The following is a 102242-nucleotide window of genomic DNA, read 5'->3' as shown; positions in this document are numbered from 1 at the left end:
GCGCCCGCGCACCCGCCCGGTTGCGGTGCTCGGCGACAAGGCCTACTCCTCCCGCGCGATCCGCACTGAACTGCGATCACGACGAGTCCGAGCGGTTATCCCGCAGCCCTCGGACCAGATCGCCCACCGCAAGCGTCGCGGATCGGCCGGCGGCCGACCGCCAGCATTCGACGCCGCGACCTACAAAGGGCGCAACGTGATCGAGCGATCCTTCAACGACCACAAGCAGTGGCGCGGTCTGGCTACCCGCTACGACAAACTCGCCGTGGTCTACCGCGGAGGCGTAGTCCTACGCGCCATCACCATCTGGCTTCGCGAATAGGGAGACACGCCCTAGCCCGGCCAGTCGACACTGAGGTACTGCGTCTCCTGGAACTCCCGCAACCCGTCTCGTGCGCCCTCGCGGCCGAGCCCGCTCTGCTTGACCCCGCCGAACGGTGCCGACGGGTCCGACACGAGGCCGCGGTTGATGCCGACCATGCCCGCCTCGATCCGCTCCCCGAGGGAGACCGCCCGGCGCAGGTCGCCGGCGAAGACGTACGCCGCGAGGCCGTACTCGGTGTCGTTGACCTGGGCGAGCAGCTCCGCCTCGTCGTCCCACACCACCACGGGGGCGACGGGTCCGAAGATCTCCTCGCGCAGGATCGCCGCACCAGGCGCCACGTCGGCCAGCACCGTCGGAGGGTAGAAGTAGCCGGGGCCGTCCGGCATCTGCGCCTGGTGCGAGATGCGGGCACCCTCGCGGACGGCGAGGTCCACCGCCGCCATGACTCGCCGCAGCGCCGCAGCGGTGATGAGCGGGCCGATCGCGCAGCCGTCGGTGGCCGGCCCGACGGTGAGCTTCTCGACCTCGGCGCCCAGCCGGGCGAGGAAGTCGAAGGCCACATCGGAGTGCACGTAGATCCGGTTGGCCGCCGTGCACGCCTGCCCGCCGTTGCGGAACTTGGCGACCATCGTCCCGGCGACCGCTGCCTCGAGGTCGGCGTCCTCGGTGACGACCACCGGCGCATTGCCCCCGAGCTCCATCGACGCGTTGAGCACCCGGTCCGCGGCCTGGTGCAGCAGGGCCCGCCCGACGCCGGTCGAGCCGGTGAAGGAGACCTTGCGCACGCGCGGGTCGCGCAGCCAGGAGCCCACCACGGTCGGCGCGTCCGTCGTGGTGACGACCTCGACCGCCCCGTCAGGAGCGCCGGCCTCGGTCAGCAGGCGGGCCACGGCCAGCGCGGTGAGCGGTGTCTCGGCGGCCGGCTTGAGCACGACCGTGCAGCCGGCGGCCAGCGCCGGGGCGATCTTGCGGGTCGCCATCGCGGCCGGGAAGTTCCAGGGCGTCACCAGCGCCGCTACACCCACCGGTCGGTGCGACACCAGCGTCCTGGCGCCGCCGGCCGGCGCCTCGCCGTACTCCCCTCCGGGCCGGACGGCCTCCTCGGAGAACCAGCGGAAGAACTCGGCCGCATAACCGACCTCGGCCGCCGCGTCGGCCAGCGACTTGCCGTTCTCCCGGGAGATCAGCGCGGTGAGCTCGTCCCGGTCGCGCAGCATCAGCTCCTGCGTGCGGCGCAGGACCTCAGAGCGCTGGCGCGGTGCCAGCCCCGACCAGGCGGGGAAGGCGGCGGCCGCGCGGTCCACGGCGGTGCGGGCCTCTGTCTCGCCCTGGTCGGGGACGTGGGCCACGACCTCGAGGGTGGCGGGGTCTTCGACGGAGAACGTGGGCGCGGCGGTCACGGCAGGCTCCCGAGCGCCGTCTCCAGCACGTCGAGCCCGTCGTGGAGCAGCTCGTCGGAGATGGCCAGCGGCGGTAGGAAGCGCAGGACGTTGCCGTAGGTGCCGCAGGTCAGGACGATCACCCCCTCCTGGTGCGCGGCGCTCGCCAGGGCCTTGGCCAGGGCCGCGTCGGGGGTCCGGCCACCGGCCTCCACCAGCTCGACCGCGACCATGGCGCCCCGGCCACGGACGTCACCGACCCGCGGGTCGCGTGCCTGAAGGGAGCGCAAGCGCTCCAGCATGAGGGCACCGATCTCGCGCGCTCGACCCACGAGGCCATCGGTCTCGATGGTCTCGATCGCAGCCAGTGCGGCCGCGCAGGCGAGCGGGTTGCCGCCGTAGGTGCCGCCGAGCCCGCCGACGTGCGGGGAGTCCATGATCTCGGCGCGCCCGGTGACGGCCGACAGCGGCAGCCCTCCGGCGATGCCCTTGGCGGTCACGATCAGGTCCGGTACGACGCCCTCCCGGTCGCAGGCGAACAGGTCGCCGGTGCGGGCGAACCCGGTCTGCACCTCGTCGGCCACGAACACCACGCTGTGCTCGCGGCACCAGGCGGCCAGCGCCGGCAGGAAGCCGGGAGCGGGTTCGATGAACCCGCCCTCTCCCTGGATCGGCTCGATCACCAGGGCGGCGAGGTTGTCCGCGCCCACCTGCTTGTCGACCAGGTCCAGGGCGCGGGCCGCGGCCGCGGCGCCGTCGAGGTCACCGTCGCGGTACGGGTAGGAGAGCGGGGCGCGATAGACCTCGGGGGCGAACGGCCCGAAGCCGTGCTTGTAGGGCATGTTCTTCGCCGTCATCGCCATCGTCAGGTTCGTTCGGCCGTGGTAGGCGTGGTCGAACACGACCACCGCGTCGCGTCCCGTGTGGACCCGGGCGATCTTCACCGCGTTCTCCACCGCCTCGGCCCCGGAGTTGAACAGAGCGGTGCGCTTCTCGTGGTCTCCCGGGGTCAGCCGGTTGAGCGCCTCGGCGACCTCGACGTAGCCGTCGTACGGCGTGACCATGAAGCAGGTGTGGGTGAAGGCGGCCACCTGCGCGCGGACCGCCTCCACGACCCGGGGTGCGCTCGCGCCGACGGTGGTGACCGCGATCCCGGAGCCCAGGTCGACGAGGTGGTTGCCGTCGACGTCGACCACGATGCCGCCGGCGGCCCGGGCGGCGAAGACGGGCATGGTGGTGCCCACGCCGGACGCCACCGCGGCCAGCTTGCGCTCCATCAGCGCGCGGGAGCGCGGGCCCGGGAGGTCGGTGACGAGCAGGCGCCGTTGGGTCACGTGCGAGACGTCGGTCAAGGTCATGGGCGCAGTCTCGACAGTGCCACCTATGCTGTCCAATACTTGTTCTGCCCAATCTCCATGCCTGGGAGGCATGATGCAGCTGAGGCACCTGCGCTATTTCGTCGCGACCGCGGAGGCGGGGACCGTCAGCGCCGCGGCCTCGCGTGTGCACGTCACCCAGCCCGCCCTGTCCCGGCAGCTGCGCCAGCTCGAGCAAGACCTCGGCGTCACGCTTTTCGAACGTGGCGCGGGGCGTCTCACCGTGAGCCGCACCGGAGCCGAGCTGCTGCCGCTGGCGCGCGACGTACTGGCGGCGGGAGACGTGCTGCGCTCGGCCGCAAGCTTCCATGCGGCCGGTGGCGTACGCCGGCTGACCATCGCGGCTCCCACGGTCACCCTCACTGATGTGGTGTCGCCGTTCGTGGCGACGACGTCCCCCGAGGACCCGGTGGTGGACGTGCGCGCCGGCGACGGGCAGACCACGGCAGCGATGCTCAGCACAGGAGCGGACCTGGCGATCGGCACCGACCGGCCGCAGCCGCCCTATCGCTCGCGGGACCTCGCGGTGCTCCCGGTGTGGGCCTACGTCCTGGAGGAGGACCCGTGGAGCGGGCGGGGGAGCGTCTCGCTCGGGGAGCTCGTGAGCCGCCAGGTCATCGGTCTGCCCACGACCTTCACGGCTCGCGAGGCCCTCGATGCGGCAGTGGGCGTCGACGGGGGTGGCTTCTCGTCCTTCGTCGAGGCGGCGAACGGGACCATCGCCCAGGCGCTTGCCGCCGCCGGGCGTGGGGTGGCGGTGGTGTCGGACGACCCGCGCTTCGGCTTGGTGCCGCTCCGCGTGACGACAGGTGACGGGCTGCTGCGCATCCGGCTGGTCGCCGCCTGGGACGGCCGCAGCGTGGCGGCGGCGACCATGGAGTCGCTCGCGGGCCGTCTCGGCGCATGGGTCGCCGCGCGCTACCCGGCCGTGCAGACGTGAGGTCCGGCACCTGCTGAGGCCGTCGACACCATACTGAGCGCGGGAGGCAGGGACTATGGCGCAGGGCAGGGCAGGGCAGGGTCGGGTGGATGCCCGACGCCCGCGCCCGGACCCGCGTCTGGCGGTCGTCGGCGTCGGGGCCGCCGCCGTCGCCGCGTCCGGGGCCTACGTCGTGGCGCTCACGCTCAACCCGTTGCCTCCCCGCTCGCTCTCGGTGGCGATGTTCGTCATGACCCCGGTCCTCGCGGCGATCGCCCTGGGGATCTTGTGGTCGCGCCAGCACGAGTCGGTGCGCCCCGACCTGCGCTGGTTCAACACGGGGCTGACCATCGCGCTGCTCGCCATGGTGCTGCAGATCGCGTCCTTTCCCTCGGTGGCGCCGGACGGCGGACTGCTGGGGACCACCCAGAACAGCAACGCCGCCCTCTACCTGCTCTTCCATGCGGCCACCTCGGCCGGCCTCCTGCTCGGCGCCACCCGGAGGTCCGTCCGCGGGCGCGGGCTGTTCCTGACCTTCGGCGTGGTGGCCGCGTTGGCCCTGGGCTTCGACCTCGTGCCGCTGCCGACGTTGCTGACCGCCGACCAGGGCTTCACCGATGTCCTAATCGGCACCGAAATCCTCTTGGCCGCTCTGACTGCGGCGTGCGCCTGGCTCTGGTTGGCGCGCGGCGGGGTCACTCCGCGGCCGCTCGTGGGGTGGGTGGGCATCTCCCAGACCTTCGCCGTCTACGACCTCGCGCTCAACGCGCTCTCCGAGGCACGGTTCTCGGCGATCTGGTGGTCGAGCCTCTCGATGAGGGTCGCCACGTACGCGGTGCTGGCCGGCGCCGCGGTGGCGGTCGTCCTGCGCATGGTGCGCGGCTTGGAGCACTATGCGGAGGCGGAGCTCGACCGGCGCGAGGCACAGCTGCGCGACAGCCTCGGCGCTGTGGAGCAGTTGCTCGAGGACGCGAGGGAGACCTCGGCGACCTTGAAGTCACACCTTCTCCCGCGGCAGATCCAGGACACGGAGTCGGTCGAGGTCTCCGCGCGCTACGCCGGCGCGGGCGAGGAGAAGGAGATCGGGGGCGACTGGTACGACACGATCGTGCTCCCGGACGGCGGTCTCGCCCTGGTCATCGGTGACGTGGAGGGCCACGACTTGGCCGCGGCGACAGTCATGGCGCAGGTGCGCGCCGCGGTGCACAGCCACGCCTTGGAGGGACACCCGCCGTCGATCCTGCTCGGACGGGTGCACCAGTTCCTGGTGCAGGCACACATCGAGCGGCTCGTGTCGCTGGCCTACGTGCAGCTCTACCCACAAGACCGCTTGATGACGGTGGCCATCGCGGGGAACCCTCCGCCCATGCTCATCCCAGCCCACGGCGACGCCCCGCGCCTCCTCGACCACGAGATCGGCCCCCCACTAGGGGTCGGCGGCCACTACCGGTGGACCGAGCGCACGCTGCTGCTTCCCCCGGACGCGACGATCGTGATGTTCACCGACGGGTTGCTGGAGCGGGAGGGCGGCTACGACGACCAGTTCGCCGCCCTGATGAACGTCGCACGTCACGCGGCGACCGCCGACCTCGACGAGCTCACCCGCGCACTCATCGGCGTCCACGCCGTGGAGGACGACGCCGCCGTCCTCGCCGCCCGGGTGACCTCGGACGCGCGCGCGGTTGCCGAACGCCTGCTTCCCGTGAGACCGATCAGCGCGCCCATCGCACGTGCCTGGCTCGTCGACGTGATCGAGGTGTGGGTCACGACCGGCCGGCTGCACGACACCGAGGACCTCAGGGACAACAGCGAGACGGCCACCTTGCTGCTGACCGAGCTGCTCAGCAACGCCCTGCGGCACGCAGAGGAGAGCATCCGCGTCTCCGTCGAGTTCCTCGGGACGGTCCTGCGCGTCGACGTCTTCGAGTCCAGCCACCGGATGCCCCGGGTCCGTGCACTGGGCAGCACCGAGACATCCGGACGCGGCCTGCGACTCGTTGAGAGCCTCTCCGACGACTGGGGCGTCACCCCGCGAGAGCAGGGCAAGTCGGTGTGGTTCCGGCTGGACCTCGCCGGTGGACCTCCGGACGAGGAGCGGCTGTCGTCAGCCTTCGACCTCCTGGGTGACGGACTGTCCTGACTCTGGCGGTCTCAAGACTCCGTCCAGTTCGACGTCATCGGCCTGCGGTGGAGGCGCGTGCGACGAGCTCGGGGGTGAACAGCACCTGGTCGTGGGTGTGGTCGAGGTTGGTCGACTCGTCGAGGAGCAGCGCGGCGGCGGTCAGTCCCAGCTCGTGGCGGGGCTGACGCACGGAGGTCAGGGGTACGGCGGCAGCGGCGGCGAACTCGATGTCGTCGTAGCCGACGATGGCCAAGTGCTCGGGGACGTGGACACCGTGGGTGATGGCGTGCTGGAGGAGGCCCAGGGCCGTCATGTCGTTGGCGCAGAAGGCGCCGGTAGGGCGCCGGCGGGCAGCCAGCCCGGTGAGGCGCTCGCCGGCGCCGCGACCCTCGGCGACCCCGAGCGAGGACGTGGTGAGTACGACGAGGTCGTCGGCCGGGAGACCCGCGTCGGCCCAGGCGAGGCGGGCACCCTCGAGGCGGTCGCGCACCTGGCCGAGGTCCATCGGCCCGCCGACAAAGGCGATCCGGCGGTGGCCGCGGTCGATCAGATGCTCTGCGGCCAGCCGGCCACCGAGGACGTCGTCGACGGCCACGGAGCAGAACGACGCGTCGTCGCGAGTGCGGTCCACGATCACCAGCGGCGTCCCGCGGTCGCGGATCGCGTCGAGCGCGGGGGAGGCCGCGTCGACCGGCGTCACGAGCACGCCCTGGACCCGCTGCTGCTGGAAGAGCGTCAGGTAGCCGGCCTCACGCGCGCCGTCCTGGTTGCTGTTGCACATGACCAGCGACAGCCCGGCCTCCTCGGCGGCCTCCTCCATGCCGCGGGCGACATCGGTGAAGAAGGGGTTGCCGCCGTCGAGCATCACGTAGGCGAGCGTGCGGCTGGTCCCCGCCCGCAGCTGCCGGGCCGACTCGTTGCGCACGAAGCCGAGCTCGGCCATCGCCGCCTCGACCCGCTCGCGGGTCGAGGTGCTCACCCGCTCGGGGCGGTTGAGCACGTTGGACACGGTGCCGAGGCTGACCCGGGCGAGGGCGGCGACGTCCTTCACTGACGCGTTGCGCACGCCGTCGACGCTCATCTGCCCTCCCTGTTCTGAAACGTACGCACAGACTAGGGACTGGTTGCCTGTTGCGGGTCAAAGGGCCGAGTCTCGTATCAATCTGGCCGAACCCCTTGCGTTTTGTGACCGCGGTCACCTACGTTCTTCCTCAGCTAATGAAACCTTTCAATCGTAGGGATGACAGATGGCCGAGGTCGTGAAGGCCCCGCAGAGCCCGGTCCTCGAGCTCGCCGAGGTCCGTAAGTCGTTCGGCCCCGTGGTGGCGCTGCGGTCCGGCAGCCTGAGCGTCGACGCCGGCTCCATCCACGCCCTGATCGGCGAGAACGGCGCAGGCAAGTCGACGATGGTGAAGATCGTCGCTGGCGTGCACCGTCGCGACAGCGGCACCTTCCGCTTCCAGGGCGGCGACGTCGACTTCGGCTCGACGGCGGAGTCCAAGGGGTCCGGGATCGCGGTCATCTACCAGGAGCCGACGCTCTTCCCCGACCTGTCGGTCACCGAGAACATCTTCATGGGCCGGATGCCCCGCGGCCGGGGTCGCCGCATCGACCGCAAGGCGATGTGGGCCGAGGCCCGCGAGCTCTTCCAGCGCCTCGGCGTCGACATCGACCCGCGCCGCCCGGCGCTGGGTCTGTCCATCGCGGACCAGCAGATCATCGAGATCGCCAAGGCGATCTCGCTCGACGCCAGCCTCCTGGTGATGGACGAGCCGACCGCGGCACTGTCGGGCGTGGAGGTGCAGCGGCTCTTCGCCGTCGCCCGCTCGCTGCGCGACGAGGGCCGCGCCCTGGTGTTCATCTCGCACCGCTTCGACGAGGTCTTCGACCTCTGCGACACCGTCACTGTGATGCGCGACGGGGCGTACGTCGGCACCCACCGCGTCGCCGACACCACGGTGCCGGAGCTGGTGAAGGAGATGGTCGGTCGCGAGGTGGGCGACCTCTACCCCAAGTCGCCGGCCACGATCGGCGAGCCGATCCTGCAGGTCGACGACCTCCAGTCGGCCGGCGTCTTCCACGACGTGACCTTCCAGGTGCGGGCCGGTGAGATCGTCGGCCTCGCCGGACTGGTCGGAGCCGGCCGCAGCGAGATCGCCCGCGCGGTCTTCGGCGTCGACGGCTACGACTCCGGCTCGGTGCGCATCGGCGACCGGGCCGTCCCGCCGCGGTCGCCGCGCGCGGCCATCAAGGCCGGGATCGCGTTCATCCCGGAGGACCGGCGCCAGCAGGGCCTGGTGGTCGACAGCTCGGTCGCCCGCAACGTGGCCAGCGTCATCCGTGGCGGCCTCACCCGCGGTGGCCTGCTCACCGGCCGCGCCGAGAACCGCGCTGCGGCGCCCTGGGCGGCCGCCCTGGAGGTCAAGACCAACGCCCTGGACATGGCCGCCACGACCATGAGCGGCGGCAACCAGCAGAAGGTGGTCATCGCCAAGTGGCTGGCCACCACCCCCAAGCTCCTCATCATCGACGAGCCCACCCGTGGCATCGACGTCGGCACCAAGGCCGAGGTGCACCGGCTGCTCTCCGAGCTGGCCGGCCAGGGCATCGCCATCTTGATGATCTCCAGCGAGCTCCCCGAGGTGCTCGGCATGGCGGACCGGGTTCTGGTCGTCTGCGAGGGGCGGATCACCGCCGAGCTCGACCGCGACACCGCCACCCCCGAGACGGTCATGGCCGCCGCCACCAACACCGCACCGTCCGAGCTCTCGCTCTCCAAGGACGCCGAGATGGTCCACGAGGTGACCGCATGAGCAGCCACACGCTGACCCGTCCCCCCGCGCCCGCGGAGTCCTCTGCGAGCGCCGCCCGCCGCGTGCTCGGCGGCCTGCTCCGCTCGCGTGAGCTCGCCGTACTCCTCGTGCTCGTCCTGCTCGTCGTGGTGACCACCGCCAAGAGCAGCAACTTCCTGTTCGGTGGGGACGGCTGGCGCGACCTGCTGGTCACGCCGTCGATCCTGCTGCTGCTGGCCGCCGGACAGACGCTGGTGATCATCACCCGCAACGTCGACCTGTCGGTCGGCTCGACGCTCGGCCTCACCGCCTACCTGACCGGCAAGCTGTTCATCGAGGTGCCCGACCTGCCGGTCCCGCTGGTGTTCCTGGCCGGGCTCGCCTTCGGCGCGCTCCTCGGCCTGGTCAACGGCCTCCTCGTCGCCTTCGGTCGCGTCCCGGCCCTGGTGATCACGCTGGGCACGCTGATGATCTACCGCGGGGTCTTCCTCGAGTGGGCCGGCAGTGACCGGATCAACCCCTCCGACCTGCCCGCCGGCTTCCTGAGCCTCGGCACCGACCAGCTGCTGACCATCCCGGTCCTGACCATCATCGCCCTGGTCGTGGTCGCCGCCGTCGGCTACTACCTCCACACGTCGCGAGGCGGCCGCGAGCTCTACGCGATCGGCTCCGACCCCGACGCGGCCCAGCTGTTCGGGCTGCCCGTCACGCGCCGGGTGCTCGCGGCCTTCGTGGTGTGTGGGGCCCTGGCCGGACTGGCCGGCGTCTTCTACGCCGCCCGCTACGGCTCGATCAGCTCCAACGCCGGCCGCAACATCGAGCTCGAGGCGGTCGCCGCCGCCGTCATCGGCGGCGTGGCCATCTTCGGCGGCAGCGGCACCGTCTGGGGAGCCGCCGCCGGCGCCTTCCTGCTCGTGACCATCGACCGTGCGCTGCCCGTCCTGGGCATCCCCGACTTCTGGCAGCGCGCCGTCGTCGGCGCCCTGATCATCGGCGCCGTCGTCCTCGACCGCGTGCTCAAGAAGCGACAGGAACGCAGGCTCATCGAGGCGAGGGACCAGTCATGACCACGACCATCGAGCGCGCCGTCGACGAGCGCACCTACGCCAGCTACTCGCGCCCGCTGCTGTGGCGCCTGGTGATGACGCGCGAGTTCGCGATCATCACCGTGCTGATCACCGTCTTCACCTACGCCACCGGCCAGATCCCGAACTTCGACGGCCCGCTGACGCTCTACTACCTGTTCCTCGACACCGCCCCGATCATGCTGATCGCGCTGCCGATGACGCTGGTCATCATCACCGGCGAGATCGACCTCTCGGTGGCAAGCATCATGGGCCTGACGAGCGTCATGCTGGGCATCGGCTTCTCCGACGTCGGGCTGCCGATGCCGGTCGCGATCCTGCTCGCGCTCGCCGTCGGTGCGGTCTGCGGCGGGGCCAACGGCTTCCTGGTCGCGTACGTCGGACTGCCCTCCCTCGCCGTCACCATCGGCACCCTCGCGCTCTACCGCGGCATCGCCGTCGGCCTGCTCGGCACCGAGGCGATCACCGACTTCCCCGAGTACTGGACCGACCTCGCCAAGCAGCGGCTCGTCGGCGACGAGCTCACCGGAGGGGCGATCGACAGCTACCCGGTCATCCTCATCCCGTTCGTGGTGCTCCTGGTCGCCTTCGTGTGGCTGCTGCACTTCTCGTCCTTCGGCCGTGGCGTCTACGAGATCGGGCTCAACGACGAGGCGGCGCGCTTCAGCGGCGTCGACGTCGAGCGCACCAAGATGTGGCTCTTCGTGCTCAGCGGGGTGGTCTCGGCCTTCGCCGGCATCTACTACACGCTCCGCTTCGGCAGCGCCCGCGGGGACAACGCGGAGTACTACGAGCTGCAGGTCATCGCGGCCGTTCTCCTGGGCGGGGTCTCGATCTTCGGCGGCCGTGGCGCGCTGCACGGCGTCGTCGCCGGCGTACTCCTCATCGGCGTCCTGCAGTCGGCGATGCGGCTCGACGGCACCAGCACCAACATCGCCAACATCGTCATCGGCCTGCTGCTCGTCGGCTCGGTGATGCTCACCAGCGTCCTGTCCTGGGTCTCGGCGTTGACCTCAGGACGGGCTCGGCGGGAACCACCACCGCCGCCGCACAACCCTCAGCAGTCGGCTGCGTCCGACGCCACCCGGTCGCACTGACCACCCACCAGAAAGGCACTACCCATGAAGAACCTCCAGAAGAGGACCGCCGCTCTGGCCGGCCTGGCCCTGCTGGCCAGCCTCGGTCTGACCGCGTGCGGCAGTGACGACGACGGCGGTGACGGCGGCGACGGCGGCTCCGGTGGCGACAGCAGCAGCATCACCATGATCCCGAAGAACCTCGGTAACCCGTACTTCGACGCCAGCACCGCCGGCGCCGAGGCCGCTGCCGAGGAGTTCGGCGGCTCGGTCGAGGAGGTCGGCCCCGACACCGCCACGCCCGACTCGCAGGTCTCGTTCATCAACACCGCGGCCCAGCAGGGCGCAGGCGCGGTCGTCGTCTCCGCCAACGACCCGTCGGCCATCTGCGACGCGCTCGAGGAGGCCAGCAGCGCCGGGGTGAAGGTCGTGACCTTCGACTCCGACACCGAGCCCGAGTGCCGCGACATCTTCGTCAACCAGGCCGACGCCGCCGGCATCGCCGCCAAGCAGGTCGAGCTGATCGCCGCACAGATCGGTGACGAGGGCGAGGTGGCGATCCTGTCCGCCGCGGCCAACGCGACCAACCAGAACGCGTGGATCGAGCTCATGGAGGCCGACCTCGAGGAGAACCACCCCAACATCGAGCTCGTCGACATCGTCTACGGCGACGACGACGACCAGAAGTCCTTCGACCAGACCGCGGCACTGCTGTCCGCACACCCCAACCTGAAGGGCATCATCTCGCCCACCACGGTCGGCATCGCCGCAGCGGCGCGCTACCTGTCGACCTCGGACGCCAAGGGCAAGGTCGCGCTGACCGGCCTCGGCGCCCCGAGCCAGATGAAGGCCTTCATCGAGGACGGCACCGTCACCGAGTTCGCCCTGTGGAACCCCGAGGACCTCGGCTACCTGGCCGCCTTCGCCGCCAACGCTCTGGCGTCCGGCGACATCGAGGGCGCGGAGGGCGACACCTTCGAGGCCGGCAAGCTCGGTGAGTACACCGTGGGCGCCGACGGCGTCGTCGTGCTCGGCGAGCCGTACGTCTTCGACGCCGAGAACATCGACCAGTTCAAGTTCTGATCCACCCAGCACCCGTCACCTGACCGCAGGAACAGGGAGTCAGCCATGCCCCGATACTGCTTCACCCTCCAGGTCCGCCCGGAGCGCAAGCAGGAGTATGTCGAGCGTCACGCGGCCGTCTGGCCCGAGATGCTCGCCGCGCTCGAGTCGACCGGCTGGCGCAGCTACTCCCTGTTCCTGCGGGACGACGGGCTCCTCGTGGGCTACGTCGAGTCCGACGACCTCGAGACCGCCCTCGACGCCATGGCCGACACCGACGTCAACCGCCGGTGGCAGGCCGAGATGGCTCCCTTCTTCGACAACGACGGCCGCGCCCCCGACGAGGGGTTCGTGCGGCTGACAGAGGTGTTCCACCTCGCCGACCAGCTCACCAGCGCACAGACCGAAGGCTGACATGACCGACCCCAGCGGCTTCGCCGCCATCACCTCGCAGCTCGAGCGACTCGCCATCGAGGTCCCGTCCTGGGCCTACGGCAACTCGGGCACCCGCTTCAAGGTCTTCGGCTCGGCCGGCACCCCGCGATCGGTCGAGGAAAAGATCGCCGACGCCGCCGTGGTCAACCGGCTCACCGGCCTGGCGCCGTCGGTGGCACTGCACATCCCGTGGGACCTGGTCGACGACTACACCGCGCTGCGCAGCTACGCCGAGGACCTCGGCGTCGCGCTGGGCACCATCAACTCCAACACCTTCCAGGACGACGACTACAAGCTCGGCGCCCTGACGCACACCGACAAGGTGGTCCGACAGAAGGCCATCGACCACCACTTCGAGTGCATCGACGTCATGCACGCCACCGGCTCGCGCGACCTGAAGGTCTGGCTCGCCGAGGGCAGCAACTACCCGGGCCAGGCCGACCTGCGCGGACGCCAGGACCGGCTGGCCGAGTCGCTGGCGACGATCTACGAGCGGATCGGCGAGGACCAGCGGCTGGTGCTCGAGTACAAGTTCTTCGAGCCGGCGTTCTACCACACGGACGTCCCCGACTGGGGTACGTCGTACGCCCAGGTCGTCGCCCTCGGCGAGCGCGCCATGGTGTGCCTCGACACCGGCCACCACGCGCCCGGCACCAACATCGAGTTCATCGTCATGCAGCTGCTGCGGCTGGGCCGGCTCGGCTCGTTCGACTTCAACTCCCGCTTCTACGCCGACGACGACCTGATCGTCGGCGCCGCCGACCCATTCCAGCTGTTCCGGATCATGGCCGAGGTCATCCGCGGCGGCGGGCTCGACGCCGACAGCGACGTCGCGTTCATGCTCGACCAGTGCCACAACATCGAGGACAAGATCCCCGGCCAGATCCGCTCGGTGCTCAACGTCCAGGAGATGACCGCACGCGCGCTGCTCATCGACCGGGACGCGCTGCTCGTGGCGCAACAGGACGGTGACGTCCTCGGTGCCCACGAGATCTACATCGACGCGTTCTCCACCGACGTCCGCCCGGCCCTGGCCGCGTGGCGCGAGGAGCGCGGCCTGCCGGCCTCACCGATGCGCGCCTACGCCGAGTCCGGCTACCAGCAGGAGATCGAGGAGTCCCGCCGCGGTGGGACCCAGCTCTCCTGGAACTAGGGGGGTTTCGAGGCTCGTCGCCAGGGCTCCTCGCACCTCAACCACCGATAGGAATCGAAAGGCATCATGACCAACCCTGCTGCGGCCGAGCTGATCGCCCGGTCCAACCGCCTCGGCGCCGACCCCAAGAACACCAACTATGCGGGCGGCAACACCTCGGCCAAGGGCACCGAGACCGACCCGGTCACCGGTGAGCCCGTCGAGTTGCTCTGGGTGAAGGGCTCGGGCGGCGACCTGGGCACCCTGACCGAGCCCGGCCTCGCCGTGCTCCGCCTCGACCGGATGCGCGCGCTGGTCGACGTCTATCCGGGCCTCGACCGCGAGGACGAGATGGTCGCGGCCTTCGACTACTGCCTGCACGGCAAGGGCGGTGCGGCCCCGTCGATCGACACCGCCATGCACGGCCTGGTCGACGCCCCCCACGTCGACCACCTGCACCCCGACTCCGGTATCGCGATCGCCACCGCCGCGGACGGCCAGGAGCTGACCACCACGATCTTCGGGGACAAGGTCGTGTGGGTGCCCTGGCGCCGCCCCGGCTTCCAGCTCGGCCTCGACATCGCCGAGATCAAGGAGAAGAACCCGCAGGCGGTCGGCTGCATCCTCGGCGGCCACGGCATCACCGCGTGGGGTGACACCAGCGCCGAGGCCGAGGCCAACTCGCTGTGGGTCATCGACACCGCCGCGGCCTACATCGCCGAGCACGGCCGGCCCGAGCCGTTCGGCCCGCCGCTCGCGGGGTACGCCGCCCTGCCGGCCGCCGAGCGCCGGGCCAAGGCCGCGGCCCTCGCGCCCACGATCCGCGGCCTCGCCAGCCACGACCGTCCGATGGTCGGCCACTTCGCCGACCACGACGTCGTCCTCGACTTCCTCGCCAGCAGCGAGCACCCGCGGCTGGCCGGGCTGGGCACCTCGTGTCCCGACCACTTCCTGCGCACCAAGGTCAAGCCGATGGTCCTCGACCTGCCGGCGAGCGCCTCGGTCGAGGAGAGCCTCGCGCGGCTCAAGGAGCTTGCGGTCTCCTACCGCGAGGACTACCAGGCCTACTACGACCGTCACGCCACCCCGGACTCGCCCGCCATCCGTGGGGCGGACCCGCTGGTCGTGCTGGTGCCCGGCGTCGGCATGTTCAGCTTCGGCAAGGACAAGCAGACCGCCCGTGTGGCCGGGGAGTTCTACACCAACGCGATCAACGTGATGCGCGGCGCCGAGGGGCTGTCGACCTACGCCCCCATCGACGAGGCGGAGAAGTTCCGCATCGAGTACTGGGCGCTGGAGGAGGCCAAGCTGCAGCGGATGGCCGAGCCCAAGCCCCTCGCCACCCGGATCGCGCTGGTCACCGGTGCCGCCGGTGGCATCGGCAAGGCCACCGCCAAGAAGCTCGCGGCCGAGGGCGCCTGCGTCGTCATCGCCGACCTCGACCTCGAGAGGGCGCAAGCAGCGGCGGCCGAGATCGGCGGGCCGGACGTCGCCATCGGCGTCGCCGCCGACGTGAGCAAGGAGGCCGCCGTCCAGGCGATGGTCGACGCCGCCGTGCTCGCCTTTGGCGGCCTCGACCTGGTCGTCAACAACGCCGGTCTGTCGCTCTCGAAGACCCTGCTGGAGACCACGGAAGCCGACTGGGACCTGCAGCACGACGTGATGGCCAAGGGCTCGTTCCTGGTGTCGAAGGCCGCGGCCAAGGTGCTGATCGAGCAGGAGATGGGCGGCGACATCGTCTACATCTCCTCGAAGAACTCCGTCTTCGCCGGACCCAACAACATCGCCTACTCCGCGACCAAGGCCGACCAGGCCCACCAGGTCCGGCTGCTCGCGGCCGAGCTCGGCCAGTACGGCGTCAAGGTCAACGGCGTCAACCCCGACGGGGTCGTCGCCGGCTCGGGCATCTTCGCCAGCGGCTGGGGAGCCAACCGGGCCGCCGTCTACGGCGTGGAGGAGAAGGACCTCGGCAAGTTCTACGCCCAGCGCACGATCCTCAAGCGCGAGGTGCTGCCGGAGAACATCGCCAACGCGGTCTTCGTGCTGTGCGGTCCCGAGATGACCCACACGACGGGGCTGCACGTGCCGGTCGACGCGGGCGTGGCGGCGGCGTTCCTGCGATGAGTCCCACCGCCACCGGGCCGGTCCGCGTCGCGGCCGTCGACCTCGGGGCGACCAGCGGGCGGGTCATGGCCGGCCGGGTCGGCCCCGGGTCGCTCCACCTCGACGAGCTGCACCGCTTCCCCAACGGTGGTGTCCGCGCCAACGGCTCGCTCTTCTGGGACGTCCTCGGCATCCACCGCGAGTCGCTGGCCGGCATCGCCAAGGTCGCTCGCACCGGTCCTCTGCACGGCATCGGCATCGACTCGTGGGCCATCGACTACGGCCTGCTCGACCGGGACGGTCACCTGCTCGGCAACCCCTATTCACACCGTGACTCGCGCACGGACGGCGTCGCCGAGACGGTGCTCTCCACGGTCGGGGCAGCGGAGATGTATGCCACAACCGGGCTGCAGAACCTGCCGTTCAGCACCGTCTACCAGCTGGTCGCCGCGCGCGGGACGCCGGCGCTGGAGTCCGCCGAGACCCTGCTCCTGCTGCCGGACCTGCTCGGCTACTGGCTCACGGGCAAGGTGGGTGCGGAGCGCACCAACGCCTCCACGACCGGGATGTACGACGTCCGGTCGCGCGAGTGGGCGCTCGACCTGGCCAAGCGGATCGGTATCCCCTGGGCCGTGCTGCCGCCGCTGCGTGACCCGGGCGACGTGGTCGGCGCGGTCCTGGACCAGGTCGCCGAGCAGCTCGGCGTCCCCACCGGTCTCCCGGTCGTCGCGGTCGGCTCCCACGACACCGCCTCGGCCGTGGTCGGCGTACCCGCGACCGAGGACGACTTCGCCTACATCTCCTCGGGCACCTGGTCGCTGGTCGGGCTCGAGCTGGAGACGCCGGTGCTCACCGAGGCCGCCCGGCTCGCCGACTTCACCAACGAGGGCGGCGTCGACGGCACCGTCCGGTTCCTCAAGAACGTCATGGGCCTGTGGGTCCTCTCGGAGTCCCTGCGGCACTGGGAGGACGAGCGCATCGTCGAGGCCGGCCTCGTCGCCGTGCTCGGCGGGGCGCGCGAGGCGCCGCCGCTGCGGACGGTGGTCGACATCGACGACCCCCGGCTCCTCGCTCCGGGGACCAGGGGCGACAACATGCCGTCGCGGATCCAGCGGCTCGCTGCCGAGGCCGGGGAGCCGATCCCGCGCACGCCGGTCGCGATCACGCGCTGCATCCTCGACAGCCTGGCACTGGCCTACCGCCGCCACCTCCGCACCGCCGCCGAGCTCGCCGGCCGCGAGGTGTCCGTCGTCCATGTGGTGGGGGGCGGCTCGCAGAACGCCCTCCTCTGCCAGCTCACCGCCGACGCCTGCGGCCTCCCGGTCCTGGCCGGGCCGGCCGAGGCAGCGGCGCTGGGCAACGTGCTCGTCCAGGCCCGCACCCTCGGCGCCGACCTGCCCGACCTGACCGCCATGCGCGACCTCGTACGGCGTACCCAGGGCGTGCTGCGCTACGAGCCCCGGCCCGGACCGGACTGGGACGCGGCCGAGGCGCGGCTGCCGGCGCGGGCCGTAGCGTGAGCTCCATGCGCGTCGCCCTGATGGTCACCTGCGTCAACGACGCGATGTTTCCGGAGACGGGGAAGGCGGTCGTCACGCTGCTGAGGCGGCTGGGGGTCGACGTGGAGTTCCCCGCGGCCCAGACCTGCTGCGCGCAGCCGATGGTCAACACCGGCTACCTCGACGAGGCGGTCCCGGTGGTGCGCACCTTCGTCGACGCGTTCGCGGGGTACGACGCGATCGTGACGCCGTCGGGCTCGTGCGCGGGGTCCGCACGTCACCAGCACGCGCTGGTCGCCCGTCGCTCGGGGGACCCGGACCTCGTGGCCGCCGTGGCCGAGACGTCGCCGAAGACCTACGAGCTCAGCGAGTTCCTGGTCGACGTGCTCGGCGTGACCGACGTCGGTGCCTACTTCCCGCACCGGGTGACCTACCACCCCACCTGTCACTCGCTGCGGATGCTGGGGGTCGGCGACCGGCCGCAGCGGCTTCTGGAGCAGGTGCGCGGGATCCGGCTGGTCGACCTGCCGTCCGCGGAGGAGTGTTGCGGGTTCGGCGGCACGTTCGCGGTCAAGAACGCCGACACCTCGGTCGCGATGGGCGCCGACAAGGCCCGCCACGTCCGCGAGACCGGTGCCGAGGTGCTGGTCGCGGGCGACAGCTCGTGCCTGATGCACGTCGGCGGGATGCTGTCGCGCCAACAGTCCGGCGTACGCGTGATGCACCTCGCCGAGATCCTGGCCGCCACCGAGACCGCCCAGGTGCGCGGATGAGCCGCACCTTCGTGGGGATGCCGGCCTTCCCGGCTGCGGCGCGCGCAGCCCTGGCCGACACGCAGCTGCGCCACAACCTCGCCCACGCGACCGGAGTGATCCGCGCGAAGCGGGCCGCGGTCGTGGCCGAGGTGGAGAACTGGGAGGAGCTCCGGCTCGCCGGCGCCGCGGTCAAGGACCGGGCCCTGCGCGACCTGGGGACCCATCTCGTCGACCTCGAGGCCGCACTGACCGCTGGCGGCGCGACCGTCCACTGGGCGCGCGACGCGGCCGAGGCGTGCGCGATCGTCGCGACCGTGGCCAAGGCGCACGGCGTCGACGAGGTCGTCAAGGTGAAGTCGATGGTCACCCAGGAGATCGGCCTCAACGAGGCGCTCGCCGAGGAGGGCATCGCCGCCTGGGAGACCGACCTCGCCGAGCTCATCGTGCAGCTGGGCGACGACCTGCCCTCCCACATCCTGGTCCCGGCGATCCACCGCAACCGGGCGGAGATCCGCGAGATCTTCCTCAGGGAGATGGGCGGCGCCGGCCGGCCCGCCCCGGCGGACCTCACCGACGACCCGGCCGTGCTGGCCGGCGCGGCACGCGAGCACCTGCGCGAGAAGTTCCTGCGCGCCAAGGTCGCCGTCTCCGGCGCCAACTTCGCGATCGCCGAGACCGGGACCCTGGTCGTCGTCGAGTCCGAGGGCAACGGCCGGATGTGCCTGACCCTCCCCGAGGTCCTGGTCTCCGTCGTCGGGATCGAGAAGGTGGTCCCGACCTGGGCCGAGCTCGACCCGCTGCTCCGGCTGCTGCCGCGCTCCTCGACCGGCGAGCGGATGAACCCCTACACGTCCACCTGGAGCGGGGTCACTCCCGGCGACGGTCCGCAGGAGGTGCACGTCGTACTGCTCGACAACGGACGCACCCGCGCGCTGGCCGACGACGTCGGCCGCCAGGCGCTGCGCTGCATCCGCTGCTCGGCCTGCCTCAACGTCTGCCCCGTCTACGAGCGCACTGGTGGGCATGCGTACGGCTCCGTCTACCCGGGACCGATCGGCGCCATCCTGAACCCGCTGCTCAAGGGGACCGGCGACCCGCAGACCGACTCCCTGCCCTACGCCTCCTCCCTGTGCGGCGCCTGCTTCGAGGCCTGCCCGGTGCGGATCGACATCCCCGAGGTGCTCGTCCACCTGCGCTCGAAGGTCGTGGACGGGCACCGCGACGACACCGTGCCCAAGGCCGAGGCGGTCGCCATGAAGGCGGCGGCGTACGCCTTCAGCGACGCTCGCCGCCTGGCCGCGGTCGAGAAGGTGTCAGGGCTGGCCGGCCGGGTACTCGGCCGCTTCGGCCGGGCCACGCTCCCCGGTGGTCGACGGGCCGCGGGCCGGATCCCCGGTCCCGGCGCGTCGGCCTGGACCTCCGCGCGCGACCTGCCCGCCCCGCCGGCCGAGTCGTTCCGCGCCTGGTGGAAGCGCACCGACGGAGGCCGACGGTGACCAGCGCCCGCGACGAGATCCTCGCGCGAGTCCGCGTTGCGCTGGCCGAGGTGGAGCCGGACCGCGAGCCGGTGGTTGCTCCCGTCGTCACTGCCCGGCCCGACGTGGTCGGTCTCTTCGCGGAGCGCGTGGCCGACTACCGCGCCGTCGTCGAGCGGTGCGCCGAGGCCGGTCTCGCTGAGGCCGTCGCGGCGGCGCTTCCGGCCGGGTCGCGGGTCGTCGTGCCCGCTGGGCTGTCCGTCGACGTGGAGGGTGCTGTCGTGGACGGCGCCGACGGTCGAGTCCTGTCCGCGCTCGAACTGGACGGCTTCGACGCCGTGGTCACCGAGGCACGGGTGGGGATCGCGGAGACGGGCACCATCGTGCTCGACCACGGCGCAGGTCAGGGCCGGCGAGCGATCAGCCTGGTCCCCGACAAGCACGTGTGCATCGTCCGCTCCGACCAGGTGGTGCCCGACGTCCCGGACGCCATCGTCCTGCTCGACCCGAGCCGGCCGTTGACCTGGATCAGCGGTCCCTCAGCCACCAGCGACATCGAGCTCGACCGGGTCGAGGGCGTCCACGGACCTCGGGTCCTGCACGTGATCGTCGTCGGCTGACGGGCCGACGTCAGGTCAGCTGCAGACGAGCTGGGGCTCGTACTCGGGCGGGTACTGCGGTCCCACGTGGTCGATGATCGCGTCGGGGCAGGGGTGGTAGAGCTCCTCGTCGCCGGTGTCGACCCACCTGACCTGGTACGGCGGACGGCCGTCCTCGTGCTCGACGTCGAGCACCTCGGCCTCGCGCTCGGGCTGGTCGAAGTGGTGGCCTCGGACGACGATCCGGTCGCCCTCATGTGCATACATCGCAGTGTCTCCTGGTTGCTGGTTTCACCTACAAAGATGCCTGTCTTAGACAGGTTCGGGCAGGGACGTTGGTCCCCTGCCACCTGGGAGTTTCGCCAGCCCCGCTTGGGATGTGACGCGGGTCTCTCAGGGTCGGACCAGGGCCACACCCGATGGAACCTGGCGTCGGTGCGAGCAAGACTGGAGTCGTCGGGGAGACACCCCGGCCACGACCGAAGGAGCACGACCCCCATGAACACCATCCAGCAGAGCTTCGCCCAGCAAGGCCTGGTCCGACCGCGCGGCGACCGCATCCTGGGTGGCGTGTGCGCCGGCATCGGCCGCCGCTTCGGGATGAGCGCCTGGATGGCACGGCTGCTGTTCGTGCTGGTCCTGATGGTCGTTCCCGGCAGCCAGATCCTGATCTACCCGATCCTGTGGATCCTGATGCCGTCGGAGGAGACCGTCGTGGCCGGGCCGGGCCAGCCGTACCCCGGTCAGGTCCCGCAGTAGGTCGTGTAGTCGCCGAAGTCGTCGGGCGCCGGGGCGGCGTAGCGCTCCAGGCCGGGGCGCTCGTCGTACGGCGCGGTGACGGCCTCGAGCAACCGCTCGAGCGGGCCGAGGTCGCCCTCGGTGCCGGCGTCGAGCGCCTCCTCGACGAGGTGGTTGCGCGCGATGTAGACGGGGTTGACCCGGTCCATCGCGTCGGCGTCTGGCCCGAGGGCTCGCCACCGTTCCGCCCAGGCGTCGAAGCCGGCGAGGTCGAGCACCAGGCTGCGGGCCGGCTCGGCGTCACCGCGGGCGGCGGCCCCGAGGGCACGGAAGAACGACGTGTGGTCGACCCGACTGGTCTTCATCAGGTCGAGCAGGTCACCGACGAGGGGCTGCGCGACATCGTCGGCCCCGTTGTCGACTGGGCCCTCGGGAAGGCCGAGCTTGGCGTGGATGCTGCGGGTCCAGGCGTCGGAGTACGCCGGCCTGAACGTGCCGAGCGACTCGACCGCCAACGCGACCGCCTGCTCCTGGTCGTCGTCGAGCAGGGGGAGCAGCGCCTCGGCGAGCCGGGCGAGGTTCCACTCGGCGATGAGGGGCTGGTTGCCGTAGGCGTAGCGACCGCCCTCGTCGATCGAGCTGTAGACGGTGGCCGGGTCGAAGGCCTCCATGAACGCGCACGGCCCGTAGTCGATGGTCTCGCCGGAGATCGTCATGTTGTCGGTGTTCATGACGCCGTGGACGAAGCCGACGTTCATCCACTGCGCGAGCAGTGACGCCTGCGCCGCGACGACCGACTCGAAGAACGCGCGGTAGGGCTGCTCCGCGTCGGCCGCGTGCGGGTGGTGGCGGGCGATCGCGTGGTCGGCGAGACGGCGGGTGAGGTCGACGTCGCCCTGCGCCGCGGCGTACTGGAAGCTGCCGACCCGCAGGTGGCTGCTGGCCACGCGGGTGAGTACGGCGCCCGGCAGCACTGTCTCGCGCTGGACCTTGCGGCCGGTCGCGACCACGGACAGCGCGCGGGTCGTGGGGATGCCGAGGGCGTGCATCGCCTCGCTGACGACGTACTCACGCAGCATCGGGCCGACCGCGGCCAGCCCGTCGCCGCCGCGCGCGAACGGCGTACGGCCGGAGCCCTTGAGGTGGAGGTCGCGCAGCCGGCCCTGTACGTCGGTCAGCTCGCCGAGCAGCAGGGCCCGGCCGTCGCCGAGGCGCGGGCTGAAGCCGCCGAACTGGTGACCGGCGTAGACCTGGGCCACGGGCTGGGCGCCCTCGGGCACCAGGTTCCCGACCAGCAGACGGGCGCCCTCGGGGGAGCGTAGGGCCGCGGGGTCGATGCCGAGCTCGGTGGCCAGCGGCTCGTTGAGCACGAGGACCCGCGGGTCGGGAGCGGCCTCCGCCTGCCACGCCAGAGCGAGCTCGGGAAGCTCGCGCGCGAAGCTGTCGCCGAGTACGACGGTCGGTGCGGGAAGGACGCTCACACCACGAGGCTACGTGGGCTCAGGTGGGCAGGCGGTCCGCGCGCTCGTCGACGACGGCGGACGGGGCGGTGAGGCGCCACGCCTCGAAGGTGAGCTCCGCCAGCTCGTCGCGCTCGACGCCGTCGAGGTAGACCACGACCCAGCCGAAGGCCCCGGCGGTGAACTGCACCTCGAAGACGTCGGGACGCTCGGCGACCAGGGCGAGCTGCTCGGAGCGCGTCTGCTTGAGACCCACCGTGCGGGTGGGCTCCCAGAGGTAGCCGAACGTCTGCGCGTGCACCTGGAGCTTGGTGTAGCGGCCGTGGTCGGTATGTCGTACTCCCGGGAGCTGGACGGCCAGGTCGAGGAAGTCGGCGATGGTGCTCATCGGAGGCTGCGTCAGGGGGCGAGCCCGACGGTGTGCACGACCGTCCGGGTGGGGCCTGGCGGAAGCCGTCGAGCCGTAGCGGTGGAGCCGGCGCGGCCGTAGGGGTTGGGCTCGAACGGGAAGCAGCCGCGCGAGACCGCCACGTTCGCCAGGCCGCGGAGGTCGCCGTTGGCGTAGCGGGCCTCGGCGCGGGTGATGGCGGGGTACATGATCTGGCGCCGGTCGGAGACGTGGTCGAGCCCCATCACGTGTCCGAGCTCGTGGATGAGGACTGAGCCGCGGGTGGCCTTGCCGCCCCCGAAGCCGGGCGCCAGCCCGGCCTGGGTGTCGAGCACGACCGCGGCCGCGAAGACCCGCCACCAGTCGGTGTAGGCGTACTGCGAGGCGACCGGGGAGACCCCGATGACCCCGCCGCGCAGCGCCGGGACCATCCGCGCGGTGGCGTAGGCGATCGTGACGTCGGCCTTGCGCGTGATCGCCTGGCTGCCGGGCTTGAGCGGGACGAGGGTGGTGGTGCCGGCGTAGCGGAACCCGAAGCCGGTGGCGGCCGTGACCTGGGCGAACGCCTTGCGGATCTCCGCGAGGTAGCCGCGCGGCGCTCGGGCCGGGTTGACCCGGTAGGTGAGCACGCCCGGGGCGGCGCCGCAGGGAGTCCAGCGCTGGCCCGGGAAGCCGCTGCTGTGGATCGGCTTCCAGGCCGTTCCCGGCCGGGGCTTGTAGGAACGGGTCACGGTGAGCGCGCTCGGCTTCGCTGCCACGTCGGCGTTGTGGGTCCGGGTCTCCGTGACCAGCGCCCGCAGCCGGTGGGTGGTCACCCACCGGGTGTCGACCTTCACCGCGTAGCTGCCGTTGGCCTGGGACTGCCCCGCCCCCAACGTGATCCAGGTGCCGGTGGCCTTGCGCTGCACGAGCACTTTCCGGGCCCCACCCGCGACCTGCCCGCGCACGACGTACGACGTGCGCTCGCGGATGCGTGACGCCGTCGGCCAGCCGGCCTTCAGGTCGGAGGGCCAGCCGATGATCTCTGCCGTGAAGGCCCGCTGGTCGAGGAAGTCGCCGTCGGCGTCGAAGAACGTCACGGAGTAGGCGAGGGGCGCCCGCCGCTGCGTGGGGAACGGGACGGTCGCCGACGGGACGAGGAGCGTGAGCGTCACCTCGTGCTCGACCGACGAGCCGTCCGGGTAGACGGCGCGGACCTCGGCGGTGCGCACGTTCTGGTCGGGATCGACGTCAGGCTCGAAGTCCGTGACCCCGACCGTCAGCGACTGGCTGCTGTCGACGTAGTAGCGCGCCGGCAGCGGGTAGCTGACGACGTACGACTCCGCCGCCGCGGCGGGGGGTGCGGTGACGACACTGAGGCAGGCTGCCGTCAGGAGGGCAGCGAGCAGCGCCGCGCAGCGCCGGCGGAGGGAGCCGACCATGAGGGTCTCGCGATTCATCGGGGGGATGGACCGTCAGGATCGCGTGCGCCGGGAGTGCGGTCAACCCCTTCGGGTGAGGCGCCGCAGGGCGGAATGTGCCGCGTTGTAGCCGCACATGCCGTGCGCGCCGCCGCCGGGAGGCGTGGCCGCCGAGCACAGGTAGAGGAGGCCGGTGCCGAGCCAGTAGGGGTCGAGCGCCGCCCGGGGCCGGGCCACCAGCTGGCGCGGCGTGTTGGCGCCGGTCACGATGTCGCCGCCCACGTAGTTCGCGTTGTACGACGACATCGCCGCGACGTCGCGCACGTGGCGGGCGAGCACGCGTTCGCCGAACCCCGGAGCGAACCGCTCGATCTGGGCCTCGACGAGCGCGGTCGCGTCGCCGGGCCAGCCGGAGGGCACGTGCGCGTAGGCGTAGACCGGGTGCACGCCGTGCGCCTGCGCCCGCGGGCCGCGCCACCGCCGCGCGAGCAGCGAGGCGGGGAGCGCCGACAGCGAGCCGAACAGCGCCAGGTCGAGTGGGTGGTGGGGCAGGCTCAGCATCGGCTCGAACAGGTCCTCGCTGATCCGGTCGAGCCGGTCGGCGAGCTCCCCGAAGACCGCCTGCCACGCGGGACCGTCGCGCCCCAGGTCGGCGGCGGTGTCGGTCGCGGAGCGCCAGGCCGAGGCGCCGTCACCGCTCTCGAGCGGGTGGGCGTACTGGATCTCCGGCCAGCACCACTCCAGCCCGTGGGCGTCCAGCCCGGCGGCCCGGGAGAAGGGGGTGTCGACGGCCAGCGGATGGAACGCCGAGCACTCGTCGTGCAGGAGGCCGGGCAGCGTGAGCTCGGCGCTGCGGGTGCCGCCACCGGGCGACCCGGCCGCCTCGATCACCCGGACGCTGACCCCGGCGGTGGCCAGCGTGAGCGCGGCGGCGAGCCCGTTGGGGCCGCTGCCGACCACGACTGCGCTGGTCATCGTCACCTCCAGGGGGTCCCGGTCGTTGTCTTGCCAGGTGACGGGAGTCACCGTACATTTGCGATATTCGCAACTGCGTTACCGATTATCGCAGTTCCACTTGCTCGCCGGTCAAGGAGGGGACGCGCGTGACCGCAGTCGCCCCTCCCTCTGCCCTGACGCGCCCACTGGTCCCCGTGGGCAACCTGTTCACCTTCGCACTCGAGGTCTTCGCGGCCATGTTCCGCCGCCCGTTCCAGTGGCGTGAGCTCAGCGACCAGGCCTGGTTCGTCACCCGTGTCTCCCTGCTCCCCGCCTGCGCGATCACCATCCCGTTCGGTGCCGTGCTCGCCCTCCAGATCGGCTCGCTGTTCGGCCAGCTCGGGGCCCGCTCCTTCACCGGAGCCGTCGCCGTGGTCGGGATCGTGCAGCAGGCGGCGCCTATCGCCACCGTCGTGATCGTGGCCGGGGCCGCCGGCACCGCGGTCGCCGCCGACCTCGGCTCCCGCAAGATCCGCGACGAGCTCGACGCGCTCGAGGTGCTCGGCATCTCCGTGGTGCAGCGCCTCGTCGTACCCCGGGTGATCGCGATGGGCGTCGTCGCCTGCCTGCTCAACGCGGTCACCACGGCGGTCGGCACGATCGGCGGCTACGCGTTCAACGTCGGCGTCCAGGGCGGGTCGCCGGGTGCCTACGTCCAGTCCTTCACCGCCCTCGCGCAGCTGCCCGACCTCTACGTCGGCGAGCTCAAGGCGCTGGTCTTCGGGCTGCTCGCCGGGATCGTCGCGACCTACCAGGGGGTCAACGCCAAGGGCGGCCCCCAGGGCGTCGGCAACGGTGTCAACCAGTCCGTGGTCGTCTCGTTCGTGCTGCTGTTCCTCGCCAACGCGATCCTCACCGCCGTCTACTACCAGCTCGTCCCGCCGAAGGGCCTGTGAGCGGAGCGATGGCGACGATGGAGTGGGTGCGGGCCGTCCCGGCGGGGGTCCACGGGGTCCTCACCGAGCTCGGCAGACAGACCCGCTTCTACGGCCGGAGCCTGGCCGGGGTGCCGCACGCGGCCATCTCCTACCGGCGCGAGATCTGGCGGGTGCTCTCGGAGGTGACGTTCGGCCGCGGCGCCATGGTGCTCGTCGCCGGCACCGTCGGCATCCTGATCTTCGAGGTGGTCGCCGTCGGCAGCGTGGTCGGCCTGGTCGGCTACCAGGGGCTCAAGCAGGTCGGCATCCAGCCCTACGTCGGGTTCCTGTCGGCCTACTTCAACACCCGCGAGGTCGCGCCGCTGGTGGCCGGCAACGCGCTGATCGCCACGGTCGGCGCCGGCTTCACCGCCCAGCTGGGCGCGATGCGGATCAGCGAGGAGATCGACGCCCTCGAGGTGATGGCGATCCGCTCGGTGCCCTACCTGGTCACCACCCGGATCATCGCGGCGTTCATCGCCGTGATCCCGCTCTACCTGATCGCCCTGATCGGCACCTACGCGTCGACCCAGGCCGTCTCCGTCTACTACTACGGCCTCACCACCGGCACCTACGACCACTACTTCCAGCTGTTCCTGCCACCGATCGACATCCTCTACTCGTTCGGCAAGGTCCTCGTCTTCTCGGTGATCCTCACCCTCATCTGCTGCTACTACGGCTACCACGCCAGCGGCGGGCCGGCCGGGGTCGGCGTCGCGGTGGGGCGGGCCGTCCGGCTGGCGACCGTGATGATCGTGGTCGCCGACTTCTTCCTCAGCCTCGCCCTCTGGGGCTCGACCACAACCGTGCGGATCGCCGGATGACGCCCAGGATGACGCCCAGTGACCGCGGGCTGCCGCTGCTGGGCCTGGTCTACCTGTTGGTGGCGGCCACCCTGATCGCCGGCTCGGTGCTGGCCTACCGCAAGGACCTGCCCTGGCAGCACTCCACCGACGTCACCCTCGTGACCGACCACCCGGGCCTCGAGCTCAACCCCGGCTCCGACGTGAAGATCCAGGGTCGCCTCGTGGGCCGCGTCGACCGCGTGGAGTCCGACGGCCGGGTGGCGACGGTGCACCTGGCGATCGACCCCGACGAGACGGTGCTGATCCCGCGCAACGTGGACGCCGCGATCGTGCCCAAGACCCTCTTCGGCGAGAAGTTCGTCGACCTGCTGATGCCGGTCGCCCCCGATGAGTCGCGCCTCGGCGCCGGCGACGTGATCACCCAGTCGCGTACGGCGGTCGAGCTCGGCGACGTCTACGCCCGGCTGGTCCCGCTGCTGCGCGCGGTCGACCCGGCCCAGCTCTCGACCGTGCTCAGCACGCTGGCGCGCACCCTCGACGGCAAGGGCGACCAGCTCGGCCGCGCGATCGTGCAGACCGACGCGTTCCTCGCGGAGCTCAACCCCCACCTCGGGGTGCTGCACGCCGACCTGCGCAAGCTGACCACCACCTTGGCGTCGTACGACGAGGCGGCGCCCGACCTGCTGCGCACGATGGCCAACGCGTCGGCCATCAGCGCCGAGCTGCTGGTGCCGGCGGAGGCCCGGCTTCAGGAGCTGCTCGACACCGTGGTCACCACCTCGGAGACCACCGAGGAGGTGCTCGGCGAGAACGCCGACGCGCTGATCACCCTGACCGGTCGGGCCCGGCCGCTGCTGGCGCTCCTGGAGCGCTACGCGTCGGTGCTCCCGTGCTCGATGAAGGGGCTGCACCTGCTCGACAAGCTGGGCAACCAGGTGACCGGCGGCCGCGGCCCGTTCACCCTGCTCAACGTCGACGTCCTGGTGCAGGGCGACCCCTACGTCTACCCGCGCGACCTGCCCGACGGCCCGCGCAGCGACGCCAACGTCGACGTGCTGCCGTCGACAATCCCCAGCTGGGACCCGCACTGCCCGCGCTTCGGCCTCCTCGCGCGCCAGGTCAAGGACGCCGACCCGTTCAGCCTCGCGCCGCTGCCGTTCCAGTCCGTCGCGGGCGTGACCGACCCCCGCCTCGCCCAGGCGCTCGGCGACGAGATGACCGGCACCACCGGCTCCCGGCTCTCGGGCCTGCTGCTCGGCCCGCTGCTGTACGACGGTCGGGTGGCGCTACCGTGACGCCCGCCGTGCGCACCCGGATCCCCTCGTCGGCCTACAAGATGGCGGTCTTCACGACCGTGACCATGCTGCTGCTCGGCATCCTCGCGGTGCTGATCGGCAACCTCTCGTTCGCGCCGAGCCGCGCCTTCCACGCCCAGTTCACCGACGCCACCGGCGTCACCAAGGGTGACCGGGTCCGGCTGTCCGGCGTCGAGGTCGGCCGGGTCACGGGGGTCGAGCTCGACGGTGTCGGCGACCAGCAGGTCGCCACCGTGACCTTTACGGTCGACGAGGCCGTGCCCGTCTACGAGTCCGCGACGTTCGCGCTGCGCTACGAGAACATCGTCGGCCAGCGCTACCTCGAGATCACCGAGGAGCCGGGCGCCGGCGACGCCCTGGAGGAGGGCGCGACCATCCCGGTCTCGCGGACCACGCCCGCGCTCAACCTGACCGTGCTCTTCAACGGGTTCCAGCCGCTCTTCCGAGCGCTCGAGCCCACGCAGGTCAACCGGCTCGCGTCCCTCGTGCTCCAGGCGGTGCAGGGCGAGGGGTCGACGTACCAGAGCCTGCTGGCCAGCACCGCGCGGTTCACCAACGAGCTGGCCGACAAGGACGCCGTGATCGGTCGCGTGGTCGCCAACCTCGGCACCGTGCTGCGGACCATCGACGAGCGCGACACCAAGCTCACCGAGCTGATCGTGACCTTCCGCAGCCTGATGACGGGGCTGGCGGGGGACCGCGCCACCATCGCGACCAGCCTGCCCGGGCTCGCCGACCTGCTGACCGTCTCCTCCGGGCTGGTGGGCGACGTCCGTGGGCCGCTGGCCGCCGACATCCGCGCCCTCGACGACCTGGCCGGCAAGCTCGACCGCAGCCGCGGCACCCTCGCCGAGGTGCTCCAGCGGATGCCGCGCCGGCTGCGCGCGCTCGCGCGCACCGGCTCCTACAGCTCGGCGTTCAACTTCTACCTCTGTGGGATCTCGATGAACCTGCGGCTCCTCGGCGACGACTACCTGCTCCAGTCGCCCAACCTCGCCGCCAACGAGCGCGACACCGTCTGCGCGAGAGGGGCCGAGTGATGGCAGCCTCGCTCGTCGACCTGGGGCGGCGCCGTCCGGCGCTGCTGGCCGTGCACGGACTGGTGCTGATCGCTGTCCTGCTGGCGGTCGCGCTCAACGCGTCGCGGCTGCCGTTCTTCACCGGCACCACCTACCAGGCCGAGTTCACCGACGCGAGCGGCCTCCAGGTCGGCGAGGAGGTGCGCGTCGCCGGGGTCAAGGTCGGCCTGGTGCGCGACATCGAGCTCTCCGGTGACACCGTCGTGGTCACCTTCGACGTCGACGGACCGCGCCTCGGCGAGGCCACCACCGCCGGCATCGAGGTGAAGACCCTGCTCGGGCAGCACTACCTGAGCGTCACCCCCGACGGGCCGGGGAGCCTGGAGGCGGGGGGCACGATCCCGCTGTCACGGACCAGTACGCCGCTCAACGTGGTGCCGGCGTTCCAGCAGCTCACCGAGACCATCGACGAGATCGACACCCAGCAGGTCGCCGAGGCGTTCGACGCGATCTCCGAGGTGCTCGAGGCCACTGCTCCGGAGGTCCGCGCCACGCTGACCGGGCTCGGCCGGCTGTCGCAGTCGGTCGCGTCGCGTGACCAGCAGATCCAGCAGCTCTTCAGCAGCGCCGACGGCGTCACCGAGACCCTCGAGGCCCGCAACGCCGACATCGTGCGGCTCCTCGGTGACAGCACCGACGTACTCGAGACGCTCAACGCGCGCCGCCAGGTGATCGCCCGGATCATCACCGAGACCGGCTCGCTGGCCCGCCAGCTGCGCGGGCTGGTCGCCGACAACCGGGCCACCGTGGGCCCGGCCCTGGCCAAGCTCGAGCGGGTCCTCGACACGCTGCGGGCCAACCGCGACGCCCTCGACGAGTCGATCACCCTCACCGGCGTCTACGGCCGCGAGTTCACCAACCTCGGCGGCACCGGCCGCTTCTTCGACGGCGCGATCACCTACCCGCGCGGTTTCGCGGTCTGCACGGTGGAGCCCAGCAACGCGCTGTCCGGCGTGCTCGACCCGATCCTCAGCGAGCTCAACGAGGCGGTCAACGGCAGCACCCAGCCGTGCCTGCCGCTCGGGCCGGCCGCCGACTCGTCCGGAGGTGGCCAGTGACCCGCCGCCTGCTCGTCCTCCTCGTCGTGGCGGCGCTCGCCGTCGCCGGGATCGTCCTGATGCGGGGTGACGACTCGAGCTCCCGACACCTGACCGCGACCTTCCCGAGCACCGTCAACCTCTACGAGGGCGCCCAGGTGAAGGTCCTCGGCGTCCAGGTCGGCGAGGTGACCTCGGTCGAGGTCGAGGGCACCGCCGTCACGGTCGAGATCACCTACGACGAGGTGCGGCTGCCCGCCGACGTGCACGCGCTGATCGTGCCGCCGTCGATCGTCGGCGACCGTTTCGTGCAGCTCGCACCGGCCTACACCGGCGGCGAGGCGCTCGCCGACGGGGCCACACTCGGCCTGGACCGGACCGGCGTACCCGTCGAGCTCGACGACACCTACCGCCAGCTCGACGCACTCTCCGAGGCCCTCGGGCCGCAGGGCGCCAACCAGGACGGCGCCCTGTCTCGGCTGGTGCGCGCGACCGCGGCCGGCCTCGACGGCAACGGCCGCCGCTTCAACCGGAGCATCCAGCAGCTCGCCCGCGCCCTCGACACCCTCGCCAGCAGCGACGGCGCCTACCAGGACACCGTCGACCAGACCGGCACCCTGACCCGCACCCTGCTGGCCAACGACAAGACGGTACGACGCCTGGTCCTGGCGCTCGCCCGGGTGAGCGGGCAGCTCAACGCCCAGCGTGACGACATCGGCCGCGCCAGCACCGACCTCTCCGGAGCGCTCGACGACGTCGCGCGCTTCGTGCGCACCAACCGCAGCCGGATCAAGGGCAGCGTCGCCGGGCTGCGCGACGTGACCCGGGTGCTCACGCGGCACACCCAGGACCTCCAGGACCTGCTCGCCCTCGCGCCGGTCGGGTTCGTCGACGCGATGAACATCAACCTGCCCACCAACTACGACGCCGACGACCCGCGGGCCAGCACCCCCCTCGGCCGCACGACGTCCTTCCTCCAGCGCGGCATCTACACCAGCAACCTCGGGGTCACGCTCTCCTCGACGCTGGTCCAGGTCTGCCGGACGGTCAGCGGACCGCAGGCGGCGCAGCTCGCCCCGCTCTGTGACGCGCTCGCGGCGGCGGGCAACGACCTCGGCGTCCTGCTCTCCGAGATCAGCATGATGAGCGCCTCCGGCGAGTCGGTCAGCCAGGCCGAGCTCTACCGCCGGCTGCGCTCGGCCGCGGGGGACCGGCGATGAGCGCCCGCGCGGGAGCGGCCGGCCTGGTGGCGGCGCTGGCCCTGTCGTCGTGTGGCTTCGACGGCGCCCAGAGCCTGCCGCTGCCCGGCGCCGCGGGCGACGGCGGCTACACGGTGACGATCACGTTCGAGGACGCCGCCAACCTGGTGCCCAAGGAGACCTGCCGGGCCAACGACACCGTGGTCGGCAGTGTGGTCTCGGTCGAGCTCGACGAGAGCTTCGACGCCGAGGTGGTGTGCCGGATCGAGCGGACCGCCGACCTGCCCGGCAACGTCCGGGCGACCCTGCGCGAGACCAGCCTGCTCGGCGAGCGCTACGTGGCGCTCGACGTGCCGGCGGGGGAGGAGCCGACGGGCACGCTCGCCGACGGCGCGGTCATCCCCGTCAGCGACACCGTGGTGCACCCCAACACCGAGATCGTGCTGGGCGCGCTGTCCCAGGTGCTCAACGGTGGCTCGCTCGGCAGCATCTCCACGATCTCGCGCGAGCTCAGCACCGCCCTGGACGGACGTGCCGGCCAGGCCCGCTCGGCGGCCCGGCGGCTGGACGAGCTGCTCACCAGCCTCGACGCCAACCGGGCCACCCTCGTGGCGACCCTGGCGGCGATGGGTGACCTGTCGACGACCCTGTCCCAGCAGCGTGACGTGCTCGCCGACACCCTCGACCGGCTGCCGGCCGGGCTCGCCGTCCTCGACCGCCAGCGGCCCCGCCTCACCCGGGCGCTGCAGCGGCTGGCCCGCCTCTCACGCACCGTGGTGCCGCTCGTGCAGCAGAGCCGGGACAACACCGTGGCCGACCTCGAGCACCTGCGGCCGGTGCTGGAGCAGCTCGCCGTGGCCGGCGAGGAGATCGCGCCGACCCTGGAGCGGATCACGTCGTTCCCGTTCAACCGCAACACGCTCTCGACGATCAAGAGCGACTACCAGGGCGCCTACGTGCAGGCCAACTTCGACCTCGACACCGTGCTGACGCTGCTCGCCGACCTCGAGGACCAGACGCCCGGCCAGCCGGACCTCCCCGACGACCCCGAGCTGCCCGGGCTCCCCGGCCTGCCGACCGTGCCCGGACTGCCCGGGCTCCCGGCCCTGCCCGGGCTGCAGGAGGCGTTCGACGTGCTGGGTCAGCAGCTGGCCCAGCGCGCCTCGGGGCAGCGGCCCGGCGTCGTCGACGACCGGCTCCCGGCCTCGCTGGCCGATCTGATGGCGGGGCCGGCGCGATGACCATCGGACCGGTGCGGACCAAGCTGTTCGCGTTTCTCGTGGTCTCCGTCGTGGCGTTCGCGTACGGCGCCACTGAGCTGCTGCACGTCGAGCGGATGGTGCAGCGGCCCGACGTCGTGCGGATCGTGTTCGCCGACCCCCAGGGCATCTACCCGCGCGCCGACGTCGACGTCCTCGGAGTGCGGGTCGGCACCGTGCGCGAGGTGGTCCCCGGGCCCGGCACCGCCGCCACGGTCGTGGTCGAGCTCGACCACGATGCCGCCGTGCCGACCGACGTACGGGCGGAGGCGTCGTCGAAGTCCGCGATCGGCGAGCAGTACGTCCAGCTGGTGCCGCTCTCGACGGGCGGCCCCACGCTCACCGACGGCGACACCGTGCGCCTCGAGCGCACCCTGTCCCCGCCCGACCTCGCCGAGCTCCTCGGCAACCTCGACGCGCTGGTGCGCTCGCTGCCGCGCGACGACCTGCGCACCGTGCTGCTGGAGGGCGCCGCCGCGCTCCAGGACCTCTCCCCCGAGCTGCGCCGGATCCTCGACCACGCCGACACCTTGTCCGCCAGCGCCCTGCGCAACGTCGACGACCTGACCGCACTGATCGACGACGCGCAGACGGTGCTCGACACCCAGGTCGAGCTCGCCGGCGGCACCCGCGCGGCGCTCTCCGACCTGGCCGGGCTGACCACCCGGCTGCGTGAGCTGGACCCGACCTTCGACGCGGTCTTCGTCCGCGGCGTGGCCGCCGGGCTCCAGGTCACCGGGCTGCTGCGTGACAATCAGGCGGCACTGCCGGTGCTCCTCAACGACCTGGTGTCGCTCACCGACCTCGGCGTCGACAACCTGGCCGGCATCCGCAAGAGCCTGGTCGTCTTCCCCTGGGTGCTGGAGTACAACTCCCAGGCGCTGCGCTACTGCGACAAGGTCGACCCGGTCACCGGCCGCCCCGACCGGGGCACCTGCCACTACGACAAGGACGGGCTGCCGATCTGGAGCGCCCACATCGCCGACGTGGTCAAGCTGCGCGGCAACGCGCCCTACAACCCGTGCACGCGCGGCTACGAGGGCACCGAGCGGCACCTCCCCAACGGCGAGCCGGCCGACCGGACCGGTCCCCGCCAGGGGCCGGACGCCCCGCCCAACTACGACGCACACTGCGCGGCGCCGCCGACCGACCCGAACACCCCCAACGTGCGCGGCTTCCAGAACATCCCACGACCGGGCGGGACCGCCGGCCGGGCCACCCCCGGGTGGGGCACCGCGATCATGAACCCCAACACCGGCACCATCGTGGCGCCGGACGGCACGGCGTACCAGCTCACCAGCAGCGTCACGTCGGTCCCGACCGACGGCAGTGCCGACCTCGGCTGGCTGCTGACCCAGAACCTCACCTACTGAGAGCCTGACCCCATGACCACACGGCTGTCCCGCGCGCTGCCCGCCGCCTTGGCGGTGGTGCTCGTGGCCCTGCTCGGGGCCTCCGCCTGGCTCTGGTACGACGGCCGCGAGAGCGACCGGTCCGCCGCCGCGTCGACGACCGCCCGCACGGCGGCGAGCACGTTCTTCACCCTGGACGCCGCCGACGTGGACGCCACCGTCGACGCCATGCTGGAGCTCAGCACGGGGGAGTTCAGGACCGACTACGAGGCGCAGCGTGACCGGCTGGTCGAGGAGGTCGAGTCGAAGGGCCTCGAGGTGACGGCTGCCGTGCCCGACAACGGCGCCGCGCTGGAGTTCCTCGACGGCGACCGTGCCCAGGTGCTGGTGGCGGTCGACGCGACCACGACGCTGCCCGACGGGGGCACGGAGACCAACAACTACCGGGTGCGGGTGCGGCTGTCGTGGGTCGACGACGAGGCCGCCTGGCGGGTCTCCGGGCTGGAGCAGGTCGGATGACCGGGCGGCGGAAGATCCTGGTCGCGGTGCTGGCGCTGCTCGTCGTCGGCGCGGCCGTGCTCACGTGGCGTCTCGCCGACCGTGAGCCGTCCGCTGCCGTCCAGCCGGCCGTCGCCGAGGACGGCACCTACACGGTCGGCACGGTCACCGGGGAGCCGCGCGCCGCGGTCCAGGCGGCGGTCGACGTCGTACCGATCGCGCTCTCCTACGACCATCGTGACCTCGAGCGCACGGTCACGGCGGCGGCGTCGCGGATGACCGTCGAGTTCGCCGAGGAGTTCCGCACCACCTTCGACGCCACGGTCCGGCCGCTGGCGACCACCAAGCAGGCGGTCTCGCAGGCGCGGGTGCGGGCGGCGGGCATCGTCAGCCACACCGACGACCACGTCGTGTGCCTGGTCTACGTCGACCAGGTGCTGGTGGCGAGCAAGGACCTCGGGCCCGACGACCCGGTGAAGGTCGGGCAGACCCGGGTCACGGTTCACCTGGTCCGGGTCGGCGACTCCTGGAAGGTCGACGACCTACAGCCCCTGTAGGGCCACCAGTGCCAGCAGCCGCTCGATCTCCTCGGGCGTCGGCACCGGCAGCGCGGCGTGGCCGTGGGCGAAGCCGAGGCCGGCGTAGACGAGCAGTCCGGCGCGCTGGCGCGCCTCCAGGGGCTCGTGGCCCAGCTCCAGCAGGGCACCCTGCACGGTCCCGAACACGAAGAGATCGGCGGCGGCCACCGCGTCGCCCACCCGCGCGTCGGTGCGGGCCCAGTCGCGCAGGGCGCGTTCCACGCTGGCCGAGCGCTCGTCGACGAGTCGCAGCGTCATCGCCCGCAGCCGCTCCAGCGGGGGCAGCAGCTCGAGGTGGACCAGCCCGTCGAGCACGGCCCGGGTCTCGGCGCACCAGTGCTCGGTGATCGCCTCGCGCAGCGCGTCGAGGTCGGCGAAGTGCCAGTAGAAGCTGCCCCGGGTCACGCCGAGGTGCTCGCACAGGCGGTTGATGGTCACCGCTTCCATGCCGTCGGTGCGCACCAGGTCGAGCGCGGCGGTCACCCAGTCCTTCGCGGCGAGCCGCGGCCGGGTGCTGCGAGGGGTGGTCACACCCCAACCGTACACAAATGTATGGAAGTGCGTTACGGTATCCCACATCACATTCCGGACAACTAGTAGCGATATCAGGGACACGTCCCGACGAAAGGCCCGACCGTGACCGTGACCACCGGCCCCGACCGCACCTGCCCCACCGCCTTCCGCTACTGGGAGACCAAGGACACGCCCACCTGGACGAAGCGGCGCCGGGTGTTCAAGAAGCTCACCGGGCACGACCTGTTCCCCACCGACGAGCAGGCCACCGCGCTGTGCGAGGACCTCTTCGCCGGGGACCCGGTGGCCGAGCGTTTCGTCGACGAGGTGTTCTTCGGCGAGATCGGGCACAAGCGCGGCCGGGAGATGGTGACTCAGGCGCTCGAGCACGGGATCGACTCGGTGCCCGACGCACCGGACTCGATGCGCGAGCTCTTCGCCGAGTTCGAGAACGTGCCCGACTGGGTCGACCGCGACCTCGTCGAGCTCGGGGCGTCGGTCTGGAAACGCTGGGGCACGATGCTGTTCAGCGTCGCCGGCGTGATCACCCTGGAGATCTACACCGAGGGTGCGGTGGCGATGCCGCTGTCGCTCGCCGGTGGCTATGCCGGCGACAACGCGCTGCGTCGCTTCCTCGAGACCTCGCGCTTCTGGATCGACACCTCCCAGCCGGGGGCGCTGTTCGAGCAGGGCGCTGCCGGGCGCGCGACCGCCATGCAGGTGCGGATCATGCACGTCGCGGTCCGCAAGCGGGTGGGCGACCACCCCGAGTGGGACACCGACGCCTGGGGCCTGCCGATCTGCCAGACCTACGAGCAGATGACGCAGATCGGCGGCAGCACGGTCCCGGCGTTGTCGCTGTGGCTGCTCGGCTACCAGACCACGCCCAAGGAGATCCGGGCGCTGATCCACTTCAACCGCTACCTCGGCCACCTGCTCGGCGTCCAGCCGCGCTGGGCGCCCACCACGATCGTCGAGACCCTCCAGACGGTCGCGATGACGACCGCCGCGCGCTCGTGGGACTCCGGTGAGGCCGGCAAGGAGCTGATCGAGTCGTTCCCCGCGGCCTTCGCGCCGCGGGAGGGCCAGAAGGGCCTCAAGAAGCTGCGTGCCCGCTACAACCACGGCATCTACTCCGCCTACACCGCGCTGTGGATGATGCCGCCGACTCGCAAGGCCTACGACCTGCCGCCGGCGTTCCCGTGGCTGATGATCCTGCTCGCGCGCTGGCCGTTGGTCACCGTCACCGAGCTGCTCCGGCGGGTGCCCGGCCTCAAGCAGGCCCACCTCGAGCTCATGGACCGCCACCGCGAGAGCTGGTGGAAGGCCCAGATGGAGGGCCGCCAGGCCGAGTTCGACGCCAGCAGCTCCCTGCGCCGTTGACTCTGCGCCGCCGACCTCCCACCACCTCACCCGAAACCCACCTCAGGAGAACCGCAGTGCCCACGAAGACAGACATCGTCGAGGCCTGGAACGGCCCCGGCCGCCAGGACGGCACCCTCACCGTCGTCACCGAGCAGGACAACGCGCTGCACCACAGTGACAGCAAATGGGCCTTCGAGCACTGGTACTTCGACGCCCGGCTCGACTCCGGGCACACCGTCGTCGCGTTCCTCCAGAAGCGCCGGCCCGAGGAGCCCCCGGGCAGCAAGCCGATCGTCGAGCTGCTCGTCTACTACCCCGACGGCACCCGCCGGCAGGTCACCCAGCACCACCCCAAGAGCGACTTCTCGGCCTCGTCCGAGCGGTGCGACGTACGCATCGGGGCGAGCCACGCCAGCTCCGACTACAGCGGAGACCTCCCGGTGCATCACGTGTACGCCGCCGAGGAGGACCTGGTCTTCGACCTGACCTTCACCAACGAGACGCCCTCGTGGATGCCCGGCGGCGGTCAGACCGACTTCAACGAGACCGACTACTTCGGCTGGGTCGTGCCCGGCCCGCGCTGCGCGGTGACCGGGACCGTGACCCTCGACGGCGAGACCCGCGAGGTCGCCGGCCGCGGCTACCACGACCACAACTGGGGCGTGGGCAACATGCCCCGGATCATCGACCGGTGGCACTGGGGCCGGCTCTACACCGACGAGCTCTCGCTCCTGTTCGCGACGGTGAAGACGCAGAAGCGCTTCGACTTCCACGAGTCCCGGCCGCTGATGCTGGCCCGCGGCCGGGACGTCGTGCTCAGCACCGGCGAGGTGACCCTGACCGAGGGGCCGATGCTCTACTCCGACGTCGCCCACCGGGAGTACCCGCAGTGGATCCGGCTGACCGTCGACGGTGTCGTGGACCTGCGCCTCGACGTGCAGCAGGTGATCCACGCCCACGACCTGCTCGACGACGTGCCGATCGCCCGCAGCCGCTTGATCAAGCCGATCCTCAACCGGATCGTGGGCCGGCCCGGCTACTTCCGCTTCGACTCGACCTTCGAGCTGACCGTCACCCTCGACGGCGTGACCCGCACCGAGACCGGACGGACCCTGCACGAGCTGGTGGCCCTGCACTGAGTTTCACATATAGGACACGGGATCGCATATAGTGAAACTGACTGTGTGCTGGACTACCCGAAGGATGCCTCCGTGCCGTACTACCGCAGCGTGGGCCAGGTCCCGCCCCAGCGCCACGTCGCCTTCTCCGTCGACGGCGACACCCCGACGTTCGAGGAGTTCATCGGCGAGGAGGGCTTCTCCGGGACCGGCTCCCTGCTCTACCACCTCGGCGTCCCGTCGAACCTGGTGGACAGTCGGCACTGGGACCTCGGCGACCAGTCGCTGACCCCCAACACCCCGCTGCGCCCGCGGCACCTGCGGTTGCCCGACCTCTGGCCCGACGACGAGCCGCACGGGCGCGACGCCGTACGCCACCGCCGGACCTTCCTCGGCAACGCCGACGTCAGGATGAGCTACGTCGTGGCCGGTGCCGACTCGCCGCTCTACAGCAACGGCGTCGGCGACGAGGTCGTCTTCGTCCAGAGCGGCGCGGCCGTGCTGGAGAGCGTGTTCGGCCGGATCGAGGTGCGCCAGGGCGACAACGTCGTCGTGCCCCGGGTGACCATCCACCGGTGGCTGCCGGTCGACGTGGACACGCACGGCCCCTTCCGGGCGCTGTGCGTCGAAGCCTCCGGCCACGTCCGGCCGCCCGACAAGCACCGGTCGCGCTTCGGCCAGTTCCTCGAGGGATCGCCGATGACCGAGCGCGACTTCCGGGTGCCCGAGGGGCCGCTGCTCGCCGTTCCCGACGCGGCCGGGAGCGACACCGACGTCTACGTGCGGCACCGCAGCGCGAGCGGGGTCGCGGGGTCGGTGGTGACCTACGACCACCACCCGTTCGACGTCGTCGGCTGGGACGGGCAGCTCTACCCCTACGCCTTCAACTACCGGGACTTCGCGCCCGTCGTCGGGCGCACGCTGATGCCGCCGCCCACCTACCAGGTGTTCCAGGCCGACGGCTTCGTCATCTGCAACTTCGTGCCCCGACCGCTGGAGTTCGGCGAGGGCGCGATCAAGGTGCCCTACTACCACTCCAACGTCGACTCGGACGAGGTGATGTTCTACTTCGCCGGCGAGACCGCGGCCCGCAAGGGCTCGGGCATCGCGACTGGCTCGGTGTCGCTGCACCCCGCTGCCTACACCCACGGCCCGCGCCGCGAGGCCTACCTCGACTCGCCCGGCATGACCGAGCCGATGGAGATGGCCTTCATGCTCGACACCTTCCGGCCGCTGGAGCTGGGGGAGGCCGCCCTCGCCTGCGACGAGCCGGACTACCCGTGGACCTGGTCGGGCCGGGGTCCTCAGGGCGCCCTCGCGTGATCCGGGCCGAGCAGCGGCCCGAGGCGTTCCGCCGGGTCGCGCTGGTGCTGCACACCGACGAGGTGGCCGCGGTGCGCGAGACGTACGGGTTCACCGGGAGCCAGGGCACGGTCCTGGAGGGCCAGCTGCTGCGGGGCGAGGCCGAGAGCGGCACGGTCTTCGTCTTCATGCACCCCACCAGCACCCTCAACCTGCTCCCGATGCCCGCCGCCCTCGCGGACCGCGGCCACCACGTCCTGTGCGCGGCGAGCCGCTACCCCAAGAACGACTCCTCGCTGATCCTGGAGAAGGTCGTGCTCGACCTCGGCGCCTGGGTGCGCTGGGCGCGCGAGAGCGCCGGCTACGAGCGGGTCGTGCTGGTCGGTTGGTCCGGCGGCGGCTCGCTGTCGCTGCTCTACCAGGCCGAGGCCGAGTCGCCCACGATCAGGAGCACGCCGGCCGGCGACCCGGTCGAGGTCGTCGGCGCCGGCCTGGTGCCGGCTGACGCCGTGGTCTTCATCGCCGCGCACCTGTCGCGCGCCGAGACGCTCACCGAGTGGATGGACCCGTCCGTGACCGACGAGACCGACCCGGCGCGGCGCGACCCCGAGCTGGACATCTACGCCGAGGACGCCGCGCACCTACCGCCGTACGACGCCGGGTTCGTGGCCGACTTCCGGCAGGCGCAGCGCGACCGCAACGCCCGGATCACGGCTTGGGCGCGGGCTGAGCTCGAACGGCTGCGCGCCGAGGCCGGCCCGGAGGTGGAACGGCCGTTCCTGGTGCACCGCACGATGTGCGACGTCCGGTGGCTCGACCCGGCGGTCGACCCCAACGACCGGCACCCCGGCTGGTGCTACCTCGGGGACCCGCGCACGGCCAACGTCGGGCCGGTCGGGCTGGCCCGCTACACGACACTGCGGTCGTGGCTCAGCCAGTGGAGCCTCGAGGCGTCCCGGGGCGGCGGCGCGGCCAACGCCGCCCGGATCCGCGCGACGCCGGTGCTCCAGATCGAGAACTCCGCCGACGACGCGGTCCCCGCCACCCACAACCCGACCGTGCGGGCCGCGCTGGCGACGCCGGACGCCAGCTACCACGTCGTCGAAGGCGCCACGCACTACTACGTCGGGCAGCCCGACCACCTCGCCGAGTGCCTCGACACCCTCGAAGGCTGGTGCCGCGACCGCGGTCTCCTAGGGTGAGCACCATGACGACGAAGCCCGGTGACACCTCCCAGACGCTGGGCCGGGGGCTGGACGTCCTCGAGCTGGTGGCTGCCTCGACCGAGGGGCTGACCCCCGCACAGATCTCCACCGAGCTCGGACTGAGCCGCACCATCGTCTACCGCCTGGTCGGCACGCTCGTCGAGCACCGGCTGGTACGCCGGAACGCGGAGGGTCTGCTGACGGCCGGCCTGGGCACGGTGAGTCTGAGCCAGAACATCGCGCCGACGCTGCGCAACGGCTCCCGCGAGGTGCTCGAGCAGCTCGCCGAGGAGCTGGGTGCCACCGCGCACCTGGCGATCGCCGACGGCGAGGAGGCGCTGGCCATCTCCGTGGTCGAGCCACGCACCACGACCTTCCACCTCGCCTACCGTCCCGGCAGCCGGACGCCACTGGGCGTGGGCGCCCTCGGCCGCGCGCTGCTGGCCGCCCGCGAGGGCCGGGCCGAGGTCTTCGAGAGCGAGGGCGAGCTGATCGCCGGCGCCAAAGGCGTCGTCGCCTCGATCCCCGGGTCGGTCGGTCTGGCCTGCTGCGTCGGCGTCGTGACGCTGGCCGCCGCGGACACCTCCACCTGGGCGCCGCGGATCGAGGCGGCCGCTCGGGAGCTGGGCGAGATCCTGCTGGGCTGAACCCGGTCGAAGTGTGTCCGATAATAGGGACGACATCTTCACAAATCGGGATTCGTGGTTAGAGTGACGCTCGACACCCAGTCGAGGAGGACCCATGCCCGCTCCCACCCAGCTCCCCCCGCGTGATCTGTGGATCGGCGGCGAGTGGCGACCCGCCACCGGTGGCGCGACCTACGTGAGCCGCAACCCGGTCGACGACACCCCGATCACCGAGATCGCCGACGCGCAGCCCGAGGACGTCGACGCCGCGGTGCGCGCCGCGCGCACGGCGTACGAGCAGAGCGGCTGGCGCGAGCTGGGCGGTGCCGAGCGCGGACGGGTGCTCTTCGCCGCCGCCGACGCGATCGCCCGCGACGCGGAGTACCTCTCGGCGCTGGAGACCCTCGAGGTCGGCAAGCTCTACAAGGACGGCCTCTTCGGCGACCTGCCCGCTGCCGTGGCGACGTTCCGCTACTACGCCGGCTTCGCCGACAAGCTCTACGGCACGACGGTGCAGCTGCCCGACTACGCGGGGCGGCACCGGCTCAACTACACGCTGCGCGAGCCGCTGGGCGTGGTCGGGGCGATCACCCCGTGGAACAACCCGATCGTGGTCGCCGGGTGGAAGATCGCGCCGGCGCTGGCCGCCGGCAACGCGATCGTGGTCAAGCCGCCCGAGGACGCCGCGCTGTCGCTGCTGCGCCTCGCCGAGATCCTCCACGAGGCCGGTGTCCCGGCCGGGATCTTCAACGTCGTACCCGGCCTCGGCGAGACTGCGGGCGCCGCACTGGCCGCGCACCCGGGCCTGGACAAGCTGAGCTTCACCGGGAGCCCCGAGGTCGGAGCGCTGATGCAGCACCACGCCGGCGGGCAGTTCCGCAAGGTCACCCTCGAGCTCGGCGGCAAGAACCCGCAGATCGTCTTCCCCGACGCCGACCTCGACGGCGCGATGCCGTTCATCGCGGCCGGCAACTTCCTGCACCAGGGCCAGGTCTGCGCCGCCGGCACCCGCGTCTACGTCCACGACTCGCTGGTCGACGACGTCGTCGAGCGGCTCGCGGCGCACGCGCAGGGGATCACGCTGGGCGACCCGTTCGACGACGCCGTGGGCATGGGACCGGTCATCAACGAGGCCGCCCTCACCAAGATCATGGGCTACGTCGACGGCGGGTCGGCCGAGGGCGCGACCCTGGTCACCGGCGGCAAGCGCCAGGACCGCGAGGGCTGGTTCGTGGAGCCGACCGTCTTCCGTGGCAGCCAGGACCTGGCGATCGCCCGCGACGAGATCTTCGGGCCGGTCGCCACCGTCATCCCGTTCAGCACCCCGGACGAGGCGATCGAGCTGGCCAACGACACCCACTTCGGGCTCAACGCGATCGTCTACACCGAGAGCCTCAACCTCGCGCAGCGCGCCGCGCGCGAGCTCCAGGTCGGCAACGTGTGGATCAACGCGTTCGGCATCCCCGACCTGACCACCCCCTGGGGCGGGCGCGCGGGCAGCGGACTCGGTCGGGAGCTCGGGCCTGCGGGCATCGAGGCCTACACCGAGGAGAAGACCGTCCAGATGATGTTCTGATGGGCGCCCTCGACGACGTCCGGGTGCTCGAGCTCGGCACCCTCATCGCCGGGCCGTACGCCGGTCGGCTGCTGGCCGACAACGGCGCCGACGTGATCAAGGTGGAGGCGCCCGACCGACCAGACCCCTTGCGGGAGTGGGGCCAGGCGTCCGGCGGGCACCAGTTCTTCTGGACCGTGCACGCCCGCAACAAGCGCTGCGTCACCCTCGACCTGCGCACCGACCGTGGCCGCGACCTGCTGCTGCGGCTGGTGGAGCAGTCCGACGTGGTGCTGGAGAGCTTCCGACCGGGCACGCTCGAGCGCTGGGGTCTCGGGTACGACGTACTGGCGGCGGTCAACCCGCGCATCGTGCTGGCGCGGGTCTCCGGCTACGGCCAGACCGGTCCGCTGGCCGATCGCGCCGGCTACGCCTCGGTGGCCGAGGCGGTCAGCGGACTGCGCCACCTCAACGGCTATCCCGGCCAGCTGCCGCCGCGGATCGCGCTGTCGCTCGGCGACTCGCTGGCCGGCATGTTCGCCTACCAGGGGATCCTGGCCGCGCTCCACGCCCGCCACCGCACCGGCCGCGGGCAGGTCGTCGACACGGCGCTCACCGAGGCCTGCCTGGCGATCCTCGAGTCGACCGTCCCCGACTACGACCAGACCGGCCACGTGCGCCAGCCCGGCGGCACCCGTCTCGACCGGGTCTCGCCGTCCAACCTCTACCGGGCCAAGGACGGCCTCCCGGTGCTCATCGCCGCCAACCAGGACACGGTGTTCGCGCGGCTCGCCGAGCTCATGGGTCGTCCGGAGCTGGCGGTCGACCCTCGCTTCGTCAACCACACCTCGCGTGGCGAGCACCAGGACGAGCTCGACGACCTGATCGCCGAGTGGGCCGGCACGATCACCGCCCAGGAGCTGATCGACCGCTGCAACGCGGCGGGTGTCGTGGCCGGCGGGGTCAACACGGTCGCCGAGGTGGTGGTCGAGCCGCAGTTCGTCGAACGCGGGCTCTTCGTCGACCACGTCGACCAGCAGACCGGCCACGCGGTCAAGGGCGTCGGCGTCGTCCCGCACCTCAGTGACACCGCCGGCGAGGTGCGCTGGGCCGGGCCGTCCGAGCCCGGGGTGCACAACGACGACGTCTATCGCGAGCTGCTCGGGCTCGACCGGGCGGAGCTCGACGACCTGGTCGCGGCGGGGGTCGTGTGACCGGCGTTCTCGATGTCGACATCCGCGAGGTCGCTCCCCGTGACGGGCTCCAGATCGAGAAGCCCGTGTCGACCGCGGCCAAGGCGCGGCTGATCGCGGCGCTGGTCGCGACCGGCGTACGACGGATCGAGGCGACGGCGTTCGTCTCGCCGCGGGCGGTGCCCGCCATGGCCGACGCTTCTGAGGTCGCGGAGCTGCTGTCGCAGTGGCCCGACGTGGAGTTCTCCGCACTCGTGGCCAGCCCCGGCGGTGCCCGTCGGGCGGTGGCGGCGGGGATCACGCGGGTCGAGTACGTGGTGTCCGCATCCGACACCCACTCGCAGGCCAACGCCCGGCGCTCGACTGCTGAGGCGCTGGCCCAGACCGCCGAGGTGGCGGACACCGTGCACGGCGCCGGTGGCCTGCTCGAGGTGATCGTGGCCATGGCGTGGGACTGCCCGTTCGAGGGGCGCACCCCTGTCGCTCGCACGGTCGACCTGCTCGGCCGGGCGCACACGCTGGGTGCGGACTCGCTGTGCCTGGGCGACACGATCGGCACCGCGACCCCGGTGCGGGTGGGGGCCCTGGTGGGCGCCGCGGTGGAAGCCGTGCCGGGGGTGCCGCTGGGAGCGCACTTCCACGACACCTACGGCTCCGGCCTCGCCTCGGCCTGGGCGGCCTACCAGGCCGGCGTACGCCGTCTCGACGCCTCGGCCGGAGGCCTCGGCGGCTGCCCCTTCGCCCCCGGCGCCAGCGGCAACATCGCCACCGAGGAGCTCGTGCACCTCTTCGAGGACGGTGGGCTGTCGACCGGGATCGACCTCGACGCCTGCGTCGTCGCGGCGGAAGTGGCCGCCGACGTGGTCGGGCACGCCGTACCCAGCAGGCTGCTGCGGGCTGTGCGCGCGCGTTCCTAGGTCGGCCCGCGCGGTAGCAGTCCGGGCCTCGGCGTCAAGGATCGCCTACGGCGCCTGCTTCGCGGCGGCCTTCGGCCGTCCTTGACCCCGAGCCTCCCCAGAAGCCGAGTCCGTTGGCGGATCTGCTGCTTGACAAGCAAACATACGTTCGTTTAGTATGGACCATGTCCATCACCCGCCTCGACAAGAACCGGCCCGACGCCGGCGAGTTGGAGGACACCACCGCGGCAGAGCTGATCGCCCGGGTGCGCGACGCGCGGGCGACGGCCGATCGGGCCGAGGTCGACCTGCTGCGGCTCGCGGTCGCGTGGGCGCACAGTCATCCGCTCGTTCCGGGAGACGCGTCGTGGCACGCGCCGGCGGCGTCCGGTGACGAAGACGGCAGCCCCAGCGACACTGATGACGTCGAAGACCTGGAGTGGTTCGGCATCCCCGACGTGGCCTGGGACGCCCCTGCGGCGTTCGCCGCAGCCAACGCGATGACCACCACGGCGGGCAAGGCATTCCTGCGCGACGCGCTGATCCTTCGGCACCGGCTCCCTGGGGTGTTCGCGTGTGTCGTCAGTCACCAGGTGCCGGTGTGGCGGGCCCGAAGGATCGCGCAGGCCGTGATCGGCAAGCCCGCCGACGTCGCCGCCTACGTCGACACCGAGCTCGCCAGGACCGCCCACGCTGTCGGCACCGTCACCCTCGACCGGGTCCTCGACCAAGCGATGACCTTCCTCTACCCCGAGCAGCGGGAGGAAGAACAGCTCGAGGCCCTCGACGCTCGCTACGCACGGTTGAGCGAACGTTCGCTCAACCACACCGGCGTCGCGGAGATGGCCCTGCGCGCGGAGTGGGCCGATCTCAAGGACTTCGACAAGGCACTCTCGTTGGTCGCCGCCGCGTTGAAGCGCGACGGCAACACCGAGCCTCTCGACGTACGCCGCGCGATGGCCATCGGGGTCCTCGCCGACCCCGCCCGCGCGCTCGCCCTGATCAACGGCGAGGAGCCGCCGGCACCGACCCGGGAGGTCGTGGCCTACGTCCACCTCACCGAGGAAGCCGTCCGCGGCCTCGACCCCCTCGCCCGTGACGAGCACGGCCGGACCTGGCTCGAGGCCACGTTCCGCGCCTGGTGCCTGCGCACAGACCGCCACGTCACCGTCCGCCCGGTGATCGACCTCAACGACTCCCACCCCGGCTGCGAGGGCTACACCCCGTCGGAGTCACTACGCGAACGAGTGATCCTGCGCAACCCGACCTGCGTGTTCCCCCACTGCGCGAGACCTTCCCGGGCCTGCGACCTCGACCACCTCATCCCGTGGCTCGAAGGAGGCCCCACCACCGAGGCCAACCTCGCCCCGTTGTGTCGACATCACCACCGCCTCAAGACCCATGCGGGTTGGCGATATCAGTCCCTCGCACCCGGCACCTTCCTCTGGCACGAACCCCACGGCCAGTGGCTCATCACCGCGCCAACCGGCACCGTCGACATCACTTAGTCTGTCGTGCCGGTGGGGTGGTCACATCGTCGTCGTGGCGAGGACGATCGCGGCGATGATCAGCACGAGTGCGACCAACGAGACCGCGGCGAAGTACAGGCCGTGGACCCGCAAGCCGTTGCTCTGCCCGTGCCTGCGGGTGAGATCGGCATCGAGGCCGGCGCCCGTCCTGGTCACGGTCTCGGGCGTGAGCAGGTGCCGCTGGGTGGGCTTGGCGGGACCTGTTCCGATTTCGTCCATGGCTTCGGCTCTCTCGGGAAGTTGTCGAGGATCGAACAACAGGTGTTCGGAGCAGACCGGGCCAGCGCTTGCTGCCAGCTCCGATGAGTTCGGTGCCGCACGGCGGTCGTACATTGCAACGACGACATCTCATGAGGAGCAGAAGTGACGCAGATGGTCCGGGTTCACAACTTCGTGGTGTCCAGCGACGGGTACGGCGCAGGGGAGGGGCAGAGCCTGGAGCGTCCCTTCGGCCATGCGGAGCCCGCGGTCATGATGTCGTGGGCGGGGGCGACGGCGAGCTGGCCCAACCGTGCGGACCCCGGCGGGAGCCGCGGGCTCGACGACTACCTGGTGCGCGACTTCCACCGCAACATCGGCGCCGAGATCATGGGACGCAACAAGTTCAGCCCGCAGCGCGGGCCGTGGGCCGACGAGAGCTGGCAGGGCTGGTGGGGCGACGAGCCGCCGTTCCACACCCCGGTGTTCGTGATGACGCACCACGAGCGGCCGTCGTTCACGCTCTCCGACACGACCTTCCACTTCGTCAGCGGCGATCCCGCGTCGGTGCTGGAGAAGGCGCTGGAGGCCGCGGACGGCAAGGACGTCCGGTTGGGTGGTGGCGCCGACACCGTCCGGCAGTTCCTCGACGCGGGGCTCATCGACACGCTGCACGTCGCGGTCTGCCCGGTGGAGCTGGGCGCCGGGTCCCGGCTGTGGGAGTCGCCCGACGAGCTCCTCGACAGCTACCACCGCGACGTCGTGCCCAGCCCCACGGGCCGGGCGGACCACCACCTCTTCTGGCGGCGCTGACCGCTAGCTGTCAGGCAGGGTGGCGAAGGCCGCCTTGGTCTCCTTGTACCAACCCATCGACTTCCTGGGGTGCCGCCAGCGGCTCTTCATGGCGTCGCGGGCCTCCTGGTGGGTGGCGTCGCCGGCCTTCTCCGCCTCCTTGAGGTGACGGTCCTGGGCGTTGATGACGTCGTCGGCGCTGTCGCCGTGGTGCTCGAGGTCGCAGGGGCCTCCGAGGTCCTGGCAGGTGATGGTCTTCATGGGTCGTCTTCCTCTACTTCTCGGTGGTCTTGGGGGTCTTGATGTGCTGACCGTCGCGGCGTACGACCTGCGAGAGCACCTCGGGCGCGGCACGGAAGGTGATGGCGTGGACCAGGCCGTCGACGACGGTGAAGTCGAAGACGACCTTGGCCCCGCCGAGCTGGAACCACGCGGAGCCGGGCCGGTCGGCCACGAAGACCGCCAGTGCGGCCGAGGCGCCGCCGTTGAAGAACGTCGCCACCTCCTCGCGTCCCTCGATCTGCTCCGGTGTGCCGACCAAGATCGCGGCGTCGTCGGCGGTGACGGTGACGTCGGGTGCGAGCAGCTGGAGCAGCCGGTCGAAGTCGCCGTTCTTGGCGGCGGCCATGAAGGCGTCGACCACCTCCCAGTCGGCGAGCTGGTCCTCGGGATGGGGCTGGGCGACCTTGGCGCGGGCCCGCGAGGCCAGCTTGCGGGCGGCCACCGGGGTGGTGTCGAGGACCGCCGCGATCGTCGGGAACTCGAAGCCGAAGCTGTCGTGGAGCACGAAGGCGACCCGTTCGCGCGGCGAGAGCCGGTCCAGTACGACGTGCAGCGCGAGGCCGACGGTGTCGGCGAGCGCGACGTCGTCGGCCGGGTCGCCCACTGTCTCGCCGGCGCCCATCTGTCCGACGTCCTCGACGGGGACGGGCGTGCGCGAGCGCAGCCGGTCGAGGCACAGCCGGGTGACCACGGTGGTCAGCCAGGCCGGGAGGCTCTCGATCTCGGCGTCCGTCCCGTGCAGCCGCAGCCACGCCTGCTGCACGACGTCCTGGGCCTCGGCGTGGTCGCCGAGCACCCGGCTCGCGATGCCCACCAGCCGCGGTCGCTCCGCCTCGAACAGGTCCGTCTGGTCCATGTCCTCCACCCTTTCACCGTTGTCGTCACCCCCCTGACGCACGAGCCGGGCCGAGTGTGACCACCCGGTCTCGTCAGTCGCGCGCGCCCGGGACGGTCAGCGCCGCGATCGCGGTGGTGAGCGGTACGGCGAGCACGAGCCCGATGCTGCTGACCAGCGAGCGCACGATCTCCTGCGAGATCTCCTCGGTGCCGATCAGCTCGACGGTGGAGCGGTCGTAGAGCTGGAGCACGAGCATCAGGGCGAGCGCCGTGCCGGCGTACGCGAAGACGATCGTGTAGATCGTCGAGGCGATGTGGTCCCGGCCGATCCGCATCCCGCTGGTGAAGAGCTCGGCGCGGCCCATCGTCGGCGAGGCCGCCCGCAGCTCCCAGACGGCGGAGGACTGCGTGATCGTCACGTCGTTGAGGACACCGAGGCCGGCGATGATCACCGCCGCCGTCAGCAGGCCCTGGAAGCTGACGTCCGGGGCGTACGTCGTCAGCACGCCGCCCTCCTCGCCGGTGATGCCGCTCAGGTGGGTCGCGCGCACGGCCCACCAGCCCACGGCAGCGGTGACGCCCAGGCCGGCCAGCGTCCCGGCGAGGGCGGTGCTGGTGCGGATCGAGAACCCGTGGGTGGTGTAGAGGACGACGTACATGATCGAGGTGGCAGCCACCAGTGCCACGGCGATGCCGGGTTCGCCGGTGAGCAGCGCGGGGAGCGCGAAGACGAACACCACGGCGCTCGCGAACGCGAGCCCGAGCAGCGCCATCAGCCCCCGGAACCGGGCGATCGCCACCACCACGACCACGAAGACGATCAGCAGCGTCCACAGGGGAGTCGAGCGGTCGGTGCCGGAGTAGGCGAAACGCCCCTCGCCCCCGTCGGGCTCCTCGGGGTGGCTGACCAGCTTGATCCGGTCCCCCTCGCCGAGCCCGGAGTCGCTGACCTGGGGTGGTACTTCGACAACTACGTCGGTCCCGCGGTCGGGTCCCTCGTCGACCGTCGCGTGGATCCGGCCGCACTCGGCCGCCTCGTCCGCCAACTCGGCACACGGCGGCTCGACCTCTGAGACGACGGCCTCCGGGAAGGTGACGCCCTCGGCCGCGAAGGTGAGCGAGCCCTGGAGGTCGTCGGCCTTCGTGCTGTCGGGCCAGAGCAGGAGCAGGCCTACCAGCGTGGCGACGCCGACCGCGGCGAGGACCGACAGCAGCGCGACCCGCGGCGCCCGGGCGACCTCGAACTCCGGCGCTGAACGGTCGGCCCGGTGCGAATGTCCGTGCGAGTGTCCGTGTCCCATTGGGCAATCCTCTCCCGAGGGTTGCGCTCGTGCGCGACGATGGGGCCATGACCCCCGACCCGGCGCTGCTGCTGCGGTCGGTCCCCGATGGGCTGTGGTTGCTCGACACCGACGGTCGCACCATCTTCGCCAACGACCCGCTGCTCACCCTGCTCGGCCGCTCCGCCGCCGAGATGCCCGGCTTCTCCGCCTACGAGGCCCTGGACGAGTCCGGCGCCGCGGTGCTCCGCCAGCGGCTCGCCGAGCACGTCGACCCGGCGGTGCCACCCGCCCCGGGCACCCGCGGCGACCGCGAGTGCCGGCTCCACCGGCCCGACGGTACGTCGGTCTGGGTGCTGGTCAGCCCCGAGCCGGTGGTCGGCGACGACGGCCGGCTGGTCGGCTGGATGCACCGGATCAAGGACAACGCCGAGCAGCACGACCTGCTCGAGCTCTCGCAGCGCCGTGAGCACCAGTTCTCGGAGGCCCAGGCGATCGCGCACATCGGCAGCTGGGAGCTGGACCTCGTCACCAACGAGGTCATCTGGTCGAAGGAGACCTACCGGCTCGTCGGCGTTGTCCCGGGCTCGGTGGTGGTGACCCCCGAGACGTTCTTCGAGCGCCTCCACCCCGATGACCGGGTGGATGCGGAGACCGCGTTCAACGCCGTCCTCGCGGGAGCCCCGACCCTGGACTTCGAGTCCCGGCTGGTTCACGAGGGCGGGTCGCCGACCTGGGTCCGGGCGCAGGGCCGCGCTGTCTTTGACGCCGACGGTCGCCTGGTGCGGCTGGACGGGACCCTGCAGGACACCACCGCGACCAAGCGTAACGAGGAAGGGCTCTCCTTCCTCAGCGCGATGGCGGCGGCGGCCAACCAGGCCACGACGCTCCAAGAGGTGCTGATCGCCTCCGAGAAGAGCGTGCGGCAGCTGGCGCGGTGGCCTGCGGTCCTGGTCGCTGCCCGTGACCCCGAGCAACCCGACCAGCTGCTCTTCCTCGACGTCGCGTGGGGCGAGCACTCCGAGCCCCTGGGGGAGGCAGCCCGGGCGCTGGCGACCGCGGCCGCCGACGCGCGCCGTACCATCCACGAGGTCGGCCCCTCGGGCACCGCGCTCGTGGCCGGGCCGGTGGTCTATGGGGACCAGGTGGCGGCGGTGGTGGTCTCCGACAGCCTCACCGCGGTCGAGCCGCCCCCCTGGGAGCTGATCATCTTCAACCAGATGCTCACGTTCCTCGCCCACGTGGCCGAACGCGAGTCGGCGGCTCAGGACCTTGCCGACGCCCGTGACCAGGCACTCAGCGCCTCGCGCGCCAAGTCGGAGTTCCTGGCCACGATGAGCCACGAGATCCGGACGCCGCTCAACGGCGTGCTCGGGCTCAGCGAGCTGCTCGCGCGCACCGAGCTGACCCCCCATCAGCGGCGCCTGGCCGACGGCGTCGAGCACGCCGGACGCACCCTGCTCGCCCTGGTCAACGACATCCTCGACCTCTCCAAGATCGAGGCCGGGCGGCTCGACCTGGAGGCAGTCGACTTCGACCCGCGCTCGGTCGTCGAGCAGAGCGCGTCGCTGGTGGCCGACCTGGCCCGAGACAAGCACCTCGAGCTCGTCGTCTCGAGCGCCGGAGACATGCCGGCCCAGGTCCGGGGCGACCCGGTGCGCTTCGGCCAGGTGATCACCAACCTGGCCAGCAACGCGGTGAAGTTCACCTCCGAAGGCGAGGTGGTCATCCGGGCCACCGGCGAGACCGGCCCCGACGGCCCCCGGGTGCGGGTCGAGGTCCGCGACACCGGGGTCGGCATCGACCCCGAGGCGGCCAACCGGCTCTTCGAGCCCTTCACCCAGGCCGACAGCTCCACCACGCGGGAGTACGGCGGCACGGGTCTCGGCCTGGCGATCAGCCGCCGGATCGTGTCCGCGATGGGCGGCCAGATCGGCGTCGACAGCGACGCCGGCCTGGGCAGCACGTTCTGGTTCACCGTCGACTTCGAACCCCCCGTGGGCGACGACCCACTGCGCGACCACGAGCGGGAACAGGCGGTCCACGGGCTCCAGGTGCTCGTGGTCGACGACAACGAGACCAACCGGTTCATCCTCGTCGAGCAGCTCAGTGCCTGGGGAGTGACGGTGACCGCGGTCGAGTCGGCTGCCGACGGGCTGGCCGAGCTCAGCTCCGCCGCGCGAGGCAGCTCGCCGTACGACGTGGTGCTGCTCGACTACATGATGCCGGGCACCGACGGCGAGGAGCTGGCCCGCGCGCTGCGCTCCGAGCGGGTTCACGACCGGACCCGGCTGGCGCTGCTCTCCTCGGCGCTGGAGCCGAGCCCCGAGTGGCTGGCCGATGCCGGGATCGACACCTTCCTGAGCAAGCCGGTGCTGCCGACGCGTCTCCTCGACGTGCTCGCCAGGCTGGGTGGCCGCCTGGGCCGCCTGGACCACCGGCCGGTCGAGACCCCACGTGCCGTACCGGCCCGGCGCCGCGGACGGGTGCTTGTCGTCGAGGACAACGAGGTCAACCAGCTGGTGGCCGAGGGCGTGCTGCACGGGCTCGGCTACGAGGTGCACCTGGCCGACAACGGTGCGGCCGGCGTCGCGGCAGTGGCCGACGACTACCGCGGCTTCGACGCGATCCTGATGGACTGCCAGATGCCGGTGATGGACGGCTACGACGCCACCCGGGCGATCCGGGCGATGCAGCGCGGCGGGACCCGCACCCCGATCATCGCGATGACCGCGGCCGCCGTCGCCGAGGAGCGCGAGCGGTGCCTGGCGGCCGGCATGGACGACTTCCTGGCCAAGCCCGTCGACGTCGCGCTCCTCGGCAAGACGCTCGCCCGCTGGGCACCGAGCTCGCCCGGACACGAGGAGGCCGAGGAGGCCCCGCCGCCTGCGGAGCCGGCCGAGTCGCCGGCGTTCGTACGCCTGCGCGAGCTGATCGAGCGCGACGGCATCGACCCCTCGCTGGTCGTCCGCATCATCGAGCGCTTCGAGAGCGGCGCGCTCATCGTGGGGGCCACCCTGGGAGCGTCGGTGCGCGCGGGCGACGCCGGCGACGTGGCCGCGCAGGCGCACTCCCTCAAGGGCAGCGCCGCCAACCTCGGCCTGACCGCGCTCGCCGCGGTGTGCAGCGAGATCGAGAGCGAGGCGCGGGCCGGCCGGCTCCCCTCCGACGGCACGCTCGCGACCCTGGACGCCGAGATCCGGGCGGCCGGTGCCGAGCTCGAGCACTTCGCCGAGACCCGGCTCAACACCTGACCGGGCGCGGCCTAAGGTCGGTTCCATGGAGCCCATGCAGCACCGCACCCTCGGCCGCACCGGACGCCCCGTCTCCGTCGTCGGCCTCGGCACCTGGCAGCTCGGCGCCGACTGGGGCGACGTGTCGGAGAGCGACGCCCGCGACGTCCTGGAGACGGCCGCGGCGGAGGGGGTCACGTTCTACGACACCGCCGACGTCTACGGCGACGGGCGCAGCGAGCAGATCGTGGGCCGCTTCCTCGCCGCGCACCCCGACGACGGCCTGGTCGTCGCGACCAAGATGGGCCGCCGCGCCGAGCAGGTGCCCGAGAGCTACGTGCCCGAGGCCTTCCGCGCCTGGGTCGACCGCTCGCGGCGCACCCTCGGTGTCGACCGGCTCGACCTGGTGCAGCTGCACTGCCCGCCGTCGGCGGTCATCGACGACGACCGCACCTACGACGCGCTCGACGCGCTCGTCGACGACGGCTCCCTGGCGGCGTACGGCGTCAGCGTCGAGACCGCCGACCAGGCGCTGAGCGCGATCGCGCGCCCGCACGTGGCCTCGGTGCAGATCATCCTCAACGCGTTCCGCCTCAAGCCGCTCGATGCGGTGCTGCCCGCGGCGGAGGCGGCCGGCGTCGGCATCATCGCGCGGGTGCCGCTGGCCTCGGGCCTGCTCTCGGGCAAGTACGACGCCACGACCACCTTCGCGCCCGACGACCACCGGACCTACAACCGCGACGGCAGCGCCTTCGACGTCGGCGAGACGTTCTCGGGGGTCGACTTCGAGACCGGCGTGCGCGCCGCCCAGGAGTTCGCCTCGCTGGTGCCCGACGGGCTCACCCCGGCCCAGGCCGCGATCGCGTGGGTGTGGCAGCAGTCGGGCGTGACCACCGTGATCCCGGGCGCCCGGAGCGTCGAGCAGTCACGCTCCAACGCGGCCGCCGGCCGCGCCGCGCCGCTCGGGGACGAGCTGCTGGAGGGCGTCCGGCGGATCTACGACGAGCGCTTCCGCGCGGCCGTCCACGACCGCTGGTAGGGCCCAGTCCATCCGGTTCGGTCGATCCGGTTCAGTCGATCCAGCGTCGGGGTGAGCGGCCCTCGGCGAGCAGCCTGTCGACCAGCGTCACCAGCCCACGCAGGCTGAACGGCTTGGTGACGTAGTCGTTGGCGCCGGCCTGAAGCCCGCGCTCCCGGTCGTCGGGATGCGCCAGCGCGGTGAGCAGGACGATCGGCAGCTCGGGGCGACGGTCGCCGGCCCGGATGGACCGGATGACGTCGAGCCCGGACTTGTCGGGCATCGAGACGTCCAGCACCGCGATGTCGATGTCGTGCGCGGCGTACGCCTCGAGCGCCTGTGCACCGTCGGACGTGCTGATGACCTCGTGCCCGGCGCGGCCGAGATGCAGCTCCAGGAGGTAGCAGATGTCGGGGTCGTCGTCGGCGATCAGCACCGTGGCCATGTCGGGAGCATCGCACATCCGGGCCCCCGTCAGGAGACAGTTGCCGGCACCGCCAGCACGGTCTCCTCGGAGCGCCCACGCAGCGTCGTGCTCCCGTGCCGGGTCCACCGGTCCCCCTCCTCGCCCGCGGCGGCCTCGACGCTCTGCCAGGTGGCGAGCAGCCGGCCGTCGACCTCCTTGGCCAGGTCGGTCAGCCGCGCCGCGCAGTTCACGGCGTCCCCGACCACGGTGTACTCGAAGCGCTCGTGGTGGCCGACGTAGCCGGCGACGACCTCGCCCGTCGCCACGCCGATCCCCGCCCCGATCTCGGGCACCTCGGCGGCCAGCCGCGCCGCCATCGACCGGGCCGCCGAGAGGGCCGCGCGCGCGTGGTCGGGCAGGTCGACGGGGGCGCCGAAGACGGCGAGGACGGCGTCGCCCATGAACTTGTTGACCAGTCCCCGGTGGCGGTCGACCTCGTCGACCACGACCTCGAAGAAGCGGTTGAGGACGGCGACGACCTCGGTCGGTGAGTGCTCGGTGGAGTACGACGTCGAGCCGACCAGGTCGACGAAGACCACCGACACCACGCGGGTCTCGCCACCCAGCTCGATGTCGCCCAGCGCGGCGGCATCCGCCACCTCGCGGCCGACGTGGCGCCCGAACAGGTCGCGGATGTGCTCGCGCTCCCGCAGACCGTGGACCATCTGGTTGAAGCCGGACTGGAGCAGCCCGAGCTCGGTGCCGTCGTACACCGGCACCTCGCGGTCGAAGTCGCCGCGCTCGACGTCGAGCAGCGCGTCACGCACCGAGAGGATGGGCGCGACCACGGAACGCGCGTTGAGCACGGTCATGAACAATCCGAAGGTCAGCACCACCCCGGCGACGACCAGGCAGATCACCGCCAGCCGGGTCCGGGTCGTGCTCTCGTCGGTGAGCGCCACGATCGCGGCCACGGTCAGACCGACCACCGGGGCGCCCGTGCCGAGGCACCAGAAGATGACCATCCGGTCGCCGACCCCGGCCCCGCGTGGCCGCCGGGTGAACGACTCGCCCGCCAGGGCGCGCGCCGAGAGCGGTCGCAGCGTGAACTCCGTCAGCAGGTAGGCCACCCCGCACGCGATCAGTCCGGCGATGCCCACGGTGAGCCCGGTGCTCAGGGCTCGCGCGGGCTGGAGCACGACGGCGAGCAGCGTGAACAGCACCGTCGCGGTGACCCACATCAGCGCCTGGAGCTGGGTCAGCCGCAGCGGCACCCGGAGCGCCTTGCGCCGGTCCTCGTCGTCCGGGGCGGTGTCGTCGGTCGCCCAGCGCAGGGCCCGCAGCGTGGTCGTCGTACCCACGGCGGCACCGATGACCACCGCGAGCGCGACGTAGACGGGGATGGAGATCGCCAGCGCCACCACGGTGCGGCCGTTGGGCGCTGGGGCCGGGACGACGAAGTAGGAGATGACCACGACGAGGGCGGCGCCGACCAGGTTGGTGGTCACGAGCAACGCGGTCAGCAGGACCTGCACCCTGATCCGCAGCGCCCGCGCCGACTGGTCGGCCGCGCCGAGGAGCCGGGAGCCGAACGGGTTGCGAGACATCCCCGGACCCTAGCGGCGCAATGACGCATACTGACCGTCGAAGTCAGGGACAGCCGATCGTGGGGAGCAGGGCGTGAGTGAGGCGAGCGCAAAGGGCGTCGCGACCGCCCAGCGCACCCGTCTCAACTACCGACCCGACATCGACGGGATCCGCGGCATCGCCGCGATCGGGGTCATGGGCTTCCACGCCAAGGTGCCCGGCCTCGAGGGCGGCTTCATCGGCCTCGACCTCTTCTTCGTGCTGTCCGGCTACGTCATCACCAACCTGCTGCTCAACGAGTACGACAAGACCGGCAGCATCAAGTGGGGCGCCTTCTACGCGCGCCGGGCCCGGCGGCTGATCCCCGCGAAGGCCACGATGCTCCTGGGCGTGCTGTTCCTGAGCTACTTCCTGCTCACGCCGCTCGGCGCCCAGCAGGAGACCGCCCGCTCGGCGGCCGCGGCCGCGGGCTTCGTCTCCAACTTCTTCTTCTGGCAGAACGCCGACGTCAGCTACTTCGGCCACCAGCCCGGCACTGGCGTGCTGCTGCACACCTGGTCGCTGTCGGTGGAGGAGCAGTTCTACCTGATGCTGCCCCTGGTGCTGATCCTGGCGCTGGTGGTCGCCCGCCTGTTCCGCTTCGACGTACGCCGGATCCTGCTGGTCGGCTGCCTGGCGCTGACCGCGGGCTCGATCTTCCTGGCCGTGGCGCTGTCCGACAACCACCCGGAGGCCGCCTACTACCTGCCGTTCTCCCGCGCCTACGAGTTCCTGCTGGGCGTCGCGCTGTCGCTGGTGGCCGCGAAGGTCACGCTCCCTCAGGCCCTCCGGGAGGTCCTCGGCGCGGTCGGGCTGGCCCTGATCGCCTACTGCATGATCTGGACCCTGCCCACCGCCGGCTACCCCGACCTCGCCGCCCTCGTGCCCTGCGCGGCCGCGGCGCTGCTGGTCTGGGCGGGCTGTGGCGCCGACACCGTGGCCACGCGGTTCCTGAAGTTCCCGCTGTTCGTGTGGCTCGGCCTGCTGTCCTACGGCTGGTACCTCTGGCACTGGCCGCTGCTGGTCCTCGGCGAGTCGGTCAACCTCGCGCCGCCGCCGCTGGCTGCGCGGGTCGGCCTGGTGATGCTGGGCCTCCTGGTCGCCTGGCTCAGCTACCGCTTCATCGAGGGCATCTTCTACTCCCGCGGCGGCGCCAAGTCCACCGTCAACTTCAAGCCCCGCACCGCGATCCTCAGCGGCGTCACGGCGATGGCGCTGGTCGCGTCGCTGGCCGGCGGCGCCTACGCCCTCGCCCGCCACGAGGCCACCTCGCCGGAGTGGGCCGCCGTACAGAGCCAGCTCGACGACGTGCCGCGGATGCCCGCGAGCTGCGTCGATGCCGAGGACCTGATCCCGCAGAAGCCCGGCGCCTGCGAGCTCACGCCGTACGACGAGGACCGGCCCACCGTGGTGCTCTGGGGCGACTCGCACGCCTGGATGTTCATCCCGGCGCTCCAAGAGGCCGTCGCCGACCGCGAGGTCAACCTGGTGGCGTTCGTGATGGGCGCCTGCCCGCCCCTCGACCCCCAACTGCCCACGGGCAAGGGCCGGCGCGCGGGCCGGATCGCGTGCGAGGTCAACAACGACGAGGCCCTGGCGTTCGTCAAGGAGCGCGCCAAGACCGACGCCGGGATCCAGGTCCTGCTCGGCGCGAGCTGGGAGCGCTACCGCGGCATCGAGTCGCCGTCGCTCATGGACCAGCGCGCGCCCAACCCCGGGTCGGTCGAGTACATCAAGCGGATCCGTCCTCTGTTCGACACCGGCACTCCCCAGCTGTTCCGCACCCTGGGCGAGCTCGGGGTGCCGGTCGACGTGATCGCCCCGACCGTCGGCATGCCGCGCAACCCGCCGCTGTGCCTGGCACTGGCCCGGCCCTACTCCTGCGACGTGCCCGTGGGCGAGACCTCTCAGCCGGGGTCGGCCACCCGCGCCTGGCTCGAGGAGCAGATGCAGTCGTTGGCCGGCGACCCGCGCCTGATCGACGTCAACAGCGAGATCTGCGACGAGTCGACCTGCCACGTCAAGGTCGACGACACCGTGACCTACTTCGACGACCAGCACCTCAGCGCCAGCTTCGTCCGGACGCTGGAGGGCTACTTCGAGCCGAGCGTCGAGGGCGTCCTGTGAGCCGCCACCCGCTGCGCAGCGCCCTGCTCTTCGTCGTGGCCCTGGCGGCGATGGGCGGCGCGACGTTCCTGTTCCAGCAGACGCTGTTCGGCCAGCCCGAGGTGCTGGACCTGACGCCGACCTCGGCCCCGCCGCTCGCTGCGGCGCCGGCCACCGCCGCCGCGCCACCGGCCAGCACGGTGCCGGTGGTCGACCCCGCCTGGGTCAGCGCGACCGCTGCGCGCGTGGGGATCCCCGAGGCCGCCGTACTCGCGTATGCCCGGGCCACCGTGATGTCCGAGTCCGACTGCGGCCTCGGCTGGACCACGCTCGCCGGGATCGGCTGGGTGGAGTCGCAGCACGGCACCATCGGTGGCCGCACCCTGCGCGCGGACGGCACCTCCTCGAGCCGGATCCTGGGTCCGGCGCTCGACGGGGTCGGCCCGGTCGCGGCGATCCGCGCCTCACCCGAGTCGACCGTGTGGCACGGCGACGCCGACTGGGACCACGCCGTGGGGCAGCTCCAGTTCATCCCGTCGACCTGGGACGACTGGTCCTCCGACGGCGACGGCGACGGCGTGGCCGATCCCAACGACATCGACGACGCCGCTTACGCTGCTGCCCGCTACCTGTGCGCCGACGGGCGCGACCTCACGACCGGAGCCGGCTGGGCCGGCGGCATCTACTCCTACAACCATGCACAGAGCTACGTCGACGCGGTGCACGCCGCGGCGACGACCTACGCGGAACGGATGGGCTGAGCCATCGTCACCCTTCACCACTCTCTCCTGCGGTCTCCACTTCGGTACGCCGGCGCAGTGCTGGCGCTGGCGCTGATGATCTCGGGGCTCGGGCTGGCGGCTCCTGCCGACGCGGCCAGCCCCCGGCGCGACTACCCCCGGATGCCGCGCAGCTGCGTGGACCCCCAGGACCTGATCCCGCAGAAGCCGGGGATGTGCAAGCTCACCACCTACCAGCAGGGTCGGCCCACGGTGGTGCTGTGGGGCGACTCGCACGCGTGGCAGATGATCCCGGCGCTGAAGGGAGCGACCAAGGGCCGCAACGTCAACCTGGTGGCGTTCCTGATGGGCGGGTGCCCGCCGATGGACCCCAACCTGAAGACGCCGAAGCAGCGCAAGAACGCGTCGTCCTGCGAGAAGTCCAACGACCTGGCGCTGCGCTACGTGCTCAACCGCAAGCGCGCGGGCCTCAAGACGAAGGTCGTCCTGGGTGGCGCCTGGGACCGCTACCTCACGCCGCTGCGCCAGGGCACGCCGCCGGAGGAGAGCTACGCCGCGCTGATCGCGCAGGACCTCGAGACCGACACCCCGCGGCTCTTCCGCCGGCTCGGTGCGGCGCGGGTCTCGACCGACGTGATCGGGCAGTCGCTGGAGGTCCCTGACGGCGCGCTGTGCCCCGAGGGTCGCCGGCCCTTCGTCTGCTCACTGCCGCGCAACCAGGCGCTCCACTCGGAGGGTGCCAACAGGCGCTGGGTCAAGAACGCCATGAGGCCGCTCGTGGGCAAGGGGCGCTACCTCACGACCAACGGAGCCGTGTGCACCGCCGAGACCTGCTACGGCAAGGTCGACGACATCTACACGTTCTTCGACGACCTGCACCTCAGCGCGACCAGGTCACGCACGCTCGCCCGCCACTTCAAGGCGTCGGTCGCTGACATCGCTGTCCGCTAGGCGCGAGTAGCGCTCCTGGCGCACGGCCACGACGATCCCGACGACCCAGACGACGGCGAGGGTGGCGGCGACCGCGATGACCGTGGTGGTGCCGGCGCCGAGCGCCTCGGCGATGGTCTTGGAGTTGGTGACGATGATCAGGCCGCCGGCGGCCACGCCGAGCACCCGTGCGGCGAGCTTCTTGACCAGCCAGGCGGCGACCGGAGCGGCGATCACGCCGCCGGCCAGGAGGGCCAGGGCGTAGCTCCAGGGGATTTCCTGCGAGCTCAGCGCGAAGAGGAAGCCGAGCGAGCCACCGACCGCGACCACGAACTCCGAGGTGTCGATCGAGCCCACGACCTTGCGCGGTTCGAGCCGACCCGAGGAGAGCAGGGTGGTGGTGCCCACGGGGCCCCAGCCGCCGCCGCCGATCGAGTCGAGCGCGCCGCCGAACAGGCCCATGGGCGCCAGCATCGCGGCCGACGGGCGGCTCTTGAAGGTGGGCCGGCGCCCGCCGAGCACCAGGAACCGCCACACGACGTACACGCCGAGCGTCAGGAGCAGGCCCGCGACCCAGGGCTTGGCGGCGTCGCCGTCGAGGCTCGCGAGGAACGTGGCGCCGGCGAAGGCGCCGACGAAGCCGGGGAGAGCGAGGATCGAGACCGTGCGCCAGTCGACGTTGCCGAGCTTGTGGTGGGAGAAGCCGGAGACCAGCGAGGTGCCGATCTCCGAGAAGTGGACGGCGGCCGAGGCGGACGCGGGAGCCAGGCCGGCGGCCAGCAGGAGCGTCGAGGACGTCACCCCGTAGGCCATGCCGAGCGAGCCGTCGATGAGCTGGGCGAGGAGTCCGACGAACCCCAGGACGATGAGCTTGCGCATGCGGGTGAACCTTCCGGCCGTTCGAGTCCTGCACCGGACCCGACATAGTCGTGTGTACGCCAGTTTGCTACTGACTTACTAGAGATTATGCATTGACCGGACTCAGTAGAGCAAGCCGACGTTCCTGTGCCCTGAGCCACTAGAACCTGTTCTCGTTCCTTGGTTGGATGTGGCCATGACCTTCAGCGCCGACGAGATCACCGAGGCCTACGCCGCCATGCACGCCCGGGTGCAGGAGCACGCGCGCACCGGCGACTGGGACGACTTCGCGCTGAGCTTCACCGAGGACGCGGAGTACGTCGAGCACGCGTTCGGCACCTTCCGTGGCCGCGACGCCATCCGGGAGTGGTCGGTCGCCACGATGACGTCGTTCCCCGGCGGGGCGATGACCGGCTTCCCGCTGGCCTGGCAGGTGGTCGACGCGCCGACCTCGCGGCTGATCTGCGAGGTGCGCAACCTGATGCCCGACCCCGGCGACGGCTCGGTGCACGAGGCGTCCAACCTGACGATCATGACCTACGCCGGCGACGGACTCTTCAGCCGCGAGGAGGACATCTACAACCCGCTGCGCTTCATGCGGATGTCGCTGCGGTGGGCGAAGGTGGCCGAGGCGCACGGCACCCTCAGCGACGAGGGGCGGGCCTACGTCGCCCAGTTCGGGGGGTAGCCCGGGGGTCGACCCAGGGTCAACCCGGATGCCTGGGTTGGTCGGCTCTGGAATGCTCGCCACATGAAGACGGCCAAGCGCATCGGGGTGGAGGCCGTCGGCTGGCTGCTCGTGGTGGCCGGCATCGCCGCCCTCGTGCTCCCCGGGCCCGGGCTGCTGATGGTCTTCGGCGGGCTCGCGATCCTGTCCCAGCAGTACGAATGGGCGGAGCGCCGGCTGGCGCCGATCAAGTTCCGCGCGCTCAAGGGCGCTGCCGAGAGCGTCGAGACCATCCCCCGGGTGGTCGCCTCCGTGACCGGGGCACTCCTCCTGTTCGCCGCCGGTGGCCTCTGGATCTGGTCCCCGCCGTCACCGGAGTGGTGGCCGGTCTCCGACTCGTGGTGGCTGCCCGGTGGGCTCGCCACCGCGGGCACCCAGATCGTGTCCGCGTTCATCGCGCTGGCGCTGATCGTCTACAGCTACCGCCGATTCCACGGCGACGCCGATGCCGTCGCCCGGCTCGAGGCCGACCTCGAGCGCGCCGACGAGGAAGCCCACTGGGGCGACGACTGACCCGCTCCCCGGTCAATCCAGGATGGCGGCCGGAGCGCCGGTGCGGAACAGCGTGGAGATGTAGAGCACCACCGGAGTGGCGTCCTTGTTGGCCGCGTGGTGGGTCATGTTCGGCTGCTCGACGATCCACATCCCGGGCTTGAGCCGGGCGGTCTGGCCCGCCGCGACCCGGCGTACGACCCGGGGGTCGTCGGAGGGTCCGGTGTGGACGACCACCGACGACGTCTCGACCGTGTAGGTGAGGACGCCGGTCTCGACATAGGCGATCTGGGTGCCCGGGTGGTGGTGTGACGCGAGCTTGGCGCCGGGCATCACGGTGACCCGGTTGAGCCCGAGGGTCCGGTCGGCAGCCCCCTTCGGGGCGTCGTCCTGGGCCAGCAGTTCGCGGACCACGACCACCGGCTCGGGGTCCTCGGCGGCGGCGCTCCAGCCGACCCCCACTCCCGAGGCGACCAGGGCGACGGCAGCGGCGGGGGCGAGCAGGCTCTTGAGGTTCATGCTGCGCAACCTAGGGGATGGACCCGGCGTTTCGTCGTGGAATCCACCCGCGCGGCCGCCTGACAAGATGGCCGCGTGCGTCGCGCCGTGGGTCCCCTGCTCGCCGTGACCGTGGCGCTGGTGCTCGCGGACTCGGCGGTGGTGACGCTCGCCCTGCCCGACATCCTCCAGGAGCTGGACGCCACCGTCGGCCAGGTCGCGTGGGTGCTGATCTCGTTCAACCTCGTGCTCGGGCTCTGCGCGGTGCCGACTGCGATGGGTCTGGTGCGGGTCCCGCCGCGGATCTTCGCCGCCGTCGGGATCGCGGTGTTCGCCGGCGCCTCGGCCTGGTGCGCGGTCGCGGGCTCGATCGACATGCTGATCACGGCCCGGTGCGTGCAGGCGGTCGGCGGGGCGCTGGCGCTGGTCGGCTGCCTGGAGCTCATGGTCGCCGACTGGGGCGAGCGCCGCGGGGTGGCGGCCTGGGTGACCGCCGGAGTGGTCGGTACGGCGGCCGGCCCGGTCGCGGGCGGGCTGCTGACGGAGGCGTTCTCGTGGGAGGCGATCTTCGTGGTGCAGGTGCCGTTCGCGGCGCTGGCGGTGCCGGCGGCGCTCGCCGTACGCGCCGTACCGGACCTGACGCCGGACCGGCACCGTCCGGCGGTACGCCCGAACCTCACCCTCGCCCTGCTGTCGGCGGCACTCACGGCGGCGCTGTTCCTGCTGGTACTGCTCCTGGTCGAGGGCTGGAGCCGCTCGCCGGCGACCGCCGCCCTCACCGTGTCGGTCGTGCCGGTCGCGGCGCTGGCCTCCAGCCCGCTCGCGCGCCTGCTGCGGCCCTCGCCCGAGGTCGAGGCGGCGGTGGGCTGCTTCCTGGTCGCCGGGGGGCTCGTCGGGCTGGGGCTCCTCCCGTCGTCTCACCTGCTCTGGACGGTCGCGCCGCAGGCGCTGGTCGGCCTCGGGCTCGGCCTGACCGTCGACCGGCTGACGGCCCAGGCGTTGGACCTGCGCTTGCCGCGCGCGCGGCACGCGGGGTGGACGATCGGTGCCCGGCACCTCGGCGTGGTCGTGGGACTCGCGATCCTGACGCCGGTCTTCACCTCGGACCTCCGCGACGCCGAGGTGCCCGCCCAGGAGGCGATCACCTCCCTGGTGATCGACGCACCGCTGAAGCCGGAGGACAAGATCGAGCTGGTGGAGGCACTCGGCGACGAGCTGTCGCAGCAGCAGGGCCAGGTCCCCGACCTGCACCGCGCCTTCGGGACGCTGGACCTCGACACGGCTGAGGAGCGGGCGGCCGCGGCCGAGCTCGAGCGAGCCCTCGACTCGCAGCTGGAGCGGGCCGCCAACCGGGCCTTCCGCGACTCGTTCCTGATCGGCGGTGGCCTGGCGTTGGTGGCCCTGCTCGTCGTGGTCGCACCGCGCCGGCGGAGGTCGGCATGATCCGCCCGGGCGATGCCGGCCTGGCGGTGGCCGCGCTGGTCCTGGTCGGCGGGGTGCTGTCGGTCCAGGTCGCCCAGGGCGGCGGGTCGTTCGAGCCGCTGAAGACGGCCGACCCGTGCCTGGAGCGCATCGTCACCTCGCAGGCCGACGGCATCGACGGCCTCACCGAGCGGCTGGTGCTGATCGGCATCGACGAGGCCGCCTGCGCGCTCGGTGTCAGCCGCGAGGCGCTCACGCTCGAGCTCGGCCAGGGTGGGACCCGCACCGACGAGGAGGTCGACGCCCTGCGCGACGGCCTGACGGCCGCCGTACGGCGGATGGAGGACGACGGGACGCTGCCGCCCTCCTCGGAGCTGGTCGACGAGGCACTCGATAACGCGGACCTCAACCGCTTCCTCGAGATCGCGATCCGCGCGCTCCCGGACTCCGTCATCGACTCCGCCCTGAAGACCGACGACGTGCTCGTCCGGGCGATCGAGGACCTCGACCTGCGGGAGGTCCTGGCGGACCTCGACGACCAGGCGAGCCTCAACGCGCAGGTCGAGGCCGCGGTCACCCAGGCCGTGAAGGACTCGCTCGTCGACCGGGTGCAGGACCTGCTCTGACCGACCTGTCGGCACCCCGCACTAGGGTCGGCGGCAAATGACGCTCCAGCTCCACCGCGCGCCGCGCACCGACCAGCTCGCCGACGCCCTCGGCGAGCTGCTCGCGTCTCCGCTGGCCGACCCCTTCGCCGAGGAGGTCGTGGTGGTGCCCGCGAAGGGCGTGGAGCGGTGGCTGACCCAGCGGCTGTCGCACCGGCTCGGGGCCGGTCCGCGCGGCGGTGACGGGGTCTGCGCGGGGGTGCGGTTCCTCAACCCCCGCTCGCTGGTGAGCCTGCTGCTCGACCGCGAGCGCGACGACGTGTGGGACCCCGACCGGATGGTGTGGCCGCTGCTCGCGACCATCGACGACAGCCTCGACGAGCCGTGGTGCGCCACCCTCGCCGCCCACCTCGGCCACGGGCTCGAGGGCGACGAGCGGCTGCTGCGACGCAACCGCCGCTACTCCGTCGCCCGCCGCCTCGCCGGCCTCTTCGCGTCCTACGCCGTCCAGAGGCCGCAGCTCGTCACCGACTGGCGCGAGGGGCGTGACACCGACGGCGTCGGCCGTGAGCTCGACCCCGACCTCGCGTGGCAGCCCCAGCTGTGGCGACGGCTGCTCGAGCGGGTCGACGCCGAGCCGCCCGACGTACGACACGAGCGGACGCTCGGGCTCCTGGCCGCCGGCGGCGACGGGCTCGACCTGCCGCCGCGGCTGTCGCTGTTCGGCCACACCCGGCTGCCGGTCACCGAGGTGGCGCTGCTGCGCGCGCTCGGCGAGCACCGCGACGTCCACCTCTGGCTGCCGCAGCCCTCGCCGGCGCTGTGGGACGCGCTGACCGGGGCGGGCGGGGTCGTCGCGCGCGCCGACGACACCTCCGCCGACCTGGTCGACCACCCGCTGCTCGCGTCGCTGGGGCGCGACACCCGCGAGCTGCGCCGGGTCCTCGACGGGTTGGACGGCCCGTCGGTCCCCACCAGCGCCATCCCGGAGAGCGACACCATGCTCGGCTGGCTCCAGGCCGACCTGCGCGCCAACCGTGCTCCCGACCCGGCCACGCGAGCCCTGCGGGTGCACCGGGTCGACGACCGCAGCCTCCAGATCCACGCCTGCCACGGCCCCGCCCGCCAGATCGACGTGCTCCGCGAGGTGCTGGTCGGGCTGCTCCAGGACGACCCGACGCTCGAGCCCCGCGACATCGTCGTGATGTGTCCTGACATCGAGACCTACGCGCCACTGATCTCGGCCGGGTTCGGCCTGGCCGACGTGGTGGAGAGCAGCGACGAGGACGGCCACCCGGCCCACCGACTGCGGGTCCGGCTCGCCGACCGCGCGCTCAGCAGCACCAACCCTCTGCTGGGGGTCGCCGCGAGCCTGGTCGAGCTGGCCGGTGGGCGGGTGACGGCGAGCGAGGTGCTCGACCTGGCCGGCACCGAGCCGGTCCGGCTGCGGTTCGGGCTGACCGACGACCACCTCTCGCGGGTCGCCGGCTGGGTCGCGGAGGCCGGCATCCGGTGGGGTCTCGACGCCGCGCAACGGGCGTCGTTCGACATGCAGCAGTTCGAGCACAACACCTGGCGGGCCGGCCTCGACCGGATCCTGCTCGGGGTCGCCATGAGCGGCGACGACCACCACCACCTCGGTCGCGGGCTGCCCCTCGACGACGTGGGCAGCGACGACATCGACCTCGCCGGCCGGCTCGCCGAGCTGGTGCACCGGCTCGACACCTGCCTGCACGCGATGGATGACGCCGTCACCGTGGCCGACTGGATGGGCGCGTTGCGCGACGGCGTACGCGGCCTGGCCGAGGTGTCGGCCGACGACGCCTGGCAGCTGCCGCAGTTCGAGCGCGAGCTGGCGCGCGCAGCCGATGCCACCAGCGGCGCGAGCGGCAGCGGCGTCGAGCTCCGGCTCGCCGACGTACGCGCGATGCTGCACGCCCGGCTCGGCGGCCGGCCGACCCGCGCCAACTTCCGCACCGGCACGCTCACCGTCTGCACCATGGTCCCGATGCGGTCGGTGCCCCACCGCGTGGTCTGTCTGGTCGGCCTCGACGACGGCGACTTCCCCCGGGTCGGTGCGCTCGACGGCGACGACGCCCTGGCCCGGCGGCCCCTGACCGGCGAGCGCGACCCGCGCAGCGAGGACCGCCAGCTGCTGCTCGACGCCGTGCTCGCCGCGGGCGAGACGCTGGTCATCACCTACACCGGCGCCAACGAGCACTCCGGCGCCGGCCGGCCACCCGCCGTACCCCTCGGCGAGATCCTCGACGCAGCCGACCGCACGTCGTCGGCGCCCGTACTCGAGGCGGTCTGCCTGCACCACCCGCTCCAGCCCCACGACGTCCGCAACTTCGCGGCCGGCCGGCTGGCGGGGGAGCGACCCTTCAGCTTCGACCGGGCAGCGCTGTCCGGTGCCCGGGCCGCCGTGGGCGAGCGGCACCCGGTGCCGCCGTTCCTGGAGGGCAACCTGCCCGACCGCGGTGCCCCCGACGTCACGCTGCTCGACCTCAAGGCGTTCTTCACCCACCCGGTGCGCACGTTCCTGCGCCAACGCCTGGTCGTCTCGGCGCCGCTCGACGCCGACGAGGTCGGCGACGCGATCCCGATCGACCTCGACGCGCTCGAGCTGTGGGGCGTCGGTGACCGGCTGCTGCGCGAGGTGATGGCCGGCGCCGACCCGACCTCGGTGATGCTCGCCGAGCAGCTGCGCGGCACCCTCCCGCCCGGTGGCCTCGGCACCCGTGCCCTCACGAAGGTGGTCGAGGAGTCCCAGAAGCTGCTCGCCCGCACCACCGACCTGCGCGCGGGGGAGGCGCGGTCGGTCGACGTCGACATCGACCTGGGCGACGGTCGCCGGCTCACGGGCACCGTCCCCGGCGTCCACGGCAACAAGCTGGTCTCCCTCGGCTACTCCCGGCTCAAGGCCAAGCAGCGGCTGATGACCTGGATCGACCTGCTCGCGCTGAGCGCCGGTCATCCCGACGAGCATTGGACGTCCCACGCCGTCGGCCGCGACAAGGCCGGACCCAAGCGCGCGCTGGCCGGCCCTCTCGACCACCGGGCCGTCGACTGGCTGCGCCGGCTGGTCGAGCTGCGCGACCTCGGCCTGCGCGGCCCCCTGCCCGCCTCCATCCAGACCGCGCACGCCTGGGCGGAGGCGCACCAGCTCGAGCTGCGCGGCAACGACCGGCCGCCGGCGGCCGCCGCCGCGCGCGAGTGGGTCACCGACCCCAACAACAGCTGGGGCATCACCGGCGAGGACGACGACCCCTCCCACATCCAGGTCTACGGCGAGCGCGCGCCGCTCTCCCTGCTGCTCGATGCCGGCCTGGCGACCCACGCCTGGGCGATCTGGGAGCCGGTGCTGAAGCACGAACGGGTGGGGCCGCTGTGAGCCTCGACGACGCGTTCGACATCCGCGACCCGCTGCCGACCGGCACCACCCTGCTCGAGGCGAGCGCCGGCACCGGCAAGACCTGGACCATCGGGGCGCTCGTGACCAGGTACGTCGCCGAGGGGGTCGCCTGCCTCGACCAGATGCTGGTGGTGACGTTCGGGCGCGCGGCCAGCCAGGAGCTGCGCGAGCGGGTGCGTGCCCAGCTGGTCGAGGCCGAGCGCGCGCTGGCCGCCGAGCCGCTGCTGCCGGTCGAGCCCTCCGACCTGGTCGACCTGCTGCTCGACTGCGACGACGCTGAGCGGGTGCTCCGCCGCCGCCGGGTCACCACCGCCCTGGCGACGTTCGACGCCGCGACGATCGCGACCACCCACCAGTTCTGCAGCCTGGTGCTCGACTCGCTCGGCGTCGCCGGCGACACCGACTCCCAGGCCCGGCTGGTCGAGGACCTCGACGAGCTCCTGGGCGAGGTGGTCGACGACCTCTACCTCCGCGCGTTCGCCTACGCCGGCGACGACCCGGTCTTCTCCCGCGACGAGGCCCTCGCCATCGCCCGTACGGCGGTCGGTGACCCGCAGGCCGAGCTCCACCCGCCCGACGACGACCCGGTGACGCCGGCGGGCCGGCGGGTGCGTTTCGCGCGGGCGGTGCGCGACGAGATGGAGCAGCGCAAGCGCCGGCTCGGGGTGCTCTCCTACGACGACCTGCTCAGCCAGCTCGCCGACGCCCTCGAGTCGCCCGACGCCCCGGCCCGCGCGCGGATGCGCCAGCGCTGGCAGATCGTGCTCGTCGACGAGTTCCAGGACACCGACCCGGTGCAGTGGAAGGTCCTCGACCGGGCGTTCACCGGCCACGCCACGATGGTGCTGATCGGCGACCCCAAGCAGGCGATCTACGCGTTCCGCGGCGGCGACGTCACGACCTACCTCGACGCGGCGGCGACCGCCACCACCCGCAAGACGCTGCCGGTCAACTGGCGCAGCGACCAGGCGCTGCTCGGGTCGTTCCAGACCGTGCTCGCCGGCGCCGAGCTCGGCGACCCGCGGATCCTCGTCCACGACGTGACCGCGCGCCACGAGGGCACCCGGCTGGCCGGCGCGCCCCACGACGCGCCGTTCCGGCTGCGCGTCGTACGACGTGAGCAGTTCGAGAAGCGCGGCAGCAACCCGCTCACGGTCGCGCAGGTGCGGCCCCACGTCGCCCGCGACCTGGCGCTCGACATCCGGGCCCTGCTCGCTTCGGGCGCGACGTTCGACGGCCGGCCGATCGAGCCGCGCGACGTGGCGGTGATCAGCTACCGCCACTTCGACCTCGACGCCTGCCGCCGTGCCCTGCAAGAGGTCGGTGTCCCGGCCGTGATCGCCGGCGGCGGCAGCGTGTTCGCCACCGCGGCGGCGGTCGAGTGGCTCGAGCTGCTCGAGGGCATGGAGATGCCCCACCGCAGCGCGCGAGTGCGCACCGCCGCGCTGACCTGCTTCGTCGGCCACACCGCGCGCGAGCTCGACGAGGGCGGCGACCGGCTGACCGACGACGTCGCCGACCTGCTGCGCTCCTACGCCGACGTGCTGGCCCGCCGCGGTGTGGCCGCGGTCCTCGAGGCCGCCACGACCGCAGGGCTGCCCACCCGGGTGCTCTCCCAGGTCGGCGGCGAGCGCCTGCTCACCGACCTGCGCCACATCGGCGAGGCGCTCCACGAGGTGGCGCTCACCGAGCGCCTCGGGCTGGTCGCCCTGCTCGCGTGGCTGCGACTCCAGGTGGCCGAGGGCCGCGGCGGTCGCGGCACCGAGCGCACCCGCCGGCTCGACTCCGACGCGGCCGCGGTGCAGCTGGTGACGATCCACGCCAGCAAGGGCCTCGAATACCCCGTTATCTACCTGCCCGCCCTCGCCGACCGCAACCTGCCCAAGCCGTCGACCCCGCTCTTCCACGACGCCGAGCACCAACGCTGCGTCGACGTCGGCGGGCCGACCGGCTCCACCTGGAACGACGCCGTACACCGCTGGCGAGACGAGGAGGCCGGCGAGTGGCTGCGGCTGCTCTACGTCGCGATCACCCGCGCGCAGTCGCAGGTGGTGTGCTGGTGGGCGCCGACGCGCAACACCCCGGCCTCGCCGCTGCAGCGGATGATCCAGGGCCGGCGCCCCGGGCTCGCGACGGTGCCCGACGAGTTCGCCAACCGCACCGACGACGAGGCGGCGGAGTTCTTCGCCCGCTGGCAGGCGGCCGGTGGCCCGACGCCCGAGCCCGCCGAGCACATCGAGCCCGGTGCCGAGCCGCCGCGCGAGGAGACGCCACCGCTGGCGGTGCGCGACTTCACCCGCGGGGTCGACGTCACCTGGCGCCGCACCTCCTACTCCTCACTCTCCGCGGTCGAGGTCACCGCCGCCCCGAGCGGCGGCGTCGCGAGCGAGCCCGAGGTGGAGGCCAAGGACGACGAGGCGATGGGCGCCGACCCGGTGGTCACCGCCGTGCCCGAGGAGGCGTCGGTGCCGTCGCGGATGGCCGACCTGCCGGTCGGGGCGACGTTCGGCTCGCTCGTGCACGCCGTGCTCGAGCACACCGACCCCGACGCCGCCGACCTGCGCGCGGAGATCCTCGGCCACCTCGACGAGCAGCTGGTCTGGTGGCCGGTCGAGCTCGACCGCGATGAGCTGGCCGACGCGCTGGTGGCTGTGTGCGACTCGTCGCTCGGCTCGTTCGCGGGGGGAGCGACGCTGCGGCAGATCCCGCTGCGCGACCGGCTGCGCGAGCTCGACTTCGAGCTGCCCCTCGCCGGCGGCGACCTCGCCCACCCGCGGGCCGGCGACACGCGGGTGCGGCTCGGCGACCTCGCGCCCCTGCTGCGCCGTCACCTGCCCGAGGGCGACCCGGTGCGCGGCTACGCCGACGCGCTGGAGAGCCCGGCGCTCGGCGACCAGGCGCTGCTCGGCTACCTCACGGGCTCGGTCGACGTGGTGCTGCGGCTGCCCGGCCCGCGGTTCCTGATCGTCGACTACAAGACCAACTGGCTCGGCCCGCGCGACGAGCCGCTGACCGCCCACGCCTACCGGCCCGAGGCGCTCGACGGCGCGATGGCGCACTCCGACTACCCGCTCCAGGCGCTGCTCTACGCCGCCGTGCTCCACCGCTTCCTGCGCTGGCGTCAGCCCGGCTACGACCCGGAGCAGCACCTCGGTGGCGTGCTCTACCTCTACCTCCGCGGCATGTGCGGCCCCGAGACCCCGCTCGTCGACGGCGAGCCCTGCGGGGTCTTCGCATGGCGCCCGCCGGTCGCCCTGGTCGAGGCGCTCTCCGACCTGCTCGACGGGGCTCTGCCGAACGGGAGGGGCCGCACATGACCGAGCTCTTCGAGCCCACGAGCGAGCGCGACCGACGGCTTGTCACCGGCGCCGCCGGACTCCTCGGCGCTTTCAACGTCGCCGGCGTGGTCGAGGCGTCCGACGTCCACGTGGCCGCCCGCCTCGGCTCCCTCGGCGGCGAGCCCGACGAGAGCGTGCTGCTCGCGGTCGCGCTCACCGTGCGCGCCGTACGCCGGGGCTCGGTGTGCCTCGACCTGGCGACCGTGCCCGCGCTCGACCCCGCCCTCCCGTGGCCGGAGCCGGCGGCCTGGGCGCAGGCCGTGGCGGCCAGCCCGCTGACGACCGCCGGGGTCGTCCGCCTCGACCACGGCCTGCTCTACCTCGATCGCTACCACCGCCTCGAGAGCCAGGTGTGCGACGACCTGGTCGCGCGCGCCCAGCAGGATGCCCCTGCGGTCGATGAGGCCTCGCTGGCCGCGGCGCTCGAGCGGCTGCGCGACCCGCACTTCAGCGACGAGCAGCGCGACGCCGCCGTGCGCGCGGTCCGGCAGTGGACGACGGTGCTCACCGGCGGGCCCGGCACGGGCAAGACCTCGACGGTCGCCCGGATCCTCGCGCTCCTCGCCGACCAGGCCCGCGCCAACGACGAGCGGATCTCGATCGCGCTGGCCGCGCCGACCGGCAAGGCCGCGGCCCGGCTCCAGGACGCCGTCGCCGAGGCCGTCGCCGGTCTCGACCCGGACGACCGCGAGTGGGTCGCCCGCACCGACGCGATGACGCTGCACCGGCTGCTCGGCTGGCGTCCCGACAACCGCACCCGCTTCCGCCACGACCGCACCAACCGGCTCAAGTACGACGTGGTCGTGGTCGACGAGTCCTCGATGGTCGAGCTCACGATGATGGCGCGGCTGCTCGACGCGGTGCGGCTGCGCAGCCGGCTGGTCCTGCTCGGCGACCCGCGCCAGCTCACCTCGGTGGGCGCCGGCGCGGTGTTGTCCGACCTGGTCGCCGGCTACGACGGCGACCCCGCCTCACCGGTCGCGAGCCTGCTGGTCAACCACCGCTCGGTCGCCGACATCCAGACGCTCGCCGAGGCGCTGCGCGCCGGTGACGCCGACGGCGTGCTCACCGCGCTGCGTGCCCACTCCGAGCACGTCGACTTCGTCGAGACCGACGACGCCGAGTCGGCGCTGCGCGACGACGCCGTGGCCGCCGCACTCGACATCCGCGCCGCGGCCGTCGCCGGCGATGCCGAGGCCGCCGTGGCGGCGCTCGACCGGCACCGCCTGCTGTGTGCGCACCGCGAGGGACCCTTCGGCGTACGACGCTGGAACACGCAGATCGAGCGCTGGCTCGGGGAGGCGCTCGGCCAGAGCATCTACACCGACTGGTACGCCGGCCGGCCGATCCTGGTGACCACCAACGACCACACGCTGGAGGTCTACAACGGCGAGACCGGCGTCGCGGTGCTCGAGGAGGGGCGGCTGCGCGCCTACATCGCGGGCGCCGGCGGGCTCAAGGGCTTCGCGCCGGGGCGGCTCGACGCGATCGAGACGATGCACGCGATGACCATCCACAAGAGCCAAGGCAGCCAGGCCGATCGGGTGACCGTGCTGCTCCCGGAGGCGGGCTCGCGGCTGCTCACGCGCGAGCTGTTCTACACCGCGGTGACCCGCGCCCAGCGCCACGTGCGGGTGGTCGGCTCCGAGGCCGCCGTACGCGCGGCGGTCGAGACGCAGGCCCAGCGGGCCACCGGTCTCAGGCAGCGTTTGCGAAACCGGGGCGCAACACCGCCGGGCTAGGGTCGAGGCGTGCCCTACCTGCTGCGCGTGAAGCTCCCGGACGTCCCCGGGTCGCTGGGGCGACTCGCGACGGCGGTGGGTGAGGCCGGGGGCGACATCGACGCGATCGAGATCGTCGAGAAGCACCACGACGGCACCGCCGTCGACGACGTGCTCCTCGAGATGCTGCCGTCGGTGATGCCCGACTCCATCGTGTCGGCGTGCAACGCGCTCGACGGCGTCGAGGTGCTGTGGATCAGCCGCTACGCCGCCGGCGGCAACCTGTTCCTGGACCTGGAGGCGGTCGAGGACCTCACCGCCCACCCCAGCGAGGCCGTCAACCGCCTCGTCGACCTGCTGCCGCAGGTCTTCCGCTCCGACTGGGGCGCCCGCCTGCACCGCGTGAAGGGCATCCAGCACGCCACCGGAGCGGCGCCGGCCGAGCTCGAGTGGATCGAGATCGAGGAGGCCACCCGCCTGGAGTCGGTGGGCGACGAGGTCACCCTCTTCGCCGCCGCCCGCCTCGACGGCAACGAGAGCCTCGTCATCGGCCGTCGCGGCGGACCCGAGTTCCTCGACTCCGAGATCGCCCGCCTCGGGCACCTCACCTCGCTCGCGCAGTCCATCGCGCGCGTCGGCTGACCGCCGAGTCGGCGCTTGTGCGCGCTGAAACAACGCCGAGTCGGCGCTTGTGCGCGCTGAAACAACGCCGAGTCGGCGCTTGTGCACGACAGTCACGCCGATTCGGGGAGTTCTAGCAGCCGACGCCGGTGACGTCGCCGTCCGCGCGCGAGCCCACGGCGTACGCCGAGCAGTAGTAGAAGCTCAGCAGCGGGTCGCGCTCGAGCGTCACCGGGCTCCAACGGCCGTTGCCGACGGGTTCGAGGTAGCGGAACTGCCTGCCGAGCAGGGCGCTCGTGTGGTCGCGGTGCTTGAGGTAGCGGTCGAGCCAGAGCTGGGTGTAGACGCTGGTGAGGTCCTGGCCGTAGCGGCTGGCCGGGAGCACCAGCGGGATGTCGGTGAACTCCAGGTGGGTCGACGCGCGCGGCACCACCAGCATCGAGTCGACACCGGCGCGCTCCCAGGCGTCGAAGCCGGTGGCGCGCTCGCGCATCGGGTCCGGGCCGTCGGGCGAGGGCTCCGGGTTGAGCGAGCTGCCGCCGCTGGTGAACCACGGCGACACGGTGAAGCCGTACTCCGCCTGCACCGCCAGCGCCGGCACCACGGGCTTGTTGCCGCTGCCGTCGAGCGGCCCGTCGGCGCCCGGCCCGGTCAGCTTGTCGAGCGCCACGACCGCGGCGACCCGTCGGTCGGTGCCCTGGACCTTCGACACCGCCGCGGCGCCCATCGAGTGGCCGATGATCGCGATCCGGGTGGTGCGCCCGGGGGTCGCGGTCTGCCGGTCGGGGGAGCGGTCGAAGAGCCGCCAGTAGGGGTTGTACGCCGTGGCCTCGCCGGCCGCGGCGCCCGGGTTGGCGTAGGGACGCTCGGGCGTCGAGGTGAAGAAGCCGAGCGCGTTGCGCGTGCCGACCACGAAGTTGGAGAGCTGCTGGAACGGCACCCCGGGGCACCCGCTCTGCTCACCGTCGGCGGGCTCCGCGAACGGGTCGCAGAACGGGAGCACGTCGCCGGTCTCGTGCGGCAGGGTCTCGCTGCGGCCCTGCCCCTGCACGTCGTAGGTCAGCACGACGTAGCCGCGCTCGGCCAGGTCCTGCGCCAGCCACTCGTACATGCGCTCCGAGCCCTGGACCGACCCTTCGGTGATGACCACACCGGGGAACGGCCCGGTCAGCACCCGACCGGTGTAGGGGTCACGCGCGCCGGGCCTGGGGCGGTAGACCGTGCCGCGCAGCAGCGCGCCGTACTGGTTGGTGAACGCGACGTCCCGGCTCAGCCCACGGGTGCCGGACCAGCCCGCGCGCAGCGGGTTGCCGACGTTCCAGCCCGGCACGACGTTGCCGGCGGTCAGCGCCAGTCGCGTCGGTGAGGCGACCTGGGTCAGCAGCTGCTCGACGCTGCGGGCGGTCGACTGCTCCACCAGCGCCGGAAGGTAGGCCGGGTTGCGCAGCTGCCCGCCGGGGCCGTGGATCCGGCCGTAGGCGTCGGCGATGTTCTGCACGTCACGGGCGGTGTACGCCGGGTCCGAGGGCTGGGGGTCGGCCTGCGCAGGTGTCACCAGGGCTGTCGCCGCGAGGGCGCAGGAGGCCGCGAGGACGGTGAGAGCGGTTCCGAGGCTGCGTCGCATGCCCCTCCCAACGACCCACCTCACCTCGAAGTGACGGTCGTCTCCGCCCCGTCTGCCGGGATAGTCCCTAACACCAGAGCGAATAAGAGCGCTCTTATTCGCTCACCTGTTGGGGACTATCCCGACGAAACGGTCAGGCGCGCTCGAGCAGGAAGACCGGGATCTCGCGGTCGGTCTTCTCCTGGTACTCGGCGTACGGCGGGAAGGCGGCCACGCAGCGGGACCACCACTCGGCGCGCTCCTCGCCGGAGATCAGCCGGGCGACGTACTCGTGCGGCTCGGGGCCGTCCTGGAGGTCGACGTGGGGGTCGGCGGTGAAGTTGTGGAACCACTCGGGGTGCTCGGGAGCGCCGCCCTTGGAGGCCACCGCGGCGTAGACGCCCTCGTGCTCGACCCGCATCACGGGGTTCTTGCGGAGCCTGCCGGACTTGTGGCCGCGCGAGGTGATCACGACGATCGGGCGGTTGAGGACGGTGTTGCCCTCGGCGCCTCCACTGGCCTCGTACGTCGCGACCTGGTTGCGTACCCACTCGCTCGGGCTGGGCTCGTACTCACCTTGAAGGACCATGCCGCCCACAACACCACACGCGGGGTCGTGATTCCACCCCGATAGCCTCTGACCATGAGTGCGATCGACGGCGTGTCGGAGACGTTCGACCCGACCGCCTGGGACCCCGTCCCCGGCTTCGAGGACCTGACCGACCTGACCTACCACCGCGCCAAGGCGCACGGCACGGTCCGCGTCGCGTTCGACCGCCCCGACGTGCTCAACGCCTTCCGGCCGCACACCGTCGACGAGCTGCTCCGGGTGATGGAGCACGCCCGTACGACGAGCGACGTCGGCTGCGTCCTTCTCACCGGCAACGGCCCGGGCGGGCGTCACGGCAAGTGGGCGTTCTGCACCGGCGGTGACCAGCGGATCAGGGGACGCACCGGCTACCAATATGCGGGCGGGGAGACCGAGGAGACCGTCGACAAAGCGAAGCTCGGGCGGCTGCACATCCTCGAGGTGCAGCGGCTGATCCGGTTCATGCCCAAGGTCGTGATCTGCGTGGTGCCGGGCTGGACCGCCGGCGGCGGCCACAGCCTCCACGTGGTCTGTGACCTCACGATCGCGAGCTTGGAGGAGGCGCGCTTCAAGCAGACCGACGCCGACGTCGGCTCCTTCGACGGCGGCTTCGGGTCGGCCTACCTCGCCCGCCAGGTCGGCCAGAAGTTCGCTCGCGAGATCTTCTTCCTCGGCCAGGAGTACTCCGCGGAGGACGGGGTCCGCATGGGTGCGGTCAACAAGGCGGTGCCGCACGCCGAGCTCGAGGCCACCGCGCTCGAGTGGGGACGCCTCATCAACGGTAAGTCGCCCACCGCGCAGCGGATGCTGAAGTACTCCTTCAACCTCATCGACGACGGCCTCGTCGGCCAGCAGCTCTTCGCTGGCGAGACGACGCGGCTGGCCTACATGACCGACGAGGCGGCCGAGGGCCGCGACCAGTTCCTCGAGAAGCGCGACCCCGACTGGTCGCCGTTCCCCTGGTACTACTGATGAAGCTCGTCGCCCTGCTCAGCCTGGTCGCGATGACCCTCGCTGGGTGCGCCGACGAGACCGAGCCCGACCGCACGATCAGCCGCTCCGACCTCGAGGTCAAGGTGGCGGAGATGTACCCGCCCAAGGGTGAGGGGACCAAGGTCGGCGTCGAGTGCGAGGGCGAGCTGCCGGCGGAGGTCGACGCGACCCAGGAGTGCACCGTCTCGGTCAACAAGCAGCGCGCCCAGGTCCGCGTCACGGTGACCGAGGTCAACGGCGACGACACGGTGATCGACTCCGTGCCCTTCGTCCCGGCGGACCGCGTGGCCGAGGAGCTGCTCGCATCCCTGACCGACGAGGGCTACCACGTCGTCAAGGTCACCTGCCCGCGCGAGCTGCCCGGCACCGTGGGCGGCAAGGTCACCTGCACCGTCACCCCCAACAACGGTGACGGTGGCGTCGTCGCCACGGTGACCGCCGTACGCGGCCTGCACATCGACTTCGGCTACGAGGTGGCCTCGTGACCCTGTGGAAGCGGATCGCGCGGGCGACGGTCGGCGACGACTACGCCGCGGCGTACGCCCGTCGCTTCCAGACCATGGCCGAGCGCGGCGAGGACATCCACGGCGAGGCCGGGCTGGTCAATGCGGTGCTGCCGCCGCCGGCCCGGGTGCTCGACGCGGGCTGCGGCACCGGCCGGATCGCGCTCCGCCTGCACGAGCAGGGCTACGACGCCGTGGGGGTCGACGTCGACGCCGCGATGCTCCGGGAGGCCCGCGCCGCGGCGCCCCACCTGGAGTGGCTCGAGGCCGACCTGGCCACGCTCGACCTCGGCCGGCAGTTCGACCTGGTGCTGCTGGCGGGCAACGTCATCCCGCTGCTGGAGCCCGAGACCATGCTCGTGGTGGCGCAGCGCCTTGCCGACCACGTCCTGCCCGGCGGTGCCGTGGTGTGCGGCTTCGGCCTCGACGCCGACCACCTGCCCGGTGACTGCCCCGTGACGCCGCTGGCCTCGGTCGACGCGGCGTTCGCCGCCGCCGGGCTCGACGCCGGTGAGCGCTGGTCCTCCTGGGACCGCGAGCCGTTCACGGGCAGTGGGGGCGACGGGTACGTCGTGACCGTCCACCGGCGGATGCCATGAGAGTCGTGGTGCTCACCGGGGCGGGCATCTCGGCCGAGAGCGGCGTCCCGACGTTCCGCGACGCCAACGGGCTGTGGGAGGGGCACCGCGTCGAGGAGGTCGCGACCCCCGCGGCGTTCGAGACCCAGCCCACGACGGTGCAGCGGTTCTACGACGCGCGCCGGCGGGCCCTGCACGCCGTCGTCCCCAACGCCGGCCACCTGGCCCTGGCCGCGCTGGAGCGTGCCTTCGGCAAGCGGTTGCTCCTCGTCACCCAGAACATCGACGACCTCCACGAGCGCGCCGGCTCGAGCCACGTCGTCCACATGCACGGCGAGCTCTTCTCCGCGCTCTGTCGGGCCTGCGGCGAGCGCTCGCGGTGGGAGCAGGACCTCGTCGACCGTCCGGCCTGCCCGGCCTGTGGTGCCAGCGAGCTGCGTCCCGACGTCGTGTGGTTCGGCGAGCTCCCCTACGAGATGGACCGGATCCACCGCGCGCTCACGCGCGCCGACCTCTTCGTCTCGATCGGCACCTCGGGCGCGGTCTACCCGGCGGCAGGCTTCGTCAGGGCCGCCGCCGCCAGCGGCGCCCGCACGCTCGAGCTCAACCTCCAGCGCAGCGACGGCACCGACTGGTTCCACGACGCACGTCACGGCCCCGCGAGCCGGCTGGTCCCGGCCTGGGTCAAGGAGCTGCTCTGAGCGCCGTACGCCGGGGGGCCGGGGTGGCTGCCGTCCTGGTGCTCACGAGTGCGGTCACCGGCTGCGCGGGCTTCGAGCAGGAGACGCCGCTCTCCGTGCTCGCCGCCGCCGAGCAGGACATGGCGGCGCTCGACTCGGTGCGGCTGCGCACGGAGGAGTACGACGAGGGCGTCAAGGAGACCCGCGACCTGCTCGTGACCAGCGACGGCGAGTGCGCGGGCACGGTCACCACCGACGGTGCCAGCCTGGAGGTGATCCGGACCGGTGGGCGCACCTGGGTCCGGCCGGACGAGGGGTCCTGGCCGCAGATCTTCGACGGGCCGCCGATGTCCAACCTCGCCGACACGTGGGTGCAGCTCGACACCTCCGCGCTCCTCGACCGTCTCTGCGACCTCGACGACCCCTATCTCGAGTTCGTCGGCAACCCGCGCGACCTCGACCTCGAGAACGTCGGAACCGAGCAGCTCGCGGGCGTCGAGGTGGTCCGGATCCGCGGCGAGAGCGACGACGGCGTGATGGTCTCGGTCGCGGTGGACGTCGACGACCCGCACCACGTGCTCGAGATGGAGCTCACCGGCGCCGACCGGGGCCACGCCGAGCTCTACGACTTCGACGGCACCGTGCGGATCAAGCCGCCCGACCCCGCTCACGTCGTACACGTCGACGACCTGTCGGCTACCCATCGGTAGGATCGGGCCCATGAAGCGCGAGATCTATGACGAGGACCACGAGGCCTTCCGGGGCTCCGTCAAGGAGTTCCTGGACCGTTCGGTCGTGCCCCACGTGGAGCAGCACGCGAGCGAGAAGGCGCTGCCACGGGAGTTCTGGCTCGAGGCCGGCAAGCAGGGCTTCCTCGGGCTCGAGATCCCCGAGACGTACGGCGGCTCGGAGGCGGGCGACTACCGCTTCAACGCGGTGCTGCTCGAGGAGCTCGCGAAGGTCAACGCCGCGCTCCCTGCGTGCGTCGGCATCCACGCCGACATCACGGCCCCCTACATCGTCCAGCTGTGCAACGAGGAGCAGCGCCAGCGGTGGCTGCCCGGCGTTGCCTCGGGAGAGACGCTCCTTGCGATCGGCATGACCGAGCCCTCCGGCGGTTCCGACCTCGCGGGCCTGAAGTCCACCGCGGTCCGCGACGGTGACGACTGGGTCGTCAACGGGTCCAAGACGTTCATCACCAACGGCTACTCCGCCGACCTGGTCATCACCGCGGTGCGCACCAGCCCGGAGAAGAAGGCGCGCGGGATCACGCTGTTCGCGCTGCCCGCCACCGGCGAGGGCTTCTCCCGCGGCCGCAAGCTGGACAAGGTCGGGCAGGACGAGGCCGACACCTCCGAGCTGAACTTCTCGAACCTCCGGGTCACCGACGACGACATCGTCGGCGAGCTCGACAACGGGTTCATCCACATGATGCAGAACCTCCCGCAGGAGCGGCTCGGCTGCGCCATCGCCAACGTCGCGCACGCCAAGCAGATCCTGGCCGAGACGCTCGTCTACGCCAAGGAGCGCAAGGCGTTCGGCCAGGGCATCGGCTCCTTCCAGCACAACAAGTTCCTGCTCGCCGAGCTGGTCACGCAGATCGACGTCACCCAGGCGTTCATGGACCAGTGCATCGTCGCGCACGCCAAGGGCGAGCTCACTGCGGTCGATGCGGCCAAGGCCAAGTGGTGGACCTCGCAGGTCCAGAACGACGTGCTCGACCACTGCGTGCAGCTCTACGGCGGCTACGGCTACATGAACGAGTACCGCGTGGCCCGCGCCTGGCGCGACGCCCGCGTCTCGAAGATCTGGGCCGGCTCCAACGAGATCATGAAGGAGCTCATCGGCCGCGACCTCGGCCTGTAGGCGCCTGCCAGCCCAGCCTCACCTTGCTTGCGAGCGCGGCGCGGTCTGGCGACGATCGACCCATGACCGCTGACACCGCCGACAGCCCAGTGGGGGAGCTCGGGCCCCACGACGACGAGCCGCACGAGACCGGGATCCGCAGCCGGCTCAACTGGCTGCGCGCCGGCGTGCTCGGCGCCAACGACGGCATCGTCTCGACTGCCGGCCTGGTGGTCGGCGTCGCGGGAGCCACGAGCGACCGGGAGGCGATCATGATCGCCGGGATCGCCGGCCTGGTCGCGGGCGCGGTGAGCATGGCCGCGGGTGAGTACGTCTCGGTCAGCACCCAGCGTGACTCCGAGAAGGCGTTGCTCGCCAAGGAGAGACGAGAGCTCGACGAGGACCCCGAGGACGAGCTCGCCGAGCTTGCCGGTCTCTACGCCGCCAAGGGGCTGAGCGACGAGACCGCCATGGAGGTGGCGCTCCAGCTCACCGAGCACGACGCCCTGGCCGCGCACGCCGACATCGAGCTGGGAATCGACCCCGACGACCTCACCAGTGCCTGGAACGCCGCCTTCGCCTCGGCGATCGCGTTCTTCCTCGGGGCGCTGCTCCCGCTGCTCACGATCACCCTGTCCAGCCAACCGGCGCGGGTGCCCGTGACGATGGCGGCCGTCGCCGTTGCCCTGGCGTTCACGGGCTGGGCGAGCGCGAGACTGGGCTACGGGCCGCCAGGTCGGGCGGTCATCCGCAACGTCGGGGGCGGGTTGCTCGCCATGGGTGTCACCTACCTGATCGGGACGCTCCTGGGCACCACCGTGCTCTGATGGGCGTGCTCTGATGGGCCAGCGCATGTTCGTGGCCGTCGTGCCGCCGGACGACGTCGTCGAGCACCTCGACGAGTTCCTGGCTCCCCGCCGCGACGCGGCTGAGTTCCGCTGGGCGCCGGTCGAACAGCTCCACCTCACGCTGGCGTTCCTCGCGTCCGTCCCGGACCGTCGTCTCGACGACCTGATCGAGCGGGTCCGCGCCGCCGCCGCACGCCGTACGCCGTTCGCGACGCGGATCGCCGGTGGTGGCGCCTTCCCGGACGTGGCGCGCGCCCGGGTCCTCTACGCCGACCTGGCGCTCGACGGCGACGCCCGCAGCTCCCTCGCGCGCCTGGCCGCCGGTGCCCGTACCGCCGCCGCCACCTCGGGCGTCGAGATCGACGGGCAGCGCTTCCGCCCCCACGTCACCGTCGCCCGCCTCGGCCGCCCCACCGAGGTCAGCAACTGGGTACGCCTCCTCGACGCCTACGTCGGCCCGACCTTCACCGTCGACCAGGTGTCTCTGGTCGCCTCGCACCTCGGCGAGGGCCCGCGCCGCCGGCCGCGTTACGAGGTCGTCGAGACGTTCCCGCTCGGCTGAGGCCACGCACCCGCGAGACGCCCGCTCAGAGACCAGGCAGGGACGGGATCAGCCCACGCACGAGGTCGTACGTCGCCCGGTCGGCCGCGGCGAGCAGGCCGCGGGGCTCCTGGTTCTGGGGGCGGTAGGGCGCACCCGCGAACGTGCCGAGGTGCCCGCCGGCCTCGGTGAGGAGCAGCGAGCCGGGGGCGTGGTCCCACGGCTTGGTCTTCCAGTAGACGACGTAGTCCGCGTCGCCCTCGACAAGGTGCGGGTAGTCCACGCCGCAGCACACCCACGTCAGCTCGAGCTCGCGGAGGGTGCCGAGTGCCCGGCCGATCCAGGTACGTCGTGAGGTCACCCCGCGCACCACGTCGCCGAGCGGGGGCCGGACGAGCCGCTCGCCGTTGCGGAAGGCGCCGGCGCCGCGCTCCGCGACGTACGCCATCTCGTGCTGGGGCTGCCAGATCCAGCTGCGGACGACGTCGCCGCCCTGGAGCTCGGCGACCATGACGGCGTGGTCGGGCGAGCCGGAGACGAAGTTCTTGGTGCCGTCGACCGGGTCGACGGTGAACGCGTGCTCGGCGCCGGCGAACCGGTCGAGCACCGAGGCGTCCGCCGAGGCGGCCTCCTCACCGAGCACGACCGCGTCCGGGTACGCCGCCAGCAGGGCGTCGGTGATCAGCACCTCGGCCTCGTGGTCGGCGATGGTCACCAGGTCGCCCGGGCCCTTGTGGTGGATGTCCCCACTCGCCAGGGCCTGGAAGCGAGGGTTGATGACCTCCTCCGCCACGTCCTTCAGCAGGGCCAGGACGGCGTCGGTGTCCATGTCAGCTCGGCAGCGCGCGGACGATGTCCTCGACGCGGTCCTTGGCGTCGCCGAACAGCATCCGCGAGTTCTCCTTGAAGAACAGCGGGTTCTGCACGCCGGCATAGCCGGTGGCCATGGAGCGCTTGAAGACGATGACCTCGCGGGCGTGCCAGACCTCGAGCACCGGCATCCCAGCAATGGGCGAGCCGGGCTCGTCGAGCGCAGCCGGGTTGACGGTGTCGTTGGCGCCGATGACCAGGACGACGTCGGTGGTGGCGAAGTCGTCGTTGATCTCGTCCATCTCGAGCACGATGTCGTAGGGGACCTTGGCCTCGGCGAGCAGCACGTTCATGTGCCCGGGCAGGCGGCCGGCGACCGGGTGGATCCCGAACCGGACCTGTACGCCGCGGGCGCGCAGCTTGGCGGTGAGCTCGGCGACGGGGTACTGCGCCTGTGCGACGGCCATGCCGTAGCCGGGCGTGATCACGACCGAGGACGCGTCGGCGAGCAGCTCCGCGGCCTCGGCGGCCTGGATCTCGCGGTGCTCGCCGTAGTCACGGGTCTCGCCGGACACGGCACCGTCGGAGCCGAAGCCGCCGGCGATGACGGAGATGAACGAGCGGTTCATCGCCTTGCACATGATGTAGCTGAGGATCGCACCGGAGGAGCCGACCAGGGAGCCGGTGATGATCAGCAGGTCGTTGTCGAGCAGGAAGCCGGCGGCGGCCGCGGCCCAGCCGGAGTAGCTGTTGAGCATCGAGACGACGACCGGCATGTCGCCGCCGCCGATCGCGGCGACGAGGTGGAAGCCGAGCGCCAATGCCAGCGCGGTCATTAGCAGCAGCGGGATGATCCCGTTGTCGTGGTCGTTCATGAACCACACCAGCAGCGCCACCGACAGCACGATCACGGCCAGGTTGAGCAGGTGGCGCGCGGGCAGCACGAGCGGCGTCGACTTCATCTTCGCGCTGAGCTTGAGGTTGGCGACGATGGAGCCGGTCAGCGTGACCGCGCCGATGAAGACGCCGATGAAGACCTCGACCTCGTGGATCGCGCCGAGCGAGCCCTCGGTGGGGGCCTCGGGGTCGAGGAAGGAGTTGATCCCGACGAGTACGGCGGCGAGGCCGACGAAGCTGTGCAGGAGCGCGACCAGCTCGGGCATGCCCGTCATCTGGACGGTCCGCGCGCGCCAGGCGCCGATGACGGCACCGATCAGCATCGCGACCAGGATCACGGACAGGGTGAAGCCCAGCCCGCGCCAGTGGTCGAGCGGGTCGGGCAGCTCGGCCTGGCGGGCGGCGATCACCAGCGTGGCGACCAGGGCGATGCCCATGCCGACCATGCCGGCGAGGTTGCCGCGCTTGGCGGTCTCGTGCTTGGAGAGCCCGGCGAGGGCGGCGATGAAGAGCACCGCGGCGATGATGTAGGCCGCCTGCACGAGCCCCGGCAGCTTGTCGGAGGTCAGGAAGTCGAACACGTCAGTCCTTCCTGAACATCTCGAGCATCCGGAGGGTCACCAGGAACCCACCGAAGATGTTGATGCTGGCGACGAGCACGGCCACGGTCGCCAGGATCGACACCGCGACGTTGGTGGACCCGACCTGGAGGATCCCGCCGACCAGGATGATCCCGGAGATCGCGTTGGTCTCGCTCATCAGCGGGGTGTGCAGGGCGTGCGCCACGTTGGAGATGACGTAGTAGCCGACGAACACCGCGAGCGCGAAGACCGTGAAGTGGTTGAGGAACACCGCCGGGGCGTACGACGCCAGCACCGCGAAGAGCACGGCGCCCAGCCCGGCGGCGAACACCTTGCGGCGCGGGTCCGGGGGTGGCTTCGGGGCCTTGGCCTCGACGGGGGCCACGGCGGCGACCGGCGCGGCCGAGACCTGCACCGGCGGCGGGGGCCACATCGACTCGCCTTCCTTGACGACGGTGATGCCGCGCTGCACGACGTCGTCCATGTCGAGGGTGAGCTGGCCGTCTTTCTCGGGCGTGAGCAGCTTGAAGAGGTTGACCACGTTGGTGCCGTAGAGCTGCGACGTCTGGGCGGCCAGGCGCCCGGCGAGGTCGGTGTAGCCGATGACGGTGACCAGGTTGGCGGTGACGATCTTGTCGTCGGTGACCGTGAGGTCGCAGTTGCCGCCGTTGGCCGCGGCCATGTCGACGATGACGCTGCCGTTGCGCATGCCGGCCACGGTCTCGGCGCGGATCAGCTTGGGTGCGGGACGGCCCGGGATCAGCGCCGTGGTGATGACGATGTCGGCGGCGCGCGCCTCCTCGTCGTACATCGCGGCGGTGGCCTGCTCCTGCTCGGCCGTCATCTCCTTGGCATAGCCGTCCGAGCTGACCTCCTGCTCCATGTCGACCGTGACGAACTGCGCGCCCATCGACTCGACCTGCTCGGCCACCTCGGGGCGTACGTCGAAGGCGCGGACGATCGCGCCCATGCTGCCGGCCGCGCCGATCGCGGCGAGCCCGGCGACGCCGGCGCCGACCACGAAGACCCGGGCCGGGGGCACCTTGCCGGCGGCGGTCACCTGGCCGGTGAACTGCCGCCCGAACTCGTGGGCCGCCTCGATGACGGCGCGGTAGCCCGCGACGTTGGCCATCGACGACAGCACGTCCATCGACTGCGCGCGCGAGATGCGGGGTACGGCGTCCATCGCGAGGCCGGTGACGCCGGCCGACTGGAGTCGCTCGAGCAGCTCGGGGCTGCGGGCGGGGGCCATCAGGGAGACGACGGTCGCGCCGGGGCGCATCCGCGCGATCTCCTGGGTGCTGGGGGCGTTGACCTTGACGATGACGTCGCTCGCCCACACGTCGTCGGCTGAGCCGACGCGGACCCCGACCTCGTCGAACGCCGAGTCGGGCTGCGCCGCAGCCACGCCCGCGCCGAGCTGCACGACGACGTCGTACCCGAGCTGCTGCAGCTGGTCGGCAGTCTTGGCGGTGGCCGCGACGAGAGTCTCGCCGGTCCTGGACTCACGCGGGATGCCGATACGCACCAATGCCTCCTCGAGGTTGAACCGTTCGTCAACCTACACAGGGGCGAGACGGCTCAGTGCGCTAGTCCATACAGTCGGTCTCCGGCGTCGCCGAGACCCGGCACGATGTAGCCCTTCTCGTTGAGCTTCTCGTCCATCGCCGCGGTCACCACGGTGACCGGGATGTCGATCCCGGAGAGCTCGTCCTCGAGGCGGGCGCAGCCCTCGGGCGCGGCCAGCAGGCAGATCGCGGTGATGTCGTCGGCGCCGCGGTCGGTGAGGAACTTGATCGCCGCGGCGAGGGTGCCGCCGGTGGCGAGCATCGGGTCGAGCACGTAGCACTGGCGGCCGGACAGGTCCTCGGGCAGCCGCTCGGCGTAGGTCGACGCCTCGAGCGTCTCCTCGTTGCGCATCATGCCGAGGAAGCCCACCTCGGCGGTCGGCAGCAGCCGCATCATGCCCTCGAGCATCCCGAGCCCGGCCCGGAGGATGGGTACGACGAGGGGCTTGGGCGAGGCGAGCTTGACCCCCGTGGTCGGGGCGACCGGCGTGACGATCGCGTGGGGTGCGACGCGTACGTCGCGGGTGGCCTCGTAGGCGAGCAGCGCCACCAGCTCGTCGGTCAGGCTGCGGAACGTCGGCGAGTCGGTGTTCTCGTCGCGCAGCGCAGTGAGCTTGTGGGCGACGAGCGGGTGGTCGACGACGTGGGTGCGCATGCCCAGAACCCTAAGGCACTTACCGGGTTGGCCGGGGCGGGACAACCGTGTCACCCTGAGGCATGGTCGAGATCACCGACGGCAACACCGACGGGATCGACTTCGCGCTGGCCGCCTACCGGGAGGAAGGCGTCTGGCAGGTCCAGGAGCTGGTGCACGACACCCTCGGCGACGTCGAGACGCTCTCCCACGCGCTGCGTCGCTTCCCCGGTGACGGCGGCGCCGTCGGACTGGTGGCGGTCGACGAGGACTTCTTCGTCATCGTCCGCGTCGCCGGCCCCTTGACCCGCGTGCTGCTCTCCGACATCACCGCCTCCGACGAGTGGGAGCTGGCCGGCTCCGTGGTCGACTTCCTCGGCCTGCCGCCGCCCGAGGACGACGACGAGCAGGCACCCGCGGGCGACCTCGACCTGCTCGGCGACCTCGGCCTGCCGGCCATGGACATGGCGATCCTGCTCGACGACCTCGACCTCTACCCCGACGAGACCCTCTCCGAGGTCGCCCGCCGGATCGGCTTCGGCGAGGCGTTCGACGACGCGGTCGGCCTCACCTCGGCGTGAGCGACGCCGCTCCCGCGACTCGCTGGCGCGAGCCGATGCTCGCCGCCCTCGCCGAGGCGCGCGCCGCCCTCGCGACCGGAGACGTGCCGATCGGGGCCGTCGTACTGGACCCGGACGGCGCCGTGGTCGCCACCGGCCGCAACGTGCGCGAGGCGCAGGCGGACCCCACCGGCCATGCCGAGGTGGTCGCGCTGCGCGCGGCGGCGGCCACCCGTGGAGAGTGGCGCCTCGACGGCTGCACCCTGGTGGTCACCCTGGAGCCCTGCACTATGTGCGCGGGTGCCGCGGTGCTCAGCCGGGTCGACCGCGTGGTCTTCGGCGCGTACGACGAGAAGGCCGGCGCCGTGGGCAGCCTCTGGGACGTCGTGCGCGACCGCCGGCTCAACCACCGCCCCGAGGTGGTCGGCGGCGTGCTCGCCGAGGAGTCGACCGGGTTGCTCGACGAGTTCTTTCACTACCAACGCACTAGAGATTCATCTGAATAACGCCACGCCGTCATCGGGGCGGGGTTACGCTTCTCACGTGTCGATCCGAGCCGGTCTGGGCGCCCTGGTCGCGGTGGCTGCTGCCACCGCGCTGAGCGTCGCGCCCGCCCACGCCGACAACACCGTCGTCGTCCGCGGCACCGCCTTCCCGGACGCCCGCGTCCAGCTCTCGTTCGTCGGCTGCGGCTCGGTCTACGACCGCACCGACGAGGCGCTCCACCCGCGCATCGGCCACGGTCCCGATCTCCCGCCCACGGGCACGCGCAGCCTCGGCTACACCCTCGGCGGCGGCAACGCCATCGGTGCGGTCGTCAACGTCCCCTCCCTGGTCGGCGCGGGCACCGCGAGCGTGGCGGTCCACGCGGTCGAGGGGGCGCGGGGCGTGGCCTACGCCGGGTTCCAGGAGGCCGCCGACGGCGGCACCAGCGCCGTCTGGTTCGGCCGGGCCGAGCTCACCGTCACCGCGGGCGCCTGGCAGGACGTCGAGGCCACGGGGCTCTCCTACGTGTGGACCAAGTACGACGCCACGACCGGTCAGGTCATCGCACGGGGGCCGGCCGCACCGGTCAACGTCTTCGACTTCCTCGCCGCCCACGGGGGTGACGGACCCGGCCTCTACTCGATCGGCTTCGGCTGCGACGGCAGGCCGTTCAGCATGGACGCGGTGCGCGTCGGCGCCCCGGGCAGCCAGACGACGTACGACCTCGAGGGGCTGTCCACGGCCACGACCATGCACGGCGCCCAGGCGGTGGTGAAGGCCGGCGAGAGCGTCGACCTGCGCGGGTCGCTCGAGGTCCTCGGCGGCATCCACGTCCCGCACGCCACCCTGGTGCTCGAGCAGCGGGTCGGTGACGGGCAGTGGTGGCCGGTCGCGGTCGCGGACGCCGCGGACCCGGTCGTCACCGTGTCGCCGGTCCAGCGCTCGGTCTACCGCTGGCGTTTCGTCGACCGGCCGCTCGCCGAGGGCAGCGAGTCGCTCCCGTTCGTCGTCGAGGTCGAGCCCGCTCCGGTCGAGCCCAGCCCGGTAGAGCCCAGCCCGGTCCAGCCCAGCGACGAGACCTCCGCCTCTCCGTCGCCCTGAGATCCCGGTGATTTAGCCGGATCACGCATGTGCCGCCCGGTCCGCGCTACCTAGGCTCCGCGCATGTCCCTCCCCAGGTTCCGCCCGCTGTTCGCTGCCGGTTTCGCCCTCACGCTCGCGCTCGGCCTCGGCGCGTGCGGTGGTGACGACGAGCCCGAGGACACCTCCTCGACGCCCGGCGACACCTCCTCCGAGCCCGACGAGTCCGAACCGGCCCCCGAGGAGCCGGAAGAGACCGAGCCGGAGGAGGGCGCCCCCGCCGGCGGCGTGGTCTTCGTCGACAACATCGACTCCCCGGCCGTCAGCGTCACGGTCAGCGACGCCGGCTTCGACCCCGCCGAGACCACCGTCGCCGTAGGTGACGTCGTCGTCTTCACCACCGCCGGCGGCGACGGGATCTTCGGCGTCATCGTCGGTGACCTCGACGGCTACACCGTCACCACCGGGCTCGACGAGTCCTTCCGCTTCGACGCCCCCGGCACCTACGAGGTCCGTGAGGACATCTCGGGCAATACCGCCACCGTCACTGTCGAGTAGGGCGACTCGCCCGCGAAGTCCGGCCCTGGTGCGCGGGTCACCCAGATTTCACCGACCCGGAAGCGCTCCGGTAACCTTCCCGGCGGTGGCGTGTCCGAGCGGCCTAAGGAGAACGCCTCGAAAGCGTTTGTCGGTGCAAGCCGACCGAGGGTTCAAATCCCTCCGCCACCGCCAGCGAGAAACAGCCCCTGACCTGGGAAGCCCGGGTCAGGGGCTGTCTTGCTCCGGGAGGGGTCAGGTGGTCGGCTCCCACTCCAGGACGGCGTCGCGGAGCTCCTCGCGGCAGGCCGCGCTGTCGAGCCGCAGCACGGGTCGGTCGAGGGACTCGAGCCAGGCCTCGTGCGCCACGCGGCTCCGGCCCTCGAACGTCGGGTCGTCGTAGCCGCGGGCCCAGTCCAGGAACGCCGCCCAGGCCTCGGCATCCTCAACCTGTCCCTCGAGGCGGTGCGTCTCGCGGACGGTCAGCCGGCGGACCCGTTCGTCGGGGTCGAGCGTCAGGAACACGACCGCGTCGCACAGCGCGACCACGCTGTCGCCCCAGCCGAGCATCGACCCGGACAGGACCCACGCCTCGCGCGGCAGGAAGACGCTCTGCATCAGCGCTAGACGATCGGCCTCCGGACGCTTCTCGACGTACGGCGGGTCCGTGGGCACCCAGAAGTAGTCGTCGGCGTCGGCGTGCGGGACCGACCAGTGGTCGGCCACCGCCCGGGCGAGAGTCGTCGTTCCGGCGCCACTGGCACCGAGCACATGAAGCCGGCCACGTCGCATGCCTGAATCCTGCCGTGGCGGCTCCGGTCACCTCACGGCAGGCAGGTGCTCGGGGCGCGACCGTCGCCCTGCAGCTCGGTCAGCCGGCCGACCACGGCACCGGCGTCGGGCGGCAGCGCCGGCTCGTCCGGGCGCGCGGGCTCCCCGTCGAGCGTGAGCTGCCAACACTGGTCGAGGAACCTGACCCGGGTGCTCGTGACCGCGAGCGGCGCGGTGGTGAACCGGCCGTCGAGGTGTGTCGCGACCCAGCGCCGTACGGCGGCCGGCTGGCTCGCGAGCTGGCGCCAGGTCTGCCACGGCACCTCGACGGCGCCGTTGTACTCACGCGGTACGTCGGTCAGCCCACGGTCGCGGCGTTCCTGGCGTAGCCCGTCGCTGGAGTGCAGCAGCAGGTCGAGCCGCTGGCCGGGCGCGACCTGGACGGACAGCCGCGCGGGTGAGCACTCGGGGTTGAAGTCCGCGACCACGGCGCGGCGCTCGCCGACCGTGCCGACGTAGCGCCGGTCGTCGGCGACGAACCGCCGGTCCGCACGCGTCGGCAGCAGGCGCCCCTGGAGCGGCGCCCCGGTCCGCACGAACGTCCAGCGCTCGGCGGTGAGCGTCTTGCGCCAGTAGCCCCGGCGCCCGGACGCGTCACGCCCCTCGACGGTCAGGAGCCGCTGGTCCGCGTGCGAGCCCGTCTTGGCGATGCTGATCCGGTCGGTGACCCGGCCCGGCGGCTCGGGCTGGCGCACCCAGGTGGGCCCGGGCAGCTGCCAGCGGGGGTCGTCGGCGGGGAGACCGCGCTCCCAGGTGAAGTCACCGAAGACCGTGTTGGCGCCGGAGACGTCGAAGTCGTAGAGCCGGGTGAAGAGCTCGCCGCCCGCGCCGACCACGAACACGGTGGAGCCGCTCCCGGACAGGCCGGTCAGCGGCAGCGTGCCGCGCTCGGGACCGCACACCTCGCGGCTCTCGTCCTGCGGCAGCCAGGGGTCGAGGTAGGTGATCCGCCGGCGGTCGCCGCGCAGCAGGTAGACCGTGGCCACGCCGATCGGGCTGTGGGTGCGGCCGGCGCTGTCGCGCAACCGCTCGGCCGAGGTGAACTCGGAGGTGGCCCACGCGCGCACGTCGCCGTACAGGCGCATGCCGGAGCCGGTCCAGAAGTACGGACCCCAGCGCCAGGTCCACCGCTCCGCGGACAGGTCGCCCGAGGCGGCCATGTCGTGGGAGTAGACCTGCCGACCGGGGCCGAGCGCGATCAGCAGCGAGTGGTCGGCGGAGATCTCCTGCACCCGCCCGTCGAGGCAGGTCGGTAGCTCCAGCCGACGCCAGGGCTCGCCCGGCCGGCCCACACCCACCTTTGCGGGGCGGACATAGATCCGGCCCTGCCGCAGCGCGAACGCGTAGTCGTTGCTGAACGTGTGGCGCGAGTCCTTGAAGACGACCCGGTCGGGGAGCGTGCGCCCCAGGTCACCGGTCACCGGCGCACCCAAGCCGCCCGCCTGCCCGCTCAGCTGGTCGCCGCTCGGGACCTGTCCGCCGACCAGGAGCACGCCGGTGGTGCCGGCCCCCAGCGGCAGGCACTCGGGCTCGGTCGGCGGTCCCACCGACGGCGGTGGCACCGGGTCGAGGTCCGCCAGCGCCGGCGCGACGCCGGTGAGCAGAGCCGCGGCGAGGGTCGCCACGGTCGCGACCAGGGCGGTACGGCGCAGCTGCATGCAGGTGCAACGACCTCCCGGGCCAACCGCTACGCGGCCGCCCCTACGCTGCTGGGGTGACTCGTACCCACCGCCTGCTCCGTTCCGTGGTCCTCGTCGTCGGCCTCGCCCTCGCCCCGGCCCTGACCGCCTGTGGCGCCGACGAGGAGCCGTCCGATGCCTCGTCGTCCGGCGACCACAACGCTGCCGACGTGACGTTCGCGTCCGAGATGATCCAGCACCACGCGCAGGCGCTCGTGATGGTCGACCTGACCGTGGGCCGCGAGCTCGACCCGGAGTTCCAGCGGCTCACCGAGGCGATCCGCGACGCGCAGGCGCCGGAGATCGAGGTCATGGCCGACTGGCTCGTCGGATGGGGCGAGGAGGTGCCGGCAACCGACCGCGACCACGTCAACGCCGAGCACGGCGACGAGGGCCACGGGGACCTGACGGAGCTCGAGGCGGCCGAGGGAGACGAGTTCCGCTCGCTGTGGTTGGAGCAGATGATCGCGCACCACGAGGGCGCGATCGCGATGGCTGAGACCGAGAAGGCCGACGGCGACTACCCGGCCGCGGTCGACCTAGCGGAGACGATCATCGAGGCGCAGAGCGCGGAGATCGAGAGGATGCAGGAACTGCTGGGGTGACGCAGCCGGGGCCCCCCGAGGGGCCTCCGGCTCGTCACTGGAACCAGACGGCGCCGCAGCCGCAGTCGAACTGCGAGACCGACAGGCCGCCGTCGTCGTGCTCGACGGTGCTGAGCACCCACTCGTGCTCGTCGTGCTCCATGACCGTCAGATCTCGGTGCGGCGCTCGCTGACCGTCTGCGTGCCGTCGGCGTGCACGGTGGTGGCGGTGCTCTTGGCACGCCGCGCACTGTTCATCGTGACCGCGGTCAGGATGATCACGGCGATCCCGACGAGCGTCATGATCCAACCCACCATCACCAGGTCCACGCCGGAGACGCTGTCCTGTACCGCGAGGGCGAGGACGAGTCCCACAACGAGGAGAAAAGCTCCAAGGCCGTATCCCATGGTCGAACTCCTTGTATCCGGGCCCCTACGGTGGGGCCAACCACATTCGGATACCCGTTACGCGGGGTCCCCAAACCCCGAGGGGCATCGATGTCGGTCCACGTCACGCAGTCGGGGCACGTCACGACGGTGGTGATCGACCGTCCCGAGGCGCGCAACGCGGTGGACGGGCCGACCGCGGCCGCGCTCGCCGCAGCGTTCGCGGCGTACGACGCCGACGACTCCCAGCGTGTCGCCGTGCTGACCGGGGCTGGCGGCACGTTCTGCGCAGGTGCGGACCTCAAGGCGGTCGGCACCGAGCGGGGCAACCAGGTCACCGCCGAGGGGCCTGGCCCGATGGGGCCCACCCGGATGACGCTGTCGAAGCCGGTGCTCGCCGCCGTGGAGGGGTACGCCGTGGCGGGCGGCCTCGAGCTGGCGATCTGGTGCGACCTGCGCGTCGTGGCGCAGGACGCGACCTTCGGCGTGTTCTGCAGGCGGTGGGGAGTGCCGCTCATCGACGGCGGCACGGTCCGGCTGCCGCGGCTGGTCGGTGCCGGGCGGGCGATGGACCTGATCCTCACCGGGCGCGAGGTGGACGCCGACGAGGCGCTGCGGATCGGCCTCGCCGACCGCGTCGTACCCCCGGGCACGGCGCTCGTCGCGGCCGAGACGCTCGCCGCCCAGATCGCGGAGCTCCCGCAGGAGTGCCTGCGCAACGACCGGCTCTCGGCGATCGGGCAGTGGGGGCTCGACGAGGCCGAAGCGATGCGGGCCGAGCTCGCCCTGGGGCTCAAGTCGCTGGAGGCCGGCGCTCTGGACGGCGCGGCACGGTTCGCGGCCGGCGCCGGCCGGCACGGTCAGTAGTCGTCGAGGCAGACGGCGATCAGCTCGCCGGGGCGCTCGCCGGTGAAGACCTCCCAGCCGTCGTCGAACGAGACGTGGCGGACCTTGCCCTCACGGCGCACCAGCGCCGAGCGTGGCTCCACCCCGGCGTCGAACCCGGCCACCGAGCAGTCGTGGCGCCGGATCGCCTGCTCGACCTGTGCGGACTGCGCCTCCATCTGCGGTGCCCGGTCGGGACGGGTGACGGTGGAGCTGGTGGTGTCGCCGCCGATGACGCCGAAGGCCATCGCCAACGCGACCAGCAGGATCAGGGTCTTGGCCGCTCCCAGCGCGACCGCGACCCCGAGTGGTGGTGTGTGGCGCATACCTGGGCAACGAGGAATCACCGGACGGGTCACGGCCTGCTCGAGGCGTACGGGAGGATGGGGCGCATGACCTGGTTCGCCTCCCCCACCGACGTCGTCGAGCGACTGACCGCCACCGGCTACCTCGCCGACGCCGCCACCGCGACGACGACCTTCCTCGCGGGCGCCCTCGAGAAGCCGATGCTGGTCGAGGGGCCGGCCGGGGTCGGCAAGACCGAGCTGGCCAAGGCGATCTCGCGGGCGACGGGCGCCGAGCTGGTGCGGCTCCAGTGCTACGAGGGCCTCGACGAGGCGCGCGCGCTCTACGAGTGGAACTACAAGAAGCAGCTGCTGCGGATCCAGGCCTCGTCAGGCGACCAGGAGTGGTCGGCGACCCACGACGACATCTTCACCGACGAGTTCCTGCTGACCCGCCCGCTGCTGACCGCCATCCGGCGTGAGGAGCCGACGGTGCTGCTGATCGACGAGGTCGACAAGACCGACGTCGAGGTCGAGGGCCTGCTGCTGGAGGTGCTGTCCGACTTCCAGGTCACGATCCCCGAGCTCGGCACCGTCGAGGCCGTACGCCGGCCACTCGTCGTACTCACCTCCAACGCCAGCCGTGAGCTGTCCGAGGCGCTCAAGCGGCGTTGTCTCTACCTGCACCTCGACTACCCGGACGCCGAGCGCGAGCGTGAGATCGTCTCCTCGCAGGTGCCCGGCCTGGAGGACAAGGTCGCCGAGCAGCTCGTCGCGACCGTCGGGCGGCTGCGCGAGCTCGAGCTGAAGAAGGCACCCTCGATCGCCGAGTCGGTCGACTGGGCGCGCACGCTGATCGCGCTCGAGATCCGCGACCTCGACGACAAGGCGGTGAACGACACCCTCGGTGTCGTCCTCAAGCACTCCTCCGACCACGACCGCGCGATCCGCGAGCTCCGCCTGAGGAAGTGACCACCGCGAGATGAGCAGCCACACGTCAGGTCTCCTCGACCGCCACATCGCCTTCCTCGAGGCGCTGCGGGGGGCCGGCCTGGCCGTCTCGCTCGCGGAAGACCTCGACGCGATCTCCGCGCTGACCGCGCTCGACTGGTCGGAGCGCCGGGTCATCCGCGACGCCTACGCCGCCACGCTGGTGAAGCGGCAGACCCAGCGGCCGACGTTCGAGGCGCTGTTCGACATCTACTTCCCGCGCCTGGTCGGTGCGGGCGCCACGACCGCCGACGACGACGGTGAGGGTGAGCCCGACGAGTCGGGCGTGCGCGACAACGCGCAGGCCCTGGTGACGTTCCGCGAGGACCTGCTCGAGGCGCTCACCGAAGGCGACGAGCAGCGGCTGCTCCAGCTGGCGGCCGAGATGGTGGGGCGCTTCGGCGCCATGCCCGGCCGCGGCCCGGGCCTGTCGTCGTGGTCGGCCTACACCGCGCTCCAGCGGGTGTCGCCGCAGCAGCTGGTCGACCAGATCATGGCCGCGCTGCTCGCGCAGGGACGCACCGAGGAGGAGGCGCAGCGGGTGTCGGGTCGCCGGCTCGGCGCGTTCACCCGGCAGGTCGAGGACGACGCCCGTCGCCGGATCGCGGAGGAGAAGGGCCCCGACCACGTCGCCAACGTCGCGATCAAGCCGAGCATCGACCGCCTCGACTTCACCGCCGCCCGCAAGTCCGACCTCGAGGAGATGCGCCGCGAGATCTACCCGCTCGCCCGGCGCCTGGCCACCCGGCTGACCCAGGAGCACCACGCCCGCCGACGCGGGCCGCTCGACTTCCGACGTACCGTCCGGGCCTCGATGTCGACCGGCGGCGTCCCGCTGGTCACCCACCACAAGCCCAAGCGACCGCACCGCACCGAGCTGGTCGTGCTCTGCGACGTCAGCGGTTCGGTCGCCAACTTCGCGCAGTTCACGCTGCTGCTGGTCTTCGCGCTGCAGGACCAGTTCCAGAAGGTGCGGGCCTTCACGTTCATCGACCACGTCCACGAGGTCACCCAGCACTTCCGCCCCGGCGCCGACGTCGCCGACGTGATGGCCGACCTCGCCGCCAGCACTTCGCACGCCGCGTTGTGGGGCCGCACCAACTACGGCCGGGCGCTGGCGAAGTTCGAGGAGAACCACTCCGACGCGCTGGGGCCGAAGTCGTCGCTGCTGATCCTCGGCGACGCCCGCTCCAACTACAGCGACCTCAACGCCGAAGTCCTCAAGCGCCTCGCGGGCTCGGCCCGCCACACCTGGTGGCTCAACCCGGAGGCCATGCGCCACTGGGGCACCGGCGACTCCGCGGCCCCGACGTACGGCGACATCGTGCCGATGGTGGAGTGCCGCAACCTCACCCAGCTCGGTGAGTTCGTGCACGACCTGGCGGGCTGATCACCCCGCCCAGGTCATCCCGCGAGGTAGCCGAGCTGCTGGATCCGGGTGATCTCGGCCCGCAGCTCGGGATGGGTGGCGCGGTCGGCGGCCCGGCCGCCAGTCACATAGATGCTCTCGCCGGTGTCGCCGTTGTGGTCGAAGACGACGGTGAGCCGGTTGGTGGAGCCCGCGCTCAAGAGGGAGCCCAGCACCGCCACGGGGTCGGAGCGGTCCTCGAGCGAGAGCACCCGGGTCGTCTCGGGGATACGCGGCACGTGCGCGGAGGGCGCGCCGGCCGTCACCACCTGGTCGATCACGAACGACTCGGACGGCAGCCCGGCAGCCACCTCGGCGGCGGTGACGCCGCCCTGCGCCGAGCCGACAAGCATCACGTGGGCGCCCGGGTCGCCGGCGACGGCGGTCTCGATGCTGCGCACCACGTGGGCGGCGTACGCTGTGCGGTCGCCGCCGACGAGCCGCAGCCGGCGGCCGTCGCCACCCGAGGGACCGGGCAGGTAGGCGATGTAGCGGCCGGCGGTGATCTTGTGCACCACGACGCTGCTCTCGGCGCTGTTGAGGGACGACATCAGGTCGGCGACGGTGCGTGGCGCGGACGCGTCGGCGACCAGGGGCTCGGCCGCGGGGCCGGCGTCGACCAGGCCGCCCGCGGTGTCGCGCAGGGCTGCGCCGAGGTCGCTCGCGAGCGGGGCGACACCCAGGGCGCGCAGGCCGCCGCGGGCCACCAGCCGGCCGTGCTCGCCGGAGAGGATGCCGGCGGTCAGCAGCGAGCGCATCTGGAGCCCGTCGAGGAGCCCGCCGCCGCCGCTGGTGACGTGCTCCATGAGCTCGGGGTTGTTCTCGGCGAGCTCGTTGAGGTAGGCGGCCACGCCGTCGCGGTCGAGCGCGTCGGTCTCGATCAGGCCGGCCGACACGATCGCGCCGCCTAGCGCGACCTGGGGTGCGAGGTAGCCGATCGCCCGGCCGGCGATGGAGCCGAGGGTCTTGTAGGCGGCCGCCTGGAGGTCGTCGATCCAGCGGTAGGTCAGGACGGTCGCCCGCAGCACGAGTGCGTCGGCGTCGAGCTCGATGGAGCGGGTCAGCAGCCCGTGGGGACCGGTCGACGCGGAGCGGATGGCCTCCTCGGCGTGGGCGTGGCTGGCCGGCGACAAGGGCGCCGAGTCGGCCAGCGCCGGGTCGTTGACGATGTCGGTGCCGAGCTCGGCCCGCTGCCGCATCTCCTCGCCCGCGGAGTCGAAGAGGTCGGCGAGGCGCATCATCCGGTCGTACTTGTCGGCGAGGTCGCGGGCCTCTGCCTCGGTGGCCGGCCCTTCGCGCTCCTCGAGCGCCGCCGCGTGGAGCACCGACTCGTGTGTCGTCTGGTCGTTCACGACGACACCTCCGCGAGCACCGGCGCGAGGTGGGGAGCGAGGTCGGCCGCCTCGACACGTCGTACGCCGACGCGCAGCGCGCCGTCCGACTCGTGCGGGCACAGGGCGCGCCAGCCGTCGGACAGCAGCACCCACGAGACGACGCCGACCACGGTCGTGTCCTCGCTGGAGACGTCGGCCACCATGCCCCGGAGGCGTCCGCGCGCCTCACTGGTGAGGGCGGTCAGGATGGCCACCACCTCGCTCTCGCCGAGGGGGCGGTCGTCGGGCCCGTGGACGGCGTGGGCGTGCTGGGAGGCCAGTACCGGGAGCAGGTCGGCGCGGGAGCTCGCGGCCGCCTCGATGGCCGCGTCGACGAGCTCGTAGGGGAGGTCGACCAGGTCGGGGACGGCCGACTCGTCGAGCTCGAGGTCCTCGGGGACGACTGCCACCCGGGCGAGCTCGGAGGGCCAGTGGGCGTTGGGGAACCACGCCAGCTCGAAGACGATGCCGTCAACGGTGGCGAGCGTGGCGACGGCGTCACCCGACTGGCGGTGCCAGGCCTTGGCCTGGACGGCGCCGGCCACCACGTCGAGGTCCAGCGCCAGGGTCGGGGTCGCGAGCAGCCCGACGGCGCCGAGCAGCCCCTCGTCGACGGTCTCGCCCGACATCAGCCCGCGGCGGGCCAGCGAGTCGGCGGGGTCGTGCAAGGAGGCGACGGCGTCGAGGTAGGCCTGGTCCTCCGACGTGCCGCGGCTCTGGCCGAGACGGCCCTCGAGGGGTGGGGCATCGGGCGGGGCGACCACGTCGAACGGCAGGGGCGCCCCTCCGGCGCGCTCCGCGACCAGGCGCAGCTCGGCCAGCGTGAGCGCCACCCGACGCGGCAGCGCGTCGAGCAGCCCGCTGGGGGCCGGCGGCGGGGTGCTGAGGTCGATGGTGGTCACGAGTCGCTCGTGTCCTCTCGGAGTCCGGGCAGGTCGACCGCGAGCCAGTCCTTGTGGCCCGACGTCGGGGGAGTGAACGCGGCGAGGACGAGGTCGTCGGGGTCGGCCACCCGGCGCACGGCGGCATCGGCGCCCTCGTTGGCCGCCTCCACCTGCGCGACGCGGGTCCGGGCCTCCGCCACCAGGGAGGTCGCCCTGTGCTCCCGGTCGGCGATCGTGTCCTGGAGCCGTCCGACCTCCTGCACGTGCCGGTCGAGGGAGTTGGCCGCAGCCTCGTGCTCGCCGGCGGCACCGCGCAGGTGGGCGGCGCGCTCGCGGATCCGCAGCCGCATCGACTCGGCCGCCCGGCCGGTCCAGCCGAGGTTCTCGGTCTGGGACACGAGCCGGTGGGCGAGCGCGCGGATGTCGACCCCCTGCTCACGCAGCTGGTCGGCGCGTCTTCGCAGCGCGTCGGTGTCGCCGTACATCGTCACGTCCTGTCCGGGCCGCCGTCTCGGTGCTCGTGTCGTTGCTCGCATTCCCTCGTTGAACTGTGTCGAAACGCTTTCAACAGGCAAGATCATGGCCCTAGGGGTCCCGAAGGAGTAGTTCATGAGCTGGTTCGCCCTCCGCCGCGTGGCAGTGACGGCCCTCGGTGCCGTCCTGGCCCTGACCGGTCTCGGCCACGTCTCGGCCGCGTCGGCAGCAGCAGACAGCGACCCGACGACGGTGAGCGACGACGTACGCCGCGTGGTCTTCGTCGGCAACAACTGGTCCGGCACCGCCGACCTCCTCGACCCCACGACGTTCAAGCGGCTGGCGCGGATCAACGTGATCCCCGACTACGACGCCCGCATGCAAGAGATCGCCACCAACCCCTACCGGCTGGCCTACTTCCTCGCGATCCGCGAGCTCATCGGCGAGGGCAACGACCAGTTCGTCGACGACATGTACTCCTCCAACGATGGTCGCCTCGTCGTCATCTCGCGGCCGTCGTTCGGCGACGTGGTCGCGATCAGCCTGCGCACCAAGAAGATCGTGTGGCGCTTCGCGGTCGCGGGCGTGCGCTCCGACCACATGGCCGTCTCGCCCGACGGCAAGCGCGTCGTGGTGAGCGCGTCGACCGGCAACGTCGTGCACGTGCTGCGGATCTCCGACGGCAAGCAGGTCGGCAAGTTCGCCTCCGGCGGCTCCCCGCACGAGAGCGTCTTCATCGACGGCGGCACCAAGATCCTCCACGCCAGCATCGGCATGGTCTACAGCCCGCTCGACGACCCGGCGCTCGACCCGACCAAGCAGGAGCGGGTGCTGCAGATCGTCGACGCCAAGACGTTCAAGATCCTGCGCCGCTACAACCTGCGCAAGGCGCTCGATGAGCGGGGGCTGGACGACGTGAGCACCGCCGTACGCCCGCTGACCCTGTCGCCTGACGAGAAGAAGATCTACTTCCAGCTGTCGTTCTTCCACGGCTTCGTGCAGATGGACCGCCGTACCGGCAAGATCACGCACGTCCGCCGCCTGCCCAACCTGATCAAGGACACCCCGCGCGAGCAGTACCTGCTCGACTCGGCCCACCACGGCATCGCGATGAACCCCGCCGGCACCAAGATCTGCGTGGCCGGCACGATGTCCGACTACGCGACCGTCGTCGACGCACGCAGCTTCCGGCGCAGCCCGCTGATCAAGGGCGGGCTCAAGCCCTACTGGGTGACCCCGAGCTGGGACGGCCGCTACTGCTACATCTCGTGGTCGGGCTCCGACTCGGTCTCGCGGATCAGCTACGCCACCGCCAAGATCGTGTCGACTACCAAGGTCGGTGACCACCCGCAGCGGGTCCGCAACGGCGTCATCCGCCGGGGCTTCCTGGGTCGCCTCGGCTACGCCGTCGCGTCCAAGCCGGCCCGCACCTCACCGGTCAGCGCCTGGGAACGCCCGACCGGGTCCTAGGGCGAGCGTCTCGGTAGTCCCCAACACCAGGGCGAATGAGAGCCCTCTCAATGGCTCTGGTGTTAGGGACTATCCCGACGGAGGCTAGGCCCAAGCGGCGTCGAGGCGGGCCAGCGCCTGCTCGATGTCGGAGCGCGGTCCGGCGAAGCTGAGCCGGATGTGGTGCTGGCCCTCGACCGTGTCGAAGTCGACGCCGGTCGCGACCGCGACCCCGGTGGTCGCGAGCAGGTCGTGGGCGAACGCCATCGAGTCCTGGGTCAGGTGACCCACGTCGGCGTAGACGTAGAACGCGCCGTCGGCGGGCGCGAGCCGGGTGATGCCGAGGCTGGGCAGTGTCTCGAGCAGCAGCCGCCGGTTGTCGGCGTAGCGGCGCACGTGCCCGTCGAGCTCGGCGTACGACGCGTCGTCAAACGCCGCCAGGCAGGCGCGCTGGGCGATCACCGGCGGGCAGATCGTGAAGTTGCCCGTGAGCACGTCGACCGCGCGGCGCAGGCGCTCGGGGACCAGCATCCAGCCGATCCGCCAGCCGGTCATGGAGAAGTACTTCGAGAAGCTGGAGAACACGACCGCCTCGCGACTGGTCTCCCACGCTGACCGAGCGAGGGTCTCGCCGCCGTCGATGCCGGCGTACTCGATCCCGTGGTAGATCTCGTCCGAGATCAGCTGCACCTGGCTCTCGTCGCACCAGCGGGCGATGGCGGCCAGCTCGGCCGGCAGCAGCATGGTGCCCGTCGGGTTGGCCGGGCTGGCGACCACGACGCCCTTGAGCGGGGTGTGTGCGTGGGTCTCCGTGAGCTGCTCGACGGTGGGCTGGAAGCGGGTCTCGGGGCCGGTCGCGATCTCGACCACCTCGCAGCCGAGCGCGGTGAGGACGTTGCGGTAGCAGGGGTAGCCCGGGCGGGCCATCGCCACCCGGTCGCCGACCTCGAACGCGGCCAGGAACGCCAGCAGGAACCCGCCGCTCGACCCCGTGGTCACGACGACGTCCTTCGGCCCGACCTCGATGCCGTGCGCCCGGCGGTGGTGCCCCGCGATCGCCTCACGCAGCTCCAGAATCCCGGTCGCCGGCGTGTAGCCGAGCGGGTCGCCGGTGCCGAGCAGCCGGACCGCCTCCGCCCGCACCGGCTCCGGTGCGCCCGTGCTCGGCTGCCCCGCCAGCAGGTTGAGCACGTCGCCGTGCGTGCGCTGCCGGCGCGCCGACGCCTCCAGCAGGTCCATCACGTGGAACGGCGGCACGTTGGCGCGCTGCGCCACCACCAGGCGGTCGGTCACGTGGCCGAGGCTAGCCCGTGGCGGTCAGACCCTCGCTCGAGCCGCGGCGGCGTGCCGCCCAGCCCGACGCCCGAAGTAGGAGCCCTCGCCGAGCTGGGTGCCGGAGCAGTAGCCCTTGCCGTCCTGGGCGAGGTTGGACGCGCAGGCGCCGGCGGCGTACAGGCCATGGACGACCGAGCCGTCGGGGCGCTGGACCTCACCGTCGACGCTGACCCGGATGCCGCCGAGGGTGAAGCCGGCGTAGAGGGCGTGGCCGAGGCGGACGTCGAAGACCGCCCACGGGCCGACCGACTGGGGCGCCAACCACTCCGCGGCCTTGTGGAAGTCGGGGTCCTCGCCACGCTCGGCGTTGGCGTTGTAGCGGTCGAGCGTGGCCTGCAGGGTGTCCAGCGGCACGCCGAGCGCAGAGGCCATCTCCGCCACTGTCTCGTAGCCGTCGATGAGGGGGACCAGCGGCATCTTGGGGTACTCCACGTGCTCGCTGTCGACGATGAGGTACGCCGCCGAGTCGGGCTGCTCCATCACGAACTGCGAGGTGCGCGAGTGGTAGCTGTCCTCCGCGACGAAGCGCTCGCCGGCCTGGTTGACCAGCAGCCCCTTCACCAGCACCGACGGCGGGTAGAGCGGCGCGGTGATGAACGGCTCGTCCATGTGCTTGAGCTCCGCACCGACCGACTGGCCGAGGCGGATGCCCAGCCCGTCGTCGTACGTCGACCCGAGCGTGAAGAGCTTGGAGCCCAGCGCCGGCGTGTGCTCGGCGACCATGTCGGGGTTCATCACGAAG

At 72.1% G+C, this 102242-nt stretch carries 97 protein-coding genes and 1 tRNA gene (1 of these 98 cut by a window edge); 66 read left to right on the top strand and 32 right to left on the bottom strand.

Going from position 1 to position 102242, the window contains the following annotated elements; genetic code table 11:
* Positions 1-322 (top strand): transposase (locus tag BLR90_RS10735; protein ID WP_143016180.1); only part of this gene is annotated, 322 nt, incomplete at its 5' end.
* Between the two features lie 11 nt (positions 323-333).
* Here BLR90_RS10735 and BLR90_RS10730 read toward each other — a convergent pair.
* Positions 334-1725 (bottom strand): NAD-dependent succinate-semialdehyde dehydrogenase, encoded by a 1392-nt coding sequence (locus BLR90_RS10730; RefSeq protein WP_091025162.1) that lies wholly within the window; start codon positions 1723-1725, stop codon positions 334-336.
* Entirely contained in the window at positions 1722-3062 is a 1341-nt protein-coding gene (gabT, locus tag BLR90_RS10725; RefSeq protein ID WP_091025161.1) for a 4-aminobutyrate--2-oxoglutarate transaminase, read from the bottom strand. The genes BLR90_RS10730 and gabT overlap by 4 nt, the downstream gene beginning before the upstream one ends.
* A gap of 70 nt (positions 3063-3132) precedes the next feature.
* Here gabT and BLR90_RS10720 point away from each other — a divergent pair, with 70 nt between their 5' ends.
* Both BLR90_RS10720 and BLR90_RS10715 read left to right on the top strand, forming a co-directional pair.
* Positions 3133-4020 carry a LysR family transcriptional regulator gene (locus BLR90_RS10720; protein ID WP_245715250.1) on the top strand — a complete coding sequence of 296 codons (888 nt, stop codon included), beginning with the start codon at positions 3133-3135 and terminating at the stop codon, positions 4018-4020.
* 85 nt (positions 4021-4105) lie between these two features.
* A complete protein-coding gene (locus BLR90_RS10715) occupies positions 4106-6139 on the top strand; it encodes an ATP-binding SpoIIE family protein phosphatase (protein ID WP_091025160.1) in 2034 nt (677 codons plus the stop codon).
* Positions 6140-6173: 34 nt separating this feature from the next.
* Here BLR90_RS10715 and BLR90_RS10710 read toward each other — a convergent pair whose 3' ends face one another.
* Complete coding sequence (locus BLR90_RS10710) at positions 6174-7202, bottom strand: LacI family DNA-binding transcriptional regulator (protein ID WP_091025159.1); 1029 nt, start codon at positions 7200-7202, stop codon at positions 6174-6176.
* Between the two features lie 166 nt (positions 7203-7368).
* Here BLR90_RS10710 and BLR90_RS10705 point away from each other — a divergent pair, with 166 nt between their 5' ends.
* The 11 genes from BLR90_RS10705 (at position 7369) to BLR90_RS10655 (ending at position 20155) form a co-directional block, all read left to right on the top strand.
* Positions 7369-8934, top strand: a complete 1566-nt coding sequence (locus BLR90_RS10705; protein ID WP_091025158.1) for a sugar ABC transporter ATP-binding protein — start codon at positions 7369-7371, stop codon at positions 8932-8934.
* Positions 8931-9980, top strand: coding sequence for an ABC transporter permease (locus BLR90_RS10700; protein WP_091025157.1), 1050 nt, complete (start codon positions 8931-8933; stop codon positions 9978-9980). The genes BLR90_RS10705 and BLR90_RS10700 overlap by 4 nt, the downstream gene beginning before the upstream one ends.
* Positions 9977-11095: an ABC transporter permease gene (locus BLR90_RS10695; RefSeq protein ID WP_091025156.1), complete on the top strand. Its 1119-nt coding sequence runs from the start codon at positions 9977-9979 to the stop codon at positions 11093-11095. Before BLR90_RS10700 ends, BLR90_RS10695 begins: the two co-directional genes overlap by 4 nt.
* 24 nt (positions 11096-11119) lie before the next feature.
* Positions 11120-12157, top strand: a complete 1038-nt coding sequence (gene rhaS, locus BLR90_RS10690; protein WP_091025155.1) for a rhamnose ABC transporter substrate-binding protein — start codon at positions 11120-11122, stop codon at positions 12155-12157.
* 45 nt (positions 12158-12202) lie between these two features.
* On the top strand, positions 12203-12550 hold the full coding sequence (locus BLR90_RS10685) for an L-rhamnose mutarotase (RefSeq protein WP_091025154.1): 348 nt from the start codon (positions 12203-12205) through the stop codon (positions 12548-12550).
* A 1-nt stretch (position 12551) separates the two neighbouring features.
* On the top strand, positions 12552-13724 hold the full coding sequence (rhaI, locus tag BLR90_RS10680) for an L-rhamnose isomerase (RefSeq protein ID WP_091025153.1): 1173 nt from the start codon (positions 12552-12554) through the stop codon (positions 13722-13724).
* A 66-nt stretch (positions 13725-13790) separates the two neighbouring features.
* Positions 13791-15827: a bifunctional aldolase/short-chain dehydrogenase gene (locus BLR90_RS10675; RefSeq protein ID WP_091025152.1), complete on the top strand. Its 2037-nt coding sequence runs from the start codon at positions 13791-13793 to the stop codon at positions 15825-15827.
* Positions 15824-17326, top strand: a complete 1503-nt coding sequence (locus BLR90_RS10670; RefSeq protein ID WP_091025151.1) for a rhamnulokinase — start codon at positions 15824-15826, stop codon at positions 17324-17326. The genes BLR90_RS10675 and BLR90_RS10670 overlap by 4 nt, the downstream gene beginning before the upstream one ends.
* 5 nt (positions 17327-17331) lie before the next feature.
* Positions 17332-18078 (top strand): (Fe-S)-binding protein, encoded by a 747-nt coding sequence (locus BLR90_RS10665; RefSeq protein WP_091025219.1) that lies wholly within the window; start codon positions 17332-17334, stop codon positions 18076-18078.
* The gene (locus BLR90_RS10660) at positions 18075-19556 is read left to right on the top strand and encodes a lactate utilization protein B (RefSeq protein WP_091025150.1); all 1482 of its coding nucleotides are present in this window, start codon (positions 18075-18077) and stop codon (positions 19554-19556) included. Before BLR90_RS10665 ends, BLR90_RS10660 begins: the two co-directional genes overlap by 4 nt.
* Complete coding sequence (locus tag BLR90_RS10655) at positions 19553-20155, top strand: LutC/YkgG family protein (protein WP_091025149.1); 603 nt, start codon at positions 19553-19555, stop codon at positions 20153-20155. Before BLR90_RS10660 ends, BLR90_RS10655 begins: the two co-directional genes overlap by 4 nt.
* 15 nt (positions 20156-20170) lie before the next feature.
* Here the strand turns inward: BLR90_RS10655 and BLR90_RS10650 are convergent, their stop codons facing one another.
* Positions 20171-20401 carry a DUF1918 domain-containing protein gene (locus BLR90_RS10650; protein WP_091025148.1) on the bottom strand — a complete coding sequence of 77 codons (231 nt, stop codon included), beginning with the start codon at positions 20399-20401 and terminating at the stop codon, positions 20171-20173.
* Between the two features lie 231 nt (positions 20402-20632).
* Between BLR90_RS10650 and BLR90_RS10645 the strand changes: the two genes are divergently transcribed.
* Complete coding sequence (locus BLR90_RS10645; protein ID WP_091025147.1) at positions 20633-20893, top strand: PspC domain-containing protein; 261 nt, start codon at positions 20633-20635, stop codon at positions 20891-20893.
* Here BLR90_RS10645 and BLR90_RS10640 read toward each other — a convergent pair.
* Genes BLR90_RS10640 through BLR90_RS10625 form a run of 4 tightly spaced genes read right to left on the bottom strand, consistent with a single transcriptional unit; the run spans position 20878 to position 25095 of the window.
* The gene (locus BLR90_RS10640) at positions 20878-22353 is read right to left on the bottom strand and encodes a protein adenylyltransferase SelO (RefSeq protein ID WP_091025146.1); all 1476 of its coding nucleotides are present in this window, start codon (positions 22351-22353) and stop codon (positions 20878-20880) included. The two genes, BLR90_RS10645 and BLR90_RS10640, sit on opposite strands and share 16 nt — an antisense overlap.
* A 19-nt stretch (positions 22354-22372) precedes the next feature.
* A complete protein-coding gene (locus BLR90_RS10635) occupies positions 22373-22720 on the bottom strand; it encodes an MmcQ/YjbR family DNA-binding protein (RefSeq protein WP_091025145.1) in 348 nt (115 codons plus the stop codon).
* Between the two features lie 11 nt (positions 22721-22731).
* A complete protein-coding gene (locus tag BLR90_RS10630; RefSeq protein ID WP_091025144.1) occupies positions 22732-24159 on the bottom strand; it encodes a matrixin family metalloprotease in 1428 nt (475 codons plus the stop codon).
* 42 nt (positions 24160-24201) lie between these two features.
* Positions 24202-25095, bottom strand: a complete 894-nt coding sequence (locus BLR90_RS10625) for a phytoene desaturase family protein (protein ID WP_091025218.1) — start codon at positions 25093-25095, stop codon at positions 24202-24204.
* 128 nt (positions 25096-25223) lie between these two features.
* Between BLR90_RS10625 and BLR90_RS10620 the strand changes: the two genes are divergently transcribed.
* Genes BLR90_RS10620 through BLR90_RS10575 form a run of 10 tightly spaced genes read left to right on the top strand, consistent with a single transcriptional unit; the run spans position 25224 to position 35136 of the window.
* Positions 25224-26012 (top strand): MlaE family ABC transporter permease, encoded by a 789-nt coding sequence (locus BLR90_RS10620; protein WP_245715249.1) that lies wholly within the window; start codon positions 25224-25226, stop codon positions 26010-26012.
* 17 nt (positions 26013-26029) lie between these two features.
* Entirely contained in the window at positions 26030-26857 is an 828-nt protein-coding gene (locus BLR90_RS10615; protein WP_091025217.1) for an MlaE family ABC transporter permease, read from the top strand.
* Positions 26854-28134, top strand: a complete 1281-nt coding sequence (locus tag BLR90_RS10610) for an MCE family protein (RefSeq protein WP_091025143.1) — start codon at positions 26854-26856, stop codon at positions 28132-28134. The genes BLR90_RS10615 and BLR90_RS10610 overlap by 4 nt, the downstream gene beginning before the upstream one ends.
* Positions 28135-28142: 8 nt before the next feature.
* A complete protein-coding gene (locus tag BLR90_RS10605) occupies positions 28143-29195 on the top strand; it encodes an MCE family protein (RefSeq protein ID WP_170254235.1) in 1053 nt (350 codons plus the stop codon).
* The gene (locus BLR90_RS10600; protein WP_091025141.1) at positions 29195-30292 is read left to right on the top strand and encodes an MCE family protein; all 1098 of its coding nucleotides are present in this window, start codon (positions 29195-29197) and stop codon (positions 30290-30292) included. Before BLR90_RS10605 ends, BLR90_RS10600 begins: the two co-directional genes overlap by 1 nt.
* Complete coding sequence (locus tag BLR90_RS10595) at positions 30289-31491, top strand: MCE family protein (protein ID WP_143016179.1); 1203 nt, start codon at positions 30289-30291, stop codon at positions 31489-31491. Before BLR90_RS10600 ends, BLR90_RS10595 begins: the two co-directional genes overlap by 4 nt.
* Entirely contained in the window at positions 31488-32711 is a 1224-nt protein-coding gene (locus BLR90_RS21265) for an MCE family protein (RefSeq protein ID WP_091025139.1), read from the top strand. Before BLR90_RS10595 ends, BLR90_RS21265 begins: the two co-directional genes overlap by 4 nt.
* The gene (locus BLR90_RS10585; protein ID WP_091025138.1) at positions 32708-34102 is read left to right on the top strand and encodes an MCE family protein; all 1395 of its coding nucleotides are present in this window, start codon (positions 32708-32710) and stop codon (positions 34100-34102) included. The genes BLR90_RS21265 and BLR90_RS10585 overlap by 4 nt, the downstream gene beginning before the upstream one ends.
* A gap of 12 nt (positions 34103-34114) precedes the next feature.
* Positions 34115-34600, top strand: a complete 486-nt coding sequence (locus BLR90_RS10580) for a hypothetical protein (RefSeq protein ID WP_091025137.1) — start codon at positions 34115-34117, stop codon at positions 34598-34600.
* Positions 34597-35136, top strand: a complete 540-nt coding sequence (locus tag BLR90_RS10575; RefSeq protein ID WP_091025136.1) for a hypothetical protein — start codon at positions 34597-34599, stop codon at positions 35134-35136. The genes BLR90_RS10580 and BLR90_RS10575 overlap by 4 nt, the downstream gene beginning before the upstream one ends.
* On the opposite strand, the gene BLR90_RS10570 is transcribed toward BLR90_RS10575, so the two are convergent.
* Complete coding sequence (locus BLR90_RS10570) at positions 35122-35688, bottom strand: TetR/AcrR family transcriptional regulator (protein ID WP_091025135.1); 567 nt, start codon at positions 35686-35688, stop codon at positions 35122-35124. The genes BLR90_RS10575 and BLR90_RS10570 overlap by 15 nt on opposite strands.
* A 105-nt stretch (positions 35689-35793) precedes the next feature.
* Here BLR90_RS10570 and BLR90_RS10565 point away from each other — a divergent pair, with 105 nt between their 5' ends.
* The 9 genes from BLR90_RS10565 to BLR90_RS10525 all read left to right on the top strand — a co-directional run bounded on the left by BLR90_RS10565 (position 35794) and on the right by BLR90_RS10525 (position 46438).
* Positions 35794-37053: an oxygenase MpaB family protein gene (locus BLR90_RS10565; RefSeq protein ID WP_245715248.1), complete on the top strand. Its 1260-nt coding sequence runs from the start codon at positions 35794-35796 to the stop codon at positions 37051-37053.
* Between the two features lie 56 nt (positions 37054-37109).
* The gene (locus BLR90_RS10560; RefSeq protein ID WP_091025134.1) at positions 37110-38174 is read left to right on the top strand and encodes a lipocalin-like domain-containing protein; all 1065 of its coding nucleotides are present in this window, start codon (positions 37110-37112) and stop codon (positions 38172-38174) included.
* A 45-nt stretch (positions 38175-38219) separates the two neighbouring features.
* Positions 38220-39476, top strand: a complete 1257-nt coding sequence (locus BLR90_RS10555) for a homogentisate 1,2-dioxygenase (RefSeq protein ID WP_245715247.1) — start codon at positions 38220-38222, stop codon at positions 39474-39476.
* Positions 39473-40657 (top strand): alpha/beta fold hydrolase, encoded by a 1185-nt coding sequence (locus BLR90_RS10550; protein ID WP_218029335.1) that lies wholly within the window; start codon positions 39473-39475, stop codon positions 40655-40657. The genes BLR90_RS10555 and BLR90_RS10550 overlap by 4 nt, the downstream gene beginning before the upstream one ends.
* A gap of 5 nt (positions 40658-40662) precedes the next feature.
* Positions 40663-41307 (top strand): IclR family transcriptional regulator, encoded by a 645-nt coding sequence (locus BLR90_RS10545; protein WP_091025212.1) that lies wholly within the window; start codon positions 40663-40665, stop codon positions 41305-41307.
* 94 nt (positions 41308-41401) lie between these two features.
* Positions 41402-42862 carry an aldehyde dehydrogenase family protein gene (locus tag BLR90_RS10540; protein WP_091025133.1) on the top strand — a complete coding sequence of 487 codons (1461 nt, stop codon included), beginning with the start codon at positions 41402-41404 and terminating at the stop codon, positions 42860-42862.
* A complete protein-coding gene (locus BLR90_RS10535) occupies positions 42862-44055 on the top strand; it encodes a CaiB/BaiF CoA transferase family protein (protein ID WP_091025132.1) in 1194 nt (397 codons plus the stop codon). The genes BLR90_RS10540 and BLR90_RS10535 overlap by 1 nt, the downstream gene beginning before the upstream one ends.
* The gene (locus tag BLR90_RS10530) at positions 44052-44951 is read left to right on the top strand and encodes a hydroxymethylglutaryl-CoA lyase (RefSeq protein ID WP_091025131.1); all 900 of its coding nucleotides are present in this window, start codon (positions 44052-44054) and stop codon (positions 44949-44951) included. Before BLR90_RS10535 ends, BLR90_RS10530 begins: the two co-directional genes overlap by 4 nt.
* Positions 44952-45115: 164 nt before the next feature.
* On the top strand, positions 45116-46438 hold the full coding sequence (locus BLR90_RS10525) for an HNH endonuclease signature motif containing protein (protein ID WP_091025130.1): 1323 nt from the start codon (positions 45116-45118) through the stop codon (positions 46436-46438).
* Between the two features lie 21 nt (positions 46439-46459).
* Here BLR90_RS10525 and BLR90_RS10520 read toward each other — a convergent pair whose 3' ends face one another.
* Positions 46460-46678, bottom strand: a complete 219-nt coding sequence (locus BLR90_RS10520; RefSeq protein ID WP_091025129.1) for a hypothetical protein — start codon at positions 46676-46678, stop codon at positions 46460-46462.
* A 153-nt stretch (positions 46679-46831) separates the two neighbouring features.
* Here BLR90_RS10520 and BLR90_RS10515 point away from each other — a divergent pair, with 153 nt between their 5' ends.
* A complete protein-coding gene (locus BLR90_RS10515) occupies positions 46832-47470 on the top strand; it encodes a dihydrofolate reductase family protein (protein WP_245715255.1) in 639 nt (212 codons plus the stop codon).
* A gap of 3 nt (positions 47471-47473) precedes the next feature.
* On the opposite strand, the gene BLR90_RS10510 is transcribed toward BLR90_RS10515, so the two are convergent.
* The 3 genes from BLR90_RS10510 to BLR90_RS10500 all read right to left on the bottom strand — a co-directional run bounded on the left by BLR90_RS10510 (position 47474) and on the right by BLR90_RS10500 (position 49869).
* A complete protein-coding gene (locus BLR90_RS10510) occupies positions 47474-47710 on the bottom strand; it encodes a DUF1059 domain-containing protein (RefSeq protein WP_091025127.1) in 237 nt (78 codons plus the stop codon).
* Positions 47711-47723: 13 nt separating this feature from the next.
* Positions 47724-48587, bottom strand: coding sequence for a sigma-70 family RNA polymerase sigma factor (locus tag BLR90_RS10505; protein WP_091025126.1), 864 nt, complete (start codon positions 48585-48587; stop codon positions 47724-47726).
* 73 nt (positions 48588-48660) lie between these two features.
* Positions 48661-49869 (bottom strand): YibE/F family protein, encoded by a 1209-nt coding sequence (locus tag BLR90_RS10500; protein ID WP_091025125.1) that lies wholly within the window; start codon positions 49867-49869, stop codon positions 48661-48663.
* Positions 49870-49916: 47 nt separating this feature from the next.
* Here BLR90_RS10500 and BLR90_RS10495 point away from each other — a divergent pair, with 47 nt between their 5' ends.
* Positions 49917-53102, top strand: coding sequence for a response regulator (locus BLR90_RS10495; RefSeq protein WP_091025124.1), 3186 nt, complete (start codon positions 49917-49919; stop codon positions 53100-53102).
* Positions 53103-53127: 25 nt separating this feature from the next.
* Entirely contained in the window at positions 53128-54120 is a 993-nt protein-coding gene (locus BLR90_RS10490) for an aldo/keto reductase (protein ID WP_174812356.1), read from the top strand.
* Between the two features lie 31 nt (positions 54121-54151).
* Here BLR90_RS10490 and BLR90_RS10485 read toward each other — a convergent pair whose 3' ends face one another.
* Together BLR90_RS10485 and BLR90_RS10480 are read right to left on the bottom strand one after the other, a co-directional pair.
* Positions 54152-54544, bottom strand: a complete 393-nt coding sequence (locus BLR90_RS10485) for a response regulator (protein WP_091025123.1) — start codon at positions 54542-54544, stop codon at positions 54152-54154.
* Positions 54545-54573: 29 nt separating this feature from the next.
* Positions 54574-56112 carry an adenylate/guanylate cyclase domain-containing protein gene (locus BLR90_RS10480; protein ID WP_091025122.1) on the bottom strand — a complete coding sequence of 513 codons (1539 nt, stop codon included), beginning with the start codon at positions 56110-56112 and terminating at the stop codon, positions 54574-54576.
* A gap of 73 nt (positions 56113-56185) precedes the next feature.
* Between BLR90_RS10480 and BLR90_RS10475 the strand changes: the two genes are divergently transcribed.
* Genes BLR90_RS10475 through BLR90_RS10465 form a run of 3 tightly spaced genes read left to right on the top strand, consistent with a single transcriptional unit; the run spans position 56186 to position 59928 of the window.
* Positions 56186-58258 (top strand): acyltransferase family protein, encoded by a 2073-nt coding sequence (locus BLR90_RS10475; protein WP_091025121.1) that lies wholly within the window; start codon positions 56186-56188, stop codon positions 58256-58258.
* Complete coding sequence (locus tag BLR90_RS10470) at positions 58255-58998, top strand: lytic murein transglycosylase (protein WP_091025120.1); 744 nt, start codon at positions 58255-58257, stop codon at positions 58996-58998. The genes BLR90_RS10475 and BLR90_RS10470 overlap by 4 nt, the downstream gene beginning before the upstream one ends.
* A 57-nt stretch (positions 58999-59055) precedes the next feature.
* Complete coding sequence (locus BLR90_RS10465; RefSeq protein WP_091025119.1) at positions 59056-59928, top strand: SGNH hydrolase domain-containing protein; 873 nt, start codon at positions 59056-59058, stop codon at positions 59926-59928.
* On the opposite strand, the gene BLR90_RS10460 is transcribed toward BLR90_RS10465, so the two are convergent.
* A complete protein-coding gene (locus BLR90_RS10460) occupies positions 59872-60786 on the bottom strand; it encodes a sulfite exporter TauE/SafE family protein (RefSeq protein WP_091025118.1) in 915 nt (304 codons plus the stop codon). The two genes, BLR90_RS10465 and BLR90_RS10460, sit on opposite strands and share 57 nt — an antisense overlap.
* A 175-nt stretch (positions 60787-60961) precedes the next feature.
* Between BLR90_RS10460 and BLR90_RS10455 the strand changes: the two genes are divergently transcribed.
* Positions 60962-61453 carry a nuclear transport factor 2 family protein gene (locus BLR90_RS10455; RefSeq protein ID WP_091025117.1) on the top strand — a complete coding sequence of 164 codons (492 nt, stop codon included), beginning with the start codon at positions 60962-60964 and terminating at the stop codon, positions 61451-61453.
* 63 nt (positions 61454-61516) lie between these two features.
* Positions 61517-62005, top strand: coding sequence for a PGPGW domain-containing protein (locus tag BLR90_RS10450; protein ID WP_091025116.1), 489 nt, complete (start codon positions 61517-61519; stop codon positions 62003-62005).
* Positions 62006-62017: 12 nt separating this feature from the next.
* On the opposite strand, the gene BLR90_RS10445 is transcribed toward BLR90_RS10450, so the two are convergent.
* Complete coding sequence (locus BLR90_RS10445) at positions 62018-62503, bottom strand: cupin domain-containing protein (protein WP_091025115.1); 486 nt, start codon at positions 62501-62503, stop codon at positions 62018-62020.
* A gap of 75 nt (positions 62504-62578) precedes the next feature.
* On the opposite strand from BLR90_RS10445, the gene BLR90_RS10440 reads away from it, so the two are divergent.
* From BLR90_RS10440 to BLR90_RS10415, 6 genes are read left to right on the top strand one after another with little or no spacing between them, the layout of a single operon-like run.
* Positions 62579-63925: an MFS transporter gene (locus BLR90_RS10440; RefSeq protein WP_091025114.1), complete on the top strand. Its 1347-nt coding sequence runs from the start codon at positions 62579-62581 to the stop codon at positions 63923-63925.
* Positions 63922-64530, top strand: coding sequence for a hypothetical protein (locus BLR90_RS10435; protein WP_091025113.1), 609 nt, complete (start codon positions 63922-63924; stop codon positions 64528-64530). The genes BLR90_RS10440 and BLR90_RS10435 overlap by 4 nt, the downstream gene beginning before the upstream one ends.
* 37 nt (positions 64531-64567) lie before the next feature.
* Positions 64568-67903 carry an exodeoxyribonuclease V subunit gamma gene (gene recC / locus BLR90_RS10430; RefSeq protein WP_091025112.1) on the top strand — a complete coding sequence of 1112 codons (3336 nt, stop codon included), beginning with the start codon at positions 64568-64570 and terminating at the stop codon, positions 67901-67903.
* Entirely contained in the window at positions 67900-71241 is a 3342-nt protein-coding gene (locus BLR90_RS10425) for a UvrD-helicase domain-containing protein (RefSeq protein WP_091025111.1), read from the top strand. Before recC ends, BLR90_RS10425 begins: the two co-directional genes overlap by 4 nt.
* Positions 71238-73004 (top strand): exodeoxyribonuclease V subunit alpha, encoded by a 1767-nt coding sequence (gene recD, locus BLR90_RS10420; protein ID WP_091025110.1) that lies wholly within the window; start codon positions 71238-71240, stop codon positions 73002-73004. Before BLR90_RS10425 ends, recD begins: the two co-directional genes overlap by 4 nt.
* 9 nt (positions 73005-73013) lie before the next feature.
* Positions 73014-73625 carry an ACT domain-containing protein gene (locus BLR90_RS10415; protein WP_091025109.1) on the top strand — a complete coding sequence of 204 codons (612 nt, stop codon included), beginning with the start codon at positions 73014-73016 and terminating at the stop codon, positions 73623-73625.
* Positions 73626-73737: 112 nt separating this feature from the next.
* On the opposite strand, the gene BLR90_RS10410 is transcribed toward BLR90_RS10415, so the two are convergent.
* Positions 73738-75228 (bottom strand): alpha/beta hydrolase family protein, encoded by a 1491-nt coding sequence (locus BLR90_RS10410; RefSeq protein ID WP_091025108.1) that lies wholly within the window; start codon positions 75226-75228, stop codon positions 73738-73740.
* 133 nt (positions 75229-75361) lie between these two features.
* On the bottom strand, positions 75362-75796 hold the full coding sequence (locus BLR90_RS10405; protein ID WP_091025210.1) for a nitroreductase family deazaflavin-dependent oxidoreductase: 435 nt from the start codon (positions 75794-75796) through the stop codon (positions 75362-75364).
* A 54-nt stretch (positions 75797-75850) separates the two neighbouring features.
* Here BLR90_RS10405 and BLR90_RS10400 point away from each other — a divergent pair, with 54 nt between their 5' ends.
* The 8 genes from BLR90_RS10400 (at position 75851) to thpR (ending at position 81805) form a co-directional block, all read left to right on the top strand.
* Positions 75851-76768, top strand: a complete 918-nt coding sequence (locus tag BLR90_RS10400) for a 1,4-dihydroxy-2-naphthoyl-CoA synthase (RefSeq protein ID WP_091025107.1) — start codon at positions 75851-75853, stop codon at positions 76766-76768.
* Positions 76768-77274 carry a DUF4333 domain-containing protein gene (locus BLR90_RS10395; RefSeq protein ID WP_091025106.1) on the top strand — a complete coding sequence of 169 codons (507 nt, stop codon included), beginning with the start codon at positions 76768-76770 and terminating at the stop codon, positions 77272-77274. The genes BLR90_RS10400 and BLR90_RS10395 overlap by 1 nt, the downstream gene beginning before the upstream one ends.
* Complete coding sequence (locus tag BLR90_RS10390; RefSeq protein WP_245715246.1) at positions 77271-77891, top strand: class I SAM-dependent methyltransferase; 621 nt, start codon at positions 77271-77273, stop codon at positions 77889-77891. Before BLR90_RS10395 ends, BLR90_RS10390 begins: the two co-directional genes overlap by 4 nt.
* Positions 77888-78571 (top strand): NAD-dependent deacylase, encoded by a 684-nt coding sequence (locus BLR90_RS10385; protein WP_091025105.1) that lies wholly within the window; start codon positions 77888-77890, stop codon positions 78569-78571. The genes BLR90_RS10390 and BLR90_RS10385 overlap by 4 nt, the downstream gene beginning before the upstream one ends.
* A gap of 23 nt (positions 78572-78594) precedes the next feature.
* Positions 78595-79260: a hypothetical protein gene (locus BLR90_RS10380; protein ID WP_091025104.1), complete on the top strand. Its 666-nt coding sequence runs from the start codon at positions 78595-78597 to the stop codon at positions 79258-79260.
* Between the two features lie 10 nt (positions 79261-79270).
* Complete coding sequence (locus BLR90_RS10375) at positions 79271-80416, top strand: acyl-CoA dehydrogenase family protein (protein WP_091025103.1); 1146 nt, start codon at positions 79271-79273, stop codon at positions 80414-80416.
* Between the two features lie 62 nt (positions 80417-80478).
* Positions 80479-81222, top strand: a complete 744-nt coding sequence (locus BLR90_RS10370) for a VIT1/CCC1 transporter family protein (RefSeq protein ID WP_091025102.1) — start codon at positions 80479-80481, stop codon at positions 81220-81222.
* A 13-nt stretch (positions 81223-81235) separates the two neighbouring features.
* The gene (gene thpR / locus BLR90_RS10365) at positions 81236-81805 is read left to right on the top strand and encodes an RNA 2',3'-cyclic phosphodiesterase (RefSeq protein WP_091025101.1); all 570 of its coding nucleotides are present in this window, start codon (positions 81236-81238) and stop codon (positions 81803-81805) included.
* Between the two features lie 25 nt (positions 81806-81830).
* Here the strand turns inward: thpR and BLR90_RS10360 are convergent, their stop codons facing one another.
* From BLR90_RS10360 to upp, 4 genes are read right to left on the bottom strand one after another with little or no spacing between them, the layout of a single operon-like run.
* On the bottom strand, positions 81831-82613 hold the full coding sequence (locus tag BLR90_RS10360) for an inositol monophosphatase family protein (protein ID WP_091025100.1): 783 nt from the start codon (positions 82611-82613) through the stop codon (positions 81831-81833).
* Position 82614: 1 nt separating this feature from the next.
* A complete protein-coding gene (gene pntB, locus BLR90_RS10355) occupies positions 82615-84072 on the bottom strand; it encodes a Re/Si-specific NAD(P)(+) transhydrogenase subunit beta (protein WP_245715245.1) in 1458 nt (485 codons plus the stop codon).
* A gap of 1 nt (position 84073) precedes the next feature.
* On the bottom strand, positions 84074-85600 hold the full coding sequence (locus BLR90_RS10350; protein WP_091025099.1) for a Re/Si-specific NAD(P)(+) transhydrogenase subunit alpha: 1527 nt from the start codon (positions 85598-85600) through the stop codon (positions 84074-84076).
* Positions 85601-85653: 53 nt separating this feature from the next.
* Positions 85654-86295: a uracil phosphoribosyltransferase gene (gene upp / locus BLR90_RS10345; protein WP_091025098.1), complete on the bottom strand. Its 642-nt coding sequence runs from the start codon at positions 86293-86295 to the stop codon at positions 85654-85656.
* A 62-nt stretch (positions 86296-86357) separates the two neighbouring features.
* Here upp and BLR90_RS10340 point away from each other — a divergent pair, with 62 nt between their 5' ends.
* The 5 genes from BLR90_RS10340 (at position 86358) to BLR90_RS10320 (ending at position 89132) form a co-directional block, all read left to right on the top strand.
* Complete coding sequence (locus BLR90_RS10340) at positions 86358-86855, top strand: tRNA adenosine deaminase-associated protein (protein ID WP_091025097.1); 498 nt, start codon at positions 86358-86360, stop codon at positions 86853-86855.
* A gap of 35 nt (positions 86856-86890) precedes the next feature.
* Entirely contained in the window at positions 86891-87340 is a 450-nt protein-coding gene (locus tag BLR90_RS10335) for a nucleoside deaminase (RefSeq protein ID WP_091025207.1), read from the top strand.
* Between the two features lie 37 nt (positions 87341-87377).
* Positions 87378-88421: a hypothetical protein gene (locus BLR90_RS10330; RefSeq protein WP_091025096.1), complete on the top strand. Its 1044-nt coding sequence runs from the start codon at positions 87378-87380 to the stop codon at positions 88419-88421.
* Positions 88422-88484: 63 nt separating this feature from the next.
* Positions 88485-88958 (top strand): cupredoxin domain-containing protein, encoded by a 474-nt coding sequence (locus BLR90_RS10325; RefSeq protein WP_091025095.1) that lies wholly within the window; start codon positions 88485-88487, stop codon positions 88956-88958.
* Positions 88959-89042: 84 nt separating this feature from the next.
* Positions 89043-89132 (top strand) — tRNA-Ser (locus BLR90_RS10320).
* A gap of 60 nt (positions 89133-89192) precedes the next feature.
* Here BLR90_RS10320 and BLR90_RS10315 read toward each other — a convergent pair.
* Both BLR90_RS10315 and BLR90_RS10310 read right to left on the bottom strand, forming a co-directional pair.
* Positions 89193-89729 (bottom strand): P-loop NTPase family protein, encoded by a 537-nt coding sequence (locus BLR90_RS10315; protein WP_091025094.1) that lies wholly within the window; start codon positions 89727-89729, stop codon positions 89193-89195.
* Positions 89730-89761: 32 nt separating this feature from the next.
* Positions 89762-91426: a hypothetical protein gene (locus BLR90_RS10310; protein ID WP_091025093.1), complete on the bottom strand. Its 1665-nt coding sequence runs from the start codon at positions 91424-91426 to the stop codon at positions 89762-89764.
* 56 nt (positions 91427-91482) lie between these two features.
* Here BLR90_RS10310 and BLR90_RS10305 point away from each other — a divergent pair, with 56 nt between their 5' ends.
* Complete coding sequence (locus BLR90_RS10305; protein ID WP_218029336.1) at positions 91483-92052, top strand: DUF305 domain-containing protein; 570 nt, start codon at positions 91483-91485, stop codon at positions 92050-92052.
* 147 nt (positions 92053-92199) lie between these two features.
* Here the strand turns inward: BLR90_RS10305 and BLR90_RS10300 are convergent, their stop codons facing one another.
* The gene (locus BLR90_RS10300) at positions 92200-92439 is read right to left on the bottom strand and encodes a DUF6458 family protein (RefSeq protein WP_091025092.1); all 240 of its coding nucleotides are present in this window, start codon (positions 92437-92439) and stop codon (positions 92200-92202) included.
* Positions 92440-92529: 90 nt separating this feature from the next.
* Between BLR90_RS10300 and BLR90_RS10295 the strand changes: the two genes are divergently transcribed.
* Complete coding sequence (locus BLR90_RS10295) at positions 92530-93285, top strand: crotonase/enoyl-CoA hydratase family protein (RefSeq protein WP_091025091.1); 756 nt, start codon at positions 92530-92532, stop codon at positions 93283-93285.
* Here BLR90_RS10295 and BLR90_RS10290 read toward each other — a convergent pair.
* The gene (locus tag BLR90_RS10290; protein WP_091025090.1) at positions 93279-93629 is read right to left on the bottom strand and encodes a hypothetical protein; all 351 of its coding nucleotides are present in this window, start codon (positions 93627-93629) and stop codon (positions 93279-93281) included. The genes BLR90_RS10295 and BLR90_RS10290 overlap by 7 nt on opposite strands.
* 66 nt (positions 93630-93695) lie before the next feature.
* Here BLR90_RS10290 and BLR90_RS10285 point away from each other — a divergent pair, with 66 nt between their 5' ends.
* Together BLR90_RS10285 and BLR90_RS10280 are read left to right on the top strand one after the other, a co-directional pair.
* Positions 93696-94559 carry an AAA family ATPase gene (locus BLR90_RS10285; RefSeq protein WP_245715243.1) on the top strand — a complete coding sequence of 288 codons (864 nt, stop codon included), beginning with the start codon at positions 93696-93698 and terminating at the stop codon, positions 94557-94559.
* Positions 94560-94569: 10 nt separating this feature from the next.
* Complete coding sequence (locus BLR90_RS10280; protein WP_091025088.1) at positions 94570-95967, top strand: vWA domain-containing protein; 1398 nt, start codon at positions 94570-94572, stop codon at positions 95965-95967.
* Between the two features lie 14 nt (positions 95968-95981).
* On the opposite strand, the gene BLR90_RS10275 is transcribed toward BLR90_RS10280, so the two are convergent.
* Genes BLR90_RS10275 through BLR90_RS10265 form a run of 3 tightly spaced genes read right to left on the bottom strand, consistent with a single transcriptional unit; the run spans position 95982 to position 98727 of the window.
* On the bottom strand, positions 95982-97337 hold the full coding sequence (locus BLR90_RS10275; RefSeq protein WP_091025087.1) for a hypothetical protein: 1356 nt from the start codon (positions 97335-97337) through the stop codon (positions 95982-95984).
* The gene (locus BLR90_RS10270; protein WP_091025086.1) at positions 97334-98260 is read right to left on the bottom strand and encodes a hypothetical protein; all 927 of its coding nucleotides are present in this window, start codon (positions 98258-98260) and stop codon (positions 97334-97336) included. The genes BLR90_RS10275 and BLR90_RS10270 overlap by 4 nt, the downstream gene beginning before the upstream one ends.
* On the bottom strand, positions 98257-98727 hold the full coding sequence (locus BLR90_RS10265; protein ID WP_091025085.1) for a hypothetical protein: 471 nt from the start codon (positions 98725-98727) through the stop codon (positions 98257-98259). The genes BLR90_RS10270 and BLR90_RS10265 overlap by 4 nt, the downstream gene beginning before the upstream one ends.
* A 124-nt stretch (positions 98728-98851) precedes the next feature.
* Between BLR90_RS10265 and BLR90_RS10260 the strand changes: the two genes are divergently transcribed.
* Positions 98852-100186: a YncE family protein gene (locus BLR90_RS10260; RefSeq protein ID WP_218029337.1), complete on the top strand. Its 1335-nt coding sequence runs from the start codon at positions 98852-98854 to the stop codon at positions 100184-100186.
* Between the two features lie 84 nt (positions 100187-100270).
* Here the strand turns inward: BLR90_RS10260 and BLR90_RS10255 are convergent, their stop codons facing one another.
* Together BLR90_RS10255 and BLR90_RS10250 are read right to left on the bottom strand one after the other, a co-directional pair.
* Positions 100271-101458, bottom strand: coding sequence for a pyridoxal phosphate-dependent aminotransferase (locus BLR90_RS10255; RefSeq protein WP_174812357.1), 1188 nt, complete (start codon positions 101456-101458; stop codon positions 100271-100273).
* A 24-nt stretch (positions 101459-101482) separates the two neighbouring features.
* On the bottom strand, positions 101483-102242 hold the 3' portion of the coding sequence (locus tag BLR90_RS10250) for an FAD-binding protein (protein ID WP_091025084.1). It continues 731 nt past the right edge of the window; the window shows 760 of its 1491 coding nt (coding positions 732-1491); the start codon falls outside the window, past its right edge — the gene reads right to left on this strand; it ends in the stop codon at positions 101483-101485.

Source organism: Nocardioides szechwanensis (genome assembly GCF_900103935.1).
Classification (GTDB): Bacteria; Actinomycetota; Actinomycetes; order Propionibacteriales; family Nocardioidaceae; genus Nocardioides; species Nocardioides szechwanensis.
The sequence above is the reverse complement of the archived record's forward strand: the minus strand, read 5'-3'. Positions and strand labels throughout refer to the sequence as shown.

Coding starts and splice junctions, on each gene's coding strand:
- BLR90_RS10510 (WP_091025127.1), bottom strand. CDS start 47,710: ATGAAGACCATCACCTGCCAGGACCTCGGAGGCCCCTGCGACCTCGAG.
- gabT (WP_091025161.1), bottom strand. CDS start 3,062: ATGACCTTGACCGACGTCTCGCACGTGACCCAACGGCGCCTGCTCGTC.
- BLR90_RS10650 (WP_091025148.1), bottom strand. CDS start 20,401: ATGTATGCACATGAGGGCGACCGGATCGTCGTCCGAGGCCACCACTTC.
- BLR90_RS10410 (WP_091025108.1), bottom strand. CDS start 75,228: ATGCGACGCAGCCTCGGAACCGCTCTCACCGTCCTCGCGGCCTCCTGC.
- BLR90_RS10400 (WP_091025107.1), top strand. CDS start 75,851: ATGAGTGCGATCGACGGCGTGTCGGAGACGTTCGACCCGACCGCCTGG.
- BLR90_RS10535 (WP_091025132.1), top strand. CDS start 42,862: ATGGGCGCCCTCGACGACGTCCGGGTGCTCGAGCTCGGCACCCTCATC.
- BLR90_RS10515 (WP_245715255.1), top strand. CDS start 46,832: ATGGTCCGGGTTCACAACTTCGTGGTGTCCAGCGACGGGTACGGCGCA.
- BLR90_RS10575 (WP_091025136.1), top strand. CDS start 34,597: ATGACCGGGCGGCGGAAGATCCTGGTCGCGGTGCTGGCGCTGCTCGTC.
- BLR90_RS10310 (WP_091025093.1), bottom strand. CDS start 91,426: ATGCAGCTGCGCCGTACCGCCCTGGTCGCGACCGTGGCGACCCTCGCC.
- BLR90_RS10675 (WP_091025152.1), top strand. CDS start 13,791: ATGACCAACCCTGCTGCGGCCGAGCTGATCGCCCGGTCCAACCGCCTC.
- BLR90_RS10600 (WP_091025141.1), top strand. CDS start 29,195: ATGGCAGCCTCGCTCGTCGACCTGGGGCGGCGCCGTCCGGCGCTGCTG.
- BLR90_RS10285 (WP_245715243.1), top strand. CDS start 93,696: ATGACCTGGTTCGCCTCCCCCACCGACGTCGTCGAGCGACTGACCGCC.
- BLR90_RS10630 (WP_091025144.1), bottom strand. CDS start 24,159: ATGAATCGCGAGACCCTCATGGTCGGCTCCCTCCGCCGGCGCTGCGCG.
- BLR90_RS10505 (WP_091025126.1), bottom strand. CDS start 48,587: ATGGACCAGACGGACCTGTTCGAGGCGGAGCGACCGCGGCTGGTGGGC.
- BLR90_RS10395 (WP_091025106.1), top strand. CDS start 76,768: ATGAAGCTCGTCGCCCTGCTCAGCCTGGTCGCGATGACCCTCGCTGGG.
- BLR90_RS10625 (WP_091025218.1), bottom strand. CDS start 25,095: ATGACCAGCGCAGTCGTGGTCGGCAGCGGCCCCAACGGGCTCGCCGCC.
- recD (WP_091025110.1), top strand. CDS start 71,238: ATGACCGAGCTCTTCGAGCCCACGAGCGAGCGCGACCGACGGCTTGTC.
- upp (WP_091025098.1), bottom strand. CDS start 86,295: ATGCGCACCCACGTCGTCGACCACCCGCTCGTCGCCCACAAGCTCACT.
- BLR90_RS10315 (WP_091025094.1), bottom strand. CDS start 89,729: ATGCGACGTGGCCGGCTTCATGTGCTCGGTGCCAGTGGCGCCGGAACG.
- BLR90_RS10520 (WP_091025129.1), bottom strand. CDS start 46,678: ATGGACGAAATCGGAACAGGTCCCGCCAAGCCCACCCAGCGGCACCTG.
- BLR90_RS10300 (WP_091025092.1), bottom strand. CDS start 92,439: ATGGGATACGGCCTTGGAGCTTTTCTCCTCGTTGTGGGACTCGTCCTC.
- BLR90_RS10385 (WP_091025105.1), top strand. CDS start 77,888: ATGAGAGTCGTGGTGCTCACCGGGGCGGGCATCTCGGCCGAGAGCGGC.
- BLR90_RS10705 (WP_091025158.1), top strand. CDS start 7,369: ATGGCCGAGGTCGTGAAGGCCCCGCAGAGCCCGGTCCTCGAGCTCGCC.
- BLR90_RS10490 (WP_174812356.1), top strand. CDS start 53,128: ATGGAGCCCATGCAGCACCGCACCCTCGGCCGCACCGGACGCCCCGTC.
- rhaS (WP_091025155.1), top strand. CDS start 11,120: ATGAAGAACCTCCAGAAGAGGACCGCCGCTCTGGCCGGCCTGGCCCTG.
- BLR90_RS10700 (WP_091025157.1), top strand. CDS start 8,931: ATGAGCAGCCACACGCTGACCCGTCCCCCCGCGCCCGCGGAGTCCTCT.
- BLR90_RS10660 (WP_091025150.1), top strand. CDS start 18,075: ATGAGCCGCACCTTCGTGGGGATGCCGGCCTTCCCGGCTGCGGCGCGC.
- BLR90_RS10645 (WP_091025147.1), top strand. CDS start 20,633: ATGAACACCATCCAGCAGAGCTTCGCCCAGCAAGGCCTGGTCCGACCG.
- BLR90_RS10455 (WP_091025117.1), top strand. CDS start 60,962: ATGACCTTCAGCGCCGACGAGATCACCGAGGCCTACGCCGCCATGCAC.
- BLR90_RS10665 (WP_091025219.1), top strand. CDS start 17,332: ATGCGCGTCGCCCTGATGGTCACCTGCGTCAACGACGCGATGTTTCCG.
- BLR90_RS10710 (WP_091025159.1), bottom strand. CDS start 7,202: ATGAGCGTCGACGGCGTGCGCAACGCGTCAGTGAAGGACGTCGCCGCC.
- BLR90_RS10405 (WP_091025210.1), bottom strand. CDS start 75,796: ATGGTCCTTCAAGGTGAGTACGAGCCCAGCCCGAGCGAGTGGGTACGC.
- BLR90_RS10610 (WP_091025143.1), top strand. CDS start 26,854: ATGACGCCCAGGATGACGCCCAGTGACCGCGGGCTGCCGCTGCTGGGC.
- BLR90_RS10540 (WP_091025133.1), top strand. CDS start 41,402: ATGCCCGCTCCCACCCAGCTCCCCCCGCGTGATCTGTGGATCGGCGGC.
- BLR90_RS10360 (WP_091025100.1), bottom strand. CDS start 82,613: ATGGACACCGACGCCGTCCTGGCCCTGCTGAAGGACGTGGCGGAGGAG.
- recC (WP_091025112.1), top strand. CDS start 64,568: ATGACGCTCCAGCTCCACCGCGCGCCGCGCACCGACCAGCTCGCCGAC.
- BLR90_RS10500 (WP_091025125.1), bottom strand. CDS start 49,869: ATGGGACACGGACACTCGCACGGACATTCGCACCGGGCCGACCGTTCA.
- BLR90_RS10325 (WP_091025095.1), top strand. CDS start 88,485: ATGTCCCTCCCCAGGTTCCGCCCGCTGTTCGCTGCCGGTTTCGCCCTC.
- BLR90_RS21265 (WP_091025139.1), top strand. CDS start 31,488: ATGAGCGCCCGCGCGGGAGCGGCCGGCCTGGTGGCGGCGCTGGCCCTG.
- BLR90_RS10720 (WP_245715250.1), top strand. CDS start 3,133: ATGATGCAGCTGAGGCACCTGCGCTATTTCGTCGCGACCGCGGAGGCG.
- BLR90_RS10580 (WP_091025137.1), top strand. CDS start 34,115: ATGACCACACGGCTGTCCCGCGCGCTGCCCGCCGCCTTGGCGGTGGTG.
- BLR90_RS10450 (WP_091025116.1), top strand. CDS start 61,517: ATGAAGACGGCCAAGCGCATCGGGGTGGAGGCCGTCGGCTGGCTGCTC.
- BLR90_RS10525 (WP_091025130.1), top strand. CDS start 45,116: ATGTCCATCACCCGCCTCGACAAGAACCGGCCCGACGCCGGCGAGTTG.
- BLR90_RS10260 (WP_218029337.1), top strand. CDS start 98,852: ATGAGCTGGTTCGCCCTCCGCCGCGTGGCAGTGACGGCCCTCGGTGCC.
- BLR90_RS10635 (WP_091025145.1), bottom strand. CDS start 22,720: ATGAGCACCATCGCCGACTTCCTCGACCTGGCCGTCCAGCTCCCGGGA.
- BLR90_RS10290 (WP_091025090.1), bottom strand. CDS start 93,629: ATGCGCCACACACCACCACTCGGGGTCGCGGTCGCGCTGGGAGCGGCC.
- BLR90_RS10265 (WP_091025085.1), bottom strand. CDS start 98,727: ATGTACGGCGACACCGACGCGCTGCGAAGACGCGCCGACCAGCTGCGT.
- BLR90_RS10375 (WP_091025103.1), top strand. CDS start 79,271: ATGAAGCGCGAGATCTATGACGAGGACCACGAGGCCTTCCGGGGCTCC.
- BLR90_RS10445 (WP_091025115.1), bottom strand. CDS start 62,503: ATGAACCTCAAGAGCCTGCTCGCCCCCGCCGCTGCCGTCGCCCTGGTC.
- BLR90_RS10545 (WP_091025212.1), top strand. CDS start 40,663: ATGACGACGAAGCCCGGTGACACCTCCCAGACGCTGGGCCGGGGGCTG.
- BLR90_RS10280 (WP_091025088.1), top strand. CDS start 94,570: ATGAGCAGCCACACGTCAGGTCTCCTCGACCGCCACATCGCCTTCCTC.
- BLR90_RS10585 (WP_091025138.1), top strand. CDS start 32,708: ATGACCATCGGACCGGTGCGGACCAAGCTGTTCGCGTTTCTCGTGGTC.
- rhaI (WP_091025153.1), top strand. CDS start 12,552: ATGACCGACCCCAGCGGCTTCGCCGCCATCACCTCGCAGCTCGAGCGA.
- BLR90_RS10495 (WP_091025124.1), top strand. CDS start 49,917: ATGACCCCCGACCCGGCGCTGCTGCTGCGGTCGGTCCCCGATGGGCTG.
- BLR90_RS10685 (WP_091025154.1), top strand. CDS start 12,203: ATGCCCCGATACTGCTTCACCCTCCAGGTCCGCCCGGAGCGCAAGCAG.
- BLR90_RS10435 (WP_091025113.1), top strand. CDS start 63,922: ATGATCCGCCCGGGCGATGCCGGCCTGGCGGTGGCCGCGCTGGTCCTG.
- BLR90_RS10615 (WP_091025217.1), top strand. CDS start 26,030: ATGGAGTGGGTGCGGGCCGTCCCGGCGGGGGTCCACGGGGTCCTCACC.
- BLR90_RS10695 (WP_091025156.1), top strand. CDS start 9,977: ATGACCACGACCATCGAGCGCGCCGTCGACGAGCGCACCTACGCCAGC.
- BLR90_RS10370 (WP_091025102.1), top strand. CDS start 80,479: ATGACCGCTGACACCGCCGACAGCCCAGTGGGGGAGCTCGGGCCCCAC.
- thpR (WP_091025101.1), top strand. CDS start 81,236: ATGGGCCAGCGCATGTTCGTGGCCGTCGTGCCGCCGGACGACGTCGTC.
- BLR90_RS10485 (WP_091025123.1), bottom strand. CDS start 54,544: ATGGCCACGGTGCTGATCGCCGACGACGACCCCGACATCTGCTACCTC.
- BLR90_RS10460 (WP_091025118.1), bottom strand. CDS start 60,786: ATGCGCAAGCTCATCGTCCTGGGGTTCGTCGGACTCCTCGCCCAGCTC.
- BLR90_RS10295 (WP_091025091.1), top strand. CDS start 92,530: ATGTCGGTCCACGTCACGCAGTCGGGGCACGTCACGACGGTGGTGATC.
- BLR90_RS10335 (WP_091025207.1), top strand. CDS start 86,891: ATGCTCGCCGCCCTCGCCGAGGCGCGCGCCGCCCTCGCGACCGGAGAC.
- BLR90_RS10670 (WP_091025151.1), top strand. CDS start 15,824: ATGAGTCCCACCGCCACCGGGCCGGTCCGCGTCGCGGCCGTCGACCTC.
- BLR90_RS10480 (WP_091025122.1), bottom strand. CDS start 56,112: ATGTCTCGCAACCCGTTCGGCTCCCGGCTCCTCGGCGCGGCCGACCAG.
- BLR90_RS10340 (WP_091025097.1), top strand. CDS start 86,358: ATGGTCGAGATCACCGACGGCAACACCGACGGGATCGACTTCGCGCTG.